We start from the raw sequence: 112,412 nt of genomic DNA on the forward strand, positions 1-112,412 counted from the left end.
GCGACGATCGCCGGGCGCCAGCTGCGGGCACACCTGGAGGGACGCACCTCATGAGCGCGATCGACGTCGCCGGGCTCCGGGTGCTGATCGACGGCACGCCGGTCGTCGACGGCGTGAGCCTGCGTGTCGAACCGGGCGAGTGCCTGGCGATCGTGGGGGAGTCCGGGGCAGGGAAGTCGCTGACCGCCCGTGCCCTGCTCGGGCTCGCTCCCGAGGGGGCGCGCGTCGTCGCTGAGACGCTGATCATCGATGGCGCCGATGCCCGGGGCCTCTCCGAACGGGGCTGGCGCGCCCTGCGCGGTGACCGCATCGCCCTCGTCTCGCAGGACGCCCTGGTCTCCCTCGATCCGCTGCGCCGGATCGGGGCGGAGGTGGCGGAGCCCCTCATCATCCACGATCGGCTGCCACGCGCCCAGCGACGCGCGCGGGTGGCGGAGCTGCTGACACGGGTGGCGATGCCGGAGCCGGAGCGGCGAGCCCGCCAGCGTCCGCACGAGCTCTCGGGCGGGCTGCGTCAGCGCGCGCTCATCGCCGCTGCCCTGGCGGGCGGCCCGGCGGTCTTGGTGGCAGACGAGCCGACCACGGCGCTCGACGCGACCGTGCAGGCGCACATCCTCCGCCTGCTGCGCGAGATCGTGGACGCCGGGACCGCGGTCGTCTTGATCAGCCACGACCTCGGGGCAGTCCGGCGCGTCGCGGACCGGGTGCTGGTGATGCGCGACGGCCGCGTGGTCGAGCAGGGGCCGACCGAGCAGATCCTCGCCTCGCCCGTGGATGCCGGCACCGCGGCGCTGGTGGGGGCGGCTCGGCCGCGGCGTCGTGTCGCGCCGCTCGCGTCCGTCCCGTTGGCATCGCCGGTGGCGGAGGCAGCGTCTGCCCCGGGGGAGCAGCCCGCCGCCGATGTGCTGATCCGCGCTGAGCGCGTGTCGAAGGGCTTCGACCGCCCGGCTGTGCAGGACGCCTCGTTCCTGGTGCGTCGGGGCCGCACCCTCGGCATCGTCGGCGAATCGGGCTCGGGGAAGACCACGCTGGCGCGCCTGATCGTCGGTGTGGAGCGTCCGGACTCCGGCCGTCTGGAGATCGACGTGCCGCCGCAGCGGGTCCAGCTGGTGCACCAGAACCCGCTCGGCGCGCTGGATCCGCGGTGGACCATCGACCGGTCGCTGCGGGAGGCGCTGGAGGCCGGCGGGGTGCCGCGCGCGGCACGGGCGGGTCGCGTCGCCGCACTGCTCCGTGAGGTCGAGCTCGATCCTGCGCTCGCCGCCCGACGACCCGCGCAGCTCTCCGGCGGGCAGCGTCAGCGCGTGGCGATCGCGCGCGCCCTCGCCGCCGATCCGGCGGTGCTCGTGCTCGACGAGCCGGTCTCCGCTCTCGACCCCACCGTGCGCGAGCGCATCCTCGACCTCCTGGCGCGCGTGCGCGGTGAGCGAGCGCTCACCCTTCTCCTGATCTCGCATGACCTCGGGGTGATCGCAGCGGTCGCCGACGATGTGATCGTCATGAAGGATGCGCGGATCGTCGAGCACGGGTCGGTGGCGGCGGTGTTCGACGATCCACAGGATCCGTTCACCCGGGAACTGCTGGCGGCCTCGGCGCTGTGACCTCCGGCCGGGCGCTCCGTCAGCGCCTGAGGCGTCCGACCTCCGCCGGCCGCGGTCGACGCCGCGGGCGTACGCCCGGCCGGCCGAAACCCAACTCAGGCAGATCCGCAGCCGGAGCCGCCGGAACGGACGTTTCCGGGGTCCGGGGCGGATTCTGCCTGAGTTGGGTTTCGGCGGTCGGGCGGGCGACTCAGGGGGGAACGGTCAGAACGCGGCCTCGATCGCCGGGTTCCCCGCGATGAGGTCGCGCACGCCGTCGCTGGTGAAGGCGGCGATGAGAGCCTTCGTCGAATCCGCGTCCGCCTCGGCCCCCGGCACGACCAGCTGCAGAGCGAACCGGTCGTCCAACTCAGTGATCAGTCCGTCGTCTGCGGGGGTCAGGCCGAGAGCGGCGATGTGCGACGGCCACTGGAAGACAAGATCGGCCTCGTCGTAGGCCGTGTTGAGCTGCATGATCGACACCTGCTGGAACGTCAGCGACTTCGGGTTGTCGACGATGTCGTCGACGGTCGCCGCATAGGGGTCGACCGCCGGGTCGAGGCCGATGATCCCCTCCGCATCGAGCAGCTTGAGCGCCCGGCCGGTGTTCGACGCGTCGTCGGGGATCGCCACGGTCGCCCCGGTGGGGAGGTCGGCGATGTCGTCGAGGGACCGGGAGTAGAACGCGATGACGAAGTTGTAGATCGGCTGCACCGCGGTGAGGTCAGCACCGTTCTTGGCGTTGAACTCCGTCATGAACGGCTCATGCTGGGCGAAGTTGGCGTCGACGTCGCCATCGGCCAGCATGCGGTTCACGGTGACGTAGTCGGCGACCTCGACCAGCTCGATCGCATAGGCCGGGTCGATCGCCGCGCCGGCGGCCTCGACGATATCGGTCATCGGGGAGGTGACGGCGGCGACGCGCAGCGTCGTGACCTCCGCCGGAGACGCAGCGGGGCTCTCCGCGCCGGGTGTCTCGGCCGGGGTGTTCGCCGCGCAGCCGGTCATCACCAGGGCGGCGGCAAGCAGCGCCCCTGCTGCACCGAGGAAGCGGGAAGAGGGTCGACGTGCGGTCATGGGAATGCTCCTTGCATGGGTGTCGGCCCGTGTCTGGGGGCCTGGTGGACGGGGCAGGTCTGGGTCAGCGGTGATCGAGTCGTTCGGATGCGCGCCGACCGATGGTCTGGATCAGCAGGACGAATCCGAGGATCACCGCGATGGTGATGTACATCAGGCGGTCGTTGTACTCCTGGTAGCCGTAGCGCATCGCGAAGTCGCCGATGCCGCCGCCGCCCACCACGCCGAGCACCGTGGAGTAGGAGATCAGGCTGATGCTCGCCGAGGTCAGGGCGTAGACCAGCCCCGGCGCAGCCTCGGGCAGGAGGAATCGCGTCATCACCTGGGGCAGGGTCGCACCCATCGTCTGCGCGGCGCGCGGAATGCCGGGGTCGATCTCTCGGAGGATCTGCTCGACCAGACGCGCGTAGATCGCGACGGCGACGAAGCACAGCGAGAAGGTCGCCGCGGGCGTGCCGAAGCTCGTGCCGTACACAGCGCGGGTGAGCGGGATCAGGAAGACGACGAAGAGCAGGAACGGGAACGAGCGGATCACATTGATGTACATCTCGCCGATGAACCACACCGCGCGATTCTGTGCGAGCCCGCCCGGACGGGTGAGGGAGACGAGCATGCCCAGAGGGAGACCGATCAGGATCGCGGCGCCGAGGGACACGCCCAGCATGTAGCCCGTCTCGGCCAGGGCCTCGAGAAGGTCGTCCCCGCGGCCGGCGAGCGCCTCATCGAGCCAGCTCACGAGGTGAGCCGCCGCTTCGCCCGCTCGAGGTAGGTGCCCTCTTCCGCAGGCGGGCGGTTGGTGACCGCCAGCACCTCCCGCAGGCGCCCGTGCTCGAAGAGCGCGACACGATCGCAGACCGCGCGTACGACGTCGAGGTCGTGGGTCACGATCACCACGGTCGTGCCGAATCGATCGCGCGCATCGCGCAGCAGATGCAGCACCTCGTCTGTCGTCACGGCGTCGAGCGCGGATGTCGGCTCGTCGCACAGGAGCAGCCGCGGCCGAGTGACGAGCGCACGGGCCAGGCCGACCCGCTGCCGCTGTCCGCCGCTCAGCTGTGCGGGAAAGCGCCCGGCATGTCCGGCGAGCCCCACGAAGCGGAGCATCTCGTCAACGGCAGAGCTGTCGCGGATGCCGGCCAGGCGAAGCGGCACGGCGACGTTGTGCGCCACGGTCCGGTTGCTCAGCAGATGGACCCCCTGGAACACCACCCCGATCTGGCGGCGCACGGCCCGGAGCTCCGTCGGCGTGCATCGCTCGATCGCATGACCGAGCACGTGCACCGCGCCGGCGGTGGGGGTATGCGCTCCGATCACGAGGTCGAGGAGGGTGGATTTGCCCGCTCCGCTCTCGCCGATGATGCCGAAGATCTCTCCCGCGTCGATGCGCAGATCGACGCCATCGAGCGCGGGCGCTGTCCCGGCGGGTCCGTAGCGCTGCGTGGCGCCGATGAGCTCGACGACCGTATCGGAGGCGAGGGACATGCGTACCGGATTCTGCGTGGGATGAGACAGGGATGACGACCAAGGATTCTTGGACCAGATTCAAATATAGTGGCGGGATGTCCGTCCGGTACCGAACCAGCGCTGTCAGCCTCACCGAGACCCGCAGCATGGTGCCCGGCGGCCTCGACGTGCGCGTGTCCAATCCGCTCCGTGACGCGGAGGCGCCGGACACCACCAATCCTGAGCAGCTCCTCGCCTTCGCCTGGGCCACGTGTCTCAACGCGACCGCCGGTGTCCTCACGGCGGCGGAGACGCGCGTGCGGGTGGAGGTCGAGCTGGCTGACGCCGAGCGCCGCGCCGGCTATGAGTTCCACGTCACGGCGGTCCTTTCGGCCCGTGGCCTGCTGGAGGAGGAGGTCGTCGCGCTGGCCACATCCGCGCACGCCCGCTGCCCGGTGTCCCGGCTGCTGCACGGCGCGTCCACCGTGGCGGTGCGCACCGAGTCCTGGCAGGACTGACCGGGCGCTGACGCGCGCATGATGAGGTGTTGCACGACCGGCCAGTCGTCGGCCATCTGCGAATGCGCCCCGACGCGGTGGCCGCCGTCGATCTGGAGAACCAGCCGGTCGCCGATCAGCGCCTCAACGCGGTGTCCGAGGAGCCAGATCGGGATCCGTAGCGGCACGCGCAGCCAGCGCAGGCGCGGCCGGAGGTCGGTCTCGAGACCGGCATCTGCGAACGGGCTCGGGGACGAGAGCGGGGGGAGGGCGTAGAATTGTGCGCACACGCATCGATCCGGCTATCACCGGGGAGCATTCGGAATAACGCGGGAGACCGTCAGTAGAGCCGAACGGGGCAGGCCCGTCACAGCCGCAGTGAGAGTGGTCTGATCCTCGCACGGGGAGCAGGCAGGCGGGGTGGTACCGCGGTCCGAAGCCGGAGATCCGGCGGGGATCGTCCTCGCGGCGCAGCATCCGACCACCCACGAATCACTGCGAGAGACGATGACCTACCCGCGACCTTCCACCTCCGCCGGCGCGCAGACCTCGTTCGGCCCGGCTGCCGACGCCGTCACTCCCAGCCCGCGCTTCCCCGAGATCGAGCGACAGGTGCTCGATTTCTGGAACGCCGACGACACGTTCCGCGCTTCGATCGCCCAGCGCGAGGGCGCGCAGGAGTGGGTGTTCTACGACGGCCCGCCCTTCGCCAACGGTCTGCCGCACTACGGTCACCTCCTGACCGGGTACGCCAAGGATGTCTTCCCGCGCTTCCAGACCATGCTCGGCAAGAAGGTCGACCGGGTCTTCGGCTGGGACACGCACGGTCTGCCCGCGGAGCTCGAGGCGATGAAGCAGCTCGGGATCACCGAGAAGAGCGAGATCGAGGACATGGGCATCGATGTCTTCAACGCGAAAGCGCGTGATTCGGTGCTCGCGTACACCCGCGAGTGGGAGGACTACGTCACGCGGCAGGCGCGCTGGGTCGATTTCGAGCGCGGCTACAAGACCCTCGACCTCGGCTACATGGAGAGCGTCCTGTGGGCCTTCAAGACCCTGTTCGACAAGGGTCTCGCCTATGAGGGCCACCGGGTGCTGCCGTACTGCTGGCGCGACGAGACCCCCCTCTCCGCACATGAGCTGCGGATGGACGACGACGTCTACCAGATGCGCCAGGACCCGTCCGTCACGGTTGCTTTCCCGCTCACCGGCGACAGGGCCGCGTCGCTCGGCATCGCCGGCGTGCACGCCCTCGCCTGGACGACGACGCCGTGGACGCTCCCGACGAACCTCGCGCTCGCCGTCGGGCCGGAGATCGGCTACGTGGTCGTTCCGGTCGGCCCCGCCGGGGCGAAGGAGGGTGCGCAGGGCGCCGAGTTCCTGCTGGCGGCCGATCTTCTGGCCGGGTACGCGAAGGATCTCGGCTACGAGTCCGCCGAGGACGCGGCGGCCGCCGTGCGCGTCACCGTCACGGGCGCTGAGCTGGCCGGCGTGACCTACGAGCCCCTGTTCGGCTACTACACCGATGCCGACACCTGGGAGACGCAGAACGCCTGGCAGATCCTCGTCGACGACTACGTCTCGACCGCGGACGGCACCGGCATCGTCCACCAGGCACCCGCCTACGGCGAGGACGACCAGCGCGTCGCGACCGCGGCCGGCATCCCCACCATCCTCTCCCTCGATGAGGGCGGACGGTTCCTGCCCAGCGTGAGCGACGTCGCGGGGGAGCTGTGGATGGATGCCAACACCCCCCTCGTCCGGTTGGTCAGGCAGGGCGGGCGGCTGCTGCGCCTGCAGAGCTACGAGCACTCCTATCCGCACTGCTGGCGCTGCCGCAACCCCCTCATCTACAAGGCCGTGTCGAGCTGGTTCATCCGGGTCGCAGACCTGAAGGACCGCCTGCTCGCCAATAACGAGCAGATCACCTGGGTGCCCGAGAACGTCAAGCACGGTCAGTTCGGCAAGTGGCTCGAGGGGGCGCGCGACTGGTCGATCAGCCGCAATCGGTACTGGGGATCTCCGATCCCGGTGTGGAAGAGCGACGACCCGGAACACCCGCGGATCGACGTCTACGGCTCGCTCGCGGAGCTCGAGCGCGACTTCGGCGCGCTTCCGCTGGGGCCGGACGGGAACGTCGACCTCCACCGGCCCTCCATCGATCAGCTGACCCGTCCGAATCCCGACGACCCCACCGGGCGGAGCACCATGCGCCGGATCGAGGACGTGTTCGACGTGTGGTTCGACTCCGGCTCGATGCCCTACGCGCAAGTGCACTACCCCTTCGAGAACCAGGAGTGGTTCGACACGCACGCGCCGGCGGACTTCATCGTGGAGTACATCGGTCAGACGCGCGGCTGGTTCTACGTGATGCACGTGCTGTCGACGGCGCTCTTCGACCGTCCCGCGTTCACGGGGGTCAGCTGTCACGGCATCGTGCTCGGCAACGACGGCTACAAGATGTCGAAGTCGCTGCGCAACTACCCGGACGTGGCCGAGGTGTTCGACCGCGACGGCTCCGACGCGATGCGCTGGTTCCTCATGTCGAGCTCCGTGCTGCGCGGCGGCAACCTCTCGGTCACCGAGGAGGGGATCCGGGCCGGCGTGCGGGAGTTCATCCTGCCGCTGTGGAACTCGTGGTACTTCTTCGCCACGTACGCGAATGTCGCCGGCCGTCCCGCGACAGGGGGAGCGGAGCAGCACACCGCCTATGAGGCCGCCTGGCGGACCGACTCGAGCGATGTGCTCGACCGATACATTCTCGCGCGCACCGGCGAGCTGATCCGCGAGGTGCGCGCCGATCTCGAGGGCCTCGACTCGACGACCGCGAGTGCGCGGCTGCGCGAGTTCGCCGAGGTGCTCACCAACTGGTACATCCGACGTTCGCGTGACCGGTTCTGGGCGGGGGTGACCGACGACCCCCGCAGCCGCGAGGCCTTCGACACGCTCTACACGGTGCTCGAGACGCTCTCCCGCGTGGCGGCGCCGCTGGTGCCCCTCGTCTCCGAGCGGGTGTGGCAGGGGCTCACCGGCGGGCGCAGCGTCCACCTGACCGACTGGCCGGACGCGGATGCCTTCCCGGCGGCCGACGACATCCGTGACGCGATGGACGCGGTCCGCGAGCTGTCGAGTGTCGGCAACGCGCTGCGCAAGAAGGAGCGGCTGCGGGTGCGCCTGCCGCTCGCGCGGTTCACCGTGGTGACTCCGGACGCGGCGTCGCTGGCGCCGTTCGAGGAGATCCTGCGCGACGAGCTCAACGTCAAGGTGGTCGAGCTCGTCGGCCAGACCGACGACACCGTGGCAGCCTACGGCATCAGTCACCGGCTGAGCGTCAACGCCCGCGCGGCCGGACCCCGGCTGGGCAAGGACGTGCAGAAGGCGATCCAGGCCGCGAAGGCCGGTGACTGGTCAGAACAGGACGGCGTGGTCGTCGCGGGCGGGCTCGCGCTCGAGCCGCACGAGTACGAGCTCGTGCTCGAGACGGCCGGTCGCCCGGAGGGAGAGGCTCTGGCGGTCGTGCCGACGGGCGGATTCGTCCTGCTCGACACCGTGCTCACGCCCGAGCTGGAGGCGGAGGGCCTGGCACGCGACGCGATCCGCGTCGTGCAGGAGGCGCGTAAGAATGCCGGCCTGGACGTCAGCGACCGCATCGTGCTCGCGCTCAATGTGGCTCCCACGGACGCCGCGGCTCTCCAGGCGCACGCCGAGCTGATCGCCGCGGAGACCCTCGCGGTGGGCTTCGCCGTGCAGGCGACGGATGACGTCGACCGGCTGGTCGACGAGGCGACGAGCCCGGGCGACGGCGTGTTCGTCAGCGGCAGCCGGGCGCTCGGCGCGGACAAGGCGGCCATCGTCGTCACGATCGACGCGACCGGCGTCGGAACGGAGGAGCGCGCATGAACGATGAGGAATACCGGACCGACGCCGCAGACGTGGCGCGCGCCGACGCCGTCTACACGGCGCTTCTGGCCCGCGCCGGCGAACGCTGGGTCCAGCCGCGCAAGGAGCGCGTCGGACGCTTGCTGACGTACCTCGACGACCCGCAGCGCACCTACCGGGTGGTGCACGTGACGGGAACGAACGGCAAGACCTCGACGTCGCGCATCATCGAGAGCCTGCTGCGTGCGCACGACCTGCGCACCGGTCTGTTCACGAGTCCCCACCTGCAGCGCTTCACCGAGCGGATCATGGTCGACGGGGCGCCGATCTCCGACGCCGCCGTCGCCGACGCCTGGGACGAGATCGAGCCCTTCGTCGCGATCGTCGACGCGGAGCTGTCGGCCGCGGGGCAGGAGCCGCTGACGTTCTTCGAGCTGCTGACCGCGCTCGCCTTCGTGGCCTTCGCCGACGCCCCCATCGACGTCCTCGTGCTCGAGGTCGGCATGGGGGGCGCGTGGGACTCCACCAACACCGCGGACGGCGACGTGGCGGTCTTCACCCCGATCGCGCTGGACCACGCCGATCGTCTGGGCGAGACGATCGCGGAGATCGCCGAGGTCAAAGCGGGCATCATCAAGGACGGCGCCGCGGTCGTCTCCGCCCAGCAGGCTCCGGAGGTGGCAGCGGTGCTGCGCCGGGTGGCCGCCGAGAAGGGCGCCACGATCGCATTCGAGGGCGAGGACTTCGCGCTGCAGACCGCTCGTCTCGCCGTCGGAGGGCAGCAGATCACCGTCCGCGGTCTCGCCGGCGGATACGACGACGAGTACCTGCCGTTGTATGGCGGTCACCAGGGCTTCAACGCCGCCCTCGCGATCGCGGCGGTCGAGTCGCTGATCGGCGGGGGCGCCCGTCCCCTCGTCTCGGATGTTCTCGCGGAGGGTCTGCAGGGGGCGACCTCGCCGGGGCGGATGCAGCTGCTGGGTGTCGCCCCGACCGTTCTGGTCGACGCCGCGCACAACCCGCACGGGGCGGCAGCTCTCGCGGCGGGCCTCCGCGAGAGCTTCGACTTCGATGAGTGGGGCCTGGTGGTGGGCGTGCTCGGCGACAAGGACGCCGACGGCATCCTGGCGGCGCTCCTGCCGGAGGTGACCGAGGTGTTCGCCACCCGTCCGGACTCGGACCGTGCGCGCGACGCCGACCTGATCGCCGACATCGTGGAGGCCGACGGACGCCGCGCCAGCGTGCATGACACCCTGCGCGACGCCGCAGACGCCGCCCGTGCCTGGGCCAGCGAGAACACCCGCCGTGCCGTGGTGATCGCCGGATCCGTGGTGCTCGCGGGCGAGGCCATCGCCCTGGCGGCGGAGGAGGACTGGAAAGCGGGTTGGCGCGCATGAGCGGCTCGGAAGCACGCCGCGCCGCGCCGCGCCCGCGACGCCAGCGCAGCCTCGTGGAGAAGCTCGGATCTGTGGTGCTGGGGTTCGAGGCCATCATCGTGGCGCTCGGCGGCCTCACGATCTGGGGCCTCGACGCGCTCCCGGACGCGGTGCCGCGGTGGTGGGCCCTCGTCGGCGGCGGCGTCCTGTTCGTCGCGATGCTCGTGGTGTCCGGCATGCTCGGGCGTCCGGGCGGGGTTGCAGCGGGCTGGGTGCTGCAGGTGATCGTGGCGCTGTCGGGTATCTTCGTCACGGCGATGCTCGCGGTCGCGCTGATCTTCGGCGGCATGTGGGCCTATGCGACCATCTACGGGGAGCGCGTCGACCGGATGCCGCGCCCTGACCCCGACAGCGTCTGACCCAGGCGCACACACGGTCACAACCGAAGGAGACACATGTCCACCGAAGAGACACTCGTCCTGGTCAAGCCGGACGGCGTGGCCCGCGGGCTCACCGGCACGATCCTCGCGCGCATCGAGGCGAAGGGCTATCAGCTCGTCGACATCCGCCTGGTCGAGCCGGACCGTGAGCGCCTGGCCCAGCACTACGCCGAGCACGAGGGCAAGCCGTTCTACGAGCCCCTCCTGGAGTTCATGCTCTCGGGGCCGTCTGTTGCGATCCGCGTCGCCGGCGACCGCGTGATCGAGGGTTTCCGGTCGCTCGCGGGCAGCACGGAGCCGACGACCGCGGCGCCGGGCACGATCCGCGGCGACCTCGGCCGCGACTGGGGCCTGAAGGTGCAGCAGAACCTCGTGCACGGCTCGGACAGCCCGGAGTCGGCCGAGCGCGAGCTGGGCATCTGGTTCGGCTGACCCGCTGACCAGCGTTCCGGACGGGACGGCTCCCCGCGGAGTCGTCCCGTTCTGCTGTTCCCTGGGGGATGGGCCGTGCCGCCCAACGGGTGCGACACGCCCGGGGTGCACGCTGCGCACGACGATTTCCGCAGCGTGCTGCGCCGGTCGTCGCTGCGATCAGAAGATGCTGCCGAGCACGTCCAGTCGCAGCTGCGCGATGACCGCGATGATCGCGTAGGCGACCACCGTCATCAGCGGTACCCACCCCATGAGGCGGTTGGCGCGGTCGCGGCCTTCCTTGGCCAGCGGCACGGTGCCGTTGCGGAACACATGGATCCAGGTGGCGAAGAAGGTCGGGATCGTCGCCGCCCAGGTCACCATGCACCACGGGCAGAGCGTATGCAGATCGAAGATGCTCTGGCTGATGAGCCACACGACGAAGGCCATCGCTCCGGTCATTCCCAGGGCGAACAGAACCCAGAACCAGCGGGCGAACCGCGCTCCGGCGAGCAACGCCACCCCCACCACGATCGGAGCGATCCAGCCGGCAAGACCGATGATCGGGTTCGGGAAACCGAACGCGGACCCCTGCCAGGAGTTCAGGTTCGCTCCGCACTGCACAAGAGGGCTGATGTCGCACCCGAGGACGGCGTCCGGGTTCTCCAGCAGGTGGAACTTCTCGATGGTGAGGGAGAATGCCGCCCACCATCCGATGACCCCGGCGATGACCAGCCAGAGGGCGTACAGAGTGGGACGAGGAGTGCGATCCGCCATGCGCTGATTATCCCAACCGACCTTCGGTGTGACCTGAATGCTGCTCCTGCGCGTCGAGATGAGATAATGGGGAGTCGATGCACGCCGCGGAGGACCTCCGTCGCTCGCATCACAGCCAGACTTCGGGGCAAAGAGAGCCCCTGCGACCAGAGCGTGAGCCGGTCGCACGCCGAGTGAGATTCGCGGACCCGGAGGGGACCGCATGAGATGCCGCGAGTGCCACGCGCCGCGCAGGGAGTACGCCAGAGATGGCCGATGACAACAATGAGACCCTTTCCCTCTTCGACGCTGCGGACGCCGCAGCCGAGGTGACAGCCCCGCCGGAGGAATCCGCGGAGGTCGCCACGGAGGATGCCGCCGCGGACACGGACAGCGCCGCGGAGGCATCCGTCGAGGCGCCGCAGAGCGCGGCCCGTGCGGCATCGGACCCCCCAGGATCCGATGCCGAGCCCGCGTCTCCGGACGCCGGTGCCGCGGGTGCGTCGGGGGGGCCCTCCGCGGAGGCCGTGGTGGAGTCCGCCGCGACGCAGGTCGCGGATCCCGCTCCCGCGGAGAGCGCCCCAGAGCCCGAGACAGAGCCGGAGCCCGCCACGGCGGTCTCGCTCGGGCTGCTCCCCGAGGTCTTCGTTTCGCAGGTGTCGACGCAGCTTCTCTTCTACGCACCCGAGGTGTTGCCGGCGCTGCCCGCTCGCATCGCCGACCCGGTGTCGACAGCCCCCGCACGCCGTGGCCGCCGCCGTGGCGGCGAGGAGCGCGAGGAGCGCGAGGAGCGCACGGCGCCGGTCGAGCTCATCACCGAGCCGCAGCAGATCAAGGGGTCCACCCGTCTCGCGGCGAAGAAGCAGCGTCGCCGCGATGGCCGCGACGCCGGCCGGCGTCGTCCGGTCGTCACCGAGACCGAGTTCCTCGCCCGCCGCGAGGCCGTCGACCGCGAGATGATCGTCCGCTCCAAGAACGGCCGCACCCAGATCGCCGTGATCGAGGACAAGGTGCTCGTGGAGCACTACGTGGCCCGCAGCCAGGACGCCTCCCTGATCGGGAACGTGTACCTCGGCCGCGTGCAGAACGTGCTGCCCAGCATGGAGGCAGCGTTCGTCGACATCGGGCGCGGACGCAACGCGGTGCTGTACTCCGGTGAGGTCGACTGGGACGCCGTCGAGCACGGCAATCAGCCGCGCCGCATCGAGAACGCCCTCAAGCCCGGTGACACCGTGCTCGTCCAGGTCACCAAGGACCCGGTCGGCCACAAGGGCGCCCGCCTGACCAGCCAGATCTCGCTCCCCGGCCGCTACCTGGTCTACGTGCCCGGCGGGTCGATGAACGGCATCTCGCGCAAACTCCCCGACACCGAGCGCGCCCGTCTCAAGCGGATCCTCAAGGAGGTGCTGCCGGAGTCGTCCGGCGTGATCGTCCGCACGGCGGCCGAGGGCGCCACGGAGGAGCAGCTCACGCGCGACGTGCAGCGGCTGACGGCGCAGTGGGAACACATCCGCAAGCAGGTCGAGACCATGCAGGCCCCGGCGATGCTGCACGCCGAGCCGGATCTGCTCGTCAAGATCGTCCGAGACGTCTTCAACGAGGACTTCACCCGCATGCGGATCCAGGGCGACGACGCCGGCCGCACGATTCGGGGCTACCTCGAGAGCGTCGCGCCCGATCTGCTCGAGCGGGTGGAGACCTACGACGGCGACGCAGACCCCTTCGACGCGTACCGCATCACCGAGCAGATCGAGAAGGCCCTCGACCGCAAGGTCTGGTTGCCCTCCGGCGGCTCGCTCGTGATCGATCGCACCGAGGCGATGACGGTCGTCGACGTGAACACCGGGAAGTTCGTCGGCTCCGGGGGGAACCTCGAGGAGACCGTCACGCGCAACAACCTGGAGGCGGCGGAGGAGATCGTCCGTCAGCTGCGGCTGCGCGACATCGGCGGCATCATCGTCGTGGACTTCATCGACATGGTGCTCGAGTCGAACCGCGACCTCGTGCTGCGCCGCCTGGTGGAGTGCCTGAGCCGTGACCGCACAAAGCACCAGGTCGCCGAGGTCACCTCGCTCGGCCTCGTGCAGATGACGCGCAAGAAGCTCGGCCTTGGCCTGCTGGAGACCTTCAGCGAAGCCTGTGATGTGTGCGCCGGTCGCGGCATCATCGTGCACCACGACCCGGTGGTCAAGCACCGCGCGTCTTCGTCCAATGCCCCGCGCCGGCAGCGCGGGGGCAACGGCAACGGGAACAACAACGGCTCCGCGCAGAACGCCCCCGCGCCGAGCACGGTCACGCACAGCATCCCGGAGGGCGCCAAGAACGCCCTCGCGCAGATCGCCGCCTCCACGCTCGCGCCCTCTGCCGATGCGCCGGCCACGGCCGAGACCCCGGCCGACCCCGTCCAGGCACCGCAGCAGCCGGAGCGTCCGCGCAAGTCGCGCAAGAAGCGCAGCCCGGACAAGCGCGCACCCAAGACCGAGACGGAGCAGCTGCTCGACTCGGTCCTCGACGCTCTCCCGGAGCCGAAGGCGCCGGGTCAGGGCCGCAGCAGACGGCGTGTCACGACGGCGGCGATCACGGCCAACGGATCGACGACCCCGCCGATCCTCGGCGGGACCTCAACGCCGGTCGCGGGCGCTGACGCGGAGTCCTGAGCGGATCAGAGCCCGCGTGAGTTCCTTGCCGCCCACCGGGCGGGCGCCCGCGGCGACGAGGGCGCCGACCCGGTGGGCTGGCACGTCGTAGTGGTCGAGGTCGAAGGACCGCGACGGAACGTCGTTCGCGGCCGCGAAGGCGTGCAGTTCCTCGAGGCTCGCATCGCTGACGAGGTGCGCCCAGAGGGTGCCGTGCGCCGGCCAGATCGGGGAGTCGACCAGGATCGTCATCCGGTGATCCTATGCCTGTGCGGCCCGTCTCCGCCGTATTTGCGCCGCTCGCACATGTGTGCTTGGCTCGCAGTGTCTGGGCCCATCGCTCCGGGGGGAGCGCACATGTGCGAGCACGATGCACATGTTCGTCCGCGACACGGCGGCGGGGCTGCTTTGCAACACGGGCATGCGTCGCGTAGACTTGACCCTTGGTGTGATTCCCGCGCCGTCCGCAAGTGACGATATCGGTGGGAGACACTCCACAGTCTTCCCGTGAGATAGCGGAGCAGTTCAGCTCCCCAACGAAAACAGGTGTGAAGTGGTTTACGCAGTAGTGCGCGCCGGCGGCCGGCAGGAGAAGGTCGAGGTTGGAACGATCGTCCAGCTCGACCGTGTCCAGGCTGCCAAGGGCGAGAACATCGAGCTCCCGGCCGTCCTGCTCGTCGACGGCGACGCCGTCACCACCGACGCCGACAAGCTCGCGAAGGTCAAGGTCACCGCGGAGGTTCTCGGCAACCTGCGCGGACCGAAGATCGTCATCCAGAAGTTCAAGAACAAGACCGGTTACAAGAAGCGCCAGGGTCACCGTCAGGACCTCACGCGCGTCAAGGTCACCGGGATCAAGTAACACACGGAAGAGGCCCAGAGATGGCACATAAGAAGGGCGCGAGCTCCACTCGCAACGGTCGCGACTCCAACGCTCAGCGACTCGGCGTCAAGCGCTTCGGCGGCCAGGTCGTCAACGCCGGCGAGATCATCGTCCGCCAGCGTGGCACCCACTTCCACCCCGGCGCCAACGTCGGTCGTGGCGGTGACGACACCCTGTTCGCCCTCGCCGCCGGTGCGGTCGAGTTCGGCAGCAAGGGCGGCCGCAAGGTCGTCAACATCGTCGCTGCTGCGGAGTGATCGCAGCAGCATAGGCAGTTCGGTTGGGGGCGGGCTTCGGCTCGCCCCTTCCGCATATCCAGAGGAGCGGATCACCATGGTCACCTTCGTCGACGCCGTGACCCTCCACCTGCGAGCGGGCAAGGGCGGCAATGGCTGCGTCTCCGTGCGCCGCGAGAAGTTCAAGCCCCTGGCGGGGCCGGACGGCGGCAATGGCGGAGACGGGGGCGACGTCGTCCTCGTCGCAGACCCGCAGGTGACGACGCTGCTGTCGTACCACCACTCGCCCCACCGCACCGCCGGCAACGGCGGATTCGGGATGGGCGACCTGCGCGCCGGCGCGACGGGAGAGACCGTCGAGCTTCCGGTGCCGGTGGGCACCGTGGTGAAGGACGCCGAGGGCGCCGTGCTGCGCGACATGATCGAGCCGGGGGAGAAGTACGTGGTCGCCCCGGGCGGTCGCGGCGGGCTCGGGAACGCGGCGCTCGCCTCGCCCAAGCGCAAGGCTCCCGGCTTCGCGCTGCTGGGCACTCCGGGATACGAGGGCGATGTCATCCTCGAGCTCAAGACGGTCGCCGACGTGGCCCTCGTCGGCTATCCCTCCGCGGGGAAGTCCAGCCTGATCGCGGCGATCTCGGCCGCGCGGCCGAAGATCGCCGACTATCCGTTCACGACGCTGCACCCGAACCTCGGGGTGGTCCAGGCGGGCGACATCCGCTTCACCGTCGCCGATGTGCCCGGTCTCATCGAGGGTGCGAGCGACGGGAAGGGCCTCGGGCTCGACTTCCTCCGGCACGTCGAGCGCTGCTCGGCTCTGCTGCACGTGCTCGACTGCGCGACGCTCGAGCCGGGACGGGACCCGATCTCCGACCTCGACGTGATCCTCGCCGAGCTCCGCGCCTATCCGGTGCCTGAGGGCCAGGTGCCGCTCGACCAGCGCCCGCAGCTGATCGCCCTGAACAAGATCGACGTGCCGGAGGCGAAGGATCTCGCTGATCTGGTGCGCCCCGAGCTGGAGGCGCGCGGCTACCGGGTGTTCGACATCTCGACGGTCTCGCACGAGGGGCTGCGCCCGCTGACCTTCGCGCTCGCGGACCTCGTGGCGGAGCATCGCAAGGCCGCGGCCGTCGCGGTGCCGCAGGAGCGTATCGTCATCCGTCCGCTGGGGGCGGGGCCCGCCTTCCGCATCCGCGTCGACGGCGGCACCTACGGCAACGTGTACCGCATCCTGGGGGAGAAGCCCGAGCGCTGGGTTCAGCAGACCGACTTCCAGAACGAGGAGGCGGTGGGATACCTCGCTGATCGCCTGGACAAGCTGGGCGTCGAGGACGCACTCGTGCGTGCGGGCGCGACCCCGGGCGCCACCGTCGTGATCGGCGACGGGGATGGCGTCGTCTTCGACTGGGATCCGTCGATCGCATCGGCGGCAGAGCTCATCACCACGCCGCGCGGTCTCGACGCGCGCTTCGATCCGAACACGCGCCGGACGACCTCGGAGCGCCGTGAGCGCTACCACGAGCGGATGGACGCGAAGGCGGAGGCGCGTGCCGAACTCGAAGCGGAGCGTCTCGCCCAGCGCGAGGACGATCGATGACGGCGCGCACCCGCGCAGAGCTGGGTGCGGCACGACGCATCGTCGTCAAGGTCGGTTCCTCCTCGATCAGCGGTGATGCGGCGTGGCGGATCCCGGTGATCGTGGCGGCTCTCGCCGATGCGCATGCGCGCGGTGCGGAGATCGTGCTGGTCTCATCCGGCGCGATCGCCACCGGGATTCCGTTCCTGCAGCTGGATGCGCGCCCCAACGATCTCGCGACGCAGCAGGCTGCGGCAGCCGTGGGACAGAACGTGCTGGTGTATCGCTATCAGGAGGCGCTGCGCCCGTTCGGCATCATCGCCGGGCAGGTGCTGCTCACCACCGGAGACCTGGAGAATCCGACCTCGCGCAGCAACGCGCGGCGCGCGATGGACCGACTGCTGGGTCTGCGCACGCTGCCCATCGTGAACGAGAACGACACGGTCGCAACGCAGGAGATCCGGTTCGGCGACAACGATCGGCTTGCCGCGCTCGTGGCGCAGCTGATCGGCGCCGATGCGCTGGTGCTCCTCAGCGACGTCGAGACGTTGTACACCCGGCCGCCCAGTGACCCCGCTGCCGAGCCGCTGCACCTGATCCGGGCCGGTGCAGACCTGTCGGGTCTGGAGTTCGGCGCGACGGTCGTCAACAGCGTCGGCACCGGGGGTGCTGCGACGAAGGTCTCCGCGGCTCGGCTTGCGGCCGGGTCCGGCATCGGCGTGCTCGTGACGAGCGCTGACCTCGTCGCGGAGGCGCTCACAGGTGCCGATATCGGCACCTGGTTCGAGCCGGTGGTCTGACGGTCTCGCGCCGGTGCGCGCGCGGCTTCCTCGCCGTGCGCGGGTCGGTGTCCCGTCGGCGCGTCGCCCCTAGACTGGTCCGATGACCGAGACCGCGATCTACCGCCTCCAGCGTGCCAAGGAAGCCTCCCGCGACGTCGCCCGCCTGACGAGCGACGACAAGGCGCGGGCTCTCGAGTCCATCGCTGCCGCGATCGAAAGCGAGACCGCGCGCATCATCGCCGCCAACGAACGCGATCTCGACCGCGGGCGGACCGAGGGGATCGGCGAGGCGCTGCTGGATCGACTCCGCCTCGACGAGAAGCGGGTCGCTGCTCTCGCCACCGCCGTTCGCGAGGTCGCCGCGCTTCCCGACCCGGTCGGCCGGGTGGTCGGTGGTCATCGGATGCCCAACGGCATCGCCCTGGAGCAGGTGCGCGTGCCGTTCGGTGTGGTCGGCGCGATCTACGAGGCGCGCCCGAACGTCACGGTCGACATCGCGGCGCTCGCGCTCCGCTCCGGCAACGCCGTGGTGCTGCGCGGCGGCAGTGCTGCGCGTGAGTCGAACACGGTGCTCGTCGCCGTCATGCGGGAGGCCATCGCGGGTGTCGGGATCACCGCAGAGGCCATCCAGTCCGTCGACGACTTCGGCCGCGACGGAGCGCGCGCTCTCATGCACGGACGCGGGCTCATCGACGTGCTCGTGCCGCGGGGGAGCGCCGCTCTGATCGAGACCGTCGTGACGGAGTCGACCGTCCCGGTCATCGAAACCGGCGCAGGAAACGTGCACATCTACCTCGACGCCACCGCTTCGGAGGCCTGGGCGGTGCCGATCGTCGTCAACGCCAAGGTGCAGCGACCGAGCGTGTGCAACGCCGTGGAGACGGTGCTGGTGCACCGCGACGCGGCGGAACGGCTCGTCCCCGCCGTCGTCGATGCGCTCACGGCGGAGGGCGTCACGGTGCACGGCTGCCCGGCGGTCGTCGCTCTCGCTCCGCTGTCGGTGCCGGCGGTCGAGGAGGACTGGTCGACGGAGTATCTCAGCCTCGACATCGCCATCCGCGTGGTCGACACCCTCGACGAGGCTCTCGACCACATCCGCGCCTACAGCACGGGCCACACCGAGTCGATCATCTCGGAGCATGCTCCGAGCATCGAACGCTTCCTGGGCGAGGTCGACGCCGCCGTGGTGGTGGCCAACGCCTCCACACGCTTCACCGACGGCGGGGAGTTCGGCTTCGGCGCGGAGGTGGGCATCTCCACGCAGAAGCTGCATGCGCGCGGCCCGATGGGTCTCGCTGAGCTGACCAGTACGAAATGGCTGGCGCGGGGAGCCGGGCAGACCCGGGCCTGACGGTTAGACTGAATAGACCACCCGATTCGGCATAAGGGGAGAACAGATGGAGATCGCCGCTCAGATCATCGCGGCCGCCGCGGAAGCGGAGCACCACGGTAACGTCGCGCTGGAGACGCTGATCTTCGGCGTCATCGCGGCCATCGGTTTCACCGCCCTCGGGCTGGTGACGTTCTCGTACAAGAACGTCGCGAACCGCCACTCGCACAAGGCGGAGGCCTGGGCTCGTGCGCACGAGGGCGATGCCCACGGAGCCGGCCACTAGGTCGCGCAGATGACGGCTGCCGAGGGGCGTGCACCCCGCATCGGGGTGATGGGTGGGACGTTCGATCCCATTCACAACGGCCACCTCGTCGCTGCCAGCGAGGTCGCGCATTCTTTCGATCTCGACGAGGTCGTCTTCGTGCCGACGGGTCGTCCGTGGCAGAAGGACGATGTCACGCCGAGCGAGCATCGTTACCTCATGACCGTCATCGCCACCGCATCCAACCCCCGCTTCACGGTGAGCCGCGTCGACATCGACCGCCCTGGCCCCACCTACACCATCGACACCCTGCGCGACCTCAAACGCGAGCGCCCTGATGCTGAGCTGTTCTTCATCAGTGGCGCGGACGCCGTCGCCCAGATCCTGAGCTGGCGCGACTACGAAGAGCTCTGGGGTCTGGCGCATTTCGTCGCCGTCTCGCGACCTGGACACGTCCTGAGCGTCGACGGCCTGCCGAGCAAGGACATCAGTCAGCTCGAGGTTCCGGCCCTGGCGATCTCGTCGACCGACTGCCGTGCGCGCGTCGCGAAGGAAGAGCCGGTGTGGTACCTCGTCCCGGATGGCGTGGTGCAGTACATCGCGAAGCATCATCTGTATCGGAGCATCTCATGAGCACATCGGACAACCACGGGGGCGCTCCGCTCACGCGGCGCCAGTTGCGGGAGCTGGGGCGCACGAACGAGATCCCCACCGCGATCGACACAGCGGAGCCGGTGGAGCCGCCGGCACCCCGTCTGCCGCGTCCTGCGGAGACGGCGCCCGTCCCGGCTGCTCCCACGATCCCGGTCTCTCCTGCCTCCGGCTCGATTCCGCTGACCCGTCGCCAGGCGCGCGAGATCGAGCGCGTGCGCACCGCGTCTGTGCCCATCATCGCCGCACCGGCGGAGAAGCGCCCGGCCGAGGAAGTCCCCGCCGAGGAGCCGCAGGCCCTGCCCGCGGCGATCGATGAGCCGTCGCCCGCTGCGGATGCCGTCGACACGCCGCCGGAAGCGGAGGACGACGCCGCCGGGCTGTCCGCCGCCGCACCGGTCGCCGCGTCGGCGGCCCCGCTGTTCGATGTGGCACCGATCATCGCCGATGCGACGGCCGATCGGCAGGACACCCGGACGGATGCCGAGCCGGTATCGGTCGAGGAGGCGCACCCCGTCGCGGATGAGCGTCCGGACTTCGTCGACGCCCTGCCCGTGCTCGGCGTGCCAGAGCACCGCGGCGCCGTGGCACCGGAGCACGACGAAGAGCCGTCCGGATCTGCGGTCCTCGACGCGATCGACGACGAGGTGCAGACGGCGGTCCCGCACGACGACGCCGCGGCTCCTGCCGGTGACTTCGCGAGCCTGTTCGGCCCGCCGACCGAGCAGCAGCCGATCATCCGCCCCGCGGGGCGTCCGCTGGGTTCGGTCGACGATGTCTTCGGGCGCACGGAGGGGGAGGCGTCGTCAGACGCGGAGGCCCCGGTCCTTCCCACGTGGGATGCCCCGGAGGACGAGCGCGAAACCGCGACCGCGCGCGACGAGGTGCGCGAGGAGTTCGGCGCGACCGTCGTCGAGGGCGACCCCGCGGACGCGGTCGGCTCCTTCGAGGAGCTGATCAGTGCGCCGGACGACACCACCAGCGGGATCAGCGTCGCGCCCAGCGCGCTGATCTTCACCGCCGGGCCGACGGAGGCCCCCCTCTCCGGGCCGGTGCCCGCAACGGGCGAGGTGCTCATCACCGGCAGCTACGATCTTCCGCAGGGCCTCGGCTCCCAGGGTCATGCGGTCGGTGTCGCCGACGGCAAGGAGGTCGACGCTGTTCTCATCGACGGTGAGATCCCCGCGGCATCCTCCCCGACGCCGATCGCTGCGAGCGCCGCGATCAGCACGATCAAGTCGGCCGGCGAGGTCATTCGCCCGCCTGCGCCCGAGAAGGGCCACCGCACCACCATGGTGCTGACCATCATCGCCGGCGCGCTCGGCATCGCTGTCGCCGGCGTGCTGATCTTCGCCTTCGTCTCTGGAGTCTTCACATCGTGATGCAGTCTGTCGACACCGCCCTCGGTATGCTCCGCGTCGCCGCGGCCGCCGCCCTCGACAAGGGCGGAGAGGACCTCGTCGCCCTGGATGTCTCCGAGCCGCTTCCGCTGGTCGACATCTTCCTGCTCGTGAGCGGTACGAGCGAGCGCAACGTCGCCGCGATCGCGGATGAGATCGAGGACCGGCTGCTGGAGGCCGGGCACAAGCGGGTGCGCCGTGAGGGGCGTGCCGAGGCGCGCTGGGTGCTCCTGGACTTCGGCGATCTTGTCGTGCACGTCTTCCACCCGGAGGAGCGCACGTTCTACGGGCTCGAGCGGCTCTGGAAGGACTGCCCCGTGGTCCCGGTCGAGGTCTCTGCGGCCTAGCCGCGCCGTGCGCCCGCCGGCGCCGGATTTCGGCCGTCGGGATCGTTCCCTGAACTCAGGCAGAAACCGGGCGCAGCGCGCGGAAACCGGTGTTCCGGGGGCCACGGGCGCTTTCTGCCTGAGAACGGCATGCTCCACGCCCGTGCAGCGGCGGCAGCGTCCGGCGGGGCGTCAGGGCAGCAGCCCCGCACGGCGCGCCTGCGCGACGGCCGCGTGACGCGTGGAGGCGTCGAGCTTGGCCATGGCAGACTGCAGATAGGACTTCACGGTGCCCTCCTTCAGCGTGAGCGTCGTCGCGATCTCGGCGTTCGTCGAACCGAGCGCGGCGCACGCGAGCACGTCGATCTCGCGGGGCGAGAGATGCACGTCGATGTCGTCGACCTCGGCGTCGGCGTCGCGGGCGAGCTGAGCGAGGCGCTGCTCGATACCCGCCAGACGGTCGCGCACCGACTCATCGTCGACCAGTGCGGCGACGCTCCGCAGCTCGCTGAACGTCGCGCGCAGCTCTTCCCGTGCCGCACTGTCCAGCCCCGTCGGCGCCGGTGTCTTCGCCAGCTCGCGACGCACCTCGTCGCGCACGCGCAGCTCGGTCGACAGCTCGGACGCGACGGCAAGCGCGGTGCGGGTGACGTCGTCGCGGAACGGTGACATGCTCCACGAACCGCAGTACAGCACGCCACGGGTACGCCCGGAGACCACGAGCGGGACGGCGAAGAGCGTGGAGATGCCCTCGCCCAGGATCGCCCGGTCGTAGTCGTGCGTGATGTGGCGCGCAGAGCGGTAGTCGAGCGCCAGACGCGGCCGTTTCTCGATGTGCGCCTTGCCGCCGAGGCCGCGCGCCGCCCGGACCTCCAGACCGTTCAGGTAGGGCGTGCGTGTGCCGACCAGCTGGCTGATGACGATGGTCTCCTGCCGTTCGAAACCGCCGAACGCCAGGGGAAGACCGGTGCGTGTCGTGAGCTCCCGCACCGCTCTGCGGAGCAGATCCTCGTCGGGGGCAAGAGTGTCGATCATATTCCGGCTACCTACTTTCGGGGGTGACAGCGCCGTCGCCCACCTCCGTAGAGTACCCAGGTCAGCAGGCGGGTGGGCAGACCCGCCGACCGCGTTTCATCCGCGGTGACACTTTTCTCTCGCAGGAGAGCTGGTCAAAGGAGACTGAGCATGGCCGCGTACCACGACATCTGGCGACAGAGCATCGAGCGTCCGAGCGAGTTCTGGGCGGATCAGGCCGCCGGCGTGGCCTGGAGCACGGAGCCGGGCGACATCCTCCGCTCGGACGAGAGCGGATGGAGCTGGTTCGCCGACGGCGAGCTGAACATCACCGTCAGCGCTCTCGATCGCCACGTCGACGAGGGACGTGGCGAGCACATCGCGCTGCGCTACGACTCGGCGATGACCGGCACCGCCTCGGCCTTCACCTACCGGGAGCTGCGCGACCGCGTCGCGGCGTTCGCCGGGGCGCTGCGCGATCTCGGCGTCGGCGTCGGCGATGTGGTGCTGCTCTACCTGCCGATGACCCCCGAGGCCGTGATCGCGATGCTGGGCTGCGCGCGCATCGGTGCGACGCACACGGTCGTGTTCGGCGGCTTCGCAGCCAGCGAGCTCGCGGTGCGCGTGAAGGACGCCGGCCCCAAGGTGCTCGTCACCGCGTCCGGCGGTCTCGAGCCGGGCCGGCCCGTCGCGTACCTGCCGATGGTGCAGAAGGCGCTCGAGATCGCCCCCGGCATCGTCGAGCACGTGGTCGTGCGGCAGCGGGCAGCCGTCCCGGGCGATGCCGACGCCCTCGCCGCAGGACTGACATCGACCGAGGTGCATGACTGGGACGTGCTGGTCGAGGCCGCGACGCCGGCGGCGCCGGTGGCCGTTCCCGCGACGCACCCGCTCTACGTGCTCTACACCTCCGGCACGACGGGCAACCCCAAGGGCGTCGTGCGCGACACCGGCGGCTACGCCGTCGCGCTGACCTGGGCGATGCGCAACATCTACGACATCGGCGTCGGTGACACGATGTTCACGGCGTCCGACGTCGGCTGGGTGGTCGGCCACTCGTTCATCGTGTACGGCCCGCTCCTCGCCGGTGCCACCACCGTCCTCTATGAGGGCAAACCCGTCGGAACCCCGGATGCCGGCGCGTTCTGGCGCATCGTCGCCGACTACGGCGTGAAGGTGCTCTTCACCGCCCCCACCGCCCTGCGCGCGATTCGCCGGGTGGACCCCGACCTGGCGCATCTGCCAGAGCACGACACCTCGTCGCTCGTCGCACTGTTCCTGGCGGGCGAGCGTCTCGACCCGGAGACCTGGCACTGGGCCAACGACGGTCTTGCCGTGCCGATCGTGGACCACTGGTGGCAGACGGAGACCGGCTGGCCGGTGTGCGCGAACCCGCGCGGGCTGGAGCGGCTGGTGTCCAAGCCCGGCTCGACCGCGGTGCCGATGCCGGGATACGACGTGCGCATCCTCAACAGCAAGGGGCAGGAACGCACCGAGCCCCACGCCGAGGGGAACATCGCGATCCGTCTGCCGCTTCCCCCCGGCACCCTGACGGGTGTGTGGGGCGACCCCGACCGCTTCCGCGACTCGTATCTCTCCGCCTTCCCGGGGTATTACGCCACCGGCGATGCCGGGCACATCGATGAGGACGGCTACGTGTTCGTGATGGGGCGCACAGACGACGTCATCAATGTCGCCGGCCACCGGCTCTCGACCGGGTCGCTGGAAGAGGTGCTCACGCTCCATCACGCCGTCGCCGAATGCGCCGTCATCGGCGTGCACGATGCGCTCAAGGGCCAGCGGGCTGCGGGGTTCGTCACGCTCAAGGCACACGAGCAGATCGATCCTGATGTGCTCACGCGGGAGCTCGTCGCGCTGGTGCGTGAACACATCGGTCCTGTCGCCGCATTCCGCGATGTCGTGATCGTCGAGCGGCTGCCCAAGACCCGTTCCGGGAAGATCCTGCGCAAGACGATGCGTCAGATCGTCGACGCAGAACCCTACAAGGTGCCCGCCACCATCGAAGACCCGACGGTGCTCGATGCGCTCGCCCACGCGGCGCGCGCGCTCAGCACCGCCGCACAGACGGCTGTCTGAGGCACACCCCGCCGCAGACAGCCCCACCCATGAGACGAGGAGGTCCCATGAATGAACCACGCACCGCCGCCTCCGGCGGTATCGACTACGTCGCCGAGGAGAACTCGCCGGCGTTCCGCGAGCTGAAACGGCGCCATCGCGGTTTCGTCTGGCCCTTGAGCATCGTGTTCCTGGTGTGGTACTTCGCCTACGTGCTGCTGTCGTCGTTCGCTCCCGCGTTCATGGCGACGCCGGTGAGCGGACACATCACGATCGGCCTGGTCCTCGGGCTGTTCCAGTTCATCACGACGTTCGCGATCACCATGTGGTACGTCAGCTTCGCGAACCGGAAGCTCGACCCGCTCTCGGCGGAGATCCGCGCCGACCTGGAGACGAAGGAGGCTGCAGCGTGAATGACTTCATCGCGTCGGTCGTCGCCGCCGTCGAGGCCGCGGACGACACCATCACCAACAACCCGGTGCTGAACATCTCGATCTTCGGCGCGTTCGTCGCCGTCACCCTGTTCATCGTCATCCGCGCGAGCCGCAACAACAAGACCGCGGCCGACTACTATGCGGCGGGGCGATCCTTCACCGGCCCGCAGAACGGTTTCGCGATCGCCGGCGACTACCTGTCGGCGGCGTCGTTCCTGGGCATCGTCGGTGCGATCGCGATCAACGGGTACGACGGGTTCCTGTACTCGATCGGGTTCCTGGTCGCCTGGCTGGTCGCGCTCCTGCTCGTCGCGGAGCTGATGCGCAACACCGGCAAGTTCACCATGGCCGACGTCCTCTCGTTCCGCCTGCGTCAGGCGCCGGTCCGGATGGCCGCCGCGATCACCACCCTCGCGGTGTGCCTGTTCTACCTGCTCGCGCAGATGGCCGGTGCGGGCGGCCTCGTGTCGCTGCTGCTCGGGATCAACGAGCCCATCGGGCAGTCGATCGTCGTCGCGGTCGTCGGCGTGCTGATGATCATCTATGTGCTCATCGGCGGAATGAAGGGCACCACATGGGTGCAGATCGTCAAGGCGTTCCTGCTCATCGGTGGTGCCGTGGTCATGACCATCTGGGTGCTCGCGATCAACGGCTTCAGCCTCGACACCCTGCTGGGGGCCGCGGTGGAGGCGTCCACGAGCGACCCGAAGGACGCCATCCTCGGACCCGGGCTGCAGTACGGCCACAACCCGTGGGACTTCATCTCGCTGGCGATCGCGCTCGTGCTCGGCACCGCGGGCCTGCCGCACGTGCTGATGCGCTTCTACACCGTGCCGACCGCCAAGGAGGCCCGTCGCTCGGTGGTGTGGGCGATCTGGCTGATCGGCCTGTTCTACCTGCTCACCCTCGTGCTGGGCTACGGTGCCGGCTCGATGGTCGGCCCGGAAGCGATCCGCAACGCCCCCGGAGGCGTGAACTCGGCGGCGCCGATGCTCGCCTACGTGCTGGGCGGACCGCTGCTGCTGGGGTTCATCTCGGCGGTCGCGTTCGCGACCATCCTTGCCGTTGTCGCTGGCCTGACCATCACCGCTGCCGCATCCTTCGCCCACGACATCTACGCGAATGTGGTGAAGAAGGGCAACGTACCGCCGGACGGCGAGGTCAAGGTCGCCCGGCGCACCGTGATCGTGATCGGGATCCTGGCCATCGTCGGCGGCATCGGCGTGCAGGGGCAGAACATCGCCTTCCTGGTGGCCCTGGCTTTCGCTGTGGCGGCCTCGGCGAACCTGCCGACGATCATCTATTCGCTGTTCTGGCGCGGTTTCACCACGCGCGGAGCGGTATGGAGCATGTACGGCGGCCTGATCGCGGCGGTGGGCCTCATCCTGCTCTCGCCGGTGTTCTGGGGCACGGAGACCAGCGTCTTCCGCAACGTCGGCGTGGCGATCTGGCCGCTGAACAACCCCGGCATCGTCTCGATCCCGCTCGGCTTCTTCCTCGGCTGGCTGGGCTCTGTGCTCAGCAAGGAGCAGGAGGACCCGAAGAAGGCGGCGGAGATGGATGTGCGCTCTCTCACCGGCCACGGAGCCGAGAAGGCGGTCGAGCACTGACCCGCGGCTGAACGACGACATCGGCCCCGCCGTCCCCGGGATGGCGGGGCCGATGTCGTGTGCGCGGAGGGCGGTCAGTCGCGGAACGCGGTGAGCGCGCTGGACAGCGCGGAGATCTCGTCGAGCTGCGATGCCAGCACGGTGCGCTGCTGCTCGGTCGGCTCGAAGACGCCGGCGGGGGAGAGCTGCTGCTGCGGGAAGTTGATCTCGATGTTGCCCCGGGTCAGCACCATCCCGAGCGCCGCGACGACGCCCTTGAGCGCCGCCTGGGCGCGCGTTCCGCCCGAGTTCCCGCCCCAGTTGACGAAGCCGACAGGCTTGCGCGCCCACTCGCTGTTCAGGTAGTCGAGGGCGTTCTTGATCGGAGCGGCATAGCTGTGGTTGTACTCCGGGAAGAGGAACAGGAAACCATCCGCCGCGGCGACCCGCTCGCTCCATGCGATCGTGTGGGGGCGGGTGTACTGCTGGAGGCGCGGGTGGTGCGGCTCGTCCATCATCGGCAGCGCGATCTCAGCCAGGTCGGCGTAGTCGACGTCGAAGCGCCCATCCGCCTCTGCCGCGGCCCGCACCCATTCTCCGATCGGCGCGCCGATGCGGCCCTCGCGCGTGCTGCCGTTGACGATGAGCAGAGTGGTCATGAGACCTCCAGGTTCAGAGCGAGCGGATGCCGCGAACGCGGCCCCGCAGCATCAACCCGCGCGGCCGGCCGGATATTCCGCCGGAGGACGAGAATCGGCTGACCACTGCACCACCCATTCCGGCAGGACGAGGCCTTCCGGCGGGTCGCCGGTGATGGCGAGCAGCTCGTCATGGCTGACGGACCCGCCCTGCTTGCGCAGAAAGCGCGCGCGCACGATCGCGTGCGCGTACACCGTCGACCCCACGGCGAAGGTCTGCTCGACATAGACCCAGCGGTCGTCGAGGCCCAGAAAGCGCGTGTGCACGTCGAAGCGCTGTCCCAGGGTGAGTGAGCGCCGGTAGCTGATCGTCTGACCGGCGACGACGGGGTACCATCCGCGAGCGGTGATCTTCTGCCAGAATCCGGAGCGGCTGAGCAGATCGAGCCGGCCCAGGTCGAGGATCGTCAGATACCGGCCGTTGTTCATGTGCATCAGCAGATCGAGGTCGCCGAGAGTGACGCGGAAGCGCGTGGTCGCGGTGCTCCAGACGCTCAGGCGCGGTTGACGCCGCGCGCGCAGGCGCAGCAGAAGCAGACGGAAGTACAGGTTCACGGGATCCTCGGTGGTGGGGGGGGCGGGGCGTTCTCAGTCGTCGTCGTCGTCGCGTTCGAGCTCGGCGAACTTGGCGGCCATTGTGGGGTTGCCGCGGGTGAGGGCTTTGATCGTGAGCCGATCGGCCTTGTCGCCCGCGAGCCGCAGCTGGTTGTCGGACTTCAGCAGCGATTCCTTGGTCTTCTCCAGATCTTTGATGGCCTCGTCGATCCGGTGAATCGCCTCGGTGAAGTGGCTGGACGCGATCTCATAGTTGCGGGAGAAGCCCTTCTTGAACTGCAACAGTTTCTCCTCGAACCGCGTGATGTCGATGTTCTGCTCCTGGACCCTGGCCAGTTCCGCGCGCACCTGGACGGTGGACAGCGCGGCATTGCGCAGGACCGTGATGATGGGGATGAAGAACTGCGGGCGCACCACGTACATCTTCTGGTACCGGTGGGAGACGTCCACGATGCCGCTGTTGTACAGGTCGCTGTCGGCCTCGAGCAGGGAAACCAGCACGGCGTACTCGCAGCCCTTCTCGGTGCGGTCGCGGTCGAGCTCCTTGAAGAAGTCCTCGTTCTTCTTCTTGGTGGCGGTGGTGTCGTTCTCGTTCTTCATCTCGAACATGATCGAGATGAACTCGGTCCCGGCGGCGTCGTGGTCGCGGTAGATGTAGTCGCCCTTGCTGCCGCCGCTGGCGTCGTTGTCCTTACCGAAGACCGCGCTCTGGAAGGCGGTGGCGCGCAGGCGCTCGAACTCGTTCTCGCAGTGCTGCTCGAGCGATTCCCCGAGCATCTTGGTGGAGAGCCGGGCCTTCATGTCGCGGAGTCTCTCGATCGCCTCGTCGCGCTCGCGCAGCTGCATCTCATAGGTGTCTGTGAGGGACTTCTCTGCCAGCTGCTTCTCGAGCTCGGCGCGTTCGAGTCCGCTCTTCAGCTCATCGCGTTCCTTCTGCACCACGCCGACGGCCCGCGCGATCGCGAGTTGCTGGGCGACGTCGACGCCGTCCAGCCGTGCGCTGAGCTGCTGGATCTTGGCGTCCTTCTCTGCGGTGGTCTTCTGCAGCTCTGCCGTGAGACGCGCCTCGACGAGCTCTGCCGCGGTCTGCTTCTCGTGCTGCGCGCGTTCCAGCTCGTGCCGGAGGGCGTCGCGTTCTTTCTCCACGGCCGAGAGCGCGTTGGCCACGGCGAGCTGGCGAGCCGTCTCCTCGGCGTCGAGCCGGGCCGTGAGCTCCGTGATCGCGGCGTCCTTCGCTGCGGTGGTCTTCTGCAGCTCTGTGGTGAGCCGGGCCTCGGTGAGGGCCACCGCGCTCTGCTGCGCTGCGGCGGCGGCCTTCTCGGCGAGATCGAGGCGCTCATGCAGCACCCGGTCGAACTCGCTGTCGCGGATCTGGGTGGCGATGTCGCTGTAGGCGGCCTCATCGATCGTGAAGGACTCGCCGCAGTGGGGGCACCGGATCTCGTGCATGGTTCCAGCGTAACGACGCCGTCGGACGTCGAGACCGCAGCGCCGTGAGCCCGGGTGCCTGGCGCCGTCCGCGCACGGTGCCGGGCGGCGGTTGCGGGCGCGGAGCACCCGGCATGAGAATGGTTCTCATGGTGTCGGTTCGTGCTCGCTCTGTGCCGTCATGACCCGTGTTCCGGTGATCGCACTGACCGGCCACCTCGGTGCCGGAAAGACCACCCTGCTCAACCATCTGCTGCGGGCGCCCGGGGCGCGACTGGGTGTCGTGGTGAACGACTTCGGCGAGATCAACGTCGATGCCGCGCTCGTGGCGGGTCAGATCGATGAGGCGGCGTCGATCTCCGGCGGTTGCCTGTGCTGTCTGCCCGACGCCGGCGGGCTCGACGAAGCCCTGGAGCGGCTCGCGCATCCGCGGCTCCGGCTGGACGCGATCATCGTCGAGGCGAGCGGCGCGGCAGAACCAGCCGCGCTCGCGCGGGTGATCCGTTTCTCCGGCGTCGAGCGCGTGCGTCCGGGTGGTGTGGTGGAGGTGGTGGACGCGCTCGAGCACTTCCGTACCGTGGATGTGCATCCGGAGCCGCCTGCTCGGTATCGCGCCGCCTCCCTCATCGTGATCGGGAAGACGGATCGGCTGCCCGCCCATGCCCGCATGGCGATGATTGCGCGGATTCAGGACCGAGTCCGCGCGTGCAATCCGCTGGTGCCGTTCGTCGTCGCGTCCCGGGGAGGGGTCGACCCCGACCTGGTGTTCGACGTGGCCGCGGCGGAGGACCCGCCCGACCAGCTCCCGATCGGGAGCCTCCTGCGTGACGGGGGCGGGCGCGAGCATCGCCATGAGCACGCCGCCGCGGTGTCGCAGTCGCTGGGGGCGGCGGTGTCGCCGGGCGCGCTGATCGACCTCCTGGAGGGCCCTCCGTCGGGTGTCTACCGCATCAAGGGCCGCGTGCGCGTGCGCGGACCTCGCGCAGAACGTGGCTACCTGGTGAACCTGGTGGGCCGTTCGATCCATATCGCTCCGCTCGCGGTCCCTCCGCCGGCCGGTGAGCTGGTGGCGATCGGGATGCATGTGGACGAGTCAGAGGTGCGTCGACGTCTGAGGGAGGTCGCGGAGGCGACGGCCGAAGGCGCGGATCCCGTCGGCCTGCGGCGCTGGGAGCGCTATCGCAGACTCAGCGCGTGAGGGCGGTCGCCGGACATCCGCCGCTTCCTTCGCTGTTCGGTACGCCGCCGGATCCGGCAGCACGTCCCGCACGCTATATTGAGAACCGTTATCAATAAGCGTGCGGTGATGTCCGCCGCCGGAGACGGGAGCATTCATGGATCGAACGGATGTGGTCGCTGTGGTCGGGACGTGTGTCCCGGAGCGCCGCCGTTATGCGCACCGTTTCGCCGCGGCGACCGACCGCATGCTGGTCTCCGCGCAGCGCCTCGCCTCTTCGCCGCATCCGGAGCGCGAGGCCGCGGCGCTCGCGCCGTGGAGCGACCGAGCACGGGGCGCCGTCGTCGAACTCCCCTCGACCGCTGATGTGCCGGAACTGATCGCCGCGCTCACGGATCCCGACACGGGTACGCGTCTGCTGGGGCTGGTGTGCGTCGTGGATGCGCTGCATATCCTCGACGACCTGAGCGCACCGGACTTCCTCGTTCGCGAGCGCGACGAGGCGGGGCGCCCGACCGAGAGCATCGCGCGTGCCCTCCTCGCTGCCATGCAGATCGAGTACGCGTCGACGATCGTGCTCACCGCCTGGGCGGCGCTCGACGACGCCGATCTGTCGATGGTGCTCGCGCTGGTCAGCTGCCTCGCCCCGCGTGCGCGACTCCGCCTCGATCGTCCGGACGGGGTGGCGGAGATCCGGGAGTGCGACGACGGACCGGAACAGGACGGCCCCGGATGGGTGGGGATCCTCAACGGCGACGCGGACCCGCTGGTCACCGATCCTCGGGTGAGCGGTCTCCGCTACGAGCACCTGCGCCCGGCTCATCCGGCGCGACTCGCGGCCGTTCTGGAACGGATCGAGGAGCGCGAGTTCGGCCGGCTGGTGCGGTCGGCGGGCTTCTGCCGGCTGGCGACGCGCGCGACCCAGCCGGCGTGCTGGGAGCATGTCGGCTGCACGATCGCGCTGCGACCGCTGGGGTGGGACGACGGCGTTCCGGTGATCGGCCAGGAGATCGCCCTGATCGGTGTCGATCTCGATCAGGGCGGCCTCCGGGACGCCCTGGACGCGACCGCGCTCACGGATGCGGAGTTTCTGGCGGGTCCGCGTTCGTGGGCGCAGTTCCCTGACCCCTTCCCGGCCTGGCCGACGGTCGACGAGAAGCGGGACTGAGCGTTCTGGCGTGCCGGCGCATCCGTGGGGGAGGCGCCGGCACGCCAGAACGCGGTCATCCCGTCAGCGTGCGCCCGCCTTCTTCGCGCGACGCAGCTCGTGCAGCAGCGGCTCGGTGTAGCCGTTGGGCTGTGCCGCGCCCTCCACGATCAGGCGACGCGCTGCCTCGAATGCGGTGCCGCCCGGGCGCAGCTCCTCATAGCCCGGATCCGCGGCGTTCTGCCGGTCGACCACGGCGGAGAGGCGGCGCAGGCTCTCGTCGACCTGGTCTTCTGAGATGATCCCGTGCGCGAGCCAGTTGGTCAGCAGCTGGCTGGAGATGCGCAGGGTCGCGCGGTCCTCCATGAGCGCGACGTCGTGGATGTCCGGGACCTTGGAGCAGCCCACCCCCTGGTCGATCCAGCGGACGACGTATCCCAGGATCGACTGGACGTTGTTGTCCAGCTCGGTCGAGATGGTCTCGGCGTCGAGGTCGCCCTCCGCGGCCAGCGGGATCTGCAACAGCACATCGAGGCTGTCCTCGCGCAGCGGCGGCAGTGCACGTCGCGCCTCGAACGCGTCGAGCTCGTGATAGTGCAGCGCGTGCAGGGTGGCGGCCGTGGGGGACGGGACCCACGCCGTCGATGCGCCGGCGCGCACATGACCGATCTTCTGCTCGAGCATGTCGTGCATCAGATCGGGCATCGCCCACATGCCCTTGCCGATCTGGGCATGACCGTCGAGGCCGCATGCAACGCCTACGGCGACGTTGCGGTCCTCATAGATGCCCAGCCACGGGCGAGTCCGGATGGCTGCCTTGGGCAGCATCGGGCCGGCCCAGAGTGACGTGTGGATCTCGTCACCGGTGCGGTCGAGGAAGCCCGTGTTGATGAACACGACCCGATCGCTCGCCGCCGCGATGCACGCGGCGAGGTTCGCCGAGGTGCGGCGCTCCTCATCCATGATGCCGATCTTGACGGTGCCGGCAGGAAGGTCGTACAGGCGTTCCACGCTTTCGAAGAGGCGCACGGCGAAGGCGACCTCCTCCGGGCCGTGCATCTTGGGCTTGACGATGTAGACCGAGCCGGTGCGTGAGTTTCCGCCGGCGCGTTCCCCGCGCACGTCGGCGAGAGAGCCGAGCACCGTCATGATCGCATCGAGGATGCCCTCCGGCACTTCGGCGCCGTCGCGATCCAGCACCGCGTTCGTGGTCATCAGGTGACCGACGTTGCGCACGAAGAGCATCGAGCGGCCCGGCAGCGTGAACGGTTCACCGGAGGCGGAGGTGTACCCACGGTCGGGGTTCATCGTGCGGGTGAAGGTGTGACCGTCCTTCGCGACTTCCTCAGTCAGGGAGCCGTCCATCAGGCCACGCCAGTTGCGGTAGCCGAGTGCTTTGTCCTCGCCGTCGACGGCGGCGACCGAGTCCTCGAGGTCCATGATCGTGCTGAGCGCCGACTCGACGACGATGTCCTGCACGCCGGCGGCGTCGGTGGACCCGATGCTGCCGGTGCGGTCGACGACGATCTCCAGGTGCAGCCCGTTGTGCACGACGAGCACGCCGGACGGGGCCTCCGGCGCACCCGCGTATCCGGCGAACGCGGTCGGGTCTGCCAGGCCCACGGTGGTGCCGTCCGCGAGGGTCACGGCGAGGCTGCCGTCGACGATCGCGTACGCGGTGGCGTCCGCGTGGCTGCCTGCGGCGAGGGGAGCGGCGCGATCGAGCAGAGCCCGGCCTGCGGCGATGACGGCTGCGCCGCGGGCCACGTTGTACGTGCGGCCCGGGGCCAGATCGCCGGTGCGTTCGATGGCATCGGTGCCGTACAGTGCGTCGTACAGCGAGCCCCAGCGCGCGTTGGCCGCGTTGATCGCGAAGCGAGCGTTGAGCAGCGGCACAACCAGCTGCGGTCCGGCGAGCGTCGCCAGCTCCGGATCGACGTTCTCCGTGGTGACCGTGACCTCGGCCGGGTCGGGGACGAGGTAGCCGATGTCGGTGAGGAATGCCCGGTACGCGGTCGCGTCCGGGACGCCGGGATGCTCGCGGTGCCAGGCGTCGATCTGTTCTTGCAGGGCGTCGCGCTCCGCGAGGAGGCGGCGATTGTCGGGGGTGAGGGTGTGGATGATGTCGCTGACGCCAGACCAGAATGCGTCGACGTCGAGATCGTGCGCGGCAGCGGCGCTTTCGGCGAACTCGGCGATGGGCGGGGAGACCGAGAGGTCTGCGCGGGGGAGGTAGGAAGGCATGCTCTCACAATATCCACCCGTATCTATGATGCGGAGAGTCCATTCCGTATCATGGAACGCATGATCGAGGATGAATCACCGGAAGAGGTCGGCGAGCGTCGCGTGCCGGGCGGGGTGCAGTCCGTCACCCGGGCGTTCCGGGTGCTTGAGGCGCTCGCGGAGGCTGGCACGGAGGCGTCCCTCGCCGAGATCTCAGCGGCCACCGGGCTCGCGCAGACCACGACGCATCGTCTCCTGCGCACGATGATGGGGATGGGGTACGTGCGGCAGGCGGATTCGCGCGACTACGCTCTCGGGCCCGGGCTGATCCGGCTGGGCGGGCGGGCCGCCCCGCCGCTGGTGACGCGCGCGCGGCCGCTGATGCTCGAACTCGAGGAGATCGCGCACGAGACGGTGAACCTCGCCGTGCTCGACGGCGATCGCGTGGCCTATGTCGGTCAGGTCCCCTCCCGCCATCAGATGCGCATGTTCACCGAGGTGGGGCGCCGCGTTCCTCCGCACGCGGCGGGTGTGGGGAAGGCGATCCTCTCGGCGCTGCCCGACACGCGCGTGCGGGAGATCGTCGGGGCGACCGGTCTGGAGCGTTTCACGCCGACGACGATCACGTCGGTCGACGCACTGCTGGCGGACCTGCGTGAGATCCGCCGGCGTGGCTTCGCGATCGACGACGGCGAGCGCGAAGTCGGGGTGCGGTGCATCGCGGTCTCGGTGCCCGGCAGCGCACCCCCGGCGGCTCTGTCGATCTCCGGACCGAGCACCCGTATCGACGACGAGCTGGCGCGGGTGATCACCGCGGCGCTTCTGGACGCGGTTGCCCGGCTTGCCGCGGCGTCGGCGTAAGCCGAGCCGGAAACACGAGGACCAGAGGCGCCGGGAGATTCTTCCGCTGGCGCGATCGGGCGAGCAGTCCGGGCTCTCTCCGTGGCGACCAGTGAGCTCCGCATGCTGTTCGATGCCGCCCGCCGGCTGTGCGCCGGCGCCGGCGCCGCCGGGAGTATCAGCAGCGCCGCAGGGCGAAGACGTCGTCGTTCAGTGCGCCATCGCCGCCCACGAGCGTGAGGCCGGAACCGCCGCGATCCTTGAGGAAGTCCGTCATGCCGCCGTCGGCGCACATGCGTGGTGTGAGGAAGAGCGGCGAGCCCTGCCGCGCCGAGAGCACGGAAGCCGTGAGCGCATCCGGGAAGTCGAGCGACGTCGCTGCCACCGGTCGCCCGGCCGCCGAGAACGTGGCAGCGTTGACCGCCCGGTTCGTCTCGTATCGATCGGCTCCGCCGTATCGGGTGACGTCGATCCCCATCCCGGAGAGCTGCTCTGCGATGCCGGGGGAGACCACGCCGTCCCCACCGACGATCGTTGCCGTGTCGGTCTTCAGGGACACCAGCAGGGCGGTGGTCGCCGCGTCGAGCGAGTTCTGTGCCCCGTCGACGAGGAGGACCGGCGCGCCCGCCGTGCCGGCGGCTCCGGCAGCGCTCAGGGCGTCCGGGAAATCCCGTCCCGTGGCGATGTAGACCGCGGGCGCTGCGCCGGCCTCGGTCGCGAGAAGACGCGACGTGTCGTAGCGATCGACACCGGCGACACGGCGCACCTCGACGTCGGCGCGGACCTCGGCGAGCGTCGCGTGGATCCGATCCGGCATGGCCTCGTCGATGATCGCGGGGCCTCCGAGCAGGACGACCTGGCTCGGCGCCAGGCGCTGGAGCTCGTCGGCGACCGCGGCAGGGAGCTCGTCGGCCGGGACCAGGAGGAGCGAGCCGCCGGCGGCTGCCGGTGCGGCCGAGAGCGCGTCTGCATAGGTCGCACCGGTGGCGAGATAGACGGTGTCGACGGTGCCGGGGTTCGCGGCGCGGGAGACGGCCACGGCCGTCTCATATCGATCGGCGCCCGCGACGCGCGACACGTCGAAGCTCGTCGCGGTGAACGCCGCCGAGGTGGTGCTCGCACTCGCGTAGGCATTGCGTGTCGCGGTGACTTTCACCGTGATCGCCGCGCCGGCATCCGCCGTGGTGACCGCATACGTGGTGCCCGTGGCATCCGCGACGGGTGCGCCGTCGCGATACCACTGGTAACCGATGGCCGCAGGCTCCGGCGTCCATGTTCCCGCAGACACCGTCAGACGCTGGCCGGCGACGGCGGCACCGCTGACGGCCGGCACCGGGGCCGCGGAGAACGTGTTGTACTGCGTCGAGCCGAACCAGTCGGTGAAGTAGTTCCAGAAGTTGCGGTTCCCGTAGCTCGAGCATGCATCACCGCTGCCATAGCCGGCCCGGAGTGACGCCGCGTTGGGCTGATAGGGCGTGTAGTAGTAGAGGTTCGCGGTCGCCTGGTTCTGGACGAAGACGCTCGACGAGCCGCAGCTTCCGCTGGGGTGGTACTTGATGGTCGCGGTCTTGCCGGGGGCGTACCAGGTGAAGTACGAGGACGTGCCGGGGGGATTCTCGTAGCGCTTGAACTGCCACGCGCCCCAGTACACTTGCTTGAAGAAACCCGCGTACTGGTCAGAGCATGCGGCGGTGTCCGGACACGCCTGGCCCATCGCAGCCCGATACGCCCAGCTGTCCGGCTGGGTGCTCGTGACGAGCCCCTGCTCCTTCTGCAGTGTCACCAGAAGGACACGCGGGTTGATGCCGCACGCTTCCGCGACCTTGTGGATGATGCGCGCGGCCGACTCGACGCCGCCGCCGGCGTAGGCGTCGCACATCTCATCGGCACCCATCGAGGTGGTCTTGTCGCTGTAGGACTTCAGACACGTCGCCCCGGATGCGCACACCGGCACCATCTCGTCCAGGAAGGCCTGGATCTGGGCCTCGCTCATCGTCCCGGAGGCGAAGAACACCTCGTCGCTGATGATGTTGCCGGGGTCGAATCCGCCGAGGTCCGCTGCGGGCACGACGCGTGTCGTCGCCGATGCGGGCGTGGCCGAAGCCGCTCCCGCGGGCAGCAGCACCCCGGCGATGAGCGCGACCACAACGGTCAGGATCGCGATCGGACGGGGTGACTTCGGGGGGAGGGCGGCCGTGCGGCGCTGCGAAGGCATGGGAACCAGTCTGCATGACAGCCCCGCCGATGGCCACCGTCGCGTTCTGCCGCGGGAGGCTCTGGGGGTACGAGTCACGGCCGCGCGCTCAGCCGTCGAGGTCTGCTGTCCCGCGGTGCTCCGCAGCGCGGTCTGCGGCTGAGCGAGCGGCGTCGTCGACGGGATCGGCGTACGCGAACGCCAGGTTTCCCCGCGGGTCGATGAACGTCTCGCACTCGACGCGGTAGACGTCGCGGATCAGATCGGGCGTGAGCACCGCGCGCGGCGTTCCCTGGGCGACGACCTTCCCGTGATTGATCACGTAGACACGATCGCAGTAGCGAGCGGCCAGGTGCAGATCGTGCAGAGCTGCCAGCACACCCACGTCGAGGCCGCGCACGATGTTGAGCACCTGGAGCTGGTGTCGCACGTCCAGATGGTTGGTCGGCTCGTCCAGGATCAGGAAGCGGGGCTCCTGAGCGAGCGATCGCGCGAGCGCCACGCGCTGGCGTTCGCCGCCGGAGAGGGTCTGGATGTTCCGTTCCGCGTCGTCGGCCATACCGACGGCTTGCAGCGCGTCCCAGACGATCCGGCGGTCGCGTTCGCTGCTCGGTTCCAGGAGGCGCTGATGCGGGGTGCGTCCGAGCGCGACCATCTCGCGGACGGTCAGGTTGAAGTTGACCTCCTGGAACTGAGAGATCACCGCCAGATGGCGGGCGACCACCGCGGGGCGCGCACGACGCACGTCGAGATCGCCGAGGCGGATCGTGCCGGCGGAGGGCGCGACGACCTTGTAGAGCGCCTTGAGGAGGGTCGTCTTCCCGCTGCCGTTCGGGCCGACGACGCCGACGAACTCCCGGCCGGCCACGGTCGCGGCGATATCGTGGATGATCGTGGTTCCGTCGATCCGGACGGTGACGCCCGTGGCTTTCAGAGTCGGCGAGACGACGTCGGCGTCAGCCAAAACGGTACTCCTTCCGGGTCAGCATGTGCAGGAACACCGGCGCCCCGAGCACGGCGGTGACGATGCCGATGGGGAGCTCGGAGTTGGAGACCACCACGCGTGCGATGACGTCGGCGATCAGGAGGAACAGGCCCCCGCCGATGACGGCGATCGGCAGCAGGCGGCGGTGCGAGGATCCGACGACGCTGCGCACGACATGCGGCACGAGAAGCCCGACGAACCCGATCACGCCCACCTGGGCGACGAGGGTGCCGGTCACCAGCGCGCACAGGACCAGATACAGGCGTCGCCGGGCCGCGGAGTCGATGCCGAGCGTGACGGCGGAGTCGTCTCCGGTGAGCATCACGTCCAGGCTCCGGATCTGGGTGCTCATCAGGACGACCGCCGTCAGGACGACGACGGCGGCCAATGGCAGATCGGCCCATGTCGCTGAGGCCAGGCTGCCCAGCATCCAGAACGTGACCGACCGGATGCCCTCCGCGGAGGCCGCGAAATAGACGAAGGAGCTCGAGATGGCCGAGCACAGCGCGTTCACGGCGGCCCCGGCCAGCACCAGCTTGACGGCAGACGTGCGGGATCCGAGCGCGCCCACCACCAGGACGACCGCGGTCGCGACGAGGCTCCCGAGGAAGGCCCAGACGGGCAGCGTCGCACCCATCAGCACCCCGCTCGCGCCGAAGCCGGTCAGAATCGCCACCGTGGCTCCGAGCGATCCGCCGGCCGACACGCCCAAGAGATACGGGTCGGCCAGGGGGTTCTGCAGCGCAGCCTGCATCACGACACCGCACAGCGCCAGCCCGGCGCCGACCAGGACGCTCAGCAGGACGCGGGGCAGCCGGATATCCCAGATGACGCTCTCGAACGGCGTCCCGCCACCGGCCGCCCCGCCATCGAGACCGAACAGTTTTCGCCCGATCGTGGCCAGGACGTCTGAGAAGGGGATGCTCATCTGGCCGACCGAGATCGCCAGCAGGATCGATGCGGCCAGCGCCGTCAGAACGACCAGGATCGCGACGGCGCCCCCGGGAGAGCGGTCCCGGGGGCGGGCTCCCGCGCTCCCCGGGACCGGCGTGGGGGCCGTGCCTGTCACGGGAGGTCGAGCTCCGGGTGCAGGAACGCGGCCAGTCCACGCGTCAGCTCGCCGAGGTGCGGGGTGCCCCGCACCGACGTCGCGTAGTCGAGCAGCATGACGCGGCCGTCGGCGATCGCGGTCACGCCGGCGAGGCGGCTGTCGGAGATCAGGGTGTTCATCTCCTCGTCGGCGCTGGCCTTCTGGAACTGGGTCATCACGATGACGTCGGGATCGGCTTTGATGATGCTCTCGGCCGACATCTCGGCGTACTGCTCCTCCGACACCTCGAGATAGGTGCCTCCGGCGATCTGCACCATCTCGTCCACCAGGCTCAACGCCGGCGAGTAGTAGTTGTACGTGAGCTTGTTCGCCCCACCGCTCGCGACCAGCAGCACCGTGGGACGGTCGGCTGCGCTCGCGGTGATCGCTGCGATGTCGTCGAGCGTCTGCTGCTCCGCGGCGATGTAGGTGTCCGTCTTCGCGGAGACGTCGAACGCGGCACCGAGGTTGCGGATGTCGGCGAAGTAGGCGTCGAGGTCGCGCCCGATGGTGTAGTTGTCCGCGGTGATGACCGGGATGCCGCGATCGTTCCACGTCGCCACGGTGCCCAGGTTCTCCTCGGTGATCGCGAACGACATCGACAGGATGAGATCCGGGTTCAGGCCGAGAACGGCTTCGGCGGACGGAACCTGGTCCGAGAGATGCGGCAGCTCGTCGAGTGCGTCCTTGTAGAAGGAATCCGCGCCATCCAGGTATCCGACTCCGACGATGCGATCCTCGAGGTCGAAGGCGATCATCAGCTCAGCGAGGTTCTGCCCGATCACCACCACGCGTTCGGGTGCTGCTGCAAGGGTCTGCGTGACCTCCTTGCCGGCGTTGTCGAACATCGTGATCTCGCGCGGCCACGCGGAGATCTCCTGCGTGGCCGACGACGGTGCCTCCGCCGGAGCGGCGGCGGGCGCTGAGCAACCTCCGATGACGACGATGGCAAGGACGGCGGCGACGGCCGCTGCCGGACGGAACCCGCGCAAAGACTGCGGTGAACGAGGTGACATGACGTCAGGCCCTTCTTCGAGACGATCGTTGGAGGCCGCGACAAAGCAGCCCCTCTCGATCGTCGCCGCCGACCGTCGCACCGCGTATGGAGCGCGATGCCGTGCTGTATGGACAGCGCGACCGCCGATGCGTGCCGGACCGCCGCCGATGGCAGGGTGAGAGGGCTATCCGTGAATCCGGCGATACTCTGCCGGCGTGCAGCCCAGTCGTTTCCGGAACGCGTACACGAAGTTGCTCGCCGCGGAATAGCCGACCTCGATGCCGATGCGTTCCACGGTCCAATCGGTGCTCACCAGCAGGTCCGCCGCGCGCTCGAGGCACCGGCGGCGGTGATACTCCATCGGCGGAACGCCGAAGATCGTCTTGAACCCGCTGGCGAGTCTCTTCTGGCTCATCGACAGACGCCGGGAGACCTCCGGTAGCGTCGGCAGGTCGTGCCGCTCGCGCCAGAGGATCAGCGGGACCGTCCGCAGGGCGCTGACCTCATGGTCCGCCAGCCCCGACGGCGACTCCGGCGACGACGCATCGGTGAGAGCGGCAAGGGCTGCCATCACCACCGATTCCATCAGGAGCGTCTTGCCCGGAGTCTCGGCACGGAGGTCGAACAGATCGGCGAGCAGCGCGGGAACGGCCGGGAGCCGTCGCCCTCGGCCCAGGTAGAGCTCGGCGCCACCGGCGGCATCGAGCCGCGCGAGGGACGAGGCGAATGCTGGTGCGCCCACGCTGCCGAGGTAGGGGGTGAGCGCCGCGCGATTCCCGGTGAGCGACACGCCGCGATACGGCTGTCCTGCGGGATGGATGAGCATTCCCGTCGTCGGCCTGGGGGGAGTGAGAGAGGAGGAGAACCGTCCCAGATCGCCCCGGCCGGCGGTGTCTTCATCGATGCGCACCCCGCCGTCGAGGCAGACCTCCAGCTCGAAACGCTCGTCGGAGAAGCGGTACTGCACGCGATGCTCTGCGGCGAACCGCACGTCGTATCGCACGACGCGCAGCCCGGCCTGGAGACGCGTGACCTCGATCGAACCCTGGCCGATCTCCGGGCGTAGCCGGAATGTGCTCACGTGGGGGCCGACGAGGGTGTCGTCCTCCTCGGCGATGGTGGCGTAGTACCGGGCGTACTGCTGTTCCTGTTCGGACGATCCGGGCGCACCGGACAGGATATGAACCCGCGACATGAGGGAAGCATAGCCTTACCTATCCCGCGGGCTGGTCCGTGAAGCGGCCGTGCCGGCTCCGCCGACCCTCACCCGCTCCGGAACCGCCGGACCCGGCATCGCTCGACGAAGCCCAGGCGGGCGTAGATCCCGATCCCGTCGGGCGAAGCCGTGAGAACAGCGGTGCGTGCACCGCGTTCCCGTGCGACGGTGAGTGCGCTCATCGTGAGGGCGGTCCCGATGCCAGCGCGGCGGTGCGCGGGTGCGGTGACCACGTGTTCGATCGCGGCGGCCTTGCCGGCCCAGGCGACCGCCGCGCACCCCACCGCCTGGCCGTCCACCTCTGCCAGCAGGTGCCGCACGGCGGGGGCTTCTCTCAGAGCGACCGGAGCGAGTGCCGCGGTGATCGCGTCGTCGTCGGTACCGGTCCATACCGCGACCCACCGCCCGAGGTCAGGCAGGTCGGACACGGCGCGAATGCGCGCATCGCTCGCGACCGGTACCGGTTCTCGCAGGTCCCTGGTCATCACGGGCTCCTCCTCGACGAACGCCAAGCCGCGCTCGCGGAGCGGTCGTTCGATGTCGAAGGCGTCGGTGCCCGGCCAGGAATGCCAGAGGGCCGGAACGCCCTCCATCGCGGTGAACGCTGCGTCGATGTGCGCGGCGCTCGCGCGCAACACCCCGTTGAGCTCCTCATGCGGAGCCCCGGTGCGGAACCACGCCGGATCGTCGTCGGCGCCGATGCTCCTCCCGCGCGCCAGATGGGTTGCGACGACAAGAGAACGGGGGTCGATCACGGCGGCAGCATCCTTCCGGTCCGCTTCGAACCTATCTCGACCGGGATGTCAGGAACGGCCGACATGCGCGGGGGTAGAGTCGAAGCCATGTCGAGTCCCGAGTCAGACACCCGGGGGGCTTTCGGTCACACCGTCAGCCCCCGAATCCGCTCGTAGTCGCTCGCCTGTCCTTCGCTTCGGCGCGGGCAGGCAGGAACCCGGGCCGCTGGCCGTGGTGACGAGAAGCCCTCCTCTTTCTCTCTCTCACCTCGGAGTCTCGATGCCTCTCGCTCTGTACATGCTTGCCCTGGCGGTCTTCGTCATGGGCACCTCGGAATTCATGCTCGCCGGCCTGCTTCCCGGCATCGCTGCCGATCTCGGTGTCGATGTGGGGGTCGCTGGGCTGCTGACCTCAGCCTTCGCGATCGGAATGGTCGTCGGAGCGCCCCTGATGGCGGCCTTCGCCCGCAACTGGCCTCCTCGGCGCACGCTCACGGCCTGCGTCCTGGTCTTCGCGCTGTGCCACATCGTCGGCGCGCTCACACCGCACTTCTCCGTGCTCTTCGTCACCCGGGTCGTCGGAGCCCTGTCGAACGCGGGCTTTCTCGCCGTCGCGTTGAGCGTCGCAGGCCAGCTCGTGCCGGAGGACCGCAAGGGTCGTGCCCTCGCGATCCTCCTGTCCGGCACGACCGTGGCCACCATCGCCGGAGTCCCGGCGGGCGCTCTCATCGGCAATGCGTTCGGGTGGCGGGCGACGTTCTGGATCATCGCGGCGCTCTGCCTGCCGGCGGTCATCGGAATCCGGCACGGTGTGCGGGCCGTCGTCGACGCCGGGGATCGGACCGACGCGGATCACGTGACCCTCCTCTCCGAGGTGCGCCAGCTTCGTTCCGCCCGGGTGCTCGTGGCGATGCTGCTCGGCGCGCTGGTCAACGGTGGCACCTTCGCCGCGTTCACGTTCCTGGCTCCGGTCGTGACCGAGGTCGCGGGGTTGGAGGAGGTGTGGATCTCCGTCGTGCTGGTGGTCTTCGGGATCGGATCCTTCCTGGGTGTGAACATCGCGGGGCGTCTCTCGGATCGACATCCGGGGCGGGTGCTGGCCGTCGGTGGTCCGCTGCTCCTCCTCGGCTGGGTGGCGTTTGCCCTGCTGTCGCCGCAGCCGGTGGCGCTTGTCGCCCTCGCATTCGCCCAGGGCCTGCTGGCGTTCGCGGTCGGCAGCACGCTGATCGCCGGTGTGCTCTACGCGGCGTCCGACGCGCCGACGATGGGCGGTGCCTATGCCACGGCCGCGCTGAACGTCGGCGCCGCCGCAGGACCCGCGTTCGGCGCTGCGGCGCTCGCCGGAGGGGCAGGCGCGGTCGGCCCGATCTGGGTGGCCGTATCGATGACGGCCGGAGCACTCGTGGTCGCCCTGCTCCGCCGCCGCGCGGCGAGCATCGGCTGAGCAGATCAGGACGGATCCGGGATCCCGGTGCTGCGGTCGCTCGGATCGGGGAGCATCGCTGTGCCGAGGAGCGGCGGGCACGTCGGCGACGCCCCGTCATCGTCCGACGCGGTGTCCGGTGGGCCGTAGAAGTTATGAAGCATAACAATCAGTTACTATCTATAACATGACTGGCAATGCCGCCCTCGACACCGCCTATGTGATCCGGTTCCTGCTGGAACTCGCACTGCTCGCCGGCGCCGCCGCGCTCGCCGCGAGCCTCGCGGTGGGCGGGTGGCGCTGGCCCGCGGCCCTGGCGGCGGTGGCGGTGGTCGTGATCGTCTGGGGCGCGTTCATCTCGCCGCAAGCGGTCATCGTTCTCCCGGGGGTCGCTGTGCTCGCCATCGAGGCGGCTCTGTTCCTGGGGGTGGGGGCAGGGCTGTTCGCTGTCGGGATCGGCATCCCCGCCGTGATCGGCTGTGCGGTCTGGATCCTCGACCGCGCAGCGATCGCGCTGCTCCAGGGCTGAGCGCTGCGGCCCATCCCGCCGGATGGTCCACTGCGGAGCACGCTGTGCCGAGGTGGTGCCGCACCAGGGTCACCGCGGATTCGCGGGCCGCGTCTCGGAGACGCGTGGGCGCGGACCCAGGGCGAGGGCGATCGTTCCGGCCGCCGCCGCAACAACGGCGGCGGAGACCAGGACCTCCGCGCCCAGGCGGAGGAGGACACCGCCGAGGGCTGCCCCCGCGGCGACGCCGAGATTCAGGACGGTGACGACGATACTCCCGGCGAGCGGGCGGAACGCGGCGCTGGACACGCGCAGCACACGGGTCTGGAGGATCGCCGGAAACGCGCCGATCGCGAAACCCCATACAGCGGTGCCAGCAAGAAACGCCGAAGGGCCTCGCGTGCCGAGCAGCAGGAGCGCGAGACCGGTGGTGACGAGGGCGGCAGCGACGACCAGAGCCATGCCGGGGAAGCGATCGGCGGCCAGGCCGGAGAGGGCCACCCCGACCCCGCCGGTCGCTCCGAGGATGAGCAGCACGGCGGGGATGGTGGGAGAGGGCAGTCCGCCGAGCCCGGTGGTGAGGGACGCGACATAGGTGAACATGGCGAAGTGCGCGACCAGGACGAGTCCGCCGCCGGATGCGACAGCGACAACGTTCATCCCGCTGCGATCCCACGCGGCCGCGACGTCGGCCTTCGCTCCCGCAGGGACGCCCCGGGGGAGAACGAGCCACAGCGCGATGGCCGTGATCGCAAGGATCAGGGACAGCGTGGCGGCGACGGCGCGCCAGCCGGTCTGCCCTGCGATGAACGCGGCCAGCGGCAGCCCGGCGATCCCGGCAAGGGTCGGCCCTGCCAGCACGAGCGCCAGTGCACGACCGAGGCGCCGCGCATCGACGATGCCGGCGACATAGGACACGAGCAGCGCCCAGAACACGCCGTGGGCCATCGCGGCGAGAATCCGTCCGACCATCGCGGTCGCGTAGTCCGGCGCGATGGCGGTGAGGAGGTTCGCCGGCGCTGTCGCGGCGAGGCTGATCGTGAGCAGCAGGGTGCGCGGGACGCGCATCGTCAAGCGGACCGCGGGCACACCGACGATCGCGATGGTGATGGCCCAGGCGCTGACCAATGCGCCGATCGCGCCCTCTGAGACGGCGAAGTCCGCGCTCATGGCAGGCAGGAGCCCCGACGGCAGCATCTCGGCCGTCACCGTCCAGAAGGTGGCTATCGTGAGCGCGGTCAGAACAGGCCAGACCCGCGCACGGTGCGGGGTGGCGTCGGGGGAGGAGGCTGTCGATTCGGTCACGGCGCTACGCTAAACATTCACATCAATGTCAAGGTCAAGGTCACGTCGATGAATCGGTGTCCGGACGCCGGCGGAGGAAGCCATGAGGATCGGTGAGGTGAGCCGGCGCACCGGCGTCCCCGCCCGGATGCTGCGGTACTACGAGGAGCAGGATCTGCTTCGTCCGGACCGCCGGGGCAACGGGTACCGCGCGTACAGCGAACGGGAGGTGGCGCTGGTAGCCACGATCCGCGACCTCAGCAGCGCGGGCGTGCCGACGCGGTTCATCAAGATCGTGCTGGATCGGCAGGCCGGGGTCACCGATTGGACCGATGCGTGTGACGACATCCTCGCCGGGATGGTCCGCGACCAGCTCGCCGAGCTCGAGGCCAAGATCACCTGCCTGACGAACAGCCGGGAAGCCCTGAACGCGTTCCTCCGTGATGCGCGTGCGACGCCTGCCCCGTCGACCGGGGCCCGGGGTGGGAGCGCTCTGTCGCCCGGCTGACGGGGCCCCGGCCCGACGCACGAGCTGTCCCGCCGCGTGCTCCACAGGAATCGGGGCGGGGCGGGCGAACTGTTCTTCGGGTACTGACGAGGAAGAGCGCGCTGCGGCGCCGACATCGACGTTGTCCCGCACGACGACGCGTGCACGTCAACTTCGCGGTGATCCGCGTACCGGGCGGAGCGTTTGGGAATGACGTATCCCAAACTCTCGACGGGGTCGCCCCGTCACCCATCGCGAAGAGGAACACAACGATGATCCACCCGGCTGACGACGCGTCGACCATCTCGGCGATGTGTCGCGGGGATCGAGGCCGCCGCCAGCGCGGTCGTGGACAGGAGGACGGGGAACACAACCAGAGGCCGTTCCTACCGCGTTCGGAGGTGACTACCTCACAGTCGCCTCTCGCAGGACTCCGAAAGCCGCCAGTCCGGTTGCCCAGACCGCGACGCCCGCGGTTGCCGCCCAGGCGGCGCTGGCACCGGAGATCGCGGTAGAGGCGAGCAATCCTAACGACATGTCGGCGGCGGCTCCTGCCCAGCTTTGACCGGCGAAGCCGGCCAACACCAGTGCGACGGGCAGGAGCAGGTACAGTGCCAGCACGACGACGGTCGTCGCAGCAGACGATCGACAGATCGCTCCGGTTCCAGCGCCTGCGAACGCGAGCAGCACTGTGGTCAGAAGGAGGCGGGTGAGACCGTCAAAGAACCCGCCGATCTCCCACGCGCTCGGCGCAACCGTGAGGATGACCGCCGTGCCGGCGAACGCGACGACGAGGACGACAGTGACAGCGAGCGCCGCGTGCGCCGCTCCCAGGGCCAAAAGCTGTGTGCCTCGAGCCGGAGCCAGCACCCGCACGAGCTCGATCGCACCGGACTGGTGATCGCGAGCGACAGCGAGCGCGGCGCTGAACATGACGAAGAACCCGACGGCGTCGGCGCTCAGAACGATCAGGCTGCTCGACAACGGCTCCCCGGAGCCCCCGGAGAGGAAGGCGCGGATGGCGAAGAGTGTCAGGGCGAGGGCGGCTGCGACGGCGAGCAACACGATCGTCGATGGAGTACGCACTGCACGTCCCAGCTCCGCGCGGATCAGTGTGAGGGTCGACAGGTTGGTCGTCGGCCCGTGCTCCGATGCGAGGTTCGCCCTCGTCTCCGTGTCCTTGTTCATCTGCGCGCCTCGATGTTCGTTTCGCCGATCGCGTCTCGATAGATGTCGTCGAGGGATCGTTCTCGTGTTGTCAGTTCTTCGAGCGCAAGCCCCTGCCGCACCGCAATGTCGAACACCTCTCGTGCTGTCAGTCCGTGGATGACAACGCGGCCGTGTGCATCTTGTGCGGACGTCGCGCCGCGTGCGTGCGCACCGGCCCTGAGGGCGTCGGCCCGATCCGTGCGTGCGAGAACGTGCGGTTGATTCTGGATGGCCAGTGCTTCGAGTGCGCCGCTGAGAACGATGTGGCCGTTGTTGATGATCACGATGTCGTCTGCGATCAGAGCGAGCTCGCTCACGATGTGCGAGGAGAGCAGGATCCCAACGCCCTCGTCGCGGAGCTGGCGGAGAAGATCACGAAGCCAGGCGATACCGTCGGGGTCGAGTCCGTTCAGCGGTTCATCCAAGATGAGATGGCGAGGCGAGCCAAGCAGCGCGACGGCGATGCCTAAACGCTGGCGCATGCCGAGAGAGAGTTGCCCGATCCGGCGATCGCTCGCATCGGTGAGTCCGACGAGATCCAGTAGCATTGCGCTGCGGCGCGAAGCGCCTTGCGTACGCGCACAGTAGTCGAGAAGGTCGCGCGCGCGGAGGTCCGCCATCAGCCATCGGGCATCCAGCAGGCTTCCGACCTCTCGGAGTGGCGGTCGAAGATCGCGGTAGCTTCTCCCATTGAAAAGCGCCTGTCCTCGCTGCGCTGTCGTCAACCCGAGAGCGACTCTCATCGACGTGGACTTTCCTGCACCATTCGGGCCCACAAACCCGGTGATGCGGCCATCTGGCACGACGAAGGAGACGTCTTCAATGATCGGACGGTTCCTGATCGCCTTGGACACGTTCTCGAAAGTGATCATGCCGTCAACTCCGCCGCGGGGTGGTTAGGGGCGCAAACGCGGTCACGAATTCGTTCCGTCCATCTCAATGAGCGTCCTTTGGCGTCGGGCAGCCGGTTCGTCGGCGCCGGCGAGCGCGTCACTCAGCCGACGTAAGCTGTCCGCTGAACAGCGCGTTCCGACGAAGCTGCGCGAACCGCCCGCATACAGGTGCAACGAGAAAAAGAACGGCTGCTCCGAGCCCCGCAGACAGACGCTCCCCATGGAATGGCACGAGCGCGCTCGCACATAGGTGTCTGATTGAGTGACGAGGTGGCGTTCGATCTTCAGGACGTCTCCCGAGTCCATCTTCATCCCCAGGACGAGCACGCGCCCGATCGAGGTGACGATTCCGAGAACGACCAGCGCTGCAAAAACGGCGACCGCGACGCCGGTTCCCGCGTCGAGGAGGAGAACGGCGAGGACGATTGGAGCGGCGTAAACCAGCATGGCGTGGAAGATCTGACGGACTATCGGAGCCGGTCCGTCGACGAGCAGCGCTGCACCGTGGACGAACTTGTGGAAGTGTTCCCGCGTGATCTTTCTCACGATCGTGTCGGGCAGCGAAGGAAGCACGACGCTCGCTCCGACATCGTCCGAGCCCTTGAACGTCAGAACCGCCAGACGTGAGCGGCGCAGCAGCTGTTCAATGACGGATCGTCGTAATGAAATGCCCTCGATGGACTTCAGGTCGATGTGTCTCTCTCGCTTTTCGACAAGACCGTAGCTGAGCACAAGTGTGCGGTCGGAGGTCAAACTCGCCGAGAAACCCTGGTACCGCGAGATCGTGGCGAGTGCCCCCAGAACGATGAACCCGAGGATCGATGCGACCGTGAGGACCGTTCGGGGTACTCTCTCGAACAGCTCGAACGCCCAGGTACTTACGCCGAGGTCCTCAAGGAAAGCCCATGAGGTAAACAGGACAGGCGGCGCAAGCAACGCGAATCGCCCGTTGACGATACTCATGAGCGCAAGTTCACGCCACGATGCCCGGTAGACCTCCCCGGTGTGGGGCACGGTGGCAGATGCGACGGTGGTGCCGTCCGGGCCGCGTACGAGACGTCGCACGTCTGCGGCAGCACGAGGCTCGAGCGCCCGGAAGACAACCGCGCCTCCTGCGGAGTCTGATTGGGTCAGCTGGAGACGGCGAACGCCGAGGATGCGAAAGATGAGACCGGCCTGCTCGTCGACGGTGACCACAGAAGCCCACCCGAGGTGACGTTCCTGCCGCCGGAAGACGCCAGAGCGAACGACCAGCATCTCCGGATCAAGCCGGTAGGTTTCCACGCTCCATCTCGCGACCATCCATGCGACTCGCAGGGGGGCGTATACGAATGTGGCGATCGGTAACAGAGCCGAAGCGATCGCACTTCCTCGACCCGCCCAGAAGAGGAGCGCCACGACCAGGAAGGCGAACGACGCGACGAACGTTCCCGCCTCGGCGATGATGAGACGCCCGGATGCGCGTTTCCAGGTCGGGGTCATCGCGGGGCGCCCTCCGCGGCCTGCATGACCTGCACCCGGATCGCATCTGCCGTCGCGGGCATGACCGGTCCCAGCTTGATCGTGCCGCCAATCGTCCGGAAAACCACCGATGCGAGCCCACAGCTTCGCAGCAATGGCCCCCGCACGATGTCTACGCTCAGAATCTGAACAGTGGAGATCGTCGTCGTGGACTTCAGCAAGACGCCGTGTCGAATCTCGACTGTCGAACGATCCTGACGGTAGTGGTAGGCGCGATACTGAAGTCGATTCATGACCGAAATGTCGCACATGGCGGTCAGTACACAAAGCGGAAGCAAAACCCACAACGCCGCAAACACGATGCCGTCGATTTTCACGAATACGGCCGCCGCGATGAGCAGTGCGGCAACCGGGGCGGCCGCTACGATCGCCTGGAGGTTCTTATACCTCAATGCGGCGCGCGGAAGCGTCTGACTCTCGGTCATCGTCGCCGATCGATCACATTGCTTTTCCATCACCGTCATCGAGGGATCGCGGGACGTGCTGAAGACGGTCCATGTCCTGTGCTCTTTGCTGTGGGGCAGTCGTGTTCCGGACCATCCGGGACCGCCCGATCACAGCCTCATCAGCAGCCGACAGGTCGGCCAGATACGGACGTATCGACCTCCCTGCTGTTCGTATTGAAGGCATTGAATCCTCCGTCGGTTCTCAGCGGAACGCTTCGAGGTCGAGCGAATCGACGTCGATCACATTCTTCGTGATCGCGTAGATAAGGACCTGGACGCGATCTCGGACACCCCATTTAGACATGACGCGCCCGAGATTCGCTTTAACGGTCGGCTCTGCGAGATGAAGGTCGCGGGCAATCTCAGCGTTGGACCGGCCCTGAGCGATTGCCATGACGATGGAGAGCTCGCGAGGCGTCAATGGCACTTCGCTGGGCGCTGCGGTGCCCGTCGTCTCGGGGGTGGAACGCAAGGACCGGATCAGATCGCGGGTCACACGCGGAGAGATGACGGAGCGGCCAGCGTGAACTTCGCGGATGGCCTCGAGGATGTCGTCGGGGTCGGTGTCCTTGACGAGGTATCCGGATGCCCCGGCGCGCAACGCCGGCACCACATGGCGTTCCGTGGAGAACGTCGTCACGGCGAGAACACGGATGTCGGAGTAAGCTGCCGCGATCATGCGAGTGGCCTCGATGCCGGAGAGTCGCGGCATCTGCAAGTCCATCAGCACGACGTCCGGTCTCAAGCGTTCCGCGGTGGCCGTCGCCTCTTCGCCGTCAACTGCTTCGCCGACGACGGTCATGTCGCCGGCCGAGTTCACGAAGATGCGCAGTGCGTGGCGAACCAGCGCCTCGTCGTCGGCGATGAGCACTCGTATCTGATCCACTCCGGGCATTCTACGGGGATGTCTAGGCTCGGCACTCGATACGAAAGTCGCTGATTCTGAGTACCTTTGCATGCCGCGTGACACCCCTTCTCTCGCGAGTCTTCTCTTTCAGAAGTTGTTGCAAGGGGGAGCCATGTTCGGGTTTATTGCGCTGTTCAGTTCGCGGTTGGTGCCCGCGGGCCCGATCATGTTGGAGCTCTGTCGCATGCTGGGGATCTGTCGGTAAGCACAGCAGCGGACCCGCCATCATGGAACCGTGAACAACAGTCCGGACCTTCCGTCGGGTGCGCGTTCGCCGCTGCGCGGCGGAGCGGAAACTCCTGGTTTCACGGGGCTGCCGCTCCGAGGTCGTGTCGCGTTGCTCGTCCTGCTCGGTGTGATCTTTCTGATCGATCTCGGGCTGTATCTGAGCGCACCGTCGACGACGTGGCGGAGCGCGCTGTTCGGCCTCGCGGCGACCGTCGCGACGGCGCTGTTCGCCTGGTGGCCCGCCGCTGCCGCCACGAGTCTGCTTCTCGTTGCGCTGGTGCAGGTCACGGCAGGTCAGGATGGCAGCCAGTTTCTTTACCTGGCGGCCGCCGCCGGCCTCGTCGTATATACGGGTCCGATCTGGTTCCTCACGGTCTACATCGTCCTAGCGGCCGGTCTGACGACACTGGCAACCACTGCCTTCGCTGTCTTCGCCGGAACTGCGTTGCCTGCTCTCGTCCTCGTCGTCACGATCTCTGCAGCGATCGGATGGGCATTGCGGACAGCACATGGCCGGGAGCGTCGCCTCGCCCTCGATATCGCGGCGCTGGAGGAGGCCCGCTCGGCTGCGATCGATGCGGAGCGGGAGCGTATCGCGGATGAGCTGCACGACATCATCGCGCATGATGTGACCCTCGTCTCGATGCACGCCCGTGTCTTAGAACGTGTGGACGATCCAGCCTTGTCTGAACAGTCCATCCGAGCTATCCGCAGCAGCGCCGACCAGGCGCTGGCAGACATCCGAAGGGTGTTGCGCATCGTCCGAGACGGTCAGACGTCGTCGACGGAATCTCTTGATGAACGTCAGGCAAGCGTTTCCAGTGCGTTGGAAGAGGCACGTGAATCGCTCACCCGGCTCGGCGCGCACGTCACCATTCGCTCCAGCTCCAGCGTCTCCGTGTCCGCCGCGATTGAGCAGACCCTGGTCCACGTCGTCAGAGAGGGGGCGACGAACATTGCGAAGCACGCGCCAGAGCGGCCAGCTGTCATCATCGTGCTCGAAGCCGTCGAGAATGGCGTCCGCTTGGAACTGACGAACTCGATGGCTAAGGCACCCCGCACGTCTCTCATTCCCTCATCCGGGTATGGACTCGATCGGCTCCGCGAGCGCGTTGCGCTCCTGGGCGGAGAGTTAGGTACCCAGAAGCGGGGCGCAACCTGGACCTTGACCGCGCGCCTTCCCGCTCGCTGATTGTGCGGAGGAGTCCGGCTGATTGTGTGGAGGGTTCGTTGGTCCGGTCTGTCACTTGCCTGGCAACTGGTTCAGCCTCGTGCACGAACGCACGCCGCCACGGCTGCTCTCGCCCTGCTAGGCTCGCCAGATCCATCGGTGCTGCGACGACGAGGACAGACTATGACGCCGAGACCGTCGATCATTCTCGCGAGAGTCCTGTCTGAGATCGAGCGGGTCAGACCCGGGGGCGATTCTCGGCGGCGGACGGCCGGCAGCGATGGGGGAGGAGCGCAGGGAAAGTCAGCGTGGCGCGGTGGAGGCATGCGCCATCGAATGGCGCCCCGGGGCTTTCGAAGCATGAGTGAGCGATCGCTCGATGTGACCTGCTGAGCGCCATGCCGAGCTTCAGACACCGCTTCTTCGCGGCGTACATCCACAACTTCGTCAGATCGCGGCCTGCGGGCGACGACAAGACGTACGCGGAGCGCATCATCCAGGGCCGAGCCCGCGAGAAGCACCAGCCGCCCAGCAGTCTCCGATCACGCGTCACCGTCACGCGAAGCGCGGGGTTCGAGGTCTTCACGCTCGCGCCGCCCGGCACCCCATCCGGCCAGAGCGTCGTGTATTTGCACGGCGGCGCGTACGTATCCGATCTCACCTCCCACCACTGGAGACTCATCGACATCATCAGCCAGTCGGGCGCGACGGTGGTGGTTCCGCGGTATCCCCTTGCTCCCGAGGCGACGTGGCGGACGTCGAGGGACGCGCTCGTGAACGTGGTTCGCGATCTGGACGTCCCTGCGTTGGTCGGGGACTCGGCCGGAGGAGGCCTGGCACTCGCCATCGCTCAACGGCTCGTCCGAGACGGCATCGGTCTGTCGGGCCTCGTCCTCCTTGCGCCGTGGACGGACCTGACAATGGGCACGTATCCCGGATCGGTAGAGGACGACCCGTGGCTCGATGCTGAAGTCCTCGCATCGGCTGGGAGGCTCTGGAGCGGCGACGATGACCCCGCTGATCCTGCCGTGAGCCCGATGCACGGAGTGATGACGGGGCTCCCTCCCACGCTCATCCTCACGGGAACGCGTGACATCCTGCGGCCGAGTGTTCAGGAGCTGGTCCGGCGCATGAACGCCGCGGGAGTAGATGTCACCGACGTCGTCGAGAACGGCCTCATCCACGTGTACCCGCTGCTCCCTATTCCTGAGGCTCAGCCGGCTCGACGCACCATCATCGAGTTCCTCTCGCGTCTCTAGCGCGCGGAGCATGATCAGCTTGCGCCGCAGGATCCAAGGTCCACACGGCTGCGCTCGAGCGTCGGATCCGAGTTCACCGTCGGCGGCTCCGGGACGACCCATTCGGGCCGTCTCCGCGATCACACGCTGAACACGATCCGGGTCGCACCGTCCGCACGCTCCGCGCGGCGCTGCTGCAACCGCGTCCGGCGTGCGGGATCACAGGCCAGGTCCAGCGCCGTCCATGCGAGGAGGATCGCCCCGTCGATGGCGGCGTCGTCCCCGGCGGGGCCTGCGGCGCTGGCTGCGAAGCCGGGGTTGTGCGGCGGCGTGGTTTCCCCCAGGAACGCGATGCCCGGATGCAGCGAGGGCACCACCTGCGAGACGTTGCCCATGTCGGTGGATCCCCGTGCTCCGGCTTCCGGCGGCGGCACGATCGTGCGCCCGATCTGTGCGACATTGCGATCCCAGACATCGGCGAGCAGCGGATCGTTCCTGAGTGGGGCGTAGGGATGCTCCGTCTGCCGCCAGCCCCATCGGCATCCGGTGGCGAGGGCGGCGCCCTCGAAGCATGCGAGGACGCGTTTCTTCACGTCGCGCCAGACATCGAGCTCATAGGCGCGCATCTCCACCTGGATGACGGTGCGGTCGGGGATGATGTTTGTCGCCTCCCCGCCGAGCGAGACGAAGGCGTTGAGCTCGGCCTGCTTCGGCAGCTGCTGGCGGAGCAGGGCGAGGGCGGTCAGCGCCAGCGTCGAGGCCGCCGCGGCGTTGACGCCCTGTTCGGGTGCGACGGCCGCGTGGGAGGTCTTCCCGAGGAACTCCACCTCGTACCGGTCCACCGCGGTCGTCGTCACCAGGCCCGCCGAGACGTCCGCGCCCGGGAAGCCGTGCACCATCATCGAGAAGTCGACGTCCTCCCAGGCGCCGGCCGCGAGCATGTCGACCTTGCCGCCGCCGCGCTCCTCCGCGGGCGTGCCGAGCAGCTTCACCCGCAGCCCCGCGGCGGCGGTCAACGGCGCGAGGGCGAGGGCTGCGCCGATCGCGGCGGTGGCGATGACGTTGTGGCCGCAGGCGTGCCCGATGCCGGGGAGGGCGTCGTACTCGGCGCAGATCGCGAGGGTGAGGTCTCCGCTGCCGGTGATGGCCTCGACGGCCGTCGCGATGCCGTAGGCGCCCACTTCGGTGTCGAACCCGGCGCTCTCCATGGTTCGTCCGACGAGCGCGGCGGCGGCGTGCTCCTCCCACGACAGCTCGGGATTGCCATGGATCTCGTGGCTGATCGCCAGGAGTTCCTCACGGCGTGCGCGGATGTCGGCGGCGGCACGCGCCTTGAGCTCGGTGAGCTGGTCCTCGGTCACAGCGCCTTCCTTTCCTTCTTCTGGCCGTTCGTCTGCCCGGTGACGGAGACGGCGGTGGAGATCCCTCGTGTCGACCGGGGTGCTCATAGCGTGAACCCCGGCGATCCCGGGACGGCATCGAGCAGCCGGCGGGTGTACTCCTGCGCCGGCGCGTCAAAGATCTGCGCGACCGGACCCTGCTCCACGATCTCGCCGTGCAGGAGCACGACGACGTCGTCGGAGACGCGCTGCACCACGGCGAGGTTGTGCGAGATGAACAGCATCGACAGCCCCAGCTGCACGCGCAGCCGGTCCACCAGCTCGAGGATGTCGGCCTGCACGGAGACGTCGAGGGCGGAGGTGATCTCGTCGGCGATCACGAAACGCGGCTCGATGATCAGCGCCCGCGCGATCGCGATGCGCTGGCGCTGCCCGCCGGAGAACTCGTGCGGATAGCGGTCGATCGCGTCGGCGGGAAGCCGGACGTTCTCCAGCCACTCCACGATCCGCTCGCGATGGGCGCTCACCCGTGCGCGACGCGGGTCGATCGCCTCGGCCAGGGTCTGCCCGATCGTGCGGCGCGGATCGAGCGAGGAATAGGGGTCCTGCGGGATCATCTGCACGGCCCGGCGAAGACTCCTCCGGTCCGCGGTGCGCATCTTCGCGACATCGTTCCCGTCGATGCGGATCCTTCCGGAGTCGGCCCGCACGATGCCGACGATCGCCTTGGCGAGGGTGGACTTCCCCGACCCCGACTCACCGACCAGCCCCACCGTGCGTCCGGTGCCGACCGCCGTGGTAACGCCCTTCAAGATCGTCGTGCGCCCGGCGCCGTGCCCGAAGGAGACGACGAGCTCGTCGACCTGGAGGGCATCGTGCTGCGCGTCGGACGCGCCCGCGGTCTTCGTCGCCGTCATCCCGCGGCTCCTTCCTGGCCGGCGCGCGTGATCGTGGGCGTCGCCGCGAGCAGTCGCTGCGTGTAGGGATGCGAGACCGATCGCGTGGCCAGCTGCTCCGCGGTGATCTCTTCGACGACGAGGCCGTCCTTCATCACCAGGACGCGATCGCAGAGCGACTCGACGACGCCGAGGTCGTGCGAGATGAACAGCATCGACAGCCCCCGCTCGCGGTTGATCCGCCGGAACTCGCGCAGGATCTCCGCCTGCACGGTCACGTCCAGTGCGGTGGTGGGCTCGTCGGCGATGATCAGGCGCGGCTCGCTCGCCAGCGCGGTCGCGATCATGGCGCGCTGACGCATCCCTCCGGAGAGCTGATAAGGGTGCTGTCCGAGTCGCTCGCGGGGGCCGGCGATACGCACGGCGTCCAGTGCCTTGACGATGGTGTCCTCGGCCTTCCTCCGGGAGAGCCCGCGGTGCGTGCGCAGCACCTCGGTCAGCTGACGCCCCAGCCGCAGGGCGGGGTTGAAGGTCGTGCCCGGATCCTGGTAGATGAGGGCGATGTCGGTGGCGAGCCTGCGGGCGGGCACGAAGCCCCGCACGTCGACGTCGCCGACCCGGAGCTCGCCGGCCGAGACCCGCAGGGCATCCGGGAGGAGCTGGGCGAGCGACATCGCCGTCAGCGACTTGCCTGAGCCCGACTCTCCCACGACTCCGAGGATCTCCCCTTCCCGGATGGTGAACGAGACGCCGCGCACGAGTTCGACGCCGTCACTGCGCGAGACGCGCAGGTCCGAGACTTCGACCAGCGGGGCCCCGGATGCGGGCGCGACTGTGATCGCGGCGGGGAGGCGCGCGGGACGAAGACCGCGCCTGCCGGATCGGGGATTGGCCGCGGCCGCCAGCCCATCGCCGATGAGCATCGCGCCCAGCGCCGTGAGGGTGATCATGAGTGCCGGGCCGACGACCTCGATCGGGCGCGAGTAGATCGCCGGCAGCGCGTCGGCGAGCATCTTTCCGAGGTCGTACTCGGGTGCCTGCACGCCCAGGCCCACGAACGACAGGCCGGAGATCTCCATCATGCCGACGGCGAAGCTGGTGGCGATGAGGATGAGAAGCGGCTCCGACATGTTGGGCAGCACGTGCCGGGTGACCACGAGCGGCGCCGGGACGCCGAGCAGACGCGCCGTCGAGACGAACTCGCGCCGGGAGACGCTGGCGGCGAGGTTCGCGGTCAGACGAGCGAAAGAAGGGATGTTGGAGAGCCCGATCGCCAGGACGACCGCGACCGTGCCCGCGCCGAGGATCGCGGAGATCACGAGCGCCACCAGGAGCCCCGGATAGCTGACCGCCACCTCCAGCACGCGCAGGGCGGGTTCCCGGATGCGGCGCGGCGAGAGCCAGATCGTCGTGCCGATGACGAGACCGGCGCCGACGGAGATCGCCGTGGCGATGGCCGTCATGATCAGCGTCAGCCGCGCGGCCGAGATCGTCCGGGCGAGGGTGTCGCGGCCGAAGGAGTCGGTGCCCAGAGGGTGCTCCCACGAGGAGGGGAAATTCGTCTGGGGACTCAGTGAGTCGGCGGGGCCGCCGAGGAACGGCGTCGCGACGAAGGCGACCATGCACACCAGACCGAACAGGACGAGGCCGGAGACGAGGCCGGGCGTGAGGCGCAGCCGCCGGGGCCGGGCGGGGGCCGCGGGGACGTCAGTCGTCATGCTTGCCTCCGAGGGTGCGGGGGTCGACGATGCCGAGGATGATGTCGACGAGGAGCGTGAGCAGGGCGGCGAGCACCCCGAGCAGGAGGATGATGCCCTGGATGAGCGGATAGTCCTTGGTGGTGATGGCCTGCACGATCCCGAGCCCGAGTCCCGGCCAGGCGAAGACGGTCTCGATGATCACCGCACCGCCCAGCATGGAGGTGAGGATGAGCCCCGAGAGGGTGAGGGTCGAGGTCAGCAGGTTCGGCAGGGCGTAGACGGCGTATCGCTTCAGCGCGCCCAGACGCCAGCCCGCCGCCGTCCGCATGTAGTCCTGTTCGAGGACGACCGCGGTCTCGCGGCGCACGACGCGGGCGATGACGCTGATCGGCGCGATCGACAGCGCCACGACCGGCAACACGAAGGACAGCTCGGGATGGGCTCGCGAGTACGCCGGCGGCAGGACGGCCAGCCACACGGCGAAGATCAGGACGAGGAGGGTCGCCATGACATAGCCGGGGATGGCGGCGACGAGCCCGGTGAGGAAGGTGAACACCTGGTCGAGAAGGCGACGACGTCCCCCGCGGGTGAGGATCCCGACGCTCATACCCAGAGGAACGGCGATGGCCAGGGTCACCACGATCGCGAGCACCGCGAGGCTCGCGGTGTAGGGGAGGCGGGCGAGCACGATCTCGGAGACCGTCCTGTTCAGCGTGAAGGAGTGGCCCATCGTCCCGTCGAGTATCGATCCGACGTAGGCGAGAAACCTCTCGGCGAAGGGCAGGTTGAGCCCGAGCGCCTCCCGCACGGCCTCGACCTGGGCGGGCGTCGCATCGGCTCCGGCGACCTGGACGGCGGGGTCACCCGGGATGAGGGGGACGATGAGGAAGGTCACCACCACCAGCACCACCAGGGTGAGCACCAGCCCGAAGGCGCGCTTGATGGCGAACTCGATCCACAAGCCGGCCCCGCCGGTGCGCGAGGGCTTCGCGGCACCGGCGGGGGCCGCGGCGGTCTCGTTCCCTCCTGTGGGGGGAACGCTGACGATCGCCATGATCTGCTCCGGACGACAGACGTCAGTCGACGCGGACGGTCGACGGGTCGACGTAGTCTCCGAAGCCGCGGACGGTGACGTCCGCGGCACTGATGGTGTACGTCATGACACCGGCGAGGGGAACGACGTCGACCCGCTCGAGCATCGCCTGCTGCGCCCGCTCGAAGGCAGCGCACTGCTCGTCGGGGTCAGCGGTCTGCAGACCTTCGGTCAGTGCCTCGGCCCCCTCGACGTTGTCGGCGCCGCCGATGGAGCGTCCGCCTTCGGCGATCGAGGGCCCCATCACCCGCGAGAGCGAGGCGCTGATGACCTGCACGGCGTTGATGTCGCCCATGATGGTCATGTCCCAGGATCCCCCGGGCGTGTTGATCGTCGTCGCCCAGGCCACGTTGTCGACGGTGCTCAGCTGCACCTCGGCGCCCGCCTCGGTGAGCGCCCGCTGGATGTATTCGCCGCCGGCACCGGCATCGCCGAAGCCGTTGGACTGGATGAAGCGGATGCCGGCGCCCGCGAGCACGTCGGCGGCCGCGGCCGGGTCGTGGGACGGCAAGAGGTCCTCATCGGTGTTCACACAGGCGTAGCTGGGCGAGACCACCGAGGCGAACAGCGGGCTGCGCCCACGCGAGAGCACGTTGTTGTAGGCCTCCCGGCTGAACGCCTGAGCGACCGCCTGACGCAGTTCCCGGTCGCCCGCGAAGACGCTGCCCTCCTGCTCATTGAAGATGATGTACGCGCCCGCCGTGATGGCGGGGACGGCGTGGAACGAGTCGTTGTCCTCGAAACGGTCGTAGGCGTCTCCGGTGAGGGTCGCGACATCCAGGTCGCCGGAGAAGAGCTGATTGGCCGCTGTCGAGAAGTCGGTGACGAGACCGTAGTGCAGCGATGCCGGGACGAGGCCGGTGAGCGGCTCGGAGAACTCCGGCCAGGCGTCGTAGTCGGCGCGGGCGGTGAACTCGTATCCGATGCCCGGTGTCGCCGTCGTGAGCGTGTAGGGACCGGAGAAGGCGCCCTCCACGGTTCCGGCGGCGAGCCCGGCGGTATCGGCGAGACCGGCGGGGCAGATCACGCCCGCCTGGGCGAGAGTCAGCCCGCGTTCGAGGTTGGAATACGGTTCGGACAGCTCGACCATGACCGTGGCGGTGGCGTCGTCGGCGGTGATCGTCGCCGTGCCCGGACCGAAGACCAGCGGGGCGAAGTTCGACGCCGTCTCGGGAGCGGCGAAGTAGTTCAGCGAGTCGGCCACGACACTCGCGGTGATGGGCGTGCCGTCGGCGCAGCTCGCGTCGTCACGGATCGTGAACTCGTACGCGGAAGCCGTGTGAGCGGTCCACTCCGCGGCGAGGCCGCCGACGAGCCCGGTGTCGCCGTCGCGACGCAGCACCGTGTCGTAGAGCAGACGGTCGACGGTGTAGTCGTCGCCGGCGGTGGCCTTGGCAGGGTCGAAGGTCGACGGGTCCGTCATCAGCAGAGTGCTCACCGGGCGGCCCGGCGCGGAAGTATCCGCGGAGTCTGAACCCGGAGTGTCCTCCGGGCTCCCCGTGCATGCGACGAGGGTGACGGAGGTCATGAGGAGACCGGCGGACGCGGCGAACAGGCGAGAGTGGGACATGAGGAATCCTCCAGGGCGACGACATTGACGACGAGGGGCCGGCGTGCGTTCCGCCGTGGCCTGCTCCGTGGCATTCATCGTGGGGTATCTACGCGGAACCATCACATCAGAGGGAGATTCGGCACGGTCGAGGCAAAAACAGCCTTGTTATCGCACGATATGGAGAAAAACACCCGTGCTGTTGCATGATTCTCTTATGCTCGACGACGTAGATCTCCTGCTGGTGAACGCGCTCCAAGTGCATCCGCGTGCATCGTGGGCGCAGCTCGAGCCGATCCTCCGCATCGATGCGACGAACCTCTCCCGCCGCTGGAAGCGGCTTCGCGACAACGGTCTGGTGTGGAGCTCCTGTGTCTTGCTGCAGGTCGACGAGCACCATCTGCCGGAGCATGCGCTCACCTGGGTGGAGGTCGATTGTGTCGCCGGAGAGCGGGAGAACGTCCTGGCGGAGATCGTGCAGACCCCGAACGCCCTCACGGTCGACTGCACCTCGGGTTCGCGGGAGATCTTTCTCATGGTGGGTCAGTCCCGGACCGATGAGGTCGATGCCTATGTCGCACGGGACCTGGCCGCCATCCCTGGCGTGCGAATGACGCGCACGCACTTCACCCAGCGCATGTTCAAGGACGCGACCAACTGGCGGCTGAACCGCCTGCGCGCCGCACAGGTGCGTGAGTTGCAGGCATTGCGCTCGGGGGCTGAAGAGGTTCCGGCGGAGCCCACACCGCTGCACCGACTGGTCGTGAAAGCACTCACCCGTGATATCCGCCGCACCGCCTCATCGGTCGCCGCAGAACTGGGGCGCAGCGTTCCCGGGGTCAATCGCGCCATCTCACAGGTACTGCAGGCGCCGTGGGCCCTGTGTCGGACCGACCTTGCCCACAACTTCGCCGGGTATGCCACGATGGGCGTGCTCTGGCTGCAGGTTCCTCACCCGGATCTGGAACGCGTGGGCACAGGGCTCGCCGCGATCCCCGAGGTGCGCCTGTGCGCCTCGATGGTGGGGCCCGCCAACCTGATGGTCTCCCTCTGGCTCAAGCGCCTCAGCGACCTGGACGATCTGGAAACACGGCTGCACAGCATCCTGCCCAACGTTCAGGTCCGGGACAGATGGCTGATGCCTCGGGCGGTCAAGCGGCTCGGACATGTCCTCACGCCGGAGGGGCGTCACAGCCACTTCGTCGACGGAGGTCTTCTGGCCATCTGACATCCCTCAGCCCTGGCGCTCGGCGCCGCGCGTCTGTTCGCCCTGCCCCCACCAGGAACCCCGGTTGGTGTTCGCCGCGCGTCGCCGGGGGAGCGCCCGACGCTTCGGTGATCCTCCCGTGAACGCTGTGGCGCCCTCCCGGTGCGTGGGATGCCGTGCGTCGGCGACGGTTCCGCTCGGGAAACGGCAGGCTCAACAGCCGGCTACGACGACAGAGACCGTCGATCGAGGGGGAGAGCTGGGCGGTGAGGCCGCGGGCAGCGCTGAGTGTCGTGCAGGGCTTAGCGGGCCGCCGGGTGCTGGCAGGAGCGAACCGCGGAGGTCAGCCCCTCGACCGCGGCGAGCGCGCTTTCCTGGATGTCGAGGTGGTAGATCCGCTGAGTGCCCGCTTGGGTCGCGGACACGATCCCCGCGTCGAGGAGCACCCGCAGGTGCCGGGAGACGGTGGATTGCGGCAGCTCGACAGCGCGCTGTAAGTCGCCGACCGCGGCCGATCCCTGGCGTTCGATCAGCGCCGCCACGATGCGCGCGCGGCTCGGTTCCCCGAGCGCCCGGAACACCGGCACGGCGTCGTTCAATGCGGTGGTGACCATTCCGGATCCTGACTGAGGGCGTGCGAGATCTTGTTGAGAGCGATTGTATCGAGGCCATGCCGTCGTGCAGCGGTGATCCAGTCGCGCAGCAGCTGGTTCGTCTGGGACGCATGACCTCCGAAGTGGACCTGCACGTAGTGCGGGAAGTCCATCGGCGCAATCCGGGGCAGTACCCGCAGCGCGGCGCTCACCGCCATGGGCAGGACGCGCCGCGGCGCGGGCAGTGCGTTCGCCGCCGCGATCCCCGCCCTGGCCTCGTTCACCGCCTGCGCGAGGTGTTTCGCCTGCCTCGCTGCAGCTGCCAGGTCAAAGCCACCGGCGTGGAGCCCGGCGATCACCGGCATCATGGTCGCCGCGTTCATCAGCGCCTGCGGGGTGGGCGATATCGCGGTCCGGGAGACAAAGGCGCCCTGCACGAGCGGGGCCGCGGAACCGGTCAGGGTGAAGAGCGACGTGAGCTGCCACCAGTACACGGGGTCGGTGCCCCAAGCGAGAAAGCCGGGGACAATGAGCCCCCACGGACGGTTCCCTGCGAGCTGCTGGAGCGCTTCCACCTCGGAGGGGACTTGCGTGACGGCCATGATCGGTGCCGTGGTGCGGCGGGCGAGGAACAGCGCGACTCCCGGCGCCGTCGGAGGGGCGGTGCTCACCACGAGATCCCAGTCGCCGGACGCAGCATCGAGCGCGACCAGCAGAACTGCGCGCGTCCGCGCCTTCCGATGCCGGCGCTTCGGCAGAGGCACAGCCCGCACGTTGCGTTGCCCTGCCTGGGGGGTTCGGGTGGCGAGCGTGACGCGGTGCTCTGGTCGCAGGGACGTAGCGAGCATCACGGCCACGGGGCCGGAGCCGATGATGAGGATCTTCACGGTGGACAGAATATCCGCATATGCGGATGAGTAAATATAAGGCCCGTCGGGGTGCGGCCTCGGAACGATCTGGTGTCCGGCGGCGAGGATCGTCTTTTCCTTCTCCTGGCGGCAGTCAACCTGATGCGCCTATGGCTTCGTGTCGCCGGCGGAGGTTCCGGGGTGCTCGACATGCGCACCGACTTCGGTGAGGCTTTCATGCGGTCATCGCTGGAGTCCTCCCAGGAGACCGGTGTGGTGGACATGTATCGATCCGGGTGCATCCCGGTGGACTTCTTGTTCATCGCGAGCTACGTGACGGATGGCACCATGCTCGTGCGTCGCCTCCGCCCGGAATCGCGGGTGCTCGTGCGCGTGCCCCTGACGGTCGGGATCTTCGATGTGCACGAGAACGTCGCGATGCTGTGGTTGCTTCACGCGGGCTCGAAATCGAGGGAATCGAGCACGCCATATCCGATGCGCGCTGGTCGGCGGCCTCAGCGCTGGGCGCCTCGACGTTCGTTATCCGGCGCGGCCGCGTCTGTCGGGAGGCGGGGGTCCGTACGTGCGGGCTTTCGTGACCCGGCCTGCTGCGGTGATCGGGGCGACCCGGTGGTTCGTGAGCGGGTCGCGGACGGGTTCTGGTCTCCATCCGCCGCGGGTCTGTCGTGTTGGAGGGCGACGTACGGGGAGACATCGGGATCGCTCTTGCCGTCCTGGCCCGGCTGGATGCGGGATGGCGACACCGCCCGGCGCAGACGTCCGCGACGTCGTGAAGTGCCGCATCGGAGGGCATGTCGCTCCTATCGCCGACGGCATCGCCACCCTCACGCTTATCGGGGCCAACGCCGCATCTGCGCAGCACTATCCGCGCCGCCGCAACCCGTTCTCTTCCGGATAGGGATCTTACGGATAGGGATATGTCGTGTGCGGCGGGGTCTCCGGTGGCCCGCCGCTGCAAGTCTGGAGCGGCAGACGAGCTCTTGGGGGAACCCCGTGCCGGCTCTCTTGTGCCGGTCGGGCGGGCCTCCACCCTCCGAGTGTGTGTCCGTGCCTTGCAGCCGACCGGGCGGTGAGTGAGCGGGTGTCGCTGAGCCGGCCCATGATGCCAAAGCTGGGGCGGACAAGCGCTCTCGCGGGGAGGTGCAGACGGATCCGGGCGCGCCGGCCGATCTGGCGCCGTCCCGCCTCGCCGCTGATCAGGATCTGCGGCCGTCCCGACCGCTATGCCGGGCTGATCGTGTGAGCGCCCTGCTGCTTTCCGGAGCGGGGGAGCGCCAGCCAAAAGATGCCCGCCAGCGGGAGCAGGAAATAGGTCAGCTTGAGCGCGAGCGGAAACTCCTGGGTGGAGTTGTAGATGGCGACAACAAGGCCAAGAAGCACAATGACTGCACCGACCCACCAGCCTGCTCTCGAGTCCGAAAGTGGCCGGACGAAGAGGTAGAGCATCGCGACCAGAAGCGCGGCACCGCCGATCGCGAAGAGGTAGGTGAGCGTCATCGATGAGGCCTCGTCAAGCCCGACGCCTTGCGCGTTCGGGTAGGTGTATGCGTTTGCGAGCGCCGATCGGACGCCGCGAGAGCTCGCCACCGTGACGAGGATGGCGATAGCGCTAACGGCGACACCGGTCAGCGCTGCGGTGCGGGAATGGGGCATGGAGACTCTCCTCATCAGCATGTCGTGAGACACAGAGTCTCATCAGTTCCTGCAGCGTATGAGATGCTGTATCTCAATGTCAAGGAGGTCCTATGCCACGAACGCACCGGACAGAGGAGCAGACCCGGTCGCTCGTCGCCGACGCTGTCATCGAGCATGTCGCTGAGTGCGGCATCGGTGCGGTTCCCGAGTTGCCAATGGAGCAGATACTCAAGCGCGCGGGAGTCTCCCGGGCCTCTGCCTATCGCATCTGGCCGGGTCGGTCGGCTTTCAGCGCGTTCGCTCTGGAACAGTGCGCCGCCGGGCACGCAATGGGGACCCTCGACCCGGCACGGGCGCGCCACCTGGCCGATGAGGCGCTGACCGCCGAGGACGACCGTTTGCGCGGCGCTGCCCGCTTTGTCACGGCGGCGGCGGACGAAGAATTGACCGTGATGCTGCGGTCGGACAGATGGCGGGCCTTCGTGGCTTTCCAAGCGATCGCCGTCCAGGCCCCGTCTCAGGAGATCGGGCGGACCCTGGCCCGTATCGACGAGCAGGACATCCGCCGGCTCACTGCGTTCTACGCCGGCGTCGCCGAAGCGTGGATGCTGGATGTCGTCGGTGAAACAACGATCGAAGACGTCGCAGCAGCGGCGCTGCTCATCGCGCGCAGCACCGTCGCCCGCGTCGTCGCGAGCGACGACCTTGCACACGCCAAGAAGACGTACTTGGCCGCGCTCGGCGCGCTCATCCGTGGTTCATTCCGAGTCCGCCTCGGAGCCGACGCGGATCCGAGCAGGCTGTTCGGCTCCAGCGGTCCTCTCACGCATTCGTCATCCACGTCGAGGGAGATTCTCGACGACGTCGGCACAGATAGGCACGAATCCCAGGTCCGCGGCCCCGGGGTGTGACGCTGAGCTCGCGACTCCTGTCTGACCAGATCCGGGCTCTGCGCCGACGTGGGGTCGGGGGAGCGGCCTTGATCGATGTCGAGCGCCTCGCGCCTTCGGTTACGGCTGTGTGCCGCGCCCTGACCTTCCGCACAGTACGATCCGCGTCGCCGCGGCCCCGTCCTCCGAGTTCACGGTCGTCGAGCGAGGGGACATCCTCATCGACCGGAAAAGCTACCGGGATCGGGTGCTGACTCACGCTGCAGAAAATGACTCCAATGCCGTGGCAGCGCCTCGATGTCGGCAGTCATGGGCTGTTTTCACGGCGGGTCGCCATGAAACGTTCCGTCGGTTGCTCCTTGCACGTCTTTGTCATCGTTGTGGCGGCTGGCGCAGCGCTGATCAGGCTGCGGCCGTCCTCGATCGGCCCGGACTCTCCGGTGCAGATCGCGATTCGCTCTGTGCGGGGAGCTCTGCTCGCCGGGAGCTCTGTTCGCAGCGAGCGCGTTTGTCGCATGGAAGGCGCGTCCGAACGGGAGGGCGCGAAAGCCGAACGGGAGCACGCCACATCTTCGGATGTGCGTGTTCCCATAAGAAACTCTGGTGGACCTGAGGGGACTCGAACCCCTGACCCCCTGCATGCCATGCAGGTGCGCTACCAGCTGCGCCACAGGCCCAGATGCTCCCCCGGAGAAGCTCGGGGCAACCAGATAAGCGTACAACGGAAACCCCCCTTTCTGCCAAATCGACCGGGGAGCTGGTCACCTCGGGCGTGTCGATGCGGCGGTATCCGTGCCCAGCCAGGCTTTGAGCAAAGCCGCGCGCAGGGCGTTGCCGCGCGCAGCGAAACGGCGCTGTCGCGCCGCGTATGCCGCTTTCCCCTCGGGGGTTTCGATGCGTACTGGTTCGACTCCGACAGCGGACAGGTCGTACGGGGAGGCCTGCATATCGAGCAGGCGGATGTCGCGGGCAAGCTCGAAGGCGTCGAGAAGCAGTTCGCCGGGCACCAGGGGGCCGAGCTTCATCGCCCACTTGTAGACGTCCATCCCGGCGTGCAGGCAGCCTGGCTGGTCGAGCTCGGTCTGGGTCTCCCGGGTCGGGGAGAAGCGGTTGCGTCCCACCGCCTCCGGCGTGAAGAAGCGGAATGCGTCGATGTGCGTGCAGCGCAGTTCGTGCCCGTCCACGACAGCGTCGGTTCCGGCAGCGCCGAGCCGCAGCGGAACCGGGTGCCGGTGCTCATCGGCGCGGTAGACCATAGCCCACTCGTGCAGCCCGAAGCAGCTGAACTGCGCCGGACGCGCAGCGGTGCGGCGCAGCATGATCTCGATCAACCGGGCGAGCTCCGGCTTGTCGACGCGAAACGCCTCGGCGTCGGGCACCGCGATGTCTGCTCCGACACCGGGGGAGTACCACCGCCAGGAGAGGCGATCCGCCGCGTCTGCCAGCCCGACGCCGGCGCCGGGATGCCAGCGCCGGAGCTGCGCCGGCCGATAGGCGTAGTACGTGAACAGGAAGTCCCACACGGGATGCTTCTCGCCCTGCCGCGCTCGGGTCCGGTGATCGGCGGTCAGGGCGTCGGCGCGATCGCGATGCGCCTCGGCGCGAGAACGCCACTGTGTCGGCTCCAGCGTGGACAGCGGGGAGATCGCCTGGCCTGAGGCCGGCATCAGCTCATCAGTCCTGCCTGCGCGAGCTTCTCGCGCAGGCCTGCTCCGTCTCCGGCGCTGACCCAGGGCACACTGGCGGTGGAATGGTCGTCGCCAGGGCCGCGCCCGCCGGCGAGCACGGCTTCCGCGCCGCGCAGGCGGCGAATAGCGATGCCCGCGACCGACTCCGGGTGCTCCTCCAGGAACTGCGCATAGATCGCCTCGTCGTGCTGGCCGTCGTCGCCGATCAGCAGCCATCGGACGTGCGGGAACTGCTGCGCGAGGCGTCGCAGGTTGGTCAGCTTGTGCTCACGACCGCTGCGAAACCAGCGATCGTGCGTCGGCCCCCAGTCGGTCAGCAAGGCAGCGCCGGGCGGGAAAAGGTGGCGGGTGAGGAACCGCGACAGCGTCGGCGCGATGTTCCATGCGCCCGTGGAGAGATAGACCATCGGGGAGCCCGGGTGCTGACGGACGAGCTGTTCGAGCAGCACTGCCATGCCGGGGACCGGGATCCGGGCGTGCTCGTTCACGACGAATGAGTTCCACGCGGCGACCAGCGGGCGCGGCAGCGCGGTGACCATCACGGTGTCGTCGACGTCGGAGATCACGCCGAAGCTCACCTCGTCGTCGACGATGAAGGCCCGGGCCTCGACGGCCGCGCCGTTCTCGACCGACATCTGGAAGGTCTGCCACCCGGGAGCGAGGTCTGCTTCGATGACCGCGTCGATCACGCCCCCGCGATCGGCGACCACGGTATGGCTGCGACCGTCCACGGTGACGGTGACCTGGGCGAACGACACCGGAATGCCGGCGAAACTGCGCCAGCCGCGCACGGTCGCGTCGGGGCTGGATGACCGTCGCCGCGGGGGCAGGATCAGCACCCGCGCCAGAACGCGCACCCAGCCCTGTTCGTCAGAGGGGGATCCGGGGCTGTTGCGCGCACCATACGCGGGAAAGGGCACCACCGACGGCGCGAGGCCGCGGCGCCGCGCACGGCGCTCGCGCCAGGCATGGAGGTAATGCTCCACCCGGGCGAACCAGTGGATGCGGGTCTCGACGGGGGCGGACACCAGGTCAGTCTTCCACGTTCGCGGCGGTGCCTTCGGTCTCCGCGCTCTCATCGAGACGCAGGTGGCGCCGTTCGTTCCACGAGATGAGGCGCTTGACGAGGTAGATCCCGATCAAGAAGACGACGATCACGCCGACGAACAGATATCCGGCTCCGTGCAGTGTCTCGGAGAGCTCACGATAGCCCTCCGCTGCCGCTGCGGCGACGGAGATGTACGCGATCGCCCAGATCACGCAGGCCGGCAGCGTCCACGCGATGAACCGGCGATAGCGGTAACCGCTCATGCCGACGGTGAGGGGCACCACTGAGTGCAGCACGGGGAGGAAGCGGGAGAGGAAGATCGCCATGCCGCCACGACGCTGGAGATACAGCTCGGCACGGCGCCAGTTGTCTTCGCCGAGCATCCGGCCGAGCCGGGAATGCCGGATCCGCGGACCGAACACCTTGCCGAGCCAGAACCCGATGCTCTCACCGATCAGGGCGCCGATCACGACCACCACGATGAGGATCGCCGCTTCCGCGAGAGAGCCGACCGCGGTGCCCGCGACGATCACGATCGAATCACCCGGCACGATCAGCCCGATCAGCACGCTCGTCTCGAGCATGATCGCGATTCCGGCGATGACGGTGCGCAGCGCGGGATCGACCGATTGCACGGCATCGAGCAGCCACTGCAGGATGTCGTTCACCCGATGAGGATACTCCGGGCGACGCTGGCTCTACGCTGAGAAGGTGCCGACCGTCCCCGCCTCGCTCGCCATGCGGGTGGTCCGCCATCCCCGCGGGATCGCAGCGCTCGCCCCGGAAGCGCTGTTTCTCGCGCTGCAGGCGACAGAAAAGGATGTCTTCTGGCTGGATGCAGGACCGGCCTCGAAGACCGGATGGAGCTTCGTCGGAACGGGCTCGGTCGTCGCGGACCCGCAGAGCATGCGTGCGGTGCCGATCGACCGGCCGGCCCCCGCCGACCCGACGCGGCCCCCGTTCCGTGGCGGCTGGGTGGGGTGGCTCTCCTACGAGGACGGAGCGTCGCGCGCCGGCGCTCCCGTCGCCGATGCGGAGGGCGGAAGCGCCTGGATGCGCGTGGACCGCGCGATGGCGGTCGACCATGCGCGCGGTGTCGTCTGGGCGCTGGCCGACGATGATGCGCTCGACGCGTGGATCGACGAGCTCGGATCGTTGCCAGACACCTTCCCCGGGTTGGCGGAGCCGTCGGCGCCGAGAACGGCCCGTGCCACCGCGCGGCACACCGCGGCGCGCTACGCCGAGCTGGTCGAGGAGTGCCGCACGGCGATCCGCGCCGGCGACGCCTATCAGCTGTGCCTGACGACGCGCTTCACCGTGCCGGGTGCGATCGACGCGGTGTCGGCGTACCGACGGCTGCGGCGGGCGACGCCCGCGCACCACGGAGGCTTCGTCCGCATCGGAGAACGGGCGCTGCTGAGCGCCAGCCCGGAGCAGTTCCTCGACGTGCGCGGCGGGCTCGTGCGCACGCGACCCATCAAGGGAACGCGGCCGCGCGGAACGGACCAGGAGGCAGACGAGGCTCTGGCGCGGGAGCTGCAGGACAGCACCAAAGAGCGGGCCGAGAACACGATGATCGTCGACCTCATGCGCAACGATCTCTCGCGACTGTGCGATCCCGGCACCGTGCGGGCGCTGCGGCTGCTCGACGTCGAGTCGTACCCGGCGGTGCACCAGCTCGTGAGCACAATCGGCGGCCAGGTGTCTGCCGGGCGCACGGCGGGCGACCTCTTCGATGCGGCGTTTCCTGCGGGCAGCATGACCGGGGCGCCGAAACTCTCAGCCATGACGATCCTGCACCGCCTCGAACAGGGGCCGCGCGGAGTCTACGCGGGGTGCTTCGGGTACGTGGGGTCCGACGGCGCGATCGACCTGGGAATGGTGATCCGGAGCATCGTGGTCGGCGCCGAAGGCGCCGTCATCGGAGCGGGCGGCGGCATCACGTGGCTCTCGGTGGCTGCGGAGGAGGTCGCCGAGGTCGCGACGAAGGCGCTGGCCTCGCTCGACGCGGTCGGTGCTGAGCTTCCCGTCGACTGGCCTCTCGGGCGCCGCGACGCCTGATGCTCCCCGCGGGCGGCCGGGCTCAGCCTCTTCCGATACCCTGGAATATCGCCTTCCATGCGCTCTCTGCGCGTGCCTGCGCCCACCCGTCCGCACAGTGAGATTGGTCCGCCGTGTCTGAACCCACCCCCGTATCCGCCCTGGTCGCCGACGAGCAGCAGGTCTCGCCGCAGCAGCTCCAGGCGAAGTGGCAGAGCTACTGGGCTGAGCACGATACCTTCCGCGCGGACGACGACGACCCGCGGGATCGCCGTTTCGTGCTGGCGATGTTCCCGTACCCGTCCGGTGACCTGCACATGGGGCACGCGGAGAACTATCTCTATTCCGACATCGTCGCGCGCTACTGGCGCCACCGCGGACGCAACGTCCTGAACCCCATCGGATGGGACTCGTTCGGCCTGCCCGCGGAGAATGCCGCGATCCGGCGCGGAGCAGACCCGCGCGAGTGGACCTATCAGAACATCGCGCAGCAGCGGGCGAGCCTCAAGGCATACGGCGTCTCCTTCGACTGGGACCGCGTGCTGCACACCTCCGACCCCGAGTACTACCGCTGGAACCAGTGGCTGTTCCTGAAGCTGTACGAGCGGGGCCTGGCCTACCGGAAGGACAGCCCGGTCAACTGGTGCCCCGAGGACCAGACGGTGCTGGCCAACGAGCAGGTCGTCGACGGTCGCTGCGAGCGCTGTGGCGCCGAGGTGGTCAAGCGCAAGCTGACGCAGTGGTACTTCCGCATCACCGACTACGCCGACCGTCTGCTCGACGACCTCGACCAGCTGGAGGGGCGCTGGCCGTCGAAGGTGCTGCAGATGCAGCGCAACTGGATCGGTCGCTCCCACGGCGCCGACGTCGATTTCCGCATCGAGGGGCGTGATGAGCCGGTCACCGTCTTCAGCACGCGCCCCGACACGCTCTACGGGGCGACCTTCTTCGTGGTGGCGCCGGACTCCGACCTGGCGGCAGAGCTCGCCGCCGACGCGTCCGCCGAGGTGCGCCAGCGCTTCCAGGACTACCTGAGCCAGACGCAGCGGATGAGCGAGATCGACCGGCAGTCCGCCGACCGGCCCAAGACCGGCGTCTTCCTGGAGCGCTACGCCACCAACCCGCTCAACGGAGAGGCCTTGCCCATCTGGGTCGCCGACTACGTCTTGGCCGACTACGGTCATGGTGCCGTGATGGGAGTCCCCGCGCACGACCAGCGCGACCTCGACTTCGCTCGCGCTTTCGATCTGCCGGTACGGATCGTCGTCGACACCACCGCGCCGGAGGACGCCATCGAAGACCTCGACCCGGCGTCCACCGGCATCGCGCTCGTCGGCGACGGTCGCCTGGTCAACTCCGGCCCGCTCGACGGGCTCGCCAAAGCAGAAGCGATCGACCGTGCGATCGAGATCCTTGCGGCCTCCGGCGAGGGCCGGGTGGCCAAGAACTTCCGCCTGCGCGATTGGCTGATCTCGCGTCAGCGGTTCTGGGGAACGCCGATTCCGATGCTGCACACGCGCGGTGGCGGTATCGTTCCGGTCCCGGAGGAACAGCTGCCGGTGCGCCTGCCGGACGTCGACGGTCTCGACCTCACGCCCAAGGGCACCTCGCCGCTCGGCGGCGCAGAGTCGTGGGTGCAGACGGTCGACCCGGTCAGCGGCGATCCTGCGCTGCGTGATTCCGACACGATGGACACTTTCGTCGACAGCTCGTGGTACTTCCTCCGGTTCCTGTCCTCGGCAGATGACACGCAGGCGTTCGACCCGGAGAAGGCGCGTCTGTGGGCGCCCGTGGACTCGTACATCGGCGGAGTCGAGCACGCCATCCTGCACCTGCTGTACGCCCGGTTCATCACCAAGGTGCTGCACGACATGGGTCTGGTGGATTTCACCGAGCCGTTCTCGAGCCTCATCAACCAGGGCATGGTGATCCTCGACGGGTCGAAGATGTCCAAGAGCAAGGGCAACCTGGTGCTCTTCGAGGAGGAGCTCGCCGCCCACGGCGCCGACGCCCTGCGCGTCGGCCTGGCCTTCGCCGGCCCGGTGGAGGACGACAAGGACTGGGCGGATGTGTCGACCACGGGGGCGCAGAAGTTCCTCTCCCGTGTGCTGCGGATCGCGGGGGAGGTCTCCAGCGAGCCCGGAACCGATGCCGCTTCCGGCGACGTCAAGCTGCGCCGGGAGACGCACCGTCTGCTGGCGGACGCCCCCGGTCTGGTCGAGCAGACCAAGTTCAACGTCGTCGTCGCGCGGCTGATGGAGCTCGTCAATGCCACCCGCAAGGTGATCGACGGCGCGGCAGGCCCGGCTGATCCCGCGGTGCGCGAGGCCGCTGAGACCATCGCGATGGTCCTGGACATGATCGCCCCGCACACCGCCGAAGAGATGTGGGAGCGGTTGGGGCACGCGCCGTCGGTGGGCCTGGTCACCTGGCCCGAGGCGCTTCCGGAGCTGCTCGTGGCCGATGCCGCGACCGTGGCCGTGCAGGTCAACGGCAAGGTGCGCACGACCCTGGAGGTCCCGGCCGATATCTCCGACGCCGATCTGGAGGCACGGGCGCGCGCCGACGAGAAGGTGCAGCGCGCACTGGACGGCAAGGAGATCGTGCGGGTGATCGTGCGCGCTCCGAAGATCGTCAACTTCGCGGTTCGAGGCTGAGTTTCCCCCCGTTCCGAGCAGCAGGGCGGGCAGCGAGCGGGAGAAGAGGCGGGGCATAGCCGCCGAACGCGCCGTCGGCATCCGACGGCGCGTTCGGCGTGCCCGGACCCGGCGGAGACGATTCCCGACGCGCATCGGTGAGCTCGTGCGCGATGAGAGCGGTCGGTGCTGGCGCCGAGTGCGCTTTTGGATCTCACCGGCGGTGGTCGCGGAGCCGCAGCGCACCCCGGAGCGCGTGTGCGCGGTGTTCGGCGAGGCGGCGATGAGGTGTGCTTCGCGTGCAGATTCGCTCAACGGGAACAGCAGATGCGCGCATTCGCCGCCTCGTCGGATCTCGAAACCATCGATTCTGTCATCGTCGACTCGGTGGAGAGTGCCGTTCTACCGAACGAACCTCCGCGACGCACCGTACGGATACCTAGCTATGTGGGGAAGAAACCAACGTGAACAACACAGCTGACGCCTCAGGACCCTTTGACGGCGGACCATCTCGGCGGACAATCGTCAAGGGCGCGGCGTGGAGCCTGCCCGTGATCGCGGCTTCGGTCGCAGCGCCCCTCGCAGCCGCCACCGGAGTGGTGACCGAGACGCAGTGCATCGCCGCGGGCGATGTGACCTCCACGTACACCACCGACCCGATCACGACGCCCTACGCGGTCGTTCCGAGCCCGTATGACGCGAACTACAGCGTCAACCGTTACAAGGTGGACGACACCTTCGAGGTGACCTCGACGGTCACCTTCACCTACGGGGGTGAGAAGCCCGCGCTCATCAGCGATCTGCGGCTGGACCTGCTCGGCACCAACTCGTCGATCTGGAACCTCGCGGGAACGCCGATCGTCTCCTCGTCGCGGGGGAACATGCTGCTGGGGTCTTTCACCGAGACCGCGGTCGCCGACCCGGCGGCACGGCGCGGTGCGACGCGGGTGTTCCCCGCGGCTTCCGGCTCCGACCCGTACGTTCACCCGAACGACGTGATCACGATCACGTGGAACTACACCGGCCACGGTCCGACCACCGCGGTGAACAACACCGGAAGCGGATACGCCTACACCACGGCTCGCCTGGTCAGCTGCGGCATCACCCTGCCGTACTACCCCCAGCAGTCTGACAGGGACCACGCGCTGTACCAGTACGTGCTCTAAGCGCCCCCGCGCGGCACGTCACGGACACGAGAGGCCTCCGAGGCCGAGGGAAGCTGCTGGCTTCCCTCGGATCCTCGGAGGCCTCTCGTCTGTTGTGTCAGCACGTTCTGCCGCTGCGTCATCTGCCCCGGGAGACGTCCGTGCGGCGGCGCGGCCCGGGCGGGTCAGCTCCGATCCGCTGCCAGCCGGAGGGCCCGGCGGAGTGAGTCGACGGACCCGAAACCGGTGAGACCTGCGATCTCCGCGTGGGTCAGTCGTTTCTCCGCTGCCAGCAGCTGCCGGGCGTGTGCCACGCGGTGTCGCCGGATCTCTGCGGCCGGGCTGACGCCGGTGGGGAGAAAGTGGCGCCGCAGTGTGCTCGTGCTGATCCCCAGCTGCTTGGCGACGGTGTCCGGGGAGAGCCCCGGCCGCATGTACTGGTCAGCGATGATCACGAGTGCGTCGTGCAGGACGGAGTCCGACGACGTGGCCTCGATCTGCAACAGCATGCCTTTCACGATCCCCGCGATGAAGCTCCTGATCGGGGGTGCGGCTTCGACCTGCCGGGGGTGGGTGCGGGGATCGACGAGAGCCTCGAGAGCAGAGAAGGCGGCTGCAAGAAAAGCGGGATCGGGTGCCGCCTCCCGGAGCTTCTCCGGATCGAGGGCATGCGGATACACCTGGTTCATCTCGAAGGACACGCTGATCGCCTCGAGCGAGGTGTCGGTCGAGAACGCAATCGGGCCCCTGCCCGGGAACGCCATGACCAACCCCTCACCCACATGGGCGTAACGGTGGGGGGAGGCCTCGATCTCCAGCTGCCCGCGTGCGACGAGCAGCAGAAGATGCCGCGCTTCCCCTGCCCCGGGGCGCGGTGTCCAACGAGCACTTGATCTGCTCCCGGCGGACGCCATCCGATATCGGGTGATGGTGAAGCCGGGGACACGGAGCACGCGAAACGACATGTGAGCGGGTTGAACGTTGAGCGCTTCCAGGCCTGCGCTCGCGAGCATCTGTTCCAGACCGCTTCCCGGAGACGAACCGGGCACGAAATAATCGCGTTTCACGACTCCGTCCTGTGAGAGCGGATGCCGGGATATGGCGGGGACTCCTTTCTTCCCCCGGCGGGTGTGTGAACTCACGCTCCTATAGCCTTTCGATCTCTGACGTCCCGTGAGCCCGAACGAGAAAACGTGCGCCCGAATATGGGAAGAGGATGAGGCGATCCGGACCCGGCGGGCGCGGTCCAGCGCGGGCTCGACAGTGTGCTCGCGCTGGACGCCCTCGGGCGTTGAGGTCGTCTCACGGGGTGTGGGGGCGGCCCTGGCGTCGTGGCGGCGTCCACGTGGCGCTCGGGGTGACGCTGTCCTCGGGGGCGGCGGAGCGTCGGAACTACGAAAGAATGTGTGGCCAGGTATCGGGGGGCCGTCGCACGGTCGTGCAACAGTTCGACGTCGCGGCTTCCCTGTCGCGGCCTATACGCTCTCGCTGAGCGGCGCGACATGCCGCGGCTTCAGAAATTGGCCATCCTGTCCCGGACCTTCCCAAAGCCATCTCCGCGATAGATTTGTCCTCGGTGATAGACGGAGAAGCTGAGATCTTCAGAGAAAAATTCGCCGCAGTCCTGCTCCACACATACCAGGCTGCCAAACTTCACGATCTGAGACGTCCCGGGCGCCTGGATTGGCTGTTTTTGCCCGACATGGTGAGCGAATCTGCACAGGCGCCGTCACCACCAGCGAAGTTCCGGTGAAGACGTGTCCGGCAGGCGTCGCTCGCTCCCTGTACGGCCCGCTATCACCGGACCGTCAGGCGGCGTGACCGCGACCGGCCGGCCTCGCGTCGCTGTCGGCCGCGCGAAGCTCGGCCGCTCGCGCGCGAGCCTGGGGATTCTGCTTTCCTCGCCTTTCTCGGCATGCGGGCGCCGGGGGAAAATGTGCGTGCGGAATGGAACTGCCATCGGTGCCGGAGAACCGCGTCCGTGCTCAGGGGGAGCGTGGGCCGAAAAGGCGCGGCATCGCCGCACGCCGCGAATCTGTCGCAGGGAGAGATATCTCCGTGTGTATTCGGAAAGGTGCGGATCGCGGCCAAGAATGCCACTGATGCGCTTGTCGTCATCGCCGCGGAAGGCATGAGGAAGACAACGGTCTCGGGGGAGTTGCGGTCGGTGGCGATGCGCGGGGGTGGGCAGCCGACCACGGGAGCGTGGATAGAAGCCTCGTCGGTGGTTCCGGAGGCTCGGGGCTACGGGAGCCCGCCCGTGATCGCCGTCGGGTTCTGGACCAGGGGGGATTAAAAGGCTATCAGATAGTTGTTTAGTAGGGCAAGAGTGCGCGCTCGATGGTCACATCCCACCCGGACGCGAGCTTGTCCACGGGCTGTGGCGGGTGCCCTGATCGAACGTGACGCGCGGCCTAGCGTTTTGGCGTGGCCTCGATCCCGGACTCCGTCGACACCGACACGCTCTCCTCGCCGCTGCGCGAACGGATGCGTGTCGGCGTGGGTGCTGCGGTGGTCGCAGGCATCGTCGCACTGGCGGCGACCGTGGGGGTCGGGATCCTGCGCGGTCAGAGCGCGACGGTGCCGGAGCCGATCCCGGTGGCGACCGCGGACGGCGTCGCCGAACCGGCTGTCTATGTCCACGTTCTCGGAGAGGTCGAGCAGCCGGGGTTGTACGCGGTGGCTGCGGAGGCGCGCGTGGTCGATGCGCTGGCGGCGGCCGGCGGAACCCTGGCCGACGCCGATCTCGCTGCCATCAACCTGGCCAGGCCCCTGACGGATGGTGAGCAGATCGTCGTGCCAGCAATCGGCACGATGGGCGAGCCGGTGGCAGGAGTGACGGACCCCCGCATCGACGTCAACACCGCCGATGTCACCGCGCTCCAGTCGCTCCCTCGGATCGGACCGGCTCTCGCGCAGCGCATCATCGACTGGCGGACCGAGAACGGGCGGTTCGGATCGGTCGATGAACTCGTGCTCGTGCCCGGCATCGGAGACAAGCTGCTGGCGGGCCTGCGCGATCTGGTGCGCGTGTGAGCGCCGTCCTCGCCTCGTTCCGGATGGTCCCGCCGGCGGTGTCGGCGTGGGGTGGCGCCCTTCTCGCGCTGTCGATGCCTGGTACACCGATCGGACCGCCGTTGTTCGTCACGGCCGGCGTACTGCTCCTGTTCGCTCTGCGGCGTCATGGCGGGTGCTGGGCGCTCGCGGCGCTCTCGGCGACCATCGCCGCGTGCGCAGGGAGCGTGGTGACGCTCGCGGAGCCGCAGCGGGCGGCGGCCGGGATGTTCTCCGAGCGCGTTGTGACGGCTGTGGTGGAAGTGACATCGTCGCCGACGCGTGGCGCGGATGGACGGCTGTGGGCAGACGCAGCGCTGAATGCGATAGACGCCGGAGACGGCGGCATCGCACTCGGGGCCTCGGCCCGGGTGGGATTCGACGCCGGCACGTCCGTCGAGGCCGGCGCCGTGCTGCGCCTGCGGGCGGAGACCATGGCGGCGGAACCAGGGGAACGGGCGGTGCTCGTGCTGTTCGTTCGCGACGAGGTCGTTCCCCTGGGCTCGATATCGCCGCTGCACGGCATCGCCGGTGAGCTGCGAGCGGCCTTTGTCGAGCGCGCCGGGCGTCTTCCCGGCGCTGGCGGAGCGCTCCTCCCCGGTCTCGCGGTCGGCGATACCCGCGCGGTGCCGGACGATGTCGGTGCGGCGATGATCTCGAGCGGCCTGGCCCATCTGGTGGCGGTGAGCGGCAGCAACTGCTCGCTTGTCACAGCGGCGGCCTTCGCGCTGACCGCGGTGTGCGGCGGCGGGCGATGGCTGCGGGTGGTGCTGGCACTCGTCTGCCTCGGAGGATTCGTCGTTCTCGTGACGCCGGAGCCGAGCGTCGTGCGTGCGGCGACGATGTCGGCGGTCACGATGCTGAGTCTGCTGCTGGGGAGGCCGCGGGCCGGCGCGGCGATGCTCGCGCTCGCTGTGACGGTGCTGGTGGTGACGGACCCCTGGCTGGCGGCGTCTGCGGGGTTCGCCCTGTCGGTCGCCGCGACGATGGCGCTCCTCGTGCTTGCCATGCCGCTCGCACGCGGACTGTCGCGCGGCCTGCCGTTCGCGCTCGCGATCGTGATCGCCGTTCCGCTCTCGGCGCAGCTCGCGTGCGGCCCGATTCTTGCCCTCTTCGCCACCGAACAGTCTCTGATCGGCGTGGCGGCGAACCTGCTCGCGGCGCCCGCTGCGCCCGTGGCCACCGCACTCGGTCTGCTGGCGTGCCTGGCTGCTCCGATGCCGCCCGTGGCAGATCTGCTGGCGGCGACGGCCTGGCTCCCCTCAGCCTGGATCGCGACGACGGCGACCGTGGGAGCCGGCCTTCCCGGTGCTTTTCTGGAGATCACACCGGGTGCGCCGGCGGCTGTGGTCGTCGCGACGCTGAGCGGTGCGCTCACGGTGCTTCTCGTGCGCGGCCGGAGCGGGGCACGCCCACCGCTGTGGTCCCGGCGCGCGAGCACGGCAGCGCTTGTCCTCCTCCTCGGCATCGGCGGGGGAGCCGTGCTGCTCCGTGGCCCGCTTGCGCCCATCATGCGTCCGGCCGACTGGGCGGTCGCACTCTGCGACATCGGGCAGGGGGATGCGGTCCTGGTGCGTTCCGCCGCGAACGTCGCGCTGATCGATACCGGCCCGGAACCGGAACGGCTCTCGGCCTGCCTGGACGCACTGGGCATCGATCGGATCGACCTGCTGGTGCTGACCCACTTCGATCACGACCATGTCGGGGGCAGCGAAGCCGTGCTCGGCCGGGTCGGGGTGGTGTTGCACGGACCGCCCGCAGACCCGGCGGACGAACGTCGGCTGGCTGAGCTGGCCGCAGCCGGTGCCGACCTGGTGCTCGGCTCAGCGGGCGTTCATGGCGTGCTCGGGGACGCCGCATGGCGCGTTCTCTGGCCGGCGCCCGGGGCGCTGGCGCGCGGCAACGACGCGAGCGTCGTCGTCGAGGTGGCCGGCGGTGGTGTTCCGCGGGGAGTGCTGCTGGGCGACCTCTCGGCTCAGGCCCAGCGGCTCCTGCGGGCCACCGGGCGCCTCGCGGGGCCGTATGCGTGGGTCAAGGTGTCGCACCACGGCAGTGCCGATCAGGACGCCGGGACGAACACCGAGATCGACGCGGCCGTCGCGCTCATCTCGGTCGGGGTCGACAACGACTACCGGCATCCGCGGGAGGAGGCCCTGGCGATGCTGGCGGCCACGCATTCGCGCGTGTTCCGCACAGATCAGCACGGCATGGTGCTCATCGCGGTCGTCGGCGACGCCCTGCGGGTGTGGACGGAGCGACCGGTCGGCTGACGACCCCGGCCGCGTCGCCCCGCGGACGCCGATGTCGTCGGTGCCGATTAGGCTTTCCCCATGGCCGCTCCTCGTTCATCCGCGCGTTCCGCGGTCAAGAAGAGTGCGATCCCACAGGTCCCGTGGCGCACGCCGCGGCCTGCGCCGATCGTGCTCGTCTCCGGGCCCGAGGAGATCTGCGCCGAGCGCGCGATCGCGGGCATCCGCGACTTCCTGCGGGCCGAGGATCCCGCCCTCGAGGTCAGCGATGTCCGCGCAGACGACTACGAGGCCGGGGCCCTGCTGGCCATGGCGTCGCCCTCGTTGTTCGGGGAGCCGCGGCTCGTCCGTGTCGCGGGCGTCGAACGCTGCTCCGACGCGTTCCTCCGGGAGGCTGTGGCCTACCTCGACCATCCGCAGGAGGGTGCCACGATCGTGCTGCGCCACACCGGCGCGAGCGTGCGCGGAAAGAAGCTGCTCGACGCCGTCCGGGCCGGCACGGGCGGCGGCATCGAGATCCCGTGCACAGCGGTCAAACGTGACGGCGATCGCGTCGACTTCGCCGCGGGGGAGTTCGCCGCGGCGGCCAAGCGCGTGCAGCCGCAGGCGTTGCGCACCCTGGTCTCGGCCTTCACCGACGACCTCACCGAGCTCGCCGCCGCGTGCCAGCAGCTCATCGCAGACGTCGAGGGCGACGTGACGGCCGATGTCGTACACCGCTACTACGGCGGGCGCGTCGAGGTCTCGGCGTTCGCGGTGGCCGACACGGCGATCGCCGGACGCTACGGTGAGGCCCTCGTCGCCCTGCGGCACGCGCTGTCATCCGGCGCCGATCCGGTACCGATGGTCGCCGCCTTCGCGATGAAGCTGCGCACCATGGCGCGCGTCGCCGGCTCGCGCGAGTCGAACGCCGCGCTCGCGTCGCGGCTCGGTATGAAGGATTGGCAGGTGGATCGCGCTCGTCGCGACCTCACGGGGTGGAACGAACGCAGCCTGGGTCTCGCCATCCAATCGGCAGCGCGCGCGGACGCCGAAGTGAAAGGCGCGTCACGCGATCCGCTCTTCGCCCTCGAGCGTATGGTCACCGTGATCGCGACCCGCGCGCCGTACGGGGGCTGAACGCAGAGCCGGTCCCGCTCGACCGATGTTCGTGCGGTGCGGCGGGCATCTGGCACGCTCGCGCAAAGATCCCGCGGCAAGACGCCGTCGCGCGAGAGAAAGCAGAAGGCCCGCCTCCGAGGAGGCGGGCCTTTCCGAGAAGCGGCTCAGAGAGCGGCAACCTGCTTGGCAATCGACGACTTGCGGTTCGCCGCCTGGTTCTTGTGCACGACGCCCTTGCTCACGGCCTTGTCGAGCTTGCGGTTGGCCTTCTTCAGCGCAGCCTCGGCAGCAGCCTTGTCGCCCGAGGCGATGGCCTTGCGGGTCTGGCGCACCGCGGTGCGGAGCTCGCTCTTGACGGCCTTGTTGCGCTCGCGGGCCTTCTCGTTGGTCTTGTTGCGCTTGATCTGCGACTTGATGTTTGCCACGTGTGGACGCTTTCGTTCAGGGATGCAATGGTCTGTGCCATGGGCGAGAGAGGGGCGCCGTCCGGCGGTCGTGAGGGTTCAACCCACACGCAAGCCAATCACCGATTCTAACAGGTCATGTCGCGTGTGCTGCGCGCGGACGGCGCCGGGGTGTCGAGTCCCCCTGTTCGAGGGTCGCGACGGCGAGGTCGAGAACGGCGTTGAACACCCGAGGCCGCATCGCCGTCACCAGATGCGTGGAACGGGGCACCACGATCAGCTCGGCATGGCGGGCGAGCCGCTGGAACACCCGCTCCTGCATGCGGAGCTGATCGTACTGGCCGTTGACGAGCCACAGCGGTACCTCGATGCGCGCCACGGCGGCGGCGAGATCGAGCTGGGCGAGGCTGCGCAGGGCGACGTCCTGTGCGGTCAGGGCGAACCCGCCCGCACCGAAGTCGTCGCGGGTCTCCGGCGGCAGGGTGGCCGCGAGCACGCGATCGCTCAGCCAGCGGCCACTCCCGGGGAGCCGGTTGAACGTCCCCGCCAGCAGACGGTAGGTGCGCAGCGCTGCCCCCCGGGGGAATGCCGTGCAGGAGGCTGCGACCACGCCCGCGATCGGTGGCGGGTCCTGGCTGCGCCCGGCGGTCGCGAGGGTCAGCAGGCCCCCCATCGAATGCCCGACCAGAAGCACGTCACCGTGCTCTGCCATTCGCCGGATGGCATCGTCGATCGTCGCGAACGCCGCGTCCAGCGTGAACGGCTCGCCCATGCGCGTGCCATGGCCGGGGAGATCGACGGCGGTCACCGCGATGCCGCGGTCATGCAGGTGCTCCACCTGCGCCCGCCACATCGTGGCGGATGTCCGGATTCCGTGCACGAGGACCACGCTCACCGTCATGCACTCAGCGTACGAGCGTCTGCTGGAGACGGGCCGGGAAACGACCATGCTCCGGGCCGGGAACGGTCCCGGCCCGGAGCATGGTCGTCGCGTCGTCTCAGACCTGCGATGCCCGGCCCCGACGACGCCGGATGAGCAGCCAGATCACCACGCCGGCGACGGCGATCACGGGCAGCCACGGCACAAGGAACCCGAGAGCGACGACGAGACCGTTGAAGGCGGCCATCAGCCCGTTCCAACCGCTCGCCAGCCCGTCGCCGAAGCCGGCGGGGTCGGCGGAGGCGGGCGCGGCGACTGTGCGCAGCTCGATGGAGATGCTCGACATCGCCACGGCGCCCTCGAGGTCATCCAGCTGTCCGGTCAGCGATTCCAGCTCGCCCTGGCGCTGGGTCAGCGCCATCTCGGCCTCGATCAGCTCGCTCACGCTCCCGGCCTGAGACATCAGGTCGGTCAGACGATCGACCGACGCCTGCGTCGCCTCGATGCGGGCACGGAGATCGATCGCGACCGCGGTGACATCGTTGGCTGAGGAGGAGCTGCTCACCACACGCCCCAGATCAGCGAGCCCCGCGATGGTGCGGTCGAGGTCGTCCGCCGGCACCCGGATGCTGATCCAGCCGTAGGCGGGGGTCTCCCGCTCGGTGCTCTGGCCGTCGGCCGGATAGGGCATGCCGGGGTCTGTGCCGACGCTGGTGCTTTCGACACGCCCGCCGGCATCCTCGGCGATCTTGCGGATCGCGTCGATCGCGGCGTCGACGTCGTCGACCTCGACGGAGGCTGAGCCGTTCTTGATGACCTCGCGGCCGGCGGCGTCGGCGCCCGTCCCGGCACGCCCTGCGGGCGAGCCGGCAGCGCTCTGGACCTCCAGAGCGTCGTTGGTATGGAACGTCACGCCGTCGGCGGACTCCACCGTCGCTCCGTCGAAGGCCACTCCAGGCAGGGCACCGCCGTCGGCGGATGAAGCGCCCTGACCGTTCTCGATGGTGCTCAGGATCCCCGGCCCCACGACGATCCCGACGGCGAACGCCGCGGCCACGCCCAGGAACGCGGGCCAGACGCGGCGCCGGCGGGATGCCGCCTCGCGCGCCGTCGCCGTCGCCTTCGCGGGCGAGGCCCCGATGCGCTCGAAGACAGCGGTCTCGATGCGGTTGATGCTCTCCTCGGAGAGTTCGGGCAGTTCGCCCGGCAGGGTGCGAGCGTGCTGCTCGGCCCCGTTGACCTGATCGGCTTCCCTGGTCATGCCTCGTCCCTTTCGCTCAGCTCTTCACGCAGATGTGCTCGTACACGGGAGAGACGGTTGCGGACCGTACCGTGACTGACCCCGAGCTCGACAGCGGCGGCCTGGTATCCATATCCCTGTGCTGCGCACAGCAGGAAGACCTCGCGATCGAGATCGGTGAGGGAGTCGAGGCGGTCGGCGATGCGTCCCGCCAGCTCGGCCGTGATCACCTGCTGCTCGACATCGATGACCGCCGGAAGGGTCTCCTCGGCGGCCTCCGCGGTGTTCTCCCGTTCGCGGATCTGCCGGCGCAGGCGGTTCGCCGCCTGGAAACGGCAGATCGTCGCCAGCCACGGCAGGAGCGATTCGCTCGCCAGTTCGAGGCCAGGCAGCTTGCGCCACGCGGCGACGAAGGTCTCCTGGGTCACGTCCTCGGCATCCGCCGGGTTGTGCAGGATTCCGTGGGCGATCCAGTAGACCGCCCGCACGTACTGGTGGTAGATCTGGCGGAAGGCGGTCTCGCTTCCCTCGCCCGCGCGGGCGGCGAGTTCGGCATCCGTGGACGTCTGGGGCATTTCGGCTCCGTTCAGTGTCTCTCGGTAGACAGGTGTCGCCGGTGGCCGAATCGTCTCAGAACTCTCCGAGCCCGCTCAACCTGTGCGGATCTTCCTGGTGGGCCGGTTAGGGTGGACGGGCGAGAGGGAGTATCCCGTCATCGCGTGTTCGTCATCACGACCCGGCTCAGTCGCGGGTCCGGGCACGCGCCGCATTCGATGCGGGGGAGAGACTTTCGGTCCTTCACTCACCCCTCCGAAAGGTCCTGATGGAGCTTCCTCTCTGGTTCGAGATCGGCTCGCTGGTCGTTCTCACCCTCATCCTGGTCCTCGACCTGCTGCTGATCATCAAGCGTCCGCACATTCCTTCGACGCGGGAGTCCACCCTCTGGGTGGTGTTCTACGTCGCGCTCGCCCTGGTCTTCGCGGGGCTCATGTGGGTCTTCGCCGGCGGGGAGTACGCCGGGCAGTTCGTCGCCGGCTGGCTCACCGAGTACAGCCTGTCGATCGACAACCTGTTCGTGTTCGTGCTGATCATGTCGCAGTTCGCCGTGCCCCGTGCCTATCAGCAGCGTGTGCTGATGGTGGGCATCATCATCGCGCTCATCCTGCGCGCGATCTTCATCCTGCTGGGTGCGGCGATCATCGAGCACTTCCTGCCGATCTTCTACCTCTTCGGCGCGTTCCTGATCTGGACGGCGTGGAAGCAGGCGTTCGGGGGAGAGGACGAAGGGGAGCAGAAGGAGAACTTCCTGGTGCGGATGCTGCGCCGTCGCGTGGCGATCAGCGACGACTACGACGGCACGAAGATGCGCACCGTCGTCGACGGCAAGCGGATGTTCACCCCGATGCTCATCGTGTTCTTCGCGATCGGGATGACGGACCTGCTGTTCGCGCTCGACTCGATCCCCGCCATCTTCGGGATCACGCAGAACGCGTTCATCGTTTTCACCGCGAACCTGTTCGCTCTGATGGGGCTGCGCCAGCTGTACTTCCTCCTGGGCGGTCTGCTGGACCGGCTGAAGTACCTGCACTACGGCATCGCGTTCATCCTGGCGTTCATCGGCGTGAAGCTGATCTTCCACGCGATGCACGAGAACGAGCTGCCCTTCATCAACGGCGGCCAGCACATCGAGTGGGTGCCGGACATCTCCACGTGGATGTCTCTGGGCGTGATCGTGGCCTCGATGGTGGTTGCAACGGTGGCGAGCCTGATCGCCTCCTCGCGCGACCGTCAGCGCGCGCTCGACGCTCCGCGCGGCGGCTGAGTCCGTCTGACGCCCCCGAACTCAGGCAGACTCACCCGCGGAAGCCGGAAAACCGAGTTTCCGTCGCCCTGGGGGCGAGTTTGCCTGAGTCGGGCCGGCCGCGGTCGGGCTCCGGCCGAGTGGTATGCTGGCCGAATGCGTTGGGCGCTCCTCCTTAGCGGCCGCGACGAGACCTCGACTAACTAGGCCTCCCTCGTCGCGGAGTTCTGCGTGGGCCGAGAGTCCAGAACCCAGGAGAGATCGACTTATGACATCCACCGACGCATCTGCGGACCGCCCGCGCACTCTGGCCGAGAAGGTCTGGGACGACCACGTCGTCGTCCGCGGTGAGAACGGCGAACCGGATCTGATCTACATCGACCTGCACCTCGTGCACGAGGTGACCAGCCCGCAAGCCTTCGACGGCCTCCGCGCGGAAGGCCGGCCGCTGCGCCGCCTCGATCTGACCATCGCCACCGAGGACCACAACACCCCGACCCTCGACATCGACAAGCCGATCGCCGATCTCACCAGTCGCACCCAGATCGATACGCTGCGTCGCAACGCCGCGGAGTTCGGGGTGCGCCTGCACTCGCTGGGCGACGCCGAGCAGGGCATCGTGCACGTCGTCGGTCCGCAGCTGGGTCTGACCATGCCGGGCATCACCGTCGTGTGCGGAGACTCGCACACCTCGACCCACGGCGCCTTCGGGGCCATGGCGTTCGGCATCGGCACGAGTGAGGTCGAGCACGTGATGGCGACCCAGACGCTGCCGCTCAAGCCCTTCAAGACGATGGCCATCAATGTCGAAGGAACCCTCAGGGCCGGCGTGACCGCCAAGGACATCATCCTCGCCGTGATCGCCAAGATCGGCACCGGCGGCGGCCAGGGCTACGTGCTGGAGTACCGCGGCAGCGCGATCCGCGCCCTCTCGATGGAGGGGCGCATGACCATCTGCAACATGTCGATCGAGGCCGGCGCGCGTGCCGGCATGGTCGCCCCGGACGAGACGACGTTCGCCTACGTTCAGGAAAAACCCCATGCTCCGCAGGGCCAGGACTGGGAGGACGCGGTCGCCTACTGGCGCACGCTTCCGACCGACGAGGGCGCGGTGTTCGACGCCGAGGTCTTCATCGACGCCGATGAGCTGGAGCCCTTCGTCACCTGGGGCACCAACCCCGGCCAGGGCAGCTCGCTGTCCGCCTCCGTGCCGGACCCGGCGTCCTTCGAGGACCCGAACGAGCGCGCGGCCGCCGAGCGGGCCTTGGAGTACATGGACCTCACGCCGGGGACGCCGTTGAAGGACGTCCGGGTCGACGCCGTCTTCATGGGATCGTGCACCAACAGCCGGATCGAGGATCTGCGCGCCTTCGCGTCGATCATCCAGGGCCGCACGAAAGCCGATGGTGTGCGCGTGATGGTGGTGCCCGGCTCGGCGCGCGTGCGGATCGAAGCCGAGGCCGAGGGCATCGACACGATCGTGAAGGAGTTCGGCGGCGAGTGGCGTTTCGCCGGCTGCTCGATGTGCCTGGGCATGAACCCGGATCAGCTCGCGCCGGGCGAGCGGTGCGCGTCGACCTCGAACCGCAACTTCGAGGGACGGCAGGGCAAGGGCGGACGCACCCATCTGGTGTCACCGCTCGTCGCCGCGGCGACCGCCGTACGCGGCACCCTCTCGAGCCCCAGCGACCTGGAGCCCGTCCGCGAGCTGGTTGGAGCCTGACATGGAGAAGTTCACCACCCACACGGGTATTGCCGCGCCCCTGAAGCGCTCGAACGTCGACACCGACCAGATCATCCCCGCGGTCTTCCTCAAGCGCGTCACCAAGACCGGCTTCGACGACGCGCTGTTCTTCGCCTGGCGTCAGGATCCCGACTTCGTACTGAACCAGGCGCCGTTCCAGGGCGCATCCGTGCTCGTCGCTGGCCCGGACTTCGGCACAGGGTCGAGTCGCGAGCACGCGGTCTGGGCGCTGCGTGATTTCGGTTTCTCCGTCGTCCTGAGCCCCCGTTTCGCCGATATCTTCCGCGGCAACGCCGGCAAGCAGGGCCTCCTCGCCGCGACGATCGAGGAGGAGGACCGGGAGCGAATCTGGCAGCTCATCGACGAGGCTCCTGGCCGCTCTGTCACGGTCGACCTCGAGGCCCGCACGGTCTCCGTCCCGGATCCCGCGACAGGCGAGGCTGTCTTCCAGGCTCCCATCGGTGTGGACGATTACACTAGGTGGCGGCTCCTCGAAGGGCTCGATGACATCGGGCTCACCCTGCGCAATGAAGACAAGATCGCGCAGTTCGAGGCCCGCCGCGAATCGTGGCGGCCGCGCACACTTCCCGTCCGCTGAGGCGGGGGTCGCGAGGGCCCGGGGCACACGTGTGCCCTCGCGGCTCCAGCCGCGGTCCGTGTGATGAAGTGAGGCTCTCGACATGACCATCCCCCTGCGCGACCTGTCCGACCGCACGTCGGCTCCCTCCGGCGACGTGCTCGCGATCCGGGGCGGACGTCCCCTGCGGGGGCGCGTCGACGTCACGGGCGCGAAGAACCTGGCGACCAAGGCGATGGTGGCGTCGCTCCTCGGCGAGTCGAAGAGCACGCTGCGCGATGTCCCAGACCTCAGCGACGTGGCCGTGGTGCGGTCGCTGCTGGAAGTCCACGGCGTCCAGGTGGTCGAGGGCGATGAGCCCGGCTCCCTCGTCTTCGACCCGAGCGGGGTCGAGTCTGCGCACTTCGAGGAGATCGACGCGCACGCCGGGGCCTCCCGGATCCCGATTCTGTTCTGCGGCCCGCTGCTGCACCGCCTGGGTCAGGCGTTCATCCCCGATCTCGGCGGATGCCGGATCGGCGACCGGCCGATCGACTTCCATCTCGATGCGCTGCGCAAGTTCGGAGCCGTGGTCGAGAAGCAGCCGAGCGGTATCCGCCTCTCCGCGCCCAACGGCCTCCACGGCGCCAACATCCACCTGCCCTACCCGAGCGTCGGCGCGACCGAGCAGGTGCTGCTCAGCGCCGTGCGGGCGAAGGGCGTCACGGAGCTGCGCAACGCGGCGATCGAGCCGGAGATCATGGATCTCATCGCGCTGCTGCAGAAGATGGGCGCGATCATCTCCTATGAGCCCAACCGCGTCATCGTGATCGAGGGGGTGGACAGCCTGCGCGGCTATGATCACCGCTCGATCTTCGATCGCAACGAGGCGGCCTCATGGGCCTGCGCGGCGCTCGCGACGGACGGCGAGATCTTCGTCGGGGGCGCGAAGCAGCAGGAGATGCTGACCTTCCTCAACGTCTTCCGCAAGGCGGGCGGGTGGTTCGACATCCGCGAGGACGGGATCCTCTTCCGTCGTGACGGCGAGCTCAAGACCGTGATCGTCGAGACCGATGTGCATCCCGGCTTCATGACCGACTGGCAGCAGCCCCTCATCGTCGCCCTGACCCAGGCCGAGGGGCGTTCGGTGGTGCACGAGACCGTGTACGAGAACCGGTTCGGCTTCACCCAGGCGCTGGTCAAGATGGGGGCAGACATCGTCGTGTATCCGCATGGCCTGCAGGATGGCCCGCGTCGCGTGCCGCACCGCGAGCTCGAGCAGGCCGCGGTGGTCACCGGCCCCACCCCGCTGCACGGCGCGGTCATCGAGGTGCCGGACCTGCGCGGCGGTTACAGCCATGTCATCGCGGCACTGACCGCCGAAGGGGAGTCCGTCGTGAGCGGCATCGATATCCTCAGCCGCGGGTACGAGCGTTTCCTCGACAAGCTGACGGCGCTGGGCGCCGACTACGACGTCATCGGATAATCGGACGTATGACCTCGTCGTCCGAGTGGAAGCCGCGCGGGAAGGGTTCTCCCGAGAAGCGTCGTCCCAGCATCTTCTGGCCGCTCGCCGGGCTCATCGTCCCGGTCGCTTCCTATCTGTGCCGGATCGAGTTCCACGGGCCCGGTCGGCTGCCGCGTGACGGCGCTTTCGTCCTGGCACCCAATCACGTCTCCGAGCTGGACCCGGTGATGGTGGCGGTCGGCGTCTGGCGGCTCGGGCGGGCTCCGCGGTTCATGGCGAAGGACAGCCTCTTCCGCGTTCCCGTGCTGGGCTGGGTGCTGCGGCGCACCGGCATGATCCCGGTGGCGCGCAGCGCCTCGGTGGCCGCGGCGCGTCAGACCATGGCGCAGTCGCGAGAGCTGGTCGAGCACGGCCGCGGCGTGATCGTCTACCCCGAGGGCACCCTCACCCGCGACCCGGACCTCTGGCCGATGCGCGGGAAGTCGGGCGCTGCGCGCCTGGCGCTGGCCGACGAGAGCATCCCGCTCATCCCGGTGGCCCAGTGGGGCGTCCAGGACGTGATGGGGCGTTACTCGCGCGGAATCCGGTTCTGGCCGCCGCGCCGGCGCGTGCAGATGTGGATCGGTGAGCCGGTCGACCTCGCCGACCTGCGCGGACGGGCCAACGAGCCCGCCGCGCTGACCGAGGCGACCAACCGTCTGATGGCCGCGATCACGACGCTGCTCGAGCAGGCCAGAGGCGAGACGGCGCCGGCGAACCGCTGGAACCCCTCCGATCACGGACAGAAGGAGACGGGGCGTCTTGACTCCTAAGACCGGACCATTGCGGACCGCGAAGATCGCGCTGCCACGGGTCGCGGTGATCGGCGCCGGAAGCTGGGGGACCACGTTCGGGAAGATTCTGGCGGACGGGGGCGCGCATGTCACGATGTGGGCGCGGCGCCCAGAGCTCGCCCAGGAGATCGCCGAGGCCAAGCGCAACAGCGACTATCTGGCGGGCGTCAATCTGCCCCGCTCGATGACGGCGACCCCGCATCTGTCGCGGGCCATCGAGGGCGCGGAGCAGGTGTACCTCTCGGTGCCGGCCCAGTCGCTGCGCCAGAACCTCACCGGGCTCCGTCCGCTGCTGATGTCGTCCGATGTGCCGATCGTGAGCCTGATGAAGGGCGTCGAGCGCAGCACCGGGCTGCGCATGAGCGAGGTCATCGCCGAGGAGCTGCAGTGCGACCCCGGCCGGATCGCGGTGGTCTCCGGACCCAACCTGGCCTTGGAGATCGCCCGGGAGCAGCCGACCGCCGCCGTGGTGTCCTCCGTCCGGCCGGAGACCGCCGACGCGGTGGCGCGGCGGGCCCGCAACCGCTACTTCCGCAGCTTCGTGAACACCGACGTGATCGGCACCGAGTTCGGCGGCGTGCTGAAGAACCTCATCGCGGTCGCCATCGGCATCGTCGACGGGGTCGGCTATGGCGAGAACACGAAGGCGTCCATCATCACGCGTGGCCTGGTGGAGATGACCGACTTCGCCGTGGCCTATGGTGCGAAGCCGGAGACGCTGCAGGGGCTCGCCGGGCTGGGCGATCTCATCGCGACCTGCCAGTCGCCGCTGAGCCGCAACAACACCGCCGGGCGCCTGCTCGGGCAGGGGTACGCCTTCCAAGACGTCGTCACGCAGATGCAGCAGACGGCGGAAGGGCTCGCGTCGGTCGCCCCCGTGCTCCAGCTCGCTCGTGACGCCGGCGTGCACATGCCGATCGTCGAGCAGGTGAAGATGGTGCTCGACGGCACGATGAACCCGCGCGACATCGCGCCACACCTGACCACAGATGACGACACCCCTCAGGGTGAGAGGACCGAGAATGGACAAGCAGACCGTGGCGGTGCTCTTCGGCGGGCGTTCCAGCGAGCACTCGATCAGTTCCGCGACGGCGGGCGGGGTGCTGGGGGCGATTGATCGCGATCGTTTCACGGTGATCCCGGTCGGGATCACCCGCGACGGCGTCTTCGTGCTCGAGGTCGACGACCCGGCGCATTTCGCCCTCGATGCCGCGCATCTGCCCGAGGTCGTCGACAACGGGACGCGGGTGGTCTGGCCGGAGCCGGGGGAGCGGACCCTGCGCGTCCGCCGGGCGGACGGAACGATCGAGGAGCTGGGCAGCGTCGATGCCGTGCTGCCGATCCTGCATGGACCGCACGGGGAGGATGGCACGATCCAGGGTTTCTTCGACACCCTCGGTCTGCCCTACGCCGGTGCCGGCGTGCTCGACTCCGCGGTGTGCATGGACAAGCACTTCATGAAGATCGCGCTCCAGGCCGCGGGAATCTCCGTCGCCCCGTGGATCACGGTACGACAGGGGGACTGGGACCGTGACCCTGCGTCGGTGCGCGACGCCGCGGAGGCCCTGGGACTCCCGGTGTTCGTCAAGCCCGCTCGCGCCGGGTCGAGCGTCGGTGTGTCCAAGGTGGAGACAGCCGACGAGCTTGCGCAGGCGATGGCCGTGGCTTTCTCTGAAGATGACAAGGTGCTCGTGGAGACTGGCATCAGCGGTCGCGAGATCGAGGTCGCGATCCTGCAGCGCCCCGATGGCGTCCATGCCTCCCTGCCGGGAGAGATCCTGCTCACCGCACGCGGTTTCTACGACTTCGAGGGCAAGTACCTGGGCGGCGACGGCGTCGACCTCGCCTGCCCGGCCGACCTGACCGACGCCGAGGTCGCGGCGGTGCAGGACGCCGGCATCCGCTCGTTCCTCGCCGTGGACGGGCGCGGCCTGGCGCGCGTCGACATGTTCCTCACAGCGGACGGCGAGCTGGTTGTCAACGAGCTGAACACGATGCCGGGGTTCACGCCGATCTCGATGTTCCCCAAGTGCTGGACCGTGTCCGGTATGACCTATACGGAGCTGATCTCCGCCCTGATCGACAACGCACTGGCCTGATGCCCGCCCCCGGCGTCTCAGGCGTCGGGGTCGGTGCAGGCGGTGGTGGCGGGGATGTTCGAGACGTACGAACCGAGCACGGCGAGCACGTCGTTCGAGCTCACGATCTTGGTGTTCACGTTGACCTGGACGGCGGGCTCGCGCCCATAGCTCACCATGCGCAGCACCGGGAACTCCTCGGTGTCCACCAGCCAGTCCACGCCGCCGAGGGTCACGCACTGCAGGGTGCTCGGCCCGGGTGACGGCACCCCGCAGATGAGCAGCACCGACAGGGGGGAACCCCAGGCTGCTGTCGCTTGGGCGTCGGTCCAGCGCCGCTCTTGATCGCCGATCGCGCGGAGCGCCTGCGCGCGCACGCTGACCTCGGCGCACAGCGGGTCGTTCGCGTTGGGAGCAGGGGTGGCGCTCACGGTGCCAGTGCACCCGGAGAGCACGGCGACGAGCACGAGCGCGGCGGCTCCGACGACCGATCGAGCGGGACGGACCGATCCGACGTTGCGCTGCATGCTCCCAGGCTACCGTGGGGGGATGAGCTCCATCCCGACCCCTGACGACCCGTGCCTGGGAGACATCTCCGAGGGCGCCGTGCTGCGCACGATCCTCGCGCGTCGTCGGCCCGCTGCCGATGAGCTCCTCGGGCCCGGCGACGACGCGGCTGTGATCGCCGCTCCGTCTGGCTCGGTCGTCGCGACGACGGACAGCCTCGTGGACGGGCCGGACTTCCGTCTGGCATGGACCGACGGATACGCGCTGGGGTGGAAGTCGGCGGCGGTCAACCTCGCCGACGTCGCTGCGATGGGCGCCCGTCCCACGGCTCTCCTCGTCGCCCTGGCAGCGCCGCGGGGCACGCGGCTCTCCTTCGTGGCGGCTCTCGCAGAGGGGCTCCAGGACGCCTGCGACGCGCTGGCGCCGGGGTGCGCGGTGGTCGGCGGCGACCTGGCGACCTCGGATGTGCTGACGGTCGCCGTCACGGCGCTCGGCGATCTGGAGGGACGGGCTCCCGTGACGCGGGCCGGCGCGAGGGCGGGGGACGTGATCGCGCTGGCAGGCGATGCGGGACGCGCGGGGGCCGGCCTGGCGCTGCTGTTCGGACGGTTCAGCCGGGGCGGCGAAGCGATTCCGGTCGATCCGGATGTGCTGACAGCCGCAGAGCGCGAAGCGGTCGATCGCCAGCTGCGTCCTCTCCCGCCGATCGCGCTCGGCGCTGCGGCCGCCGCCGCGGGCGCCACGGCGATGATGGACGTCTCAGACGGGCTCGCCCTCGACGCGTCGCGGATCGCGGACGCCTCGGGCGTGACCCTCGCCTTCGACAGCGCATCCCTCGGACCCGACCCGGCCGGTGCCCTCTCGGGCGGCGAGGATCACGCGCTCCTCGCGACGTTTCCGCTCGGTGAGGTCCCCGCAGGTTTCCGGGTCGTCGGCCGGGTGCAGGATCGCGCCGCGCATCCGGTGCTGTGCGATGCGGCACCGGTGGCGGTGCGCGGATGGGATCCTTATCGTGACGGCGCCGCGGACGGGCCGGGCTCTGCCCACCAGACGCGGGTGTCGCCGTAGGCCTTGTCCCTGAGCTGTTCCAGACCGGCCGCGGCGAAGCCCGGCTCTGATGCGCGTGCGCCACGCTCGACCACCACGAGGGCATCGGGGGAGAGCAGCGGCGTGAGCGCGGCCAGGTCGCCGTCGAGCGCGTCGTCGCCGATGTCGTAGGGCGGGTCGAGGAAGACCAGGTCGTACGGGCCCGTCCCGCGGGTGAGGAAGGCGCGCACAGCCACGTCGTGCACCTGCGCGGACACCTCGACCCCGAGTGCCTTCACGACGCGCGCGACGTTGCGGCGGATCACCGCCGCTGCCGGGCGAGAGCGCTCGATGAGGTCGACGCTCACCGCACCTCGGCTGAGCGCTTCGAGCCCCAGCGCGCCCGTCCCGGCGTACAGATCGAGCACCCGGGCACCGTGGAGCACATCCGCCGACTCCAGCGCGGCGAACAACGACTCGCGGACACGGTCGCTCGTGGGCCGTGTGCCGGCGCTCGGGACGTCGAGCCGGACGCCTCCGGCGGCTCCCGCGATGATCCTGGTCACCCGATCACGATACGCGCTCGGCCGGCACGCGGTCATGCCGGTGTCCGACCGGCTGCCTAGACTCGTCCCATGGCCTTCGGACTCGACACGCCCCTCGCTGAGGCGCTGGGTGATGCCGCGGCGAAGCAGCTCGCCCGCGCCTTCCGGATGTCGACCGTGGCAGATCTCGTCGGGCACTACCCGCGTCGCTACGCGGACCGGGGCGAGCTGACGCCGATCAGGGATCTCCCCATCGGCGAGACGGTGACGATCGTCGCCGAGGTCGTCAGCTGCACCGGCCGTCCGATGCGCGCCAAGAGAGGTCATCTCACCGAGGTCGTCATCGGCGATGGCGCGGGTCAGCTCACCATGACCTTCTTCAACCAGCCGTTCCGTATGAACGAGCTGCGGGTGGGACGGCGGGGGGTCTTCTCCGGGAAGGTGGGAGCGTATCGGGGAACGCTGCAGTTCGCCCATCCGCAGTACGAGCTGTTCGAAGACGAGGCCGAGGCGCGGGCCTCGGCGAGCGTCCTCGCGATGACGCCGATCCCGATCTATCCGGCGACATCGGCTCTCACGAGCTGGACCATACAGAAGCTCGTCGGCACGGTGCTCGACCAGCTCGGCGAGGTTCCCGACCCCCTTCCGACGGAGAGGCGGGAGCGGGAAGGCCTGCTCGACGCGCGCACCGCCCTCGAACGGATCCACCGCCCGCGCAGCCGGGCCGAGATCGCTCCGGCGATCGAGACCCTTCGCATGCATGAAGCGCTCGTGCTGCAGACCGCGCTGTTGCAGCAGCGCGCCAGGATCCGCGCTCAGGTCACCCGAGCGCGTCCGGCGGCACCCGGTGGCCTCGTCGCGCGACTGGATGCGGCGCTCCCGTTCGCGCTGACCGAGGATCAGCGCGCCGTGGGGGAGACGATCGCGTCGGAGCTCGCCGGAGAGCAGCCGATGAATCGTCTCGTCCAGGGAGAGGTCGGCTCCGGCAAGACCCTGGTGGCGCTGCGGGCGATGCTGCAGGTCGCCGAGTCTGGCGGCCAGGCAGCGCTCATCGCCCCCACCGAGGTCCTCGCTGCCCAGCACCTCCGTTCGATCGTACGCACGCTCGGGCCCGACCTCGCCGCGGAGCTGATCCCGACCCTCCTCACCGGCCAGCAAGGCGCGCGGGAGCGCCGCCAGGCGGCGCTGCGCGTCGCGTCAGGGCAGTCCCGCATCGTGGTCGGCACGCACGCGCTCCTCAGCGACAAGACGACGTTCGCCGATCTCGGGCTCGTGGTGGTGGACGAGCAGCACCGATTCGGGGTGGAGCAACGGGAGGGCCTGCGGGCCAAGGGCACCAGTCCGCACGTGCTCGTCCTCACCGCTACGCCCATTCCGCGCACCGTGGCGATGACCGTCTTCGGTGATCTCGACACCTCCGTGATCCGCAGCATGCCCACAGGGAGGGCGGGCATCCAGACGTTCGTCGCGCCCCTCGCAGAGCACCCCTCCTGGTTCGCCAGGGTCTGGGAACGTGCGGCGGAGGAGATCGATGCCGGACATCAGGTCTTCGCGGTGTGCGCGGCGATCGATACAGACGACGCCGAACCGGGGGGTGACGACGGAGCCGAGGCGCCGCCAGAGCCGCCGGAGGAGGGCGCGCAGAACGGCCCGCGCTGGGGCGTGGTGCAGCTGCACGATCTGCTCCAGACACATCCCCGGCTGGGTGCGCGCACCACCGCGATCCTGCACGGGAAGATGAGCGCGGAGGAGAAGGACGCCGTCATGCGCGCCTTCTCCGAGGGGCGCATCGACCTCATCGTCGCCACGACCGTGATCGAGGTGGGCGTGGACGTGCCCAACGCCACCGCAATGGTGATCATGGACGCCGATCGTTTCGGCGTCTCCCAGCTGCACCAGCTGCGCGGCCGCGTCGGCCGTGGCTCTGCCGCCGGCCTGTGCCTGCTGGTCACCGAGGCGGAGGCCGGCACGCCCGCACGCGAACGCGTCGAGGCGGTGGCCGCCACCACCGACGGATTCGCCCTCGCCGAGGTCGATCTCGAGCTTCGCGGAGAGGGCGATGTCCTGGGCGCGGCGCAGTCGGGAGCGCGTTCGTCGCTGCGCCTGCTGCGCGTCGTCACCGACGCCGACCTCATCCTGGCCGCGCGGGAGGAGGCGGCCAGGATTCTCGCGGACGATCCTCCGCTGGCGGATCACCCCGGGCTGCGGGAATCGATCGAGCGCCGGGTGTCGGCGGAGGACAGGGCGGCCTTCGCCAAGAACTGAACGGCGATCGATGCTCCTGTCGGCGCGCTACGCTGAGAGACATGATGAACAGCCGGATCGCCGTCGTCCCTGGCTCCTTCGACCCGCCCACGCTCGGGCACATCGACGTCATCAGCCGCGCGGCCCGTCTCTACGATGAGGTGCATGTGCTCGTGGTGCACAACCCGGGCAAGGAAGCGATGCTGCCGATCGCGCAGCGGCTGTCATTGCTGGAACGCTCGATCGAAGACGCCGGCCTCCCCGGTAATCTCATCGTCGGCTCGTGGAGCATGGGCCTGCTCGTCGACTACGCGCGCGACGTGAACGCCGGTGTGCTCGTCAAGGGCATCCGGTCGCAGATCGACGTGGCGTATGAGTCTCCGATGGCGATCGTGAATCGTCATCTCGCCGAGATCGAGACGGTGTTCCTGCTGCCGGATCCCGCACACGCTCTCGTATCCAGCTCGCTGGTGCGGCAGGTCGCGGCACTCGGCGGCGACGTCTCGCCGTTCGTGCCACCGGTGGTCGCGGAGTTCCTCGACACCGGTGCCCGCGGGCTCTGAGGCACCTTCCGGGCGATCCGGCGCACCCCCGCCGTTCGGCCTCCTCACGGGCGAGCCCCCGTAGGATATGGGGGTGAAGAACAGACTGAACGGCCCGTTCGTGGTGCCCGTGCGCGATATCGTCCGCCACCCGGGCGAGATGCGCGAGCACCGTCTCACCGTCCCGATCCCCGAGCAGTGGGGGGAGGGCATCGTCGCCGTCGAAGCCGGCACGGAGGTCGACATCGACGTTCGGCTGGAGTCGGTGCACGAGGGCATCCTCGTCACCGCCGAGATCGACACGGAGTACCGCGGAGAGTGCGGCCGATGCCTGGAAGCGATCTCTGCGCCTGTCGAAGTCGAGTTTCAGGAGCTTTTCGCCTATCCTGGGGAGGAAGCAACTGACTTCGAGGTTCAAGACGACCACGTGGATCTTGAAACTCCCGTCAGGGATGCGATCGTGTTGTCGCTTCCGTTTCAGCCGGTGTGTCAGCCGGATTGCCCCGGCCTTGATCCGGTCACGGGTGAGAAGCTGACCGGAAGCGCCGGTTCGGAGTCCGTCGCTCCCATCGATCCTCGATGGAGCGCGCTCCAGCAGATCACAGACCAGCAGGAAGCGGCGGACCGCCGCGATTCCGAGAGCACAGAAGAGAGCTGACATGGCCGGTAACCCCCCGAAGCGCAAAGTTTCCCGTTCGAACACCCGCTCGCGCCGCGCGCAGTGGAAGGCGGAGGCCCCCGCCCTGGTGAAGACCATCGAGAACGGCAAGGTCGTCTACAGCCGTCCGCACCAGGCGAAGGTCGTCACCGACTCCCAGGGCACCGAGCTGTTCCTGGAGTACAAGGGCCGCAAGGTCGCCGACGTCTGATCAGGAATTTCTGATCAGTACCCCGGCTGAGAACGCCCCGGAGGCGTTCGCCAAGCTTGTCGAGCAGCTCGGCGTCCGTATCGACGCCGAGCTGCTTCGTCTTGCGCTGACGCATCGCTCGTACGCGTACGAGAACGGCGGCATCCCGCACAACGAACGTCTCGAGTTCCTCGGCGACTCCGTGCTCGGTCAGGCCGTGACCGTCCTGTTGTACACCGGCCTCCCCGACGTCGATGAGGGCGAGCTCGCCAAACGCCGTGCCAGTGTGGTGTCGACGGTCGCTCTCGCCCAGGTGGCGCGCGGCATCGGGCTCGGTGACCATCTGCTGCTCGGAAAGGGCGAGGAGCGTACCGGTGGGCGCGACAAGGACTCCATTCTGGCCGACACGATGGAGGCTGTGATCGGCGCGACCTATCTGTCCGCCGGTCAGGAGCCGGCCGCGGCCCTGGTGCGTCGTCTTGTCGAGCCGCTCCTGGCCGACCCGGAGCGCTACGGCGCGGCGATGGATCCGAAGACCGCCCTGCAGGAGCTGGCGGCGCGCATCGGCGCGCAGCCGCCGCAGTATGCGGTCGAGTCGCGCGGGCCGGATCACGACCGCCGATTCACCGCGACCGTCTCCGTGGGTCCCGGTACGCCGCTCGGTGAGCGCGGCGGCATCGGCGAAGGCACCAGCAAGAAGAACGCCGAGATGGCGGCCGCTCTCGACGCGTGGAAGCGTCTGAGCGGTCGCGACTGAACGTGGTGGCGCGCGGGCGCGAGGTGCGTGGTGCCTGAGCTTCCCGAGGTCGAGGTCGTGCGCCTCGGGCTGGCGCCGGCGGTGACCGGCGCCAGAGTCACGGCGGTGCACGTGCATGACGAGCGTGCATTGACACGGCACGCGCCGGGCGCTGCCGATTTCGTCGCCCGTCTCGAGGGTGCCGTGATCGACAGCACGGCGCGGCGCGGGAAGTTCCTCTGGCTGCCGCTGCGCGGCGCGGACCGGACGCCGGGCGGCGGCGCCGAGGCCGTGCTGGTGCATCTGGGCATGAGCGGCCAGATGCTGCTGCGCGGTCCGGGCGCGCCGCCGGAGCGTCATGAGCGCATCCGGCTGTTCATCGAGCACCCGCAGCATGCCGAGCTGGCCGTCGTGTTCGCCGACCAGCGCACGTTCGGATCGCTCGCGGTCGATTCACTGCAGCCCGATGCCGGCGGGGGCCTCGTTCCGGCGCAGGCGGCGCACATCGGCCGTGATCCTCTCGATCCCCTTTTCGACGACGCCGCGTTCGTCGTCGCTGTTCGGCGTCGTCGATCAGCGATCAAACGCGTGCTGCTGGATCAGGGACTGATCAGTGGCATCGGCAACATCTATGCCGACGAGGCGTTGTGGGCGTCTCGCATCCATCCGGAGGCCGAGGGCGTCGCTCTCTCTGCAGCTGCCGTCCGGCGGCTGCTCGCCGAGATGCGCGCCGTGCTGCAGAAGGCCCTCGCCGAGGGCGGCACGAGCTTCGACGCCCAGTACGTCAACGTCAACGGGCAGGCGGGCTACTTTTCCCGGAGCCTGAACGTGTACATGCGTGACGGAGAGCCTTGCAAGCGCTGTGGCTCCCTCATCGTACGAGAGAAGTTCATGAACCGCTCTAGCCATTTTTGCCTGGTCTGCCAGCCAAAGCGCTAGCTTGAGCAAACGAGGCGCGTCAGAGCACCACCATCATTTGCACATCGCCTGGTGGGTCCTGCCTCCACTTGCTGTACGTCAACGTGTACTGACCGATACGGCAATCGTGCTTGGCCTTGCTGTGTTCCGCATTTCAGCCAGTCGTGGATCTCCGACGACGAGTCGATGCTCGTGACAAGTCGAATCGTCCCGCTCGGGATCTGATCGCGGAGAACAGGGCATAGTTCGTTGGCGGCGTAGCCTCTCGGCCTCGTGCGGGCACTTCTCTTCCGCATCACACCTGCCGTCCGACATCCGCTTCGATAGGAACGTCCGTGGTCGCATCCATACTGAATGGATGGTTCGGAAGATGACACCCGCGCAGTTCAAGGCCGCGGTGAACAAAGCACAGCGCCAGCAGAAGCAGGCGATCGACAACTACAACCGCGAGGCCCGGCGGCATAACGCGGCAATCAAGAAGGCCGTGAGTGACTACAACCGTGAGGTGCGCGCCTACAACGCCAAGGCGCGTGCCCATAATTCCCGAGTCGAGAATCAGCGTCGACGGCTCGAGCAGGAGATCCGCCGCCTGAAGTCACGTCCGGCAGCGACGACCTTCGTCACCTACCGGGCGTCGGTCGAGACGCTCGCGCGCACGTACACGGCAACCGAGGACAGCCTGGTAGGCCGAACGCTTACGCCTGCTGGCCGCGAGCTCGTCGATCGCGGCAGCGAGGAGGTCGCGAATAGCGCGTACCTGCTCAACGCGATGGACGACGACGGTGCTCCCGAGGACGACCCGACAGAGGATGAGCTGCGTGGCCCGAGCATGCAGACTGAGCTCGCGACCTTCGGGCAGGACTTGGTCGATCGATGGACTGGGGCTCTGTTTTCCCTGAGCCCGCGAAACCCTGACGCGGCTCGCCACTTCTGTACCAGTGCCCGCGAGGTGCTCATCGCGATGATTGATGGCGCGGCACCAGACGCTCGCGTCGCGGAGGCCGACCCGGCCTGCGATCGGACCGACAAGGGAGTGCCGACGCGGCGGGCCAAGGTCGGCTTCCTCCTGCGGCGCAAGGGCATCGACGAGGGTTCCATCGAGGATCTCGTCGAAGAGGACATGGACAACGTTCTGGGGCTCTTCCGCGACTTCAACAACGGCACCCACGGGCATGCCGGGCGATTCACCATCACTCAGCTGAGCGCTCTGCGTCTCCGGGTCGAATCGGCGATCGGCTTCATCCACGCGCTCTGCGTAGTCTGAGCCTCAGCGCTGCTTCAGCGTGGATCCGTCCTCGCGAACGAACGATCGGGGCAGGGCGTCGCGCAGCGGTGTGGTCGGTGTCGTCTCCCGAACTCTGTCGGCCCTCCCCGATACGATGACCTGACGAGGAAGTGCCCCCGCCCCGGCGGTGCACCGGGTCACAAAGGGAGAGCATGTCGATGGTCGTGAATCGGACTTCGAGCCTCAATGCGGCCAAGGCGGCCAAGAATGACGAGTTCTACACGCAGTGGGCCGACATCGAGCGCGAGGTCAACGCCTACCTCGAGTACGACCCGGACGTGTTCCGCGGCAAGGTCATCCTGCTGCCGTGCGACGACCCCGAGTGGTCGAACTTCGCCAAGTTCTTCGCCCTCCACTTCGTCGACCTCGGGCTCAAGAAGCTCATCTCGACTTCCTACGCCCCGGACAGCAACCCGGCACTGTTCTCCTACGAGCCGACGCTCTTCGAGATGGACGACCCGAAGTTCGACGAGACCAAGACACACGCCAACGGCAAGAAGTTCGTCCTGGAGCCGGAGGACATCAACGGCGACGGCGTCGTCAACATCGACGATTTGAAGTGGGACTACCTGGAAGGCGACGGGGACTTCCGCAGCGCCGAGGTGACCGCGCTGCGCGATGAGGCCGACATCGTCATCACCAACCCGCCGTTCAGCCTGTTCCGCGCCTTCGTCGGCTGGCTCGTCGAAGGTCGCAAGACGTTCTCGGTGATCGGCAACAGCAACGCCACCACGTACGTGGAGATCTTCCCTCTCATCAAGCAGAACAGGCTCTGGAAGGGCGCGACGGCCAACAGCACCGACATGGTGTTCGGTGTGCCGAAGGGCTTCCCACTCAAGGAGGCCGACCGCGCGAAGGCCGAGCGCATGGGGTACCCGTCGACAGACGAGCACGACTTCACCAGGCTCGGCAACGCCTGCTGGTTCACCAACATCGACCACGGCCGCCGGCACGAGCCGCTGCAGCTGATGACGATGGACGACAACATCAGGTTCTCCAAGCACAAGGACGTCCGCGGTGTCGGGTACCAGCGCTACTACAACTTCCCCGAGGCCATCGAGGTCCCGTGGGTCGATTCGATCCCGAGCGACTACGACGGGGTGATGGGCGTGCCGATCACCTTCCTGGACAAGTACAACCCTGAGCAGTTCGAGATCCTCGCGCATGGCGACGACATGGACGAGCTGCGCCGGATCGGCGTCGGGACCCTCGGCGATGAGTTCGTGAAGACCTACTACGCGCAGGGCGGCACCGGGGGCAACAGCGCCGGCCACCGCCGCCTCGGGTTGACCGAGCCGACCTACCACACAGCGTACAAGCGCATCCTCATCCGCCGGAAGGACGTCTGATGGACACCGAGCTCAAGCACTACACCGTCGAAGAGGTCCTCAAGGGCTTCGTCTACAACGAGCTTGAGGGCAAGGGCCTGTTCGGGCTCGACGGCAGGCTCGTCATCCAGCCGGAGTACCAGCGCAACTACATCTACAACGACGGCAAGCGTGACGTCGCGGTGATCGACTCGCTGCTCAAGGAGTACCCGCTCGGGCTCATCTACTTCAACGTCGAGGGATCCGCTCTCGAGGTGCTCGATGGCCAGCAGCGCATCACCAGCGTCGGTCGGTTCGTCACCGGCAAGTTCGCGATCAAGGTCGGCGGCAAGGAGCAGACGTTCTCGTCGCTGTCGAACAACCTCCAGCGCACGATCCTCGACACGAAGCTCGACATCTACGAGTGCGACGGCACCGAGGACGAGATCAAGGCCTGGTTCCAGACGATCAACATCGCCGGCGTCCCGCTGAACAGGCAGGAGCTGCGCAACGCGATCTATTCCGGGCCGTTCATCACCAAGGCCAAGGCGGAGTACTCCAACTCCAACAACGCGAACATGCAGAAGTGGCAGTCGTACGTCAACGGTGATCCCAAGCGCCAGCAGATCCTCGAGGAGGCGCTCGAGTGGGTCGCGGCCTCGCAGGGCCTGACGATCGACGCCTACCTCGCCCAGCACCGCCAAGACGCCGACATCGCCGCGTTGAAGAACTACTTCACCTCGGTCATCGACTGGGTCGCCGGCGTCTTCATCCGTCCGCCGGACAAGGAGATGCGCGGCCTCGAGTGGGGCCGACTCTACGAGGAACACCACACGATGTCCTACAGCTCGGCGAAGCTCGAGGACCGGATCAACGAACTGCGCAGTGACCCCGCCGTGCACAGCCCGAAGGGCATCTACGAGTATCTGCTCGATGGCGAGACGAAGCCCCAGCTGCTCGACATCCGCCTGTTCGAGGCGAAAGACAAGCGCGTCGCCTACGAGCGGCAGACGACCAAGGCCAAGGCCGCGGGTGAGTCGAACTGCCCGTTGTGCACGATCGCCGGGGACAGCAACAAGGCCCGGATCTACAAGCAGAACGAGATGGACGCCGACCATGTGACCGCCTGGTCGAAGGGCGGATCGACGAGCCTGTCCAATCTGAGCATGCTCTGCGTGACCCACAATCGCGCTAAGGGTAACCGCTAGGCAACGCCATGACTCGGATCTCCCTAGAAGCCGGCAATGACCTCGTCGAGCGGCTTGCCCACGAGAACGATCCAGTCAAGGCGGTCGTGGAGCTCGTGTGGAACAGTCTCGACGCCGATTCCCACTCCGTATCGGCGGTGCTGCACCGCAACGAAGCCGACGGCGTGATCGGCGTCGAGGTTACCGACGACGGGCACGGCATGGCTCCCGAGGAGCTGTCGTCCGCCTTCCGATGGGTCGGTAATTCGTGGAAGCGGATGGCCGGTCGCAGCAAGGGCGAGCAGCGCCCACTGCACGGTCGCTTCGGCCAGGGCCGGCTGCGGGCGTTCGCTCTCGGCACTCAGATCGAATGGGTAACCGTCGCCGACAGCATCGACGGGAAGCGTCTTCGTTCAGTCGTCCGTTCCTCGGTCAACGCGCGGAACGATTTCGACATCGCGGACCCCGTGGGTACCGACGAGGGCACTGGGACGCGGTTCATCGCCTCGGGTCGTGATGCCCTGGATCGCCTCGACGCCGACAAGGCCCGCGACCGGATCACGGCGACGTTCGCGCCGTATCTGCTCGCCCGTGACGACGTCGAGATCCTTTACGACGGCTCGCGGATCCAGCCCGATGACGTCATCGACTTCGACACCACTTACGACCTGGAGTGGGAGCACGAGGCCGTTACCCGGCAGGCGAAGCTCCGGATCATCGAGTGGAAAGCGGGCAACGAGCGCGCTGTCCACCTCTGCGACGGCGAAGGCGTGCCGGTGGACGCGCTCGACACCGCGCCGTCCGCCGACTTCCGGTACTCGGCCTACGTCATGTGGGACGAGATGCCCGAGCACCACAACGAGTGGCTCCTCGCGAAGCTCGAGAGCGCACCCTCGGTTCTCGGAATGCTGCTCGCCGAGGTCGACCGGGCGCTCGACGAGCACTTCGAGGGCCGGCGCGCCCAGCGTCGCCGTGAACTCGTTGAGGAGTGGAAGGAAGGCAACGTCTACCCGTACCAGGGCGAGCCGGAGACGGAGGAGGAGAAGGTCGAGCGAGCGACCTTCGATGTGGTCGCCACGTCGATCCGTAGGCACATCCCAAGCGGCAAGAAGCAGAAGAAGCTCACTCTCGGGCTGCTGCGCGAGTCGCTCCAGCAGCGGCCGAGCGATGTCTCAGCGCTGCTCGACGAGTACGTGGGGCTGCCCGCCGACGAGAGGGAGCAGCTCGAGCGTCTCCTCACCCGCACGAGTCTGTCGCGGGTAATACAAGCGTCGAGCAATGTCACCAACCGACTCGAGTTCCTCCGCGCCCTCGAACTTATGGTCTTTGACCCCGAGACGAACAAGATGGTGGGTGAGCGAGACCACCTGCACAAGATCCTCGAGAGCGAGCTATGGGTCTTCGGAGAGCAGTACAACCTCATGGTGAGCGAGCGGGGCCTGACCGCCGCGCTCGATCGGCACCGAGAGCTGCTCGAGGAGCCGCGCACCGACAAGACGCCCGTGAAGCTGCTCGATGGGAAGTCGGGCCGGCTCGATCTCCTGCTCTCGGTCGCTGCCACCGAGCACGACCGGAACCGGCACCTCGTCGTCGAGCTCAAAGCCCCGAAGATCCCAGCAGGGCAGAAGGAACTGGCACAGATCAAGGCGTACGCGATGGCAGTGGCCAAGGACCCGCGGTTCGCGAGTAGCACCACGGAGTGGGACTTCTGGCTCGTGACGGGCGAGATCGACGACGTCGTCCGTCAGGAGGCGAACCAGAAGAACCGGGAACGTGGGGTCGTGTTCGAGCCTGACCTCCCGGATGCGCCGGGAGCGAAGGTCAGGGTCTGGGTACGCGACTGGGGTCAGATCATCGATGACGCGAAGCGCCGGCTCGACTACTTCCAGAAGAGCCTGCAGCACGACCCCTCCCTCGAAGACGCACGGGATTACCTGCGCCGAAACCACGGCGACGTTATCCCTGAGGGTCTGCTCGCTGACCAGATCGAGGATGACTCAGCGATCAACGAATGAGGTCCTACTAATCCGCGGGCCAGTGAGGCCTCGGGGGTGCGTGTCGGTCGGCTCGATTGTTGGTAAAGATGCTCTACAGGTCTACTTGATCGTCGACAGGAGCGCCGACGGGGTGACGTCGAGCCCCCGCGCGAGCTTCACGATGATGTCGAGCGTCGGGTTCCGTCGACTTCGCTCGATGCCGCTGATGTAGGTACGGTCGAAGCCCACGTGGTGGGCGAAGGCTTCCTGGGATACCCAGCCACGTTCCTGGCGGAGGTTGCGAATGCGCTCGCCGAACGCGATGCGATGCGATGCGATGCGCCGACTCACTCATCCCCCAACGCTTTCGCTACGCTGACGATGAGTCCACGGACGATAAGTCACAGCGGCTAGGCGTGAACGTCAATGCCACGAGCCTGCTGCTGGTGCAGGGAGAGTGGGAGGTGCCCGATGCGCGAAGACGGCTGGCTTGACGTCGCCGCCGCTGCGAGACGTCATGAGTGCAGCCGCGACGTTATCCGGCGACGGGTGAAGCAGGGGATGTTGTCCGCGCGCACAGAGCGGGTGACGACGGAAGGCGGGCGTCTTGTTAGCAAGGTGATGGTCCGCGTCTCGGACTTGGACCAGGTGTTCGGCTGGACGCCCACGACGAGCATGTAAGGAGGATTCGCGAGGCGGCCCCGCCGCTCAGCTATGAGCAGAGAGTCTTCCTGCGCGACGTTCTCCTCAAGCATCTCAGTGCGCGCGAAACGAAACGACGGGCGTGTCCACCGCTCTCGGTAAGATCTCGAGCAAGGTTCGACAGCCCAGTTGAATCGCTCTCGAATGATGATTCGACTAACTACTTGTGAACGTATCTATCTAGCGGAGTCGGGCTACTTCGCGCACTCCTTGAATGCCTATGGGCGCACCGGGAAGCCGTGCCAGCGCTGCGGCACTCCGATCCGCCGCCTCGTCATCGGCGGGCGATCCTCGCACTTCTGCCCGCGCTGTCAGCGGGTTCGCTAAGCTTGGCCGCTGTCTCATCACTTCTCGTCCGAAGGAGGATCGATGACCGCCGACGTTCTCAGCCCCGGCACGTACCTCGACGCCGTCCGACGCAGCTACCGTGAGCGGGACGTAGCTTTCGCGCTCAACGATCCGGCGACGGAAGAGAGAATCGCTGCTCTCGGGTCGGGAGTCCCGACATGGCTGGTTGAGCTCTGGCGAACAGCCGATGGTGGCCCTTCGAGCACATCCGTGTTCACCCGGCCCAACTTCTTCACGGGCTTCGACTTTCTCTCCACGACGGAGAGCCTGCGCTTGCGTGACCGATTGCAACGCATTGCGCCGCAATACGAGGGTTATAAACAGGACGATCGCCGCGATTCCCGCATCCGAGACGGGTGGTTCTTGCCGGGCTGGCTTCCGTTCGCCGCGTGGGAGAGCTCCACGATGGTGCTCTTTGCGGACTGCGATCCTGCGCCAGAAGGAGCTCAGGGGCAGATCATTGCGTTCGTGCACGATCCAGATGAAGTCACCTTTGTCGCCCCCGACGGTGGTTCGTACCTCGCCTCGTCACTTGCCTGGTTGCAAGAAAACGTAGAAGAATTTGTCGTCGACCCTTCTCTTTAGGTGTGCCTCCTGCGAAGCGTCACGGTGGCATCGTTGAACAAGACCGCGCAGCAGAATTTCGCAGAGTGAGGCGCGTCGTCGGATACGGCTGGACTGCCGGGGCCCTGACCGAGGCAGACGGCTCAGCCTGGGTAAGCCCCGGTGTACTCTTCCAGCCAGCCGCTGCGAGGCCGTGGAGGGAAAGGACTGCAGGGCGGGAAGCCTGCCCCTGTGCTCGCTGTGTTGGACGAGACACTCAGGGCAGAGGGTGACGCCGCTGATTGATCGTGCACATAGTGTCCGGCGTTCGGACAATCTCGACCGGTGAACGTCAGAATGCGGCAGGCGAGGTACATCGCGCACTCGCTCAACGCGTGCGGGCACGGGGGAGTGCCGTGTCCGCGACGCGGTGGACCGATCCGTCGCGCGCAGTTCATGAACCGTTCCTCGCCCTTGTGCCCGCGCCGCCGGCGGAAGCGTTGAGATGCGCGATGCGGCCGCATCCGCCCAGCACAGCTCCTCCTTCGAAACGGCGCACCCGGTGGAAGGTGAGACCAACGAAGCCGGGCGTCCACGACAGAGCGTTCGTTTCCTCGTCTGAGGCCCTGGTTGCCGTTGAAACCATCGATCGCCTGCCGCTGTCCGCGGTCTGCGTCACCCGGGGTGACGTCGCAGACTCTGGCGGGACACAACGGATCCAGAGATCTCGGATCGGGCCGAGCGCGTGTCGTGTGGCGTTGCCGACCATGCGCGCAGAGCATGAGGGGGGCAGGAAGGGGACGACGTGATCGAGAGCTGCGGTCGAACGGCACGGGTGTCGTGCGCGCAGATCTGCCTGACGTCGGTCGCCGGGCGCGGTCGAAAGGGAGGGAGAGATGGTGGGCGATGAGCGAGGCGGTTCTCTGACGGGTCGCGAGATCGCCCGGGTCAGCTCCTCATACGGGGCGCGCGCGGCCGAGTACGTTGACGCCGTCGGGCGGATCGAGCACGTCGCGCGCGCCGACCTCGCTCTCGTCGAGGAGTGGGCTCGTGGTCTGGACGGGCCGGTGCTCGACGTGGGATGCGGGCCGGGGCAGTGGACGGCCCACCTCACCGGACTCGGGATCGACGTCGAGGGTGTCGATGCCGCGCCGGAGTTCATTCGGATGGCGAAGGCTGCGTATCCGCGCGCGCGGTACCGTGTCGGCGTCGCGCACGACCTCGGCGTCGATGACGGCGCCCTCGGGGGTGTGCTCGCCTGGTACTCGCTCATCCACACGGATCCCTCGCGAATGTCGGAACCGCTCACCGAGTTCGCCCGAGGCATCCGACGCGGCGGCGGTCTCGCGATCGGGTTCTTCGCCGGCGCCGTCGTGGCGCCGTTCGACCACGCCGTCACGACCGCCTACTCCTGGCCGATGGAGCTGCTGGTATCGGAGGTCGAACGGGCGGGTTTCACGGTGACCCGCACGGCGTCGCGCACAGATCCCTCCGCCCGGCCACACGGCGCGCTTCTGGCGGTACGCATCTAGCGATATCGGTCCCGTGGGCGCGCTCGACCGAGGACGCCTGAACCAGCGCGCGTCGGCGTGAAACACGCGAACGACTCCGGCTTGGAGAATGAATCAGGAGAATGAATCAGATGTCCGAACCTTCGGATCTGGCGGGCCCGCCCCCGGTCGATACCCCCGTTCCCGACGGACTGCGTCGGGTGCTGGATGCGGTCGGCCTCGGGGATGCACGCCGGCACCCGGTGTGGCTGAACGGGGCGGGCGGGCTGACGTTCGCGATCCTCAGCGACCACCGGTCGGGTGAGGTCGACGTCTATGCGAAGTGGAACCCGGCGGGATCGGGCGAGTCCCTTCGCGACGAAGCCGAGCGCTTGCACTGGATGCAGGGGAGGCATCCTGTGCCCGCCGTCGTCGAGGTGATCGCGGATGATGCCCAGGAGGTGCTGCTCACCCGGGCTCTGCCGGGGAGGTCGGCCGTTGCGGAGCGCTGGCAGCAGGAGCCGGAGACGGCTCTGCGCGCTCTGGGTGCGGGCCTTCGGCGCCTGCACGGGCTCCCGGTGGACGGATGCCCCTTCGACTGGGGGGTGGGCCACCGGGCGAAGGTCGGTGCTGTCGACCTCGTCGAGGTGGGCCCGCCTCCACCCATCGACCGGCTCGTGGTGTGCCAGGGCGACCCGTGTGCGCCCAACACCGTGCTCGCCGAGGACGGTTCGTTCCTGGGTCATCTCGATCTCGCGCGCCTGGGGCTGGCCGATCGGTGGGCCGACCTCGCTGTGATGTCGATGTCTCTCGCCTGGAACTATGGCGACGTCGACGAGGCGATCTTCTGGGATGCCTACGGCATCGAACCGGATCCACTGCGGATTGACTACTACCGGCGGCTCTGGGACGCCGAATAGCCGAACAGGGCGATCGGGGCTCGGCGTCCGCTCACCGCGCGGAGCGTCACGCGTCAGTCAGCGCCCGCTGCCGCATCTGTCGCATCGGGGCGGTCGATGGCGAAGGCGAGGTGCGGCATGTCCACCCCGCGGTAGTGCTTCACGAAGCGTCCCCGCACGGTCATGCCCACGCGGATCGCGACGTTCATCGAGGCGATGTTGGTGTCGCGCACCTGCGCCCAGACCCGCGCGGCCAACCCCTGCTCGAAGGCGAAGGCCACGCATGCGCGGGCGGCCTCGGCAGCATACCCGCGGTGCCAGAAGGACCGATTGAAGAGGTAGCCGACCTCGATGACGTCGTCGCCGAGGATCATTTGGCGGGTGAGGCCGCACTGGCCGATCATGCGATGCGTGTCGCGCTGCTCGACCGCCCAGAGCCCGAAGCCGTCATCACGATAGCGGTTCTGGGTGCGCTCGAACCAGGCCTGCGTCATCTCCTCGTCGAACGCGCCCGCGTACGCCGTCATGGTCGTCTCGTCCTGCAGGATCTCGCGCAGTCGGGGGAGGTCATTCTCGTCCATCTCCCGGAGCACGAGGCGGGGGGTCTCCAGGCGCATTCCGCAACGCTACTACCCCGCGCCGCGCCCCCGGAGCTCGGCTCGCCTCTGTGCGCTCCCTGCGCACAGAGGACTCTGGTTCCCGCGAGGGGAGCACACAGGGGCGAGCGAAGCGCGCGTGCGCGGGGACCGGCTAGTCGACGAAGTCGTTCGTGTAGGCCTCGGTCGCCGGAACCGGAGCCGTGAGGATGCCGACCGACAGCAGCGTCTCCGCCATCGCAGCCCAGCGCGCGTCATCGTTGCGCCCCCAGGGGCCGCTCAGATCGCCGTAGAGCGGGACGGTCCGCTCGGCGACCTCGAGCATGATCGCGCGCTGCTCGTCGGTGATGACGCCGGGGATCTCCTGCACAGCGGCGTCGACGGCGAGCGCGGGATCCGCCGCGATGTCGGCCACCGCACGCCCCACCGCCTGAACCACCGCCCGCAGGGCATCGCCACGGTCGGCGGCGGTCTGCGCGGTCACGCCCAGGCCGATGCCGACCAGCGGCACGGTGAGTTCGATCGCGTCGACATCGAGACCGGTTGCGCGGAACTGCGGCACATCGTTGTTCCGGTAGCCCATCACCGCGTCCACATGCCCCGAGCTGAGCGCGGACTGCTGGGTGAAACCGATGTTCTCGACGTGCACGTCGTCGGTCGTGAGCCCCGCCTGATCGAGCATCGCGAGGAGGCCGAAATAGGTCTCGCCGAACGGTCCTGGCACGCCGATGCGCTGGCCGCGGAGGTCGTCGGGGCTCGTGATCGTCGATCCCTGCGGCACGATCAGCGCTACCGGGTACTCCTGATAGAGGGTCGCGATCGACAGCACGTCGATGCCGCCGGAGCGCGCCTGCATCATCTCGTCCCCGCCGGCGATGACGACCTGCTCCTCGTCGCTCTGCAGCGCGCCGAAGAGGTCCTCGGAGTCACCATGGTGGCGGAGGGTGACATCGAGTCCGGCATCGGCGAAGTAGCCGCGCTGCTCCGCCAGATAGAACGGCGCGAACTGCACGTTGGGGACATAGGTGAGCCCGATCGTGATCTCTTCCGCGGACGTCGCGTCACCGGTGGGGCTGGCCGGCCCCGCTTCATCGCCGGCCGGTGCGCATGCGGAGAGCACGGCGACGGCGAGGGCGATGGCGGCGGCGACGGCGAGCGGCCGCGCCGCGCGAGCTGCGCCGGCACGGCGGCGTGCGCTCATCTTTCGTTCCATCGGATCATCCTTTCCAGGCCGCGTACCGCGGCATCGAGAGAGATCGCCATGATCGCGAGGACCGCGAGCACGGCGAACATGCCGGTGGTGTCGGCGCGGTCGCGCGTGACGGTGAGCAGCTGGCCGAGGCCGTGCCCGCCCATCACGAACTCGCCGACGACGGCTCCGGTGACAGACAGGACGAAACCGTTCCGGATGCCGGTGAGCACAGCGGGCAGCGCCATCGGGGCCTCGATGAAGACCAGCAGCGCCAGGCGACCCGCCCCGTCGACGCGTCCGGCGTCGACCACATCCCGGTCGAGTCTGGTCAAGCCGAGGACGGTGTTCAGCAGAATGGGGAAGAAGACCAGCAGCGCGCACAGGAGTGCGGTGGGGATCAGGCCGTACCCGAACCAGAGCACGAGAAGCGGAGCGAACGCGACAGCCGGGATGGCCTGGGTTGCAGCCACGAACGGCTGGAGCGCGGCTGCCGCGGTGGGCGAGTGAGCGATGAGATAGCCGAGGGGCAACGCGACGAGCAGGCCGAGGGCGCAACCGGCCAGGCTCACGCCGAGGGTCGCCCCGGCCGCGACGATGACGTCGCCGTTGAGCAGTTCGAGACGGAGCCGATCCAGGACAGCGAGCGGCGCAGGCAGCAGACGTTCGCCGAGGACCGCAGACAATCCCGCCCAGAGCACGATCAGCGCGGCGCCGAGGACGAGCGGTGCCGCGACCGCACGCGGAGCGCGGCGGTGGGCGGGGCGGGCCATCGTCGTCCTTTCCTCGGCTGCTCCGAGGAGAAGAGGGGAGGCCACGTCGCGGCGTCGCGGGACGCCACGTGCTGCCTCCCATCCGGACTCTCACCGTCGGCCCCGGAGTTCCACCGGGTCAGCCATCACGACCCGGTGGGGCCGATCAGGGTCGCGGACTTTCACCGCCGGTTCGGACTTTCACCGACCACGGAGCACGTCAAGCTCTGTCGCACACACTAGCGTCTCTGCGCGCGTGCTCGGTTCACCCGGGATCGCGTCCGGTAGCGTGGGGGCGTGATCCGCCCCCGTCCCGCCGTGCGCCCATGCACCTGAAGAGCCTCACGCTCAAGGGGTTCAAGTCGTTCGCGCAGCCGACGACCTTCCAATTCGAGCCCGGCGTCACGTGCATCGTCGGTCCGAACGGATCCGGCAAGTCGAACGTCGTCGACGGCCTGGCCTGGGTGATGGGTGAGCAGGGTGCGAAGACGCTTCGCGGCGGAAAGATGGAAGACGTCATCTTCGCCGGAACCTCCACCCGCGGCCCGCTGGGGCGTGCGGAGGTGCAACTGACCATCGACAATGCAGACGGTGCCCTGCCGATCGACTACTCCGAGGTGACGATCAGCCGGACGCTGTTCCGCAACGGGTCGAGCGAGTACGCCATCAACGGGGAGTCCTGCCGTCTTCTGGACGTGCAGGAGCTGCTGAGCGACTCCGGCCTGGGGCGTGAGATGCACGTGATCGTCGGCCAGGGCCGCCTCGACACCGTGCTGCAGGCATCCCCGGAAGACCGCCGCGGCTTCATCGAAGAGGCGGCGGGGATCCTCAAGCACCGGCGCCGCAAGGAGAAGACGGTCCGCAAGCTCGACGCGATGGAGACCAACCTCACCCGCCTGAGCGACCTCGCCGGCGAGGTGCGCCGCCAGCTCAAGCCCCTCGGACGCCAGGCCGAGATCGCCCGTGAGGCGCAGACCATCGCGGCCGTCGTGCGCGATGCGAAGGCCAGGCTGTTCGCCGATGACGTCGTGGCGCTGCGTACAGCGCTCAACGACCACGTCCGCACCGAGCAGGAGCGCCACGGAGAACGACTGGTGATCTCCGCGGAAGTCGACGCGGTGCACGCCGAGGTCGTGCGGCTCGAGGCGCTGCAGGACACCGCCGCCGTGGATGCCGCGCGCAACACCCTGTTCGGGCTCGAACAGGTCCAGGAGCGCATGCGCGGCCTGTACACGCTCGCCAATCAGCGGCTTGCGCTCCTCGGCAGCGAGGAGGACGATGCGGCGGTCGGCGCGGTCAACGTGACCGCCGGCATGATCGACGACGCGCGGACGGAGCTCGACGAGATCGCCGCGGGGGTCGAACCCTCCCAGGACGCCGCCGCGGATGCATCACGGGAGGTGGTGCGTGCGCGGGCGGAGCTCGACGCGCTGGACGTCGACATCGCCGAGCAGAGCGCGCTCGTCTCCGAGCACGACATGCGCCTGAACACGCTGAAGGGCCGTGCAGACGCAGCCCAGTCGGCCCTGGCCGCTGTGCGGGGCGCGGTGCTGCGTCAGGAGAACGCTCTCGCGGCGGCCGAGGAGCGCCGTCGCGAAGCAGCGGAGGCGCTGGCCGCGTTCGAGGAGAACGCCGCCCCGGCTTCCAGCGCGGCGGAGTACGCGGCCGCCTATGAGGAGGCACAGACCGCGGCGACGGCAGCGGAGGCGGAGCTGGAGCAGATCCGCGACCGCCTCCATGCCGCCGAGCGTGAGGCTGACGCTTTGACCGCCAAGGTCGCCG

104 protein-coding genes, 1 tRNA gene, 1 pseudogene and 1 riboswitch (2 of these 107 cut by a window edge) are annotated in these 112,412 nt (G+C 68.7%); of the genes and pseudogenes, 61 read left to right on the plus strand and 45 right to left on the minus strand.

The genetic code is table 11. The features are described from left to right. Together AC3RXY_RS04025 and AC3RXY_RS04030 are read left to right on the plus strand one after the other, a co-directional pair. Positions 1-54, plus strand: partial view of an ABC transporter permease gene (locus AC3RXY_RS04025; RefSeq protein ID WP_491509616.1) — the 3' portion only. 759 nt of this gene lie to the left of the window's left edge; the window shows 54 of its 813 coding nt (coding positions 760-813); its start codon lies beyond the left edge, outside the window; its stop codon occupies positions 52-54. Continuing rightward, entirely contained in the window at positions 51-1,601 is a 1,551-nt protein-coding gene (locus tag AC3RXY_RS04030) for an ATP-binding cassette domain-containing protein (protein WP_491509617.1), read from the plus strand. The genes AC3RXY_RS04025 and AC3RXY_RS04030 overlap by 4 nt, the downstream gene beginning before the upstream one ends. Positions 1,602-1,805: 204 nt before the next feature. On the opposite strand, the gene AC3RXY_RS04035 is transcribed toward AC3RXY_RS04030, so the two are convergent. The 3 genes from AC3RXY_RS04035 to AC3RXY_RS04045 all read right to left on the minus strand — a co-directional run bounded on the left by AC3RXY_RS04035 (position 1,806) and on the right by AC3RXY_RS04045 (position 4,139). Then, a complete protein-coding gene (locus tag AC3RXY_RS04035; protein WP_491509618.1) occupies positions 1,806-2,657 on the minus strand; it encodes a MetQ/NlpA family ABC transporter substrate-binding protein in 852 nt (283 codons plus the stop codon). Positions 2,658-2,721: 64 nt separating this feature from the next. After that, positions 2,722-3,393 carry a methionine ABC transporter permease gene (locus AC3RXY_RS04040; RefSeq protein WP_491509619.1) on the minus strand — a complete coding sequence of 224 codons (672 nt, stop codon included), beginning with the start codon at positions 3,391-3,393 and terminating at the stop codon, positions 2,722-2,724. Further along, positions 3,390-4,139, minus strand: coding sequence for a methionine ABC transporter ATP-binding protein (locus tag AC3RXY_RS04045; RefSeq protein ID WP_491509620.1), 750 nt, complete (start codon positions 4,137-4,139; stop codon positions 3,390-3,392). Before AC3RXY_RS04045 ends, AC3RXY_RS04040 begins: the two co-directional genes overlap by 4 nt. Positions 4,140-4,216: 77 nt before the next feature. On the opposite strand from AC3RXY_RS04045, the gene AC3RXY_RS04050 reads away from it, so the two are divergent. The 6 genes from AC3RXY_RS04050 (at position 4,217) to ndk (ending at position 10,724) form a co-directional block, all read left to right on the plus strand. After that, positions 4,217-4,618 carry an OsmC family protein gene (locus AC3RXY_RS04050; RefSeq protein ID WP_491509621.1) on the plus strand — a complete coding sequence of 134 codons (402 nt, stop codon included), beginning with the start codon at positions 4,217-4,219 and terminating at the stop codon, positions 4,616-4,618. Between the two features lie 29 nt (positions 4,619-4,647). Then, entirely contained in the window at positions 4,648-4,779 is a 132-nt protein-coding gene (locus AC3RXY_RS04055) for a hypothetical protein (protein WP_491509622.1), read from the plus strand. Positions 4,780-5,104: 325 nt separating this feature from the next. Then, positions 5,105-8,497, plus strand: coding sequence for an isoleucine--tRNA ligase (gene ileS / locus AC3RXY_RS04060; RefSeq protein ID WP_491509844.1), 3,393 nt, complete (start codon positions 5,105-5,107; stop codon positions 8,495-8,497). Then, positions 8,494-9,873 carry a bifunctional folylpolyglutamate synthase/dihydrofolate synthase gene (locus AC3RXY_RS04065; protein WP_491509623.1) on the plus strand — a complete coding sequence of 460 codons (1,380 nt, stop codon included), beginning with the start codon at positions 8,494-8,496 and terminating at the stop codon, positions 9,871-9,873. The genes ileS and AC3RXY_RS04065 overlap by 4 nt, the downstream gene beginning before the upstream one ends. After that, positions 9,870-10,271, plus strand: a complete 402-nt coding sequence (locus AC3RXY_RS04070) for a DUF4233 domain-containing protein (protein WP_491509624.1) — start codon at positions 9,870-9,872, stop codon at positions 10,269-10,271. The genes AC3RXY_RS04065 and AC3RXY_RS04070 overlap by 4 nt, the downstream gene beginning before the upstream one ends. 36 nt (positions 10,272-10,307) lie before the next feature. After that, positions 10,308-10,724, plus strand: coding sequence for a nucleoside-diphosphate kinase (ndk, locus tag AC3RXY_RS04075; RefSeq protein WP_491509625.1), 417 nt, complete (start codon positions 10,308-10,310; stop codon positions 10,722-10,724). Positions 10,725-10,883: 159 nt separating this feature from the next. Here the strand turns inward: ndk and AC3RXY_RS04080 are convergent, their stop codons facing one another. Beyond that, the gene (locus tag AC3RXY_RS04080; protein ID WP_491509626.1) at positions 10,884-11,480 is read right to left on the minus strand and encodes a vitamin K epoxide reductase family protein; all 597 of its coding nucleotides are present in this window, start codon (positions 11,478-11,480) and stop codon (positions 10,884-10,886) included. A gap of 248 nt (positions 11,481-11,728) precedes the next feature. On the opposite strand from AC3RXY_RS04080, the gene AC3RXY_RS04085 reads away from it, so the two are divergent. Then, positions 11,729-14,116: an Rne/Rng family ribonuclease gene (locus tag AC3RXY_RS04085; RefSeq protein WP_491509627.1), complete on the plus strand. Its 2,388-nt coding sequence runs from the start codon at positions 11,729-11,731 to the stop codon at positions 14,114-14,116. Here the strand turns inward: AC3RXY_RS04085 and AC3RXY_RS04090 are convergent. Then, on the minus strand, positions 14,081-14,347 hold the full coding sequence (locus tag AC3RXY_RS04090; RefSeq protein WP_491509628.1) for a DUF4031 domain-containing protein: 267 nt from the start codon (positions 14,345-14,347) through the stop codon (positions 14,081-14,083). The genes AC3RXY_RS04085 and AC3RXY_RS04090 overlap by 36 nt on opposite strands. Positions 14,348-14,648: 301 nt before the next feature. On the opposite strand from AC3RXY_RS04090, the gene rplU reads away from it, so the two are divergent. The 9 genes from rplU to rsfS all read left to right on the plus strand — a co-directional run bounded on the left by rplU (position 14,649) and on the right by rsfS (position 21,562). Next, a complete protein-coding gene (gene rplU, locus AC3RXY_RS04095) occupies positions 14,649-14,957 on the plus strand; it encodes a 50S ribosomal protein L21 (protein WP_491509629.1) in 309 nt (102 codons plus the stop codon). 20 nt (positions 14,958-14,977) lie between these two features. After that, positions 14,978-15,235, plus strand: coding sequence for a 50S ribosomal protein L27 (gene rpmA / locus AC3RXY_RS04100; protein WP_125132053.1), 258 nt, complete (start codon positions 14,978-14,980; stop codon positions 15,233-15,235). A 76-nt stretch (positions 15,236-15,311) separates the two neighbouring features. Further along, positions 15,312-16,808: a GTPase ObgE gene (obgE, locus tag AC3RXY_RS04105; RefSeq protein WP_491509630.1), complete on the plus strand. Its 1,497-nt coding sequence runs from the start codon at positions 15,312-15,314 to the stop codon at positions 16,806-16,808. Next, a complete protein-coding gene (gene proB / locus AC3RXY_RS04110; protein ID WP_491509631.1) occupies positions 16,805-17,587 on the plus strand; it encodes a glutamate 5-kinase in 783 nt (260 codons plus the stop codon). The genes obgE and proB overlap by 4 nt, the downstream gene beginning before the upstream one ends. An 82-nt stretch (positions 17,588-17,669) precedes the next feature. Next, positions 17,670-18,920, plus strand: coding sequence for a glutamate-5-semialdehyde dehydrogenase (locus tag AC3RXY_RS04115; RefSeq protein ID WP_491509632.1), 1,251 nt, complete (start codon positions 17,670-17,672; stop codon positions 18,918-18,920). A 46-nt stretch (positions 18,921-18,966) separates the two neighbouring features. Next, positions 18,967-19,185 carry a hypothetical protein gene (locus AC3RXY_RS04120; protein WP_491509633.1) on the plus strand — a complete coding sequence of 73 codons (219 nt, stop codon included), beginning with the start codon at positions 18,967-18,969 and terminating at the stop codon, positions 19,183-19,185. Between the two features lie 9 nt (positions 19,186-19,194). Beyond that, a complete protein-coding gene (nadD, locus tag AC3RXY_RS04125; RefSeq protein WP_491509634.1) occupies positions 19,195-19,797 on the plus strand; it encodes a nicotinate-nucleotide adenylyltransferase in 603 nt (200 codons plus the stop codon). Next, positions 19,794-21,197, plus strand: coding sequence for a hypothetical protein (locus AC3RXY_RS04130; protein ID WP_491509635.1), 1,404 nt, complete (start codon positions 19,794-19,796; stop codon positions 21,195-21,197). Before nadD ends, AC3RXY_RS04130 begins: the two co-directional genes overlap by 4 nt. After that, entirely contained in the window at positions 21,197-21,562 is a 366-nt protein-coding gene (gene rsfS / locus AC3RXY_RS04135) for a ribosome silencing factor (protein WP_491509845.1), read from the plus strand. The genes AC3RXY_RS04130 and rsfS overlap by 1 nt, the downstream gene beginning before the upstream one ends. A 171-nt stretch (positions 21,563-21,733) precedes the next feature. Here rsfS and AC3RXY_RS04140 read toward each other — a convergent pair whose 3' ends face one another. Further along, positions 21,734-22,576: a LuxR C-terminal-related transcriptional regulator gene (locus AC3RXY_RS04140; protein WP_491509636.1), complete on the minus strand. Its 843-nt coding sequence runs from the start codon at positions 22,574-22,576 to the stop codon at positions 21,734-21,736. A 150-nt stretch (positions 22,577-22,726) separates the two neighbouring features. Between AC3RXY_RS04140 and AC3RXY_RS04145 the strand changes: the two genes are divergently transcribed. From AC3RXY_RS04145 to AC3RXY_RS04155, 3 genes are read left to right on the plus strand one after another with little or no spacing between them, the layout of a single operon-like run. Then, positions 22,727-24,652 (plus strand): AMP-binding protein, encoded by a 1,926-nt coding sequence (locus AC3RXY_RS04145; RefSeq protein WP_491509637.1) that lies wholly within the window; start codon positions 22,727-22,729, stop codon positions 24,650-24,652. A gap of 47 nt (positions 24,653-24,699) precedes the next feature. Next, on the plus strand, positions 24,700-25,044 hold the full coding sequence (locus AC3RXY_RS04150) for a DUF485 domain-containing protein (RefSeq protein WP_491509638.1): 345 nt from the start codon (positions 24,700-24,702) through the stop codon (positions 25,042-25,044). Next, entirely contained in the window at positions 25,041-26,675 is a 1,635-nt protein-coding gene (locus tag AC3RXY_RS04155; protein ID WP_491509639.1) for a monocarboxylic acid transporter, read from the plus strand. The genes AC3RXY_RS04150 and AC3RXY_RS04155 overlap by 4 nt, the downstream gene beginning before the upstream one ends. A gap of 74 nt (positions 26,676-26,749) precedes the next feature. On the opposite strand, the gene AC3RXY_RS04160 is transcribed toward AC3RXY_RS04155, so the two are convergent. Genes AC3RXY_RS04160 through AC3RXY_RS04170 form a run of 3 tightly spaced genes read right to left on the minus strand, consistent with a single transcriptional unit; the run spans position 26,750 to position 29,356 of the window. Beyond that, complete coding sequence (locus AC3RXY_RS04160; protein ID WP_491509640.1) at positions 26,750-27,313, minus strand: NADPH-dependent FMN reductase; 564 nt, start codon at positions 27,311-27,313, stop codon at positions 26,750-26,752. A 51-nt stretch (positions 27,314-27,364) separates the two neighbouring features. Next, positions 27,365-27,907 (minus strand): acyl-CoA thioesterase, encoded by a 543-nt coding sequence (locus tag AC3RXY_RS04165; protein WP_491509641.1) that lies wholly within the window; start codon positions 27,905-27,907, stop codon positions 27,365-27,367. Between the two features lie 33 nt (positions 27,908-27,940). Continuing rightward, complete coding sequence (locus AC3RXY_RS04170; protein ID WP_491509642.1) at positions 27,941-29,356, minus strand: DUF2130 domain-containing protein; 1,416 nt, start codon at positions 29,354-29,356, stop codon at positions 27,941-27,943. A 160-nt stretch (positions 29,357-29,516) separates the two neighbouring features. Here AC3RXY_RS04170 and AC3RXY_RS04175 point away from each other — a divergent pair, with 160 nt between their 5' ends. After that, the gene (locus AC3RXY_RS04175) at positions 29,517-30,533 is read left to right on the plus strand and encodes a CobW family GTP-binding protein (RefSeq protein WP_491509643.1); all 1,017 of its coding nucleotides are present in this window, start codon (positions 29,517-29,519) and stop codon (positions 30,531-30,533) included. Positions 30,534-30,669: 136 nt separating this feature from the next. Continuing rightward, positions 30,670-31,680: a GTP-binding protein gene (locus AC3RXY_RS04180; RefSeq protein WP_491509644.1), complete on the plus strand. Its 1,011-nt coding sequence runs from the start codon at positions 30,670-30,672 to the stop codon at positions 31,678-31,680. A 63-nt stretch (positions 31,681-31,743) separates the two neighbouring features. On the opposite strand, the gene AC3RXY_RS04185 is transcribed toward AC3RXY_RS04180, so the two are convergent. Continuing rightward, a complete protein-coding gene (locus AC3RXY_RS04185; RefSeq protein ID WP_491509645.1) occupies positions 31,744-33,903 on the minus strand; it encodes a malate synthase G in 2,160 nt (719 codons plus the stop codon). 60 nt (positions 33,904-33,963) lie between these two features. Here AC3RXY_RS04185 and AC3RXY_RS04190 point away from each other — a divergent pair, with 60 nt between their 5' ends. Next, entirely contained in the window at positions 33,964-34,743 is a 780-nt protein-coding gene (locus AC3RXY_RS04190; protein ID WP_491509646.1) for an IclR family transcriptional regulator, read from the plus strand. A gap of 157 nt (positions 34,744-34,900) precedes the next feature. On the opposite strand, the gene AC3RXY_RS04195 is transcribed toward AC3RXY_RS04190, so the two are convergent. The 6 genes from AC3RXY_RS04195 to AC3RXY_RS04220 form a co-directional block, all read right to left on the minus strand. Continuing rightward, positions 34,901-36,937, minus strand: a complete 2,037-nt coding sequence (locus AC3RXY_RS04195; RefSeq protein WP_491509647.1) for a cell wall-binding repeat-containing protein — start codon at positions 36,935-36,937, stop codon at positions 34,901-34,903. An 88-nt stretch (positions 36,938-37,025) separates the two neighbouring features. Continuing rightward, positions 37,026-37,880 carry an ABC transporter ATP-binding protein gene (locus tag AC3RXY_RS04200; RefSeq protein ID WP_491509648.1) on the minus strand — a complete coding sequence of 285 codons (855 nt, stop codon included), beginning with the start codon at positions 37,878-37,880 and terminating at the stop codon, positions 37,026-37,028. Then, positions 37,873-38,970, minus strand: coding sequence for a FecCD family ABC transporter permease (locus tag AC3RXY_RS04205; RefSeq protein ID WP_491509649.1), 1,098 nt, complete (start codon positions 38,968-38,970; stop codon positions 37,873-37,875). The genes AC3RXY_RS04200 and AC3RXY_RS04205 overlap by 8 nt, the downstream gene beginning before the upstream one ends. Further along, a complete protein-coding gene (locus tag AC3RXY_RS04210) occupies positions 38,967-40,007 on the minus strand; it encodes an ABC transporter substrate-binding protein (RefSeq protein WP_491509650.1) in 1,041 nt (346 codons plus the stop codon). The genes AC3RXY_RS04205 and AC3RXY_RS04210 overlap by 4 nt, the downstream gene beginning before the upstream one ends. Before the next feature lie 165 nt (positions 40,008-40,172). Beyond that, the gene (locus AC3RXY_RS04215) at positions 40,173-41,183 is read right to left on the minus strand and encodes a helix-turn-helix transcriptional regulator (protein WP_491509651.1); all 1,011 of its coding nucleotides are present in this window, start codon (positions 41,181-41,183) and stop codon (positions 40,173-40,175) included. A gap of 68 nt (positions 41,184-41,251) precedes the next feature. Further along, positions 41,252-41,959 (minus strand): GNAT family N-acetyltransferase, encoded by a 708-nt coding sequence (locus tag AC3RXY_RS04220; RefSeq protein ID WP_491509652.1) that lies wholly within the window; start codon positions 41,957-41,959, stop codon positions 41,252-41,254. A gap of 259 nt (positions 41,960-42,218) precedes the next feature. Here AC3RXY_RS04220 and AC3RXY_RS04225 point away from each other — a divergent pair, with 259 nt between their 5' ends. Next, positions 42,219-43,382, plus strand: a complete 1,164-nt coding sequence (locus AC3RXY_RS04225) for a Cmx/CmrA family chloramphenicol efflux MFS transporter (RefSeq protein WP_491509653.1) — start codon at positions 42,219-42,221, stop codon at positions 43,380-43,382. A 166-nt stretch (positions 43,383-43,548) separates the two neighbouring features. Beyond that, positions 43,549-43,890: a DUF2568 domain-containing protein gene (locus AC3RXY_RS04230; protein ID WP_491509654.1), complete on the plus strand. Its 342-nt coding sequence runs from the start codon at positions 43,549-43,551 to the stop codon at positions 43,888-43,890. Positions 43,891-43,959: 69 nt separating this feature from the next. Here AC3RXY_RS04230 and AC3RXY_RS04235 read toward each other — a convergent pair whose 3' ends face one another. Next, positions 43,960-45,174: an MFS transporter gene (locus AC3RXY_RS04235; RefSeq protein ID WP_491509655.1), complete on the minus strand. Its 1,215-nt coding sequence runs from the start codon at positions 45,172-45,174 to the stop codon at positions 43,960-43,962. 82 nt (positions 45,175-45,256) lie between these two features. Between AC3RXY_RS04235 and AC3RXY_RS04240 the strand changes: the two genes are divergently transcribed. After that, entirely contained in the window at positions 45,257-45,661 is a 405-nt protein-coding gene (locus AC3RXY_RS04240) for a MerR family transcriptional regulator (protein WP_491509656.1), read from the plus strand. Positions 45,662-46,045: 384 nt separating this feature from the next. On the opposite strand, the gene AC3RXY_RS04245 is transcribed toward AC3RXY_RS04240, so the two are convergent. The 5 genes from AC3RXY_RS04245 to AC3RXY_RS04265 all read right to left on the minus strand — a co-directional run bounded on the left by AC3RXY_RS04245 (position 46,046) and on the right by AC3RXY_RS04265 (position 50,580). Further along, a complete protein-coding gene (locus AC3RXY_RS04245) occupies positions 46,046-46,828 on the minus strand; it encodes a hypothetical protein (protein ID WP_491509657.1) in 783 nt (260 codons plus the stop codon). Then, on the minus strand, positions 46,825-47,721 hold the full coding sequence (locus AC3RXY_RS04250; protein WP_491509658.1) for an ATP-binding cassette domain-containing protein: 897 nt from the start codon (positions 47,719-47,721) through the stop codon (positions 46,825-46,827). Before AC3RXY_RS04250 ends, AC3RXY_RS04245 begins: the two co-directional genes overlap by 4 nt. A gap of 42 nt (positions 47,722-47,763) precedes the next feature. Further along, positions 47,764-49,224, minus strand: a complete 1,461-nt coding sequence (locus AC3RXY_RS04255) for a PH domain-containing protein (protein WP_498224419.1) — start codon at positions 49,222-49,224, stop codon at positions 47,764-47,766. Next, a complete protein-coding gene (locus tag AC3RXY_RS04260; RefSeq protein ID WP_491509660.1) occupies positions 49,221-49,727 on the minus strand; it encodes a PH domain-containing protein in 507 nt (168 codons plus the stop codon). Before AC3RXY_RS04260 ends, AC3RXY_RS04255 begins: the two co-directional genes overlap by 4 nt. 184 nt (positions 49,728-49,911) lie before the next feature. Then, a complete protein-coding gene (locus tag AC3RXY_RS04265) occupies positions 49,912-50,580 on the minus strand; it encodes a response regulator (RefSeq protein ID WP_491509661.1) in 669 nt (222 codons plus the stop codon). A 271-nt stretch (positions 50,581-50,851) separates the two neighbouring features. On the opposite strand from AC3RXY_RS04265, the gene AC3RXY_RS04270 reads away from it, so the two are divergent. Further along, entirely contained in the window at positions 50,852-52,036 is a 1,185-nt protein-coding gene (locus AC3RXY_RS04270) for a sensor histidine kinase (protein ID WP_491509662.1), read from the plus strand. A gap of 377 nt (positions 52,037-52,413) precedes the next feature. Next, on the plus strand, positions 52,414-53,274 hold the full coding sequence (locus AC3RXY_RS04275) for an alpha/beta hydrolase fold domain-containing protein (RefSeq protein ID WP_491509663.1): 861 nt from the start codon (positions 52,414-52,416) through the stop codon (positions 53,272-53,274). Positions 53,275-53,393: 119 nt separating this feature from the next. Here AC3RXY_RS04275 and AC3RXY_RS04280 read toward each other — a convergent pair whose 3' ends face one another. The 5 genes from AC3RXY_RS04280 to AC3RXY_RS04300 form a co-directional block, all read right to left on the minus strand. Continuing rightward, complete coding sequence (locus AC3RXY_RS04280; RefSeq protein WP_491509664.1) at positions 53,394-54,614, minus strand: amidohydrolase; 1,221 nt, start codon at positions 54,612-54,614, stop codon at positions 53,394-53,396. Between the two features lie 83 nt (positions 54,615-54,697). Beyond that, positions 54,698-55,510 carry an ABC transporter ATP-binding protein gene (locus AC3RXY_RS04285; protein ID WP_491509665.1) on the minus strand — a complete coding sequence of 271 codons (813 nt, stop codon included), beginning with the start codon at positions 55,508-55,510 and terminating at the stop codon, positions 54,698-54,700. Beyond that, positions 55,507-57,207 carry a dipeptide/oligopeptide/nickel ABC transporter permease/ATP-binding protein gene (locus AC3RXY_RS04290; RefSeq protein ID WP_491509666.1) on the minus strand — a complete coding sequence of 567 codons (1,701 nt, stop codon included), beginning with the start codon at positions 57,205-57,207 and terminating at the stop codon, positions 55,507-55,509. The genes AC3RXY_RS04285 and AC3RXY_RS04290 overlap by 4 nt, the downstream gene beginning before the upstream one ends. Beyond that, positions 57,197-58,243 carry an ABC transporter permease gene (locus AC3RXY_RS04295; RefSeq protein WP_491509667.1) on the minus strand — a complete coding sequence of 349 codons (1,047 nt, stop codon included), beginning with the start codon at positions 58,241-58,243 and terminating at the stop codon, positions 57,197-57,199. Before AC3RXY_RS04295 ends, AC3RXY_RS04290 begins: the two co-directional genes overlap by 11 nt. A 22-nt stretch (positions 58,244-58,265) precedes the next feature. Beyond that, on the minus strand, positions 58,266-59,852 hold the full coding sequence (locus AC3RXY_RS04300; RefSeq protein ID WP_491509668.1) for an ABC transporter substrate-binding protein: 1,587 nt from the start codon (positions 59,850-59,852) through the stop codon (positions 58,266-58,268). 196 nt (positions 59,853-60,048) lie between these two features. On the opposite strand from AC3RXY_RS04300, the gene AC3RXY_RS04305 reads away from it, so the two are divergent. Then, the gene (locus AC3RXY_RS04305) at positions 60,049-61,059 is read left to right on the plus strand and encodes an Lrp/AsnC family transcriptional regulator (RefSeq protein WP_491509669.1); all 1,011 of its coding nucleotides are present in this window, start codon (positions 60,049-60,051) and stop codon (positions 61,057-61,059) included. 281 nt (positions 61,060-61,340) lie between these two features. On the opposite strand, the gene AC3RXY_RS04310 is transcribed toward AC3RXY_RS04305, so the two are convergent. Together AC3RXY_RS04310 and AC3RXY_RS04315 are read right to left on the minus strand one after the other, a co-directional pair. Continuing rightward, positions 61,341-61,652: an ArsR/SmtB family transcription factor gene (locus AC3RXY_RS04310; RefSeq protein ID WP_491509670.1), complete on the minus strand. Its 312-nt coding sequence runs from the start codon at positions 61,650-61,652 to the stop codon at positions 61,341-61,343. Next, entirely contained in the window at positions 61,634-62,518 is an 885-nt protein-coding gene (locus tag AC3RXY_RS04315; protein WP_491509671.1) for a hypothetical protein, read from the minus strand. Before AC3RXY_RS04315 ends, AC3RXY_RS04310 begins: the two co-directional genes overlap by 19 nt. A gap of 715 nt (positions 62,519-63,233) precedes the next feature. On the opposite strand from AC3RXY_RS04315, the gene AC3RXY_RS04320 reads away from it, so the two are divergent. Continuing rightward, positions 63,234-63,398: a hypothetical protein gene (locus AC3RXY_RS04320; protein WP_491509672.1), complete on the plus strand. Its 165-nt coding sequence runs from the start codon at positions 63,234-63,236 to the stop codon at positions 63,396-63,398. Positions 63,399-63,721: 323 nt separating this feature from the next. Here the strand turns inward: AC3RXY_RS04320 and AC3RXY_RS04325 are convergent, their stop codons facing one another. After that, the gene (locus tag AC3RXY_RS04325) at positions 63,722-64,153 is read right to left on the minus strand and encodes a hypothetical protein (protein WP_491509673.1); all 432 of its coding nucleotides are present in this window, start codon (positions 64,151-64,153) and stop codon (positions 63,722-63,724) included. Between the two features lie 92 nt (positions 64,154-64,245). Between AC3RXY_RS04325 and AC3RXY_RS04330 the strand changes: the two genes are divergently transcribed. Beyond that, on the plus strand, positions 64,246-65,046 hold the full coding sequence (locus tag AC3RXY_RS04330) for a hypothetical protein (RefSeq protein ID WP_491509674.1): 801 nt from the start codon (positions 64,246-64,248) through the stop codon (positions 65,044-65,046). 580 nt (positions 65,047-65,626) lie between these two features. Here the strand turns inward: AC3RXY_RS04330 and AC3RXY_RS04335 are convergent. The 4 genes from AC3RXY_RS04335 to AC3RXY_RS04350 all read right to left on the minus strand — a co-directional run bounded on the left by AC3RXY_RS04335 (position 65,627) and on the right by AC3RXY_RS04350 (position 68,429). Further along, a tRNA-Ala gene (locus AC3RXY_RS04335) sits at positions 65,627-65,702 on the minus strand. 84 nt (positions 65,703-65,786) lie between these two features. Continuing rightward, entirely contained in the window at positions 65,787-66,692 is a 906-nt protein-coding gene (locus tag AC3RXY_RS04340; protein ID WP_491509675.1) for a 3-methyladenine DNA glycosylase, read from the minus strand. Further along, positions 66,692-67,744: an App1 family protein phosphatidate phosphatase gene (locus AC3RXY_RS04345; protein ID WP_491509846.1), complete on the minus strand. Its 1,053-nt coding sequence runs from the start codon at positions 67,742-67,744 to the stop codon at positions 66,692-66,694. The genes AC3RXY_RS04340 and AC3RXY_RS04345 overlap by 1 nt, the downstream gene beginning before the upstream one ends. A 1-nt stretch (position 67,745) precedes the next feature. Continuing rightward, positions 67,746-68,429: a DedA family protein gene (locus AC3RXY_RS04350; protein ID WP_491509676.1), complete on the minus strand. Its 684-nt coding sequence runs from the start codon at positions 68,427-68,429 to the stop codon at positions 67,746-67,748. Between the two features lie 70 nt (positions 68,430-68,499). Here AC3RXY_RS04350 and AC3RXY_RS04355 point away from each other — a divergent pair, with 70 nt between their 5' ends. The 3 genes from AC3RXY_RS04355 (at position 68,500) to AC3RXY_RS04365 (ending at position 73,603) form a co-directional block, all read left to right on the plus strand. Then, complete coding sequence (locus AC3RXY_RS04355; RefSeq protein ID WP_491509847.1) at positions 68,500-69,822, plus strand: anthranilate synthase component I family protein; 1,323 nt, start codon at positions 68,500-68,502, stop codon at positions 69,820-69,822. Positions 69,823-69,935: 113 nt separating this feature from the next. After that, positions 69,936-72,458 carry a leucine--tRNA ligase gene (gene leuS / locus AC3RXY_RS04360; protein WP_491509677.1) on the plus strand — a complete coding sequence of 841 codons (2,523 nt, stop codon included), beginning with the start codon at positions 69,936-69,938 and terminating at the stop codon, positions 72,456-72,458. A gap of 443 nt (positions 72,459-72,901) precedes the next feature. Then, positions 72,902-73,603, plus strand: coding sequence for a hypothetical protein (locus AC3RXY_RS04365; protein ID WP_491509678.1), 702 nt, complete (start codon positions 72,902-72,904; stop codon positions 73,601-73,603). 164 nt (positions 73,604-73,767) lie between these two features. On the opposite strand, the gene AC3RXY_RS04370 is transcribed toward AC3RXY_RS04365, so the two are convergent. Beyond that, positions 73,768-74,649 carry a helix-turn-helix domain-containing protein gene (locus AC3RXY_RS04370; RefSeq protein ID WP_491509679.1) on the minus strand — a complete coding sequence of 294 codons (882 nt, stop codon included), beginning with the start codon at positions 74,647-74,649 and terminating at the stop codon, positions 73,768-73,770. 1,360 nt (positions 74,650-76,009) lie between these two features. On the opposite strand from AC3RXY_RS04370, the gene AC3RXY_RS04375 reads away from it, so the two are divergent. The 3 genes from AC3RXY_RS04375 to holA are packed head-to-tail and all read left to right on the plus strand — an operon-like array spanning position 76,010 to position 80,004. Then, a complete protein-coding gene (locus AC3RXY_RS04375) occupies positions 76,010-76,618 on the plus strand; it encodes a ComEA family DNA-binding protein (RefSeq protein ID WP_491509680.1) in 609 nt (202 codons plus the stop codon). Further along, positions 76,615-78,906, plus strand: a complete 2,292-nt coding sequence (locus AC3RXY_RS04380) for a ComEC/Rec2 family competence protein (RefSeq protein WP_491509681.1) — start codon at positions 76,615-76,617, stop codon at positions 78,904-78,906. The genes AC3RXY_RS04375 and AC3RXY_RS04380 overlap by 4 nt, the downstream gene beginning before the upstream one ends. 60 nt (positions 78,907-78,966) lie before the next feature. Next, positions 78,967-80,004, plus strand: coding sequence for a DNA polymerase III subunit delta (gene holA / locus AC3RXY_RS04385; protein WP_491509682.1), 1,038 nt, complete (start codon positions 78,967-78,969; stop codon positions 80,002-80,004). A 146-nt stretch (positions 80,005-80,150) separates the two neighbouring features. On the opposite strand, the gene rpsT is transcribed toward holA, so the two are convergent. From rpsT to AC3RXY_RS04405, 4 genes are all read right to left on the minus strand, one after another. Then, positions 80,151-80,411, minus strand: a complete 261-nt coding sequence (gene rpsT, locus AC3RXY_RS04390) for a 30S ribosomal protein S20 (protein WP_491509683.1) — start codon at positions 80,409-80,411, stop codon at positions 80,151-80,153. Positions 80,412-80,526: 115 nt separating this feature from the next. Beyond that, positions 80,527-81,291: an alpha/beta hydrolase gene (locus AC3RXY_RS04395; protein WP_491509684.1), complete on the minus strand. Its 765-nt coding sequence runs from the start codon at positions 81,289-81,291 to the stop codon at positions 80,527-80,529. Positions 81,292-81,388: 97 nt separating this feature from the next. Then, positions 81,389-82,531 (minus strand): DUF4349 domain-containing protein, encoded by a 1,143-nt coding sequence (locus AC3RXY_RS04400; RefSeq protein WP_491509685.1) that lies wholly within the window; start codon positions 82,529-82,531, stop codon positions 81,389-81,391. Next, positions 82,528-83,085: an RNA polymerase sigma factor gene (locus tag AC3RXY_RS04405; protein WP_491509686.1), complete on the minus strand. Its 558-nt coding sequence runs from the start codon at positions 83,083-83,085 to the stop codon at positions 82,528-82,530. Before AC3RXY_RS04405 ends, AC3RXY_RS04400 begins: the two co-directional genes overlap by 4 nt. A gap of 248 nt (positions 83,086-83,333) precedes the next feature. Between AC3RXY_RS04405 and AC3RXY_RS04410 the strand changes: the two genes are divergently transcribed. From AC3RXY_RS04410 to AC3RXY_RS04440, 7 genes are all read left to right on the plus strand, one after another. Next, complete coding sequence (locus AC3RXY_RS04410) at positions 83,334-84,332, plus strand: TerC family protein (RefSeq protein WP_491509687.1); 999 nt, start codon at positions 83,334-83,336, stop codon at positions 84,330-84,332. A gap of 247 nt (positions 84,333-84,579) precedes the next feature. Beyond that, positions 84,580-86,034, plus strand: a complete 1,455-nt coding sequence (gene leuC, locus AC3RXY_RS04415) for a 3-isopropylmalate dehydratase large subunit (protein ID WP_491509688.1) — start codon at positions 84,580-84,582, stop codon at positions 86,032-86,034. Position 86,035: 1 nt separating this feature from the next. Further along, complete coding sequence (gene leuD / locus AC3RXY_RS04420; RefSeq protein ID WP_491509689.1) at positions 86,036-86,653, plus strand: 3-isopropylmalate dehydratase small subunit; 618 nt, start codon at positions 86,036-86,038, stop codon at positions 86,651-86,653. Positions 86,654-86,735: 82 nt separating this feature from the next. Further along, positions 86,736-88,097, plus strand: coding sequence for a UDP-N-acetylglucosamine 1-carboxyvinyltransferase (gene murA / locus AC3RXY_RS04425; protein ID WP_491509690.1), 1,362 nt, complete (start codon positions 86,736-86,738; stop codon positions 88,095-88,097). A gap of 8 nt (positions 88,098-88,105) precedes the next feature. After that, positions 88,106-88,891, plus strand: coding sequence for a lysophospholipid acyltransferase family protein (locus AC3RXY_RS04430; protein ID WP_491509691.1), 786 nt, complete (start codon positions 88,106-88,108; stop codon positions 88,889-88,891). After that, positions 88,881-90,029, plus strand: a complete 1,149-nt coding sequence (locus AC3RXY_RS04435) for an NAD(P)H-dependent glycerol-3-phosphate dehydrogenase (protein ID WP_491509692.1) — start codon at positions 88,881-88,883, stop codon at positions 90,027-90,029. Before AC3RXY_RS04430 ends, AC3RXY_RS04435 begins: the two co-directional genes overlap by 11 nt. Further along, on the plus strand, positions 89,935-91,011 hold the full coding sequence (locus AC3RXY_RS04440) for a D-alanine--D-alanine ligase family protein (protein WP_491509693.1): 1,077 nt from the start codon (positions 89,935-89,937) through the stop codon (positions 91,009-91,011). Before AC3RXY_RS04435 ends, AC3RXY_RS04440 begins: the two co-directional genes overlap by 95 nt. A gap of 17 nt (positions 91,012-91,028) precedes the next feature. Here the strand turns inward: AC3RXY_RS04440 and AC3RXY_RS04445 are convergent, their stop codons facing one another. Continuing rightward, positions 91,029-91,517 carry a DUF3515 family protein gene (locus AC3RXY_RS04445; protein ID WP_491509694.1) on the minus strand — a complete coding sequence of 163 codons (489 nt, stop codon included), beginning with the start codon at positions 91,515-91,517 and terminating at the stop codon, positions 91,029-91,031. A gap of 22 nt (positions 91,518-91,539) precedes the next feature. Between AC3RXY_RS04445 and thiL the strand changes: the two genes are divergently transcribed. Beyond that, positions 91,540-92,565: a thiamine-phosphate kinase gene (thiL, locus tag AC3RXY_RS04450; protein ID WP_491509695.1), complete on the plus strand. Its 1,026-nt coding sequence runs from the start codon at positions 91,540-91,542 to the stop codon at positions 92,563-92,565. Here thiL and rsmD read toward each other — a convergent pair. Next, positions 92,505-93,089 (minus strand): 16S rRNA (guanine(966)-N(2))-methyltransferase RsmD, encoded by a 585-nt coding sequence (rsmD, locus tag AC3RXY_RS04455; protein ID WP_491509696.1) that lies wholly within the window; start codon positions 93,087-93,089, stop codon positions 92,505-92,507. The genes thiL and rsmD overlap by 61 nt on opposite strands. Before the next feature lie 69 nt (positions 93,090-93,158). Here rsmD and AC3RXY_RS04460 point away from each other — a divergent pair, with 69 nt between their 5' ends. The 10 genes from AC3RXY_RS04460 to AC3RXY_RS04505 all read left to right on the plus strand — a co-directional run bounded on the left by AC3RXY_RS04460 (position 93,159) and on the right by AC3RXY_RS04505 (position 104,150). Continuing rightward, entirely contained in the window at positions 93,159-95,333 is a 2,175-nt protein-coding gene (locus AC3RXY_RS04460) for an ATP-dependent DNA helicase RecG (RefSeq protein WP_491509697.1), read from the plus strand. Positions 95,334-95,377: 44 nt separating this feature from the next. Next, positions 95,378-95,875 carry a pantetheine-phosphate adenylyltransferase gene (coaD, locus tag AC3RXY_RS04465; RefSeq protein WP_491509848.1) on the plus strand — a complete coding sequence of 166 codons (498 nt, stop codon included), beginning with the start codon at positions 95,378-95,380 and terminating at the stop codon, positions 95,873-95,875. A 67-nt stretch (positions 95,876-95,942) separates the two neighbouring features. Next, on the plus strand, positions 95,943-96,512 hold the full coding sequence (locus AC3RXY_RS04470) for a YceD family protein (RefSeq protein WP_491509698.1): 570 nt from the start codon (positions 95,943-95,945) through the stop codon (positions 96,510-96,512). A 1-nt stretch (position 96,513) separates the two neighbouring features. Continuing rightward, entirely contained in the window at positions 96,514-96,723 is a 210-nt protein-coding gene (gene rpmF / locus AC3RXY_RS04475) for a 50S ribosomal protein L32 (protein ID WP_013586329.1), read from the plus strand. 10 nt (positions 96,724-96,733) lie between these two features. Then, positions 96,734-97,459, plus strand: a complete 726-nt coding sequence (gene rnc / locus AC3RXY_RS04480) for a ribonuclease III (RefSeq protein ID WP_491509849.1) — start codon at positions 96,734-96,736, stop codon at positions 97,457-97,459. Positions 97,460-97,489: 30 nt separating this feature from the next. Next, positions 97,490-98,377 carry a bifunctional DNA-formamidopyrimidine glycosylase/DNA-(apurinic or apyrimidinic site) lyase gene (gene mutM, locus AC3RXY_RS04485; protein ID WP_491509699.1) on the plus strand — a complete coding sequence of 296 codons (888 nt, stop codon included), beginning with the start codon at positions 97,490-97,492 and terminating at the stop codon, positions 98,375-98,377. A gap of 349 nt (positions 98,378-98,726) precedes the next feature. Then, complete coding sequence (locus AC3RXY_RS04490) at positions 98,727-99,620, plus strand: pPIWI-associating nuclease domain-containing protein (RefSeq protein ID WP_491509700.1); 894 nt, start codon at positions 98,727-98,729, stop codon at positions 99,618-99,620. Positions 99,621-99,793: 173 nt separating this feature from the next. After that, positions 99,794-100,990, plus strand: coding sequence for an adenine-specific methyltransferase EcoRI family protein (locus tag AC3RXY_RS04495; RefSeq protein ID WP_491509701.1), 1,197 nt, complete (start codon positions 99,794-99,796; stop codon positions 100,988-100,990). Continuing rightward, positions 100,990-102,156 (plus strand): HNH endonuclease family protein, encoded by a 1,167-nt coding sequence (locus AC3RXY_RS04500; RefSeq protein ID WP_491509702.1) that lies wholly within the window; start codon positions 100,990-100,992, stop codon positions 102,154-102,156. The genes AC3RXY_RS04495 and AC3RXY_RS04500 overlap by 1 nt, the downstream gene beginning before the upstream one ends. Positions 102,157-102,164: 8 nt before the next feature. Further along, entirely contained in the window at positions 102,165-104,150 is a 1,986-nt protein-coding gene (locus AC3RXY_RS04505) for an ATP-binding protein (protein WP_491509703.1), read from the plus strand. A gap of 81 nt (positions 104,151-104,231) precedes the next feature. Here AC3RXY_RS04505 and AC3RXY_RS04510 read toward each other — a convergent pair whose 3' ends face one another. Continuing rightward, on the minus strand, positions 104,232-104,462 hold the full coding sequence (locus AC3RXY_RS04510; RefSeq protein ID WP_491509704.1) for a helix-turn-helix domain-containing protein: 231 nt from the start codon (positions 104,460-104,462) through the stop codon (positions 104,232-104,234). 537 nt (positions 104,463-104,999) lie between these two features. Here AC3RXY_RS04510 and AC3RXY_RS04515 point away from each other — a divergent pair. The 4 genes and pseudogenes from AC3RXY_RS04515 to AC3RXY_RS04530 all read left to right on the plus strand — a co-directional run. After that, positions 105,000-105,140, plus strand: a pseudogene (locus tag AC3RXY_RS04515) (zinc finger domain-containing protein); the annotation flags it as partial. 42 nt (positions 105,141-105,182) lie between these two features. After that, complete coding sequence (locus AC3RXY_RS04520) at positions 105,183-105,746, plus strand: SMI1/KNR4 family protein (protein ID WP_491509705.1); 564 nt, start codon at positions 105,183-105,185, stop codon at positions 105,744-105,746. A gap of 854 nt (positions 105,747-106,600) precedes the next feature. Then, a complete protein-coding gene (locus AC3RXY_RS04525; RefSeq protein WP_491509706.1) occupies positions 106,601-107,236 on the plus strand; it encodes a class I SAM-dependent methyltransferase in 636 nt (211 codons plus the stop codon). 110 nt (positions 107,237-107,346) lie between these two features. Further along, a complete protein-coding gene (locus AC3RXY_RS04530) occupies positions 107,347-108,114 on the plus strand; it encodes a phosphotransferase (protein ID WP_491509707.1) in 768 nt (255 codons plus the stop codon). Positions 108,115-108,167: 53 nt separating this feature from the next. Here AC3RXY_RS04530 and AC3RXY_RS04535 read toward each other — a convergent pair whose 3' ends face one another. The 3 genes from AC3RXY_RS04535 to AC3RXY_RS04545 all read right to left on the minus strand — a co-directional run bounded on the left by AC3RXY_RS04535 (position 108,168) and on the right by AC3RXY_RS04545 (position 110,651). Next, on the minus strand, positions 108,168-108,710 hold the full coding sequence (locus AC3RXY_RS04535; RefSeq protein WP_491509708.1) for a GNAT family N-acetyltransferase: 543 nt from the start codon (positions 108,708-108,710) through the stop codon (positions 108,168-108,170). Positions 108,711-108,843: 133 nt separating this feature from the next. Continuing rightward, entirely contained in the window at positions 108,844-109,902 is a 1,059-nt protein-coding gene (locus tag AC3RXY_RS04540; protein ID WP_491509709.1) for an ABC transporter substrate-binding protein, read from the minus strand. Further along, the gene (locus tag AC3RXY_RS04545) at positions 109,887-110,651 is read right to left on the minus strand and encodes an ABC transporter permease (RefSeq protein ID WP_491509710.1); all 765 of its coding nucleotides are present in this window, start codon (positions 110,649-110,651) and stop codon (positions 109,887-109,889) included. Before AC3RXY_RS04545 ends, AC3RXY_RS04540 begins: the two co-directional genes overlap by 16 nt. Before the next feature lie 64 nt (positions 110,652-110,715). Then, positions 110,716-110,853, minus strand: a riboswitch (FMN riboswitch). A gap of 103 nt (positions 110,854-110,956) precedes the next feature. On the opposite strand from AC3RXY_RS04545, the gene smc reads away from it, so the two are divergent. After that, positions 110,957-112,412 carry the 5' portion of a chromosome segregation protein SMC gene (gene smc / locus AC3RXY_RS04550; protein ID WP_491509711.1) on the plus strand. 2,105 nt of this gene lie beyond the right edge of the window, so only the first 1,456 of its 3,561 coding nucleotides appear in the window; the start codon lies at positions 110,957-110,959; its stop codon lies off the right edge, out of view.

The sequence above is a fragment of the Microbacterium longlingense genome, assembly GCF_058349825.2.

Excerpts from the sequence above, each read along its gene's own strand:
- AC3RXY_RS04030 (WP_491509617.1), top strand. The coding sequence starts at position 51 with ATGAGCGCGATCGACGTCGCCGGGCTCCGGGTGCTGATCGACGGCACG.
- AC3RXY_RS04035 (WP_491509618.1), bottom strand. The coding sequence starts at position 2,657 with ATGACCGCACGTCGACCCTCTTCCCGCTTCCTCGGTGCAGCAGGGGCG.
- AC3RXY_RS04045 (WP_491509620.1), bottom strand. The coding sequence starts at position 4,139 with ATGTCCCTCGCCTCCGATACGGTCGTCGAGCTCATCGGCGCCACGCAG.
- AC3RXY_RS04050 (WP_491509621.1), top strand. The coding sequence starts at position 4,217 with ATGTCCGTCCGGTACCGAACCAGCGCTGTCAGCCTCACCGAGACCCGC.
- ileS (WP_491509844.1), top strand. The coding sequence starts at position 5,105 with ATGACCTACCCGCGACCTTCCACCTCCGCCGGCGCGCAGACCTCGTTC.
- AC3RXY_RS04065 (WP_491509623.1), top strand. The coding sequence starts at position 8,494 with ATGAACGATGAGGAATACCGGACCGACGCCGCAGACGTGGCGCGCGCC.
- AC3RXY_RS04070 (WP_491509624.1), top strand. The coding sequence starts at position 9,870 with ATGAGCGGCTCGGAAGCACGCCGCGCCGCGCCGCGCCCGCGACGCCAG.
- ndk (WP_491509625.1), top strand. The coding sequence starts at position 10,308 with ATGTCCACCGAAGAGACACTCGTCCTGGTCAAGCCGGACGGCGTGGCC.
- AC3RXY_RS04080 (WP_491509626.1), bottom strand. The coding sequence starts at position 11,480 with ATGGCGGATCGCACTCCTCGTCCCACTCTGTACGCCCTCTGGCTGGTC.
- AC3RXY_RS04085 (WP_491509627.1), top strand. The coding sequence starts at position 11,729 with ATGGCCGATGACAACAATGAGACCCTTTCCCTCTTCGACGCTGCGGAC.
- AC3RXY_RS04090 (WP_491509628.1), bottom strand. The coding sequence starts at position 14,347 with ATGACGATCCTGGTCGACTCCCCGATCTGGCCGGCGCACGGCACCCTC.
- rpmA (WP_125132053.1), top strand. The coding sequence starts at position 14,978 with ATGGCACATAAGAAGGGCGCGAGCTCCACTCGCAACGGTCGCGACTCC.
- obgE (WP_491509630.1), top strand. The coding sequence starts at position 15,312 with ATGGTCACCTTCGTCGACGCCGTGACCCTCCACCTGCGAGCGGGCAAG.
- proB (WP_491509631.1), top strand. The coding sequence starts at position 16,805 with ATGACGGCGCGCACCCGCGCAGAGCTGGGTGCGGCACGACGCATCGTC.
- AC3RXY_RS04115 (WP_491509632.1), top strand. The coding sequence starts at position 17,670 with ATGACCGAGACCGCGATCTACCGCCTCCAGCGTGCCAAGGAAGCCTCC.
- AC3RXY_RS04120 (WP_491509633.1), top strand. The coding sequence starts at position 18,967 with ATGGAGATCGCCGCTCAGATCATCGCGGCCGCCGCGGAAGCGGAGCAC.
- nadD (WP_491509634.1), top strand. The coding sequence starts at position 19,195 with ATGACGGCTGCCGAGGGGCGTGCACCCCGCATCGGGGTGATGGGTGGG.
- AC3RXY_RS04130 (WP_491509635.1), top strand. The coding sequence starts at position 19,794 with ATGAGCACATCGGACAACCACGGGGGCGCTCCGCTCACGCGGCGCCAG.
- rsfS (WP_491509845.1), top strand. The coding sequence starts at position 21,197 with ATGCAGTCTGTCGACACCGCCCTCGGTATGCTCCGCGTCGCCGCGGCC.
- AC3RXY_RS04140 (WP_491509636.1), bottom strand. The coding sequence starts at position 22,576 with ATGATCGACACTCTTGCCCCCGACGAGGATCTGCTCCGCAGAGCGGTG.
- AC3RXY_RS04145 (WP_491509637.1), top strand. The coding sequence starts at position 22,727 with ATGGCCGCGTACCACGACATCTGGCGACAGAGCATCGAGCGTCCGAGC.
- AC3RXY_RS04150 (WP_491509638.1), top strand. The coding sequence starts at position 24,700 with ATGAATGAACCACGCACCGCCGCCTCCGGCGGTATCGACTACGTCGCC.
- AC3RXY_RS04160 (WP_491509640.1), bottom strand. The coding sequence starts at position 27,313 with ATGACCACTCTGCTCATCGTCAACGGCAGCACGCGCGAGGGCCGCATC.
- AC3RXY_RS04170 (WP_491509642.1), bottom strand. The coding sequence starts at position 29,356 with ATGCACGAGATCCGGTGCCCCCACTGCGGCGAGTCCTTCACGATCGAT.
- AC3RXY_RS04175 (WP_491509643.1), top strand. The coding sequence starts at position 29,517 with ATGACCCGTGTTCCGGTGATCGCACTGACCGGCCACCTCGGTGCCGGA.
- AC3RXY_RS04180 (WP_491509644.1), top strand. The coding sequence starts at position 30,670 with ATGGATCGAACGGATGTGGTCGCTGTGGTCGGGACGTGTGTCCCGGAG.
- AC3RXY_RS04185 (WP_491509645.1), bottom strand. The coding sequence starts at position 33,903 with ATGCCTTCCTACCTCCCCCGCGCAGACCTCTCGGTCTCCCCGCCCATC.
- AC3RXY_RS04190 (WP_491509646.1), top strand. The coding sequence starts at position 33,964 with ATGATCGAGGATGAATCACCGGAAGAGGTCGGCGAGCGTCGCGTGCCG.
- AC3RXY_RS04195 (WP_491509647.1), bottom strand. The coding sequence starts at position 36,937 with ATGCCTTCGCAGCGCCGCACGGCCGCCCTCCCCCCGAAGTCACCCCGT.
- AC3RXY_RS04210 (WP_491509650.1), bottom strand. The coding sequence starts at position 40,007 with ATGTCACCTCGTTCACCGCAGTCTTTGCGCGGGTTCCGTCCGGCAGCG.
- AC3RXY_RS04215 (WP_491509651.1), bottom strand. The coding sequence starts at position 41,183 with ATGTCGCGGGTTCATATCCTGTCCGGTGCGCCCGGATCGTCCGAACAG.
- AC3RXY_RS04225 (WP_491509653.1), top strand. The coding sequence starts at position 42,219 with ATGCCTCTCGCTCTGTACATGCTTGCCCTGGCGGTCTTCGTCATGGGC.
- AC3RXY_RS04230 (WP_491509654.1), top strand. The coding sequence starts at position 43,549 with ATGACTGGCAATGCCGCCCTCGACACCGCCTATGTGATCCGGTTCCTG.
- AC3RXY_RS04240 (WP_491509656.1), top strand. The coding sequence starts at position 45,257 with ATGAGGATCGGTGAGGTGAGCCGGCGCACCGGCGTCCCCGCCCGGATG.
- AC3RXY_RS04245 (WP_491509657.1), bottom strand. The coding sequence starts at position 46,828 with ATGAACAAGGACACGGAGACGAGGGCGAACCTCGCATCGGAGCACGGG.
- AC3RXY_RS04250 (WP_491509658.1), bottom strand. The coding sequence starts at position 47,721 with ATGATCACTTTCGAGAACGTGTCCAAGGCGATCAGGAACCGTCCGATC.
- AC3RXY_RS04255 (WP_498224419.1), bottom strand. The coding sequence starts at position 49,224 with ATGACCCCGACCTGGAAACGCGCATCCGGGCGTCTCATCATCGCCGAG.
- AC3RXY_RS04260 (WP_491509660.1), bottom strand. The coding sequence starts at position 49,727 with ATGACGGTGATGGAAAAGCAATGTGATCGATCGGCGACGATGACCGAG.
- AC3RXY_RS04275 (WP_491509663.1), top strand. The coding sequence starts at position 52,414 with ATGCCGAGCTTCAGACACCGCTTCTTCGCGGCGTACATCCACAACTTC.
- AC3RXY_RS04285 (WP_491509665.1), bottom strand. The coding sequence starts at position 55,510 with ATGACGGCGACGAAGACCGCGGGCGCGTCCGACGCGCAGCACGATGCC.
- AC3RXY_RS04290 (WP_491509666.1), bottom strand. The coding sequence starts at position 57,207 with ATGACGACTGACGTCCCCGCGGCCCCCGCCCGGCCCCGGCGGCTGCGC.
- AC3RXY_RS04295 (WP_491509667.1), bottom strand. The coding sequence starts at position 58,243 with ATGGCGATCGTCAGCGTTCCCCCCACAGGAGGGAACGAGACCGCCGCG.
- AC3RXY_RS04300 (WP_491509668.1), bottom strand. The coding sequence starts at position 59,852 with ATGTCCCACTCTCGCCTGTTCGCCGCGTCCGCCGGTCTCCTCATGACC.
- AC3RXY_RS04305 (WP_491509669.1), top strand. The coding sequence starts at position 60,049 with ATGCTCGACGACGTAGATCTCCTGCTGGTGAACGCGCTCCAAGTGCAT.
- AC3RXY_RS04310 (WP_491509670.1), bottom strand. The coding sequence starts at position 61,652 with ATGGTCACCACCGCATTGAACGACGCCGTGCCGGTGTTCCGGGCGCTC.
- AC3RXY_RS04320 (WP_491509672.1), top strand. The coding sequence starts at position 63,234 with ATGGCGACACCGCCCGGCGCAGACGTCCGCGACGTCGTGAAGTGCCGC.
- AC3RXY_RS04325 (WP_491509673.1), bottom strand. The coding sequence starts at position 64,153 with ATGCCCCATTCCCGCACCGCAGCGCTGACCGGTGTCGCCGTTAGCGCT.
- AC3RXY_RS04330 (WP_491509674.1), top strand. The coding sequence starts at position 64,246 with ATGCCACGAACGCACCGGACAGAGGAGCAGACCCGGTCGCTCGTCGCC.
- AC3RXY_RS04340 (WP_491509675.1), bottom strand. The coding sequence starts at position 66,692 with ATGCCGGCCTCAGGCCAGGCGATCTCCCCGCTGTCCACGCTGGAGCCG.
- AC3RXY_RS04355 (WP_491509847.1), top strand. The coding sequence starts at position 68,500 with ATGCGGGTGGTCCGCCATCCCCGCGGGATCGCAGCGCTCGCCCCGGAA.
- holA (WP_491509682.1), top strand. The coding sequence starts at position 78,967 with ATGGCCGCTCCTCGTTCATCCGCGCGTTCCGCGGTCAAGAAGAGTGCG.
- AC3RXY_RS04395 (WP_491509684.1), bottom strand. The coding sequence starts at position 81,291 with ATGACGGTGAGCGTGGTCCTCGTGCACGGAATCCGGACATCCGCCACG.
- AC3RXY_RS04400 (WP_491509685.1), bottom strand. The coding sequence starts at position 82,531 with ATGACCAGGGAAGCCGATCAGGTCAACGGGGCCGAGCAGCACGCTCGC.
- AC3RXY_RS04405 (WP_491509686.1), bottom strand. The coding sequence starts at position 83,085 with ATGCCCCAGACGTCCACGGATGCCGAACTCGCCGCCCGCGCGGGCGAG.
- AC3RXY_RS04410 (WP_491509687.1), top strand. The coding sequence starts at position 83,334 with ATGGAGCTTCCTCTCTGGTTCGAGATCGGCTCGCTGGTCGTTCTCACC.
- leuC (WP_491509688.1), top strand. The coding sequence starts at position 84,580 with ATGACATCCACCGACGCATCTGCGGACCGCCCGCGCACTCTGGCCGAG.
- leuD (WP_491509689.1), top strand. The coding sequence starts at position 86,036 with ATGGAGAAGTTCACCACCCACACGGGTATTGCCGCGCCCCTGAAGCGC.
- murA (WP_491509690.1), top strand. The coding sequence starts at position 86,736 with ATGACCATCCCCCTGCGCGACCTGTCCGACCGCACGTCGGCTCCCTCC.
- AC3RXY_RS04430 (WP_491509691.1), top strand. The coding sequence starts at position 88,106 with ATGACCTCGTCGTCCGAGTGGAAGCCGCGCGGGAAGGGTTCTCCCGAG.
- AC3RXY_RS04440 (WP_491509693.1), top strand. The coding sequence starts at position 89,935 with ATGGACAAGCAGACCGTGGCGGTGCTCTTCGGCGGGCGTTCCAGCGAG.
- AC3RXY_RS04445 (WP_491509694.1), bottom strand. The coding sequence starts at position 91,517 with ATGCAGCGCAACGTCGGATCGGTCCGTCCCGCTCGATCGGTCGTCGGA.
- thiL (WP_491509695.1), top strand. The coding sequence starts at position 91,540 with ATGAGCTCCATCCCGACCCCTGACGACCCGTGCCTGGGAGACATCTCC.
- AC3RXY_RS04460 (WP_491509697.1), top strand. The coding sequence starts at position 93,159 with ATGGCCTTCGGACTCGACACGCCCCTCGCTGAGGCGCTGGGTGATGCC.
- coaD (WP_491509848.1), top strand. The coding sequence starts at position 95,378 with ATGAACAGCCGGATCGCCGTCGTCCCTGGCTCCTTCGACCCGCCCACG.
- AC3RXY_RS04470 (WP_491509698.1), top strand. The coding sequence starts at position 95,943 with ATGGGGGTGAAGAACAGACTGAACGGCCCGTTCGTGGTGCCCGTGCGC.
- rpmF (WP_013586329.1), top strand. The coding sequence starts at position 96,514 with ATGGCCGGTAACCCCCCGAAGCGCAAAGTTTCCCGTTCGAACACCCGC.
- AC3RXY_RS04490 (WP_491509700.1), top strand. The coding sequence starts at position 98,727 with ATGACACCCGCGCAGTTCAAGGCCGCGGTGAACAAAGCACAGCGCCAG.
- AC3RXY_RS04495 (WP_491509701.1), top strand. The coding sequence starts at position 99,794 with ATGTCGATGGTCGTGAATCGGACTTCGAGCCTCAATGCGGCCAAGGCG.
- AC3RXY_RS04500 (WP_491509702.1), top strand. The coding sequence starts at position 100,990 with ATGGACACCGAGCTCAAGCACTACACCGTCGAAGAGGTCCTCAAGGGC.
- AC3RXY_RS04505 (WP_491509703.1), top strand. The coding sequence starts at position 102,165 with ATGACTCGGATCTCCCTAGAAGCCGGCAATGACCTCGTCGAGCGGCTT.
- AC3RXY_RS04520 (WP_491509705.1), top strand. The coding sequence starts at position 105,183 with ATGACCGCCGACGTTCTCAGCCCCGGCACGTACCTCGACGCCGTCCGA.
- AC3RXY_RS04525 (WP_491509706.1), top strand. The coding sequence starts at position 106,601 with ATGGTGGGCGATGAGCGAGGCGGTTCTCTGACGGGTCGCGAGATCGCC.
- AC3RXY_RS04530 (WP_491509707.1), top strand. The coding sequence starts at position 107,347 with ATGTCCGAACCTTCGGATCTGGCGGGCCCGCCCCCGGTCGATACCCCC.
- AC3RXY_RS04535 (WP_491509708.1), bottom strand. The coding sequence starts at position 108,710 with ATGCGCCTGGAGACCCCCCGCCTCGTGCTCCGGGAGATGGACGAGAAT.
- AC3RXY_RS04540 (WP_491509709.1), bottom strand. The coding sequence starts at position 109,902 with ATGGAACGAAAGATGAGCGCACGCCGCCGTGCCGGCGCAGCTCGCGCG.
- AC3RXY_RS04545 (WP_491509710.1), bottom strand. The coding sequence starts at position 110,651 with ATGGCCCGCCCCGCCCACCGCCGCGCTCCGCGTGCGGTCGCGGCACCG.